We start from the raw sequence: 110,377 nt of genomic DNA on the forward strand, positions 1-110,377 counted from the left end.
GAGTCCTTCGCCGCGGTCTGGCCCCACCAGAGCGGCGAGATGGCCGACCAGCTGAACACCATCCGCAAGCTGGTCGTCTCCACCACCCTGCGGACGGCGGAGTGGAACAACTCCACTGTGATCAGCGGAGACGTGATCGACGAGCTGGAGAGGATCAAGAAGCTGCCCGGCAAGAACATCAGCATCACCGGCAGCATCACGCTGACCAGGGCGCTGCTGCGGGCGGGCCTCATCGATGAGCTCCACCTGATGGTCCACCCGATCGTGCTCGGCACCGGAACCCGGCTGTTCGACGAGAACACCGGTCGCCTGCCGGTCAAGCTGGTCGATTCGACCACCTTCAAGTCCGGTGTCGTGAACCTGCACTACCAGCCCGCCTGAGAGACGCGACAGCCGGGCCTGACGGCTCAAGGATGCGATGGGTGGAGATCGCCGGTGCCGAACCCCGCAGGCGGCGGCGTACTTCACGCACGTGATGACCCTGCCGCCGCTGGCCGGTCGGCGCACGCTGATGGTGGACCTGCTGGGCTTCGGTCTCAGCGACCGACCGGCGGACTTCGGCTACCGTCTCGCCGAGCAAGATCACCTGAGTCCAGCTGGACAACTTCTCCTCCGTCCTCTCCTGACGTCTGACCAGCGTGAACGGTTGCGGGCTTATGTGGGTTGAACCCCTGGTTCGGGGAAGGCACAGCAGCACGGGACGACGACCAGACCGAAGAGAAGGAAATCGCGATCATGAAGCTGACGACCACCACGTTCGTCTCCGTCGACGGAGTGATGCAGGGGATCGGCGGGCCGGATGAGGACCGCAGCGGCGGATTCGAGCGCGGCGGATGGGGCGTGCCGCACTTCGACAACGAGACAGCGACGTTCGTCAACCAGGTCTACCTGCGCGCCGACGCGTTCCTGTTCGGCCGGCGGACCTACGAGATCTTCGCCGGCTCCTGGGGAGCAATGGCAGATCCGGGCGACAACCCCATCGCGGTGGCGTTGAACACGCTGCCCAAGTACGTGGCATCGACCACGCTCACCGACCCGCGGTGGGCGAACACGACCGTCCTCTCCAGTGAGGTCGCGGCCGCCGTCGGCGAGCTGAGAGCCAAGCCGGGAGGCGAGCTGCAGGTGCACGGCAGCCGCACGCTGATCCGGTGGCTGCTCGACAACGACCTTGTCGACGAGATCACCCTGCTCACCTTCCCCGTGGTCGTCGGCCAGGGCACGCGGCTGTTCCCCGACACCGGCCCGGACAAAGCGCTCGAACTGGTCGAATCGCGGGCCACTCCCAGCGGGGTGACGGTCCAGGTCTACCGGCCCACCGGGCGCCCGCAGTACGGAACGGCCACGACCGACATGAAGCACGTGAAATAGACACCTCGTCGGGCCGGCACGGCCTTCATGCTGGCGGCCAGGCCCTGCGTGAGCTCGGCGCGGGCAGCAGCGCGGCGTTCCATCTCGTATGGCCCGGCCGGCCGGCGCCCGATCAGCACGGAGCAGTCCGTTCCACCCATAGCGATCAACGCCGACGTAGGCTCGCCACCAGAGCCGGAACCGAGGGTGTGGAGGATTGAACGCTGTGACGACGCTGCCGACTTTGCCCGCCGCTGTCACGGAGTCGGATCCGCTGGTGCTGCGCACGGCGCGGGAAGGCGATCCCGAGGTCAGGCAGCACGTGGGCGGCATGCGGCCCCACAAGAGGGTCGAGCGGTGGACGCATGACATGCAACCGGCCCTCGCCGTCGCCGCCCTGAGCTCTTTCCGGGTCTGATGGCCGGCAAGCGGACCGCGAAGGCCGCGCAGCGGATCGACGTGGCCCGCCTTCCCGAGGACATCGTGGCACTCATTGAGGCCCTCGAGCCTGGTGCGGACCTGGTCATCACGCGGGACGGCCAGTCGATCGCGACGATTTCCAGCACCGTCGACGTGCTCCACGGCGCCATCGTCGATCCCGGCACGCCAGAGGCGGCCGACGAACAACCACCGATCGACTACGACAACGTGACCGTCGTCGCCACCGCGATGAAGCTGTCAAAGGCGGCCCGGATGTCGCTGTCCACCCAACTGGGGGCGGACTACATCGTGCTCGACATGCTCGCGGCTCCCGCAACGGCCGACGTGCTGCTGGCACCACCAGGCAGCCCGCAGCTGATCGCCGGCCTCCGATCGATGTTCCCGAAAGCTCGTGTCATCATCACCGAAATCGAGGACCACGAGCTCGGAGTCAACTACCCCGGCCCGGTCCAACGCCTGCTCGACGCCGGCGCTGAGGCCTATCTGCCCCCGGCGACCGTCCCCCGTCTGGCGAGGCAGCTCGACTACACCCTCACTCATTGGCACCAGATCACCGGCGACGTCACCACACCACTGGCGATCGAACCGGCCGCGGGACCATCAGATCCCAAAGGATGAGTGATCGCGTTGGCCCAGCGGTAGCCCACCGTGCGTTCGACGTCGCCGCCCTTACCGGTGACCGCGGGAGCGCGTTGCAGGTCCTCCAGCAGTCACGGCACCGACAGATCCGTTACAGAAACGCCCACCTGATCCCTGTTCACATTTTGTGGAATCTGAGGTTACTTATGAGTAGTGCTCATATTAGCGAGAGGTCACCCCCCATGTACTTACCCCTTGCTCTCCTGACAGCGCTCACCGTCCTCACCGCCCCAGCGCAGGCCGCCACGTCCACCCCGCTCCCCCCGAACCTGGAGACCATCCGCAAGGCGGAAGCCGTCAAGCTGTACGGCGACGACGCCATCCGCCCGCTCGACCAGCGCAAGACCTCCCTCACGTCGCTCGGCGACAGCGAGATCTCCGGCGAGGGCGCCGTCGACCGTTCCCTCTACGAACCCGGCACCGACGGTCCCGACAACTGGTGCCACCGCTCCACCAAGGCGGCCATCCACGTCACCGGCATCCCCGCCGACGTCACCTACAACCTGTCCTGCTCGGGCGCCCAGACCAACGACATCACCATCGGCGGCACGCACCAGTACGAGGAGCTGAACCAGGGCGACAACCTGGCCATCAAGGCACGCAACACCCGGATCCGGATGATCACCGTGGTGGTCGGCGCCAACGACAACGGCGGCCCGGAGTTCGGCCCCACCATGACCGCCTGCGTGGAGCGGCGGGTGCTGTTCCAGGGCAACTGCTGGCCCAGCCAGGACCCGACCTGGGTGCAGCGCGTCGACTTCATCGTGCCGCGGGTGGCCAAGGCGCTCACCGACGTCAAGCAGATCATGGCCGACGCGGGGTACGCGCCCTCCGACTACCAGCTGATCACCATGTCGTACCCGGGCCCGGCCAGCCCCGACGTCGAGGACAACCCGAACTTCCCCGGCTGGTACAACGGCGGCTGCCTCGGTTACCTGTCCGATCTGGCCTTCGCGCGCAACAAGGCGGTGCCCGTCTTCGAGACCGGCATCCGCAGGGCCGCGGCCCAGGCCGGCGCCCGCTACCTCGACACCAGCCGCCTCTTCCACGGCACCGAGGTCTGCCAGGACACCACCTGGGTGACCGGACTGCACGCGGTCAACGGCGACTTCTTCGACCCGAACGCGGTCCGGCAGTCCTTCCACCCGAACTCCAGCGGCCACGCCGCGTTCGGCGCCTGCCTCCGGCAGTTCTTCAACGCCAACACCGCCCAGGCGACCTGCATGAACCCGGCCGGCTCGCTCAGCCCGAAACTCTATGCGGGACTTGCCGAGTTCAAGCAGCTCAGGCACGCGGCGACCGGCAACTGCGTGGACGTCGACGGCAACTCCTCGCGCAACGGCCGCAAGCTCGTCTCCTGGCCCTGCGAAGGCACCCGCAACCAGGCCTTCTGGTACGACCCTGCCACCAAGGCGCTGCACACCCAGCTGTCGCATGACCGCTGCGCCGACATCAACGGCGGCAACCTCGCCGCCGGCACCGCCGTACAGGTGTGGAACTGCAACGCCGGCGCCGCGCAGCGCTGGACCTACGACGGCGCGCGCCTGCACGCCGCCGACGCGCCGTCACTGTGCGCCACCTTCCCCGGTACGGCACGCGCCCTCGCCGACGGCCTCGTCCTGGCTGCATGCAACGGCGCCGACCAGCGGCAGGTGTTCACCTGGGAGGCCACGAAGGCGCTGACCTACACGCAGCTGAAGATCGCCGGCAAATGCCTGGACGTGCCGGGGTCCACGCCGTCGAGCGGCGCGAACCTGGTGCTGTACTCCTGCGACGGCAACGCCGACCAGTACTGGGCGTTCAACGCGGTCTCCGGCCAACTGCACAACCTGGCCGACCGGGGCATGTGCGCGGATGTCGAGGGCGGCACGATGGCGCAGGGCCGGCCGATCCAGGTGGCCAACTGCTCGGCGGCCATCGGGCAGTACGCGAACTCGATGCGGTGGAACCAGGCGGGCGACGGGTACGCCTCGCGCAAGGACGCGTCGTGGCTGATCGGCGCGGCCGGCACCGCGGACAACACACCCGTGACCCTGCAGCGGGCGGGCAGCTGGACGGCCGGCGAGAGCCGTACGCCCGATCCGTGGAAGTTCCTCACGGCGGACCTGTACTAGGTGATCGATGAGGCGTGAGACCTCCGGTAGAGGGTTCATCGACCAAGAAGAACCTGATACCGGAGGCCTCGTGGCCACCGGGACGCTCAGTGGGCGCTGCTGCAGCCGGCCCGGGAACGCGGCAGCACGAACCTCAGGAGAGGCGGGCAACTCGGAGAATCTGTCGCGCTGGGCGAACGCCGACTCAGGGGTTGGTCGCTACGGTGACGATCAAGCCAGAATCCCATCCGATTCTCCCCGGAGGCCGGAATCAGCGCGCAGGAGCTCGGCGGACTCCTCGTAGGCGTGGGCGGCGCGGGTGAAGTAGTCGAAGAGGACGTCGAGTTGCTCGACTGAATACCCGGCCAGGATGTCGCCGATCTCCTGCCGGGCCCGGGCCATGACCTGGTCGAGCTGGGCGGGCTTGCCGACTGGCTGGACGATCACCTTGCGGCGGTCGTCGGGGGCGGGGACGCGGCGAACGTATCCGGCCTGCTCCAGCCGGTCGATGAGCCGGGTGGTCGGCCCGGTGGTCAGCCCGGTGCGGCCACCCAGTTCGCCGGGCGTCATCGGGCCGGACAGCTCCAGGATGTTCAGCGCGTACAGATCCGTCGCACCGAGACCGCACGCCCTGGCGCTCGCGTGGCCGTGCAGCAGCACCGCGCTGAGGTAATGGCGGTAGATCTGGCCGGCGTCCAGCCGCTCCCGCGGAGTTGACACGTGATCCCCCACTCTCTAATCTCTTCCCTAGAGAAGATAAATCTTCAGAGAAGAAACTTCTTCCTTGAAGCTACCATGAGGAGGGAACGCCATGACCACCACCGACATCGCCGCCATCCGCGCCGTCCTCCAGCACAGCCAGGACGCCTGGAATCGCGGAGACGGCGCGGCCTACGGCGCCTGCTTCACCGATGACGCCACCGACGTCACCTTCGTCGGCACCGTCTACCACGGCGGCGCCGAGATCGGTCGCGCCCACCAGGCCCTGTTCGACAGCTTCCTCAAGGACACGCGGCTGGTCATGGAGATCCTCGACATCCGCCGGTACGGCACTGCCACCGCCGTCGCGGTCACCCGTGGCGAGGTCGTCAAGGGCACGCCCAAGAAGCTCGGCAAGCTCGCCACGTACACCGTCGTCCGCGACGTCGACGGCAGGTGGCGTATCGCCGCCGTACAGAAGACCAAGCATAAGGCGATCATGGAGGCCATCTCCTTCAAGTTCCAGCCCGCCACCAGGCCGTCCAGATAGAGCCCGCCGCACGAAACCGCGTTTCCGCGCGAGGCACGCTCAGACCAATGGGCGATTCATCCGATCTCGTGGCACACTGCGCGGATGGGGTTGGAGGTCGAGAGCCGGTCGTCTGATTCGCCGTACATCGAACGGGTGTGGCGGAGCCGGAGCTTCGCGGTCGATCAGATGGCCTCGGTGGCGACGCCGTACTGGGACCTGGTCTTCTGGGAGCACTGCGGCCACGTCAGCACGTCCGTCCAAGGGCCGGAGTCGACGGCGAGCACCGCCTCGGTGCCCGAGGACGCCACCTTCTTCGGGATCGTGTTCTCCCTCGGTAGCTCAATGCCTCACCTGCCGGTCCACGGGCTCGTGGACGGGTCCATCGTGATCCCCGGCAGCACCCGCAGGTCCTTCTGGCTGAAAGGATCCACCTGGCGCCGTCCCGACTACGACAACGCCGAGGAGTTCGTCCGACGGATGGTGCGCGAGGGCGTTCTCGAGCGAGACCCTGTCGTCGCCGCGGCCCTGGACGGCGACCCGCCGGAGGTGTCGGAGCGCACCCTCCAGCGGCGGTTCGCCGCGTCCACCGGACTCACCCGTGGCTCCATCCGGCGGATCGAGCGCGCCCGGCAGGCCGCGGTCCTGATCCAGGAAGGCGTGCCGCCCCAGGGGGTGATCGACCGGCTCGGCTACTTCGACCAGCCGCACCTGGCGCGGTCGCTGACCCGGTACGTGGGGCGCACCGCCACGCAGCTCAGCGACCGCGACCCGGCGAAACCGCTGTCGCTTCTGTACAAGACCTGAGCCCGCTTTACGGTCTACCTTCTTCCTCACCAACCCAGCGGTGACAAGGAGTCGGCCATGGCTAAGATCATTTCAAATTTCTTCATCGCTCTGGACGGCGTGGTCGAGTCCCCCGACCAGTGGCACTTCCCGTATTGGAACGACGAAATGGGCGCCGCCGTCCAGGCCGGCATGGCCAACTCGGCCGGCATGCTGATGGGCCGCAAGCTGTACGAGGAGTGGGCCGCCTACTGGCCGACCGCCGAGGGCGACGAGGAGATCTCCAAGATCATGAACGGCTCCCGCAAGTGGGTCGTCTCCAGCACCCTGGACAAGGCGGACTGGACCAACACCACCCTCATCCAGGGCGACGTGGCCGCCGAGATCCGCGCGCTCAAGGAGCAGGTCGACGGTGACATCCAGATGTCAGGCTCCGCGACGACCGTGCGCTGGCTGCTCGCCAACGGACTGCTCGACCAGCTCAACCTCCTCGTCCACCCCATCGCCGTCGGCCACGGGCAGCGCCTGTTCGAGGACTCCCCGACGCATCCGCTGAAGCTGGTCAAGTCCGAGACGTTCGAGACGGGAGTGCTCAACCTGAGCTACGTCCCGGCCGCCGGCTGACCTGCCATGCCGTAACGACCCCTCCGGTTCCCGGCCCGCAGGCACGTGATGTCTCTACGACCGCTGGAACCCTGTGCCCGCCAGCAGCAGGCAGCGGTCCAGAAGCTCGCGGCGGCACGACTGCACCCACCGCTCCCTGATCGAGTTCATCCGCGGCATCCGGATACCGGTGAGCGTGGCGTGCTCGATGACGGTCATGATGTTCTGGCGCTGCCCGTTGAGTGTGATGATCTCGATGAAATCGCAGGCCAGGAGGGCGTCGGCTGGCGAGCGCAGGAAGTCGGCCCACGTCGTGGACGCCCGCTCGGGAGGGGTCTCGGGGATCATCTCGGATTCTTCGGACCGCACTCGTCCACCCGGCGGAGGAATCGCGTCGAGACCCACCCGAACCAGCCGCTCGGCACGACTCAGTCCTTTCCGCCATGGGACGGAGGACTATGCGCCGGACGTGAATCGACTTCTTGAGCCCGACAGGGGAACCCCGAGGAATCGCACCTCGGGGCCGCCGACTACTCAGTGGTGTCCTTGGGGGGCATCGACCTGCGGCTGACCTGCATGGATGATTGATCGGCGCTATGCCGTCGGCACGTCCGGCGCCACAGACAGGGGCGGCGAGAGGTAGGGAAAGCCGAGGCGCAGCGTCCCCGTGGCCGAGTTGCTGCTGAGGCCCATCGGTACCGGTGTGTTGAGGACGAGTGCGAACATGACTTCAGGCGCGCAGTCCGTCAGCGTCCGACCGTTGCGCCGGGCGAAGCCGAAGTTCGCCGGGGTCCCGATCTCGTAGCGCAGGATGTCGGGGAAAATGAGGTTGCGCACCCGCTGGCCGTGATCCGACGGCTCGGGGTGGGTGCCCATCGCGCCTACCACTCCCGCGACCAGTTTCTCGACGAGAGGCCCGTAGATGATGCGATCCTCGTTCGGCTGGGTGGTGTTGTAGTCGCTGGAGCGCTGGGTGTCGTCCGGGTTGAAGATCGTGTTTATCAACGGCTGCGCGCAACGGTTGATCTGGCGCCAACCGCCGGCGTCGGTTGCGAGGACGCTCGTTCCCCAGAACCCGATGGAGGCCGCGCCGAACGTACTGTCCGGCACCTCGAGCACGATGGAGCTCACATTGGTGCCGGCGAAGACGTTCGCCGGATTGTCGCGGTCATAGCCGCTCAGGTCGAGCGGGCTTGAGGTCGCGACGGCCTTCACAACCGCTCCGATGACCGAACCCTCGATATAGAACGGCTCCGCGGCCGAGCCTGCCCAGACCCGCACACCAACCTCGCCGGTGATCTCCTCTTCGGTATGTCCCCGGGCCACGATCACCCCGGTGGCGTCTCGGTCACGGGCAGCCGGTCCCTCCAGCCTGTGGATCTCGATCGACTGGCGGCCATCGGGTTCGAGCGCACCGAATGAAGCCCGGAACGTGATGTCTTCGACTGCATCACCATCAGTATCGATCTTGAACTCGTAGAGAGCCTCAGGATGGAAACCGTCTTGCCCGGACAGCGGGTTGACATTGATGATGAAGACGGTTCCCAGTGTGCCCCGGAAAACGTATACGTCGCTGATGTCAAGGCGCTGGTCCTGGCGGGCAAGGGGGGAGTCCAGATGATGGGACATGCTTCTCCTCAGGAGTTATTGATGTACGGCAGGACTCCGCGCCTCCACGGAGGCCCGCAGGTAGGCATCACGTGTGCTAGATGACGGCCTGCGTCCACCAGACGATCTTGCCGAGGCCCATGGAAGCCCGGTAGAAGCCCCAATCTTTCGCCAGGGCGTCCACGATGATCAGGCCGCGATACTGCTCGTCGTCGCTTGTCGCCTGGATCAACCTGGGAGTCCGAGGGTCGGGATCAGCGATCTCGAAGCGCAGTGTGTCACTCGACTGGCCGATGTGAGCGTGGATGAATCCTGCGCGTCGCAGCTCGGGGCGCACGTGCATGGCGGCGTTCGTGGCGATCTCGGAAGCGATCAACATCGCGTCGTCGACGCTCTCCGCAGGCATTCCCCAGAGGAACAGGGTCTCTTCCACAGCTCGGCGGGCGGTGACCGGAGTAAAGCCCTCCAGGTGCCAACTGTAGGACGTATACCTTTCCTGAAGTGCCCTGATCATTACCACCGCCGAATAAGACAGTCCTCGGTTGCTCGTCATGGAGTTTCCGATCCTAGGTCGCCCAGGACGCCCGCTTCCGGTTTCTCTTTGCACAGTGACGCGTGCCGCCGGTTTCGCGCTGCCGAGTCAGCACGTCGTGCCAGCCGGGTAATGGGATGAGTTGCCCTCAGGCGATCTCCTGCTTCGGTGGCATGGCCCGACGATCGAGTATCCGGAAGGCGAGCACCATGTCGTACCGTGCGGACGGCGCGTTCAGAAGAGACCGTGCGAGGACGCCTTCGATGCGGACGAGGCGCTTGCGGGTGGCAGGCACGGACAGCCCCAGCACCGACGCGGTCATGTCCAGCCGGGCATTGCTGCTCAGCCAGGTCCGCAGCGTCTCCAGCAGACGCGGCTCGCCTTTACGTAGCGAGGACAGATGGGCCTGCGCCCAGTGGAGCGTCTCGGGCGTGTCGAGGAGGACGTCCAGAGTCACCTCATCAGGTTCGCTCATCGTGTGTCGCGGCGACTGATCGAGGAGCCGCAGTGCGAGCTGCAACTCCGACTGTGTCCTGAGATCGCTCAAGTCACAACCCAGCAGCCGTTCGATGTGGCGCAGCCGGGCAGAGAGGGTGTTGCGGTGGATCTTCAGCTGCTTCGTCGCTCCGTTGTAGAAGGCGAGCCACGACGCGAGGGTGGCCCTCAGTTCCTCGGAGTCGGGGTCCTGACGACGCTCAGGGCGGTAGACGAGCAGCGGCCGCAACGCTTTCATCGCCCACCGGCGGCCACCGGGGCCCAGGAGCGCCGTTATGTCCTCGCGGGAGCTGAACGTCGCGCAGCGCGCGGGAATGCCCCGGGCGACCGCCAACGCGTGAAATGCCTGTTCGTACCCCGCCGCCGTATCCCGTAGGGCCACTATCTGGCCTGCTCCGACGTAGCAGCCTGGCCGACTCGCCGCAAGCGTGCGCAGCGCTTGGTCCAGCGGGGCGTCCGCCTCTTCGGAATCGGCCGGAGCCAGCACGATGAGGTGGCGCGCGTAGACGGGACAGCGCACTATCCAGGCGCGGCCGCCGGTGACATCGGAGCACATACCGGCATAGTCATCTCTAAGTCCTGCCGGGCACTCCACGATGTACACGCGGGTGAAATCGGGAAGCCGCGAACCCAGCGCCTCGGTGACGCGCCGTGCCCCGTGGATATTGCCGAGCATGAGCAGGTGCAGAGCTGCCTCACGGCTGTGACCCTCTGCCAGATCGACCTGGCGTCCATGTCGACCGAGCTCCTCCACCCGCCATCGCAGCCAGAGAAGGCTCGCGGCATCGGCCACAAGGCTCCGCAGCGGCGACGGGAAGGGTGCCTCTCGGGCGACGACGAGAATCGCGCTGGGCTCCTCGCCGCCGATGGACAGGATGTGGGCCACCTGAGACTTCAGATAGACGGCGGCTGATCGGGTCCGCTTGGTGACGACGCGCTGGATGTCCTCGCCCGCCTGGGCGAGCAGCTCCACCGGCGCCTCAGGGAACGAGTACAGCGGCGTGCCGGTGGAGTCGACCAGTACCGCGTACCCGGAAATCTGCCGCGCCAGCCACCGCAGGAGACGACGGAGACCGTCCGGCTCCATCGCCAGTCGTTGCATCGCCTTCAGCTGATCGGCGTGCTGGCGGAGCTCACGCTGTTGTTCCTGCCGAATGACCGGGAAGATCCGGGCCCAGGCCTGCGGCACGTCGTCCGGGACCGTCAGCAGCGGAACGCCATATCGCCGGGCGGCCACCACCAACTCCTCCGGTACCCCATCGCATCCGGCGGAGCCGGCCAGAATCACACCGGCGACCCCTTCGAGATCCGGCCAACGGATGAGTTTCCCAGCCTTCTGCGCTTCTCCGGACCCCGCGTGATCTGCCACGGGCAGGATGAGCAGGACATTTCTCAGCGAGTCATTTCGGGCGGCGATCGCCGTGTCCATCGCCCAGGCCCCTTCGGCGACCGCCTCCACCGGGCGCTCGCCGTACCGGAGCGCATCCTCGCCGTCCACGAATCGCAGGCACAGCTCGGACCGCCTCACCAGAGCGCCGAGTGTTGGCATGTGCGCTCCTCCCCGGCACCGCCTGGACGCCTCCCGACGTACGTAGCAGCAGACCGCAACTGATCGCCGCAGTCATCTGCACAATGTTGCACAGTTAATGCCCATCATGCGGTGGTTTGGTGTTCCTGCCGTTGCTCCGTTCCGCCATCGTGCAGGCGCGGGCGATGCCCGGGATGCCGGCGGGATCAGGCGGACGGGGAAAGCGCGGCGGCGAGGAGATGCTGGATCAGGGACCGGAGCACCGATGCCGCGGAACGGGGATCCCGTGCGTCGCACAACACGATCGGCACGGTTGAGTCGAGTTCGAGTGCGGCTCGTACCTCTTCCGGCTCATAGGGAAACGCATCATCGAACTCGTTGACCGCGATGAGGAATGGAATGCCCCGATTCTCGAAGAAGTCGACGGCGGCGAAACATTCCTGCATCCGACGGGTGTCGGCCAGTACAACAGCACCAAGCGCGCCGGCGGACAGCTCGTCCCACATGAACCAGAAGCGCTCCTGCCCAGGCGTTCCGAACAGGTAAAGCACGATATTATGCTGCTGAATGGTGATGCGGCCGAAGTCAAATGCGACGGTGGTCGTCGACTTGTCCGCTGTCATGCTGAGATTGTCGATACCCACGCTGGCCGCAGTGATGAGTTCTTCCGTGCTCAGTGGCTCGATCTCGCTCGTCGCGCCGACGAAGGTCGTCTTTCCGACGCCGAATCCACCCGCGATCAGAATCTTGACCTGGGTGGGGAACGCCTCAGATTCGTTGTAGGCCATCGAGCAGCTTCTCCAGGAGAACTCGGTCGGTGACGTGGCTGGACGAAGGAGACGATGTCCAGGTGGATATGGCTCCACAGTCCACCAAATCGGCGAGGAGGACCTTGGTGACCATGACCGGAAGTCGCATGTACGCCGCCACCTCGGTCACCGAGATCGGCGTGCGGCACAGTTCGAGCACCTTGACGTGTTCCGGATCGACGTCCGGGTTACCCCGGCCCGTGGTGACCACCAATGAGAGCAGATCCAGTTCCACAGTCGGGCGGGTGCGGCCCGCGTTCACTGTGTATGGGCGGATCAGCGGGCCGGCCTCGTCATCGAGCCATACTTTGTCGTCACCGACTGTCATGTTCATCGGTTCTGTTGCCAGGGCCGGTCGCCGGCGGGCGGGTCGCTGTGTCCAGGAAGGGCCGGACGGCCCTGATCAGCCGAGCCATCTCAAGACCAACGACAGCCGGGTCGGCGCCGCCCCCCGCCAGCACCGCGAGAACCGAGTTGTAGCCGGCCCACGAGATGAACAGCTGGCTGGACTTGAGTTCAGCCACGACCTGGCGGACTTCGTTGCCGCCGTCGAATTTGGTACCGGCGCTCCGTGCCATGGAAAAGAGCCCGGAGGCGAGTGCCGCGAGATATTCCGAGCTTTCCCGGTCAAGGCCGTGGGTGGCTTTCATCATTCCGTCGGACGTCAGCAACACACTGCCACGAATGGCAGGGACCTCCTGGGACAGGCCCTTCAGTAGCCAGGCAAGATCCGGAGCCTGGTTTGAAGAGACGGCGCTCAATGGACGCTCCTTCTAGGTTTGTGATGTCCTACGAACCGGTGTTACCAGTCCCGTCTTTCAGGTCCTCGTCCTGGCCACTGCGCATCCCCTTCATGAATGCCGCCATCAGCCCGTGATCGTGGCCGATGTCCGCATCGTCGTCCTGGGGTGCGGGAGCGTTGAGGAGCTCGGGTGCCATGTTCTTCTGACGGCGACGCCTCGGCAGTTCCGGGCGTTGGCCGTGACCTCTCGGAGGGCCGAGGCCGGTCCGCCCGTCCGTTCGCCCGGCGGGCACACCGGCGCTCTGCTTCCTCCATGCCTCGGACGGACCGTCAAGGCGGACACCGGCATCGTGGTCGCCCAGCGCCGGAGTCTGCTGCACGGCGTTCTTTCCAGAACCGGAGAAAGGCATCGACGAGAGGGGCGGCGCGGGTTTGGCGGACTCGGGTGGCGTTGCCTGCGCTTCTGCAGCGATCAACTCATTCGGGATCACGACGATGGCCTGGGTGCCGCCGTAGAGGTTGGTCTGCAGCCTTACCACGATTTTGTGCCGACGTGAGAGGGCGGACACCACGAGCAGTCCGATGCGGCCCTCCTGCAGCAATTCGTTGACATCGATCCGATCCGGATCGGTGAGCAGGTCGTTCAGCCGATGCCTGGTTTCCCCAGGAATACCGAGGCCGCGGTCCTCGATCTCGATGGCCAAGCCGGCGGTAACGGCTTCCGCGCGGAGGATCACCTGCGTGTGCGGCGGCGAGAACTTGGTGGCGTTCTCGACAAGCTCGGCGAGCAGGTGGATGACGTTCGCGGCGGCGCCGCCGTCCAGAGCCCCCTCGACCGGCGGCATCACTTTGACGCGACTGTAGTGCTCGACCTCGGCGATGGCCGAGCGCATGATCTCGTACATGGTCACCGGCCTGCTCCACTGACGCCGCGAGGCGGCCCCACCGACCACAGCGAGGCTCTCGGCCTGTCGGCGCAGGCGAGTATTGAGGTGATCGACCCTGAACAGGCCCTTGAGCAGCTCCGGATCCTCGACCTGGTTCTCCAGCTCGTCGAGTCCCCTCATCGCCCGGTGGGTCAGTGACTGCATTCGCCGGGCAAGGTTGACGAAGACCTCGACTCGCTGCGCGGGACCACCACTGGGTTTCGGGCTCGCCGCGTTGATCACAGCGTTCCAGGCCTCGTTCTGAGCTTGCTGGAGTTCATGCGCGAGGAGCACGATGGGGTCGCCGGTCGCTGCGGGCCGGAGGTCGACGCCGCGTTGTGCGGGAGCCTCACCGGCCTCGATCCGCTCAGCCAGGCCCTGCAGTTCTTGCCGGCCACGGGACACCAGGAACCCCAGCTCGCTGAGCCGCCGCCGCAGGTCGTTGGCCAGGAAGGCCGAACGACCGGCTATCTGACGCTCGCGCTGAGTCGCCTTGTCCGCCGCGATGACAGTGGCGCACATGACCGCCACCGCCAGCCCGGCGATGACGGCCAGTATCGGCCAAGCCGTCAGCGACGGGGGTCCCGCCACGATCAGTGCCGCCACCGCGATCAGCCCCAGGCACGCCATCAAGACTGCGGGGAGGATGGAAATGCACAGATGGAAGGCACGACTGCTGATCGGAGGACGTCTACCGTGGCCGGATGGCCTGCCATCGCTTCCGACGTCATGGCGTTCGGGGGCAGCGGGAGGCAGGGGAGGCTCAGACATCGGCGTCCTTGGTACAGGTGATCGGTCAACAGAAGTCACCATACTGAGTCATCTGCACACATATCGATCAATCCGGCATTTAAGGTGATACAGCGTTCGGTCGGCAGGGGTTGACGCGGGAGTCCGCGGCTGGACCACAACCCCAACTGCAGGCCCAACTGCAACCTGCGGCGAGCCTCAGCAGGACGGAGTCGGCCACCAGTACTACATCCCTGGATCAGGGTGTGTCCAGTCAACGGTGCATCTCAAAGCGGGTACGGCTGCGCGAGGCGGCTGCCAGGTCTGCCCCAAGTTCGCGATCACCTACATATATCCTCCGAGCCGATGGCCGCGATCCACGATCGGGAACGGCCAGGTAACAAGACAGGAGCCTGTGATGAGCCTTCCCTCTGCCTTCCGCCTCGTGACTCCCATCGACGAGGAAGCGCCTCAACGCGCTGCCCGGCTCCAGGAGCTGGGCATCAGGGAGGAGCCCGACCCTGAGTTCGACGAGTTCGCCCGGGCCCTGGCCCACGAGCTGGCGGCGCCTTTCGCCATGGTCAACATCATCGGCCCGACGCGGCAGTATTTCGCCGGCTTGTATCCCTCCTCGCTCGACCGGGGCGTCGACGCGGCGAGGGATCCGCTCCGAACAATGGCCTGCGACCACGGTTACTGCATGTACGTGGTGACGAGGAAGCATGCGATGGCGTTGGACGAAGTGATGGACTATCACCTCTTCGCCGGCAACCCGGTGGTGGACGAGATCGGGGTTCGCGCCTACCTGGGCGCCCCGTTGATCGACCAGACGGGGACCCTGGGCACCATCTGCGTCGTGGACACCAAGCCTCACGACTGGGGCACGGAGGGGGTCGCGTTCATCAAGGCCCGGGCCGCAGAGCTGGTGGAGAGGATCCATCAGCGGGCCAGTCTGCTGAAGGGGCCCGGATACGCTCGGGATGCCGCCTCCGGGAGAGCGTGAGCGGCCGACGCACAGCGACCGCGGAGCAGCACGTCGCTCACAGCGCAGACCATGACCCGGCCACCGGCCAGAACCCGCCGGGCCTCAGACCCAGCCGCGCTCGGTCGCGTGCCGTCCGAGCTGGAGGCGGGTGACCGCGCCGGACAGATCCATCAGGTGGCGCACGCGGCGCTGCACGGTGCGCGGGGACAGGCCGAGCTGCTTGGCCACGGCCTCGTCGGTCAGCCCGGCGAACAGCAGGGCGAGGATCTTGGCGTCGGAGGCGGCGATCCCGCCCGGCTTCTCGCCGGGCGCGAGGTGGAGCGCCCCGGCCCGGTCCCACGCCCAGTCGAAGAGGCTGATGAGCGCGTCGAGCAGGCCGCTGGCGTGCACGACGACCGCGCCGGGCTCCTGCCCGGCGGAGGTGAGCGGCACCAGCGCCACCGACCGGTCGGCGATGACGAGCTTCATCGGCAGGGAATCCACCACCGCGATCTCCTCGCCCTGGGCGGTGGCCAGTTCGGCGCGGCGCAGGCCCCCCGGCTGGTCGAGCACGGCGCGTTCGATGATCACGCGGTAGCGCACGCCCCGCCGTACCGCGGCGTCTTCGGCGAGGTTCTCCTCGGCCGACATCACCATGGGGCTTTCGGTGACGAAGGCCAGCACCTCGTGCTCCGCGCCGCGCTGGAGCTGCTCGAACCGCTGCCGGGTGGCCCCGGCCCCGGTGACCACCTCGACCAGGTCGCTGACCGTGCGCCCGCCGGCGGCGCGGCGGTAGAGCTCGGTCAGCTCGGAGACCGCCAGTTCGGTACGGCGGAGCTCGTCGTGGCGCTGCACGAGCATCGCGCGCAGCGCCACGTCGGGAGCGGAGGCGACGTACCGATCGAGGTCGGCCCCGGACGGCGAGGCCAGCCCGAGTGACTCCAGGCGGCGCAGCAGGCTGCGCGTCTCGCCCTCGGCCAGCCTGAGCCGGTCGGCGAGCACCTCGGGCGCGGCGGCGCCCAGGTCGATCAACGCCCGGTAGGCGCGTTCCTCGGCCCGGTCGAGACCGAGCGCCCGGAGATCCACGTCGTCGCGAACTTCCTTCTGGGTCACGGGCGCCGAGTATGCCCGGTGCCCGTACTAATAGGAAACCTGCTAAGTGGACTGCCACTACGGCCCTGACCATGCACGACAGTGGAGTGGCAGGCTGGCGAGCAGGTTTCCTATTAGTAACGAACCGGCTACCTGACCGCGTACAGCCGCGAGACGACCTGCGCCAGGCCGTTGCCGTGCGCGTCCACCGCGTCGACGCGGATGGAGACGTGCTTGCCGGTCGCCGCGGCGTTGTCCACCTTGGCGACCCACTTGCCGTTCTCCATCGCGACCGGCACCTCGGTCCAGGCGGCCTGGTCGTCGTTCCAGACCGCCTGGTCGTCGGTGGCTGTCCAGGCTCGCACCTTGGCGATGCTGCCCGGGTTGTAGTCCACCTGTCCGCGCACGTCGAGCGTGACCGGGAAGCCGGTGAGGGGCGCGGCCGTGTTGCGGGTGTCGACCTCGGCGTCGTAACGGACGGTGAGGAACGGCAGGGCCGCGACCTCCTCGCCGGGCGGCCTGGTGGTGGTGAAGCGGTAGGACGTGCGGACCAGCGCGCCCTGGTCGCCGGTGGTCTCGGCGCGGAAGCGCATCATGGTGCTGCGCAGCTCGTAGGCGCCGTCCTCGACCAGGAACTGGCCGAAGGGCCACCCGCTGGACCCGACCTCCTTCCCGTCGCGCAGCAGCTTGAGGTTGCCGACGTCGCCGAAGTAGGCACCCGAGCCGAAGTGGCCGGGCTCGGCGTCCTTCCAGGTGGCCGAGGAGTACCCGATCAGGCCGGCCTGGCGTTCGGCGATGCGCGTCCCGGCCTGGTCGGAGGCGGGGAAGACGCCGTTCATCGAGACCATGCGGAACCAGGTGGTCTCGCGCTGCTGGCCTCGGGTGTAGACGCGGGGCAGGTCGTACCAGGTCTCGCGGAACAGCAGGTTGGCGCCGCGGTAGGTGATCTGGCGGAAGGTCTGGCCGGGCGAGTAGAGCGACAGGCGCTCGCCCGGCACGTTCGCGTCCACGGTGTAGGTGCTGAAGGCGGCGTCCGACCAGGGACGGTACAGCTGCATCAGGTCGCCGCCCGGCTCGTCGGCGGCCCTGCCGTACCAGCTCTCCTTGACCTGGGCGAGGTCGCGGTCGCGCACGACGCGGGCCTGCGAGCGGCCGACCCTGCCCTCCTCGACGAAGGCGAGGTTGTAGACGCCGCCGTCGAAGGTGGCGCGCAGGTGCTCGACCAGCTCGAAGCCGCCGGTGCGGGCCCTGTCGGTGGGCGCGGCGTAGTACTCGGCCTGGCCGGCGACCGCGCCGCCGCCGATCTGGTAGCGGTCCCACCAGCGGCCGTACTGCAGGGTGCCGCCCACGATGGTGCTGGGCCGGTCAGTGGTCGCGGTGATGCGCTGGGCGGTGCGCGCGTCGAAGACGACGGTCGTGTCCTTCGACAGCTCCAGCTCCGGGTCGCCCAGGTAGCTCAGCGTTTCGCCGCCGAAGACGAAGGCGCTGAGCGCGTAGCGGCCGACCGGCAGGGTGTAGCTCTGCTCGCCGGTGCCGTCGAGGTAGGTGCGGACGGCGGCGACCTCGTCGAGCGCGATGACGTCGAGGTAGCTCGGGGCCTCGGGGTTACCGCCGTCGCGGCCGGTGGCCTTGACGGTCAGGGTGACCTGCTCGGGCTCGGCCCAGAAGCCGACCGCCGTGGTGACGGAGACGCCGCGGCCGGTGGCCAGCACGCGCGCGCCGATCTCCCCGAACGCCTTGTCCTGGATGGGGACGCCGGCGTCGCCGGTCACCTCGACGCTGGCGGTGCCGTGCGCGGGCACGACGACCTGGTGGGCGCCGAGCTTGAAGGCGCGGGACGGCACGCGGTTGCCGCCCTTGCCCGCGACGTCGTCGATGCGGAGCTGGAGGCGGACCTGGCGGTCACCGAGGTTGGTGTAGACGATCTCCTTGGTCGCCCGCTGGCCCTTGGAGTGCGGCCAGGCCAGCGCGCCCAGGCTGACCGTGCCGGGGCCCTGGACGGTGGCGGCCAGGGCGCCGGGTACGGACAGCTCGCCCGCGCCCTGGGCGTAGACGCCGTCCTTGGCCCGCGGCTTGACGCCGGAGACGAGGGCGGCCTTGAGCTGCTGGGCGCTCCAGTCGGGGTGCGCCTGACGCAGCAGGGCTGCGGCTCCTGCGACGTGCGGGGCCGCCATCGAGGTGCCGGACATCTTGGTGTAGTGCATGCCGGCAACGCTGCCGAGCGCGGCGCCCACGATCTCCACACCGGGTGCGGCGATCTCGGGCTTGACCAGGTGCGCGGCGTCGGTGGCCGGGCCGCGGCTGGAGAAGGCGGCGGTCTTGCCCTCGGCGTCCAGCGCGCCCACGGTCAGCACGCCCTCGGCGCAGCCGGGCGAGGAGACCGTCTGGCGCAGCCCCTGGTTGCCGGCGGCCACGACGAAGAGCGTCTTGGCCTGCTGGGACAACCGCTGCGCGGCGGCGGCCAGCGGGTCGGTGCAGTCGGTGATCTCGGTGCTGCCCAGGCTCATGTTGACGACGTCGGCGCCCTGGGCGACCGCCCACTCCATGCCCGCGATGATCCACGACTCCTGGCCGTAGCCGCCCCAGTCGAGCACGCGCCCGGCCAGCAGCTTCGCGCCGGGAGCCATGCCCTTGCGCGTGGCGTCGGCGGCGCCGGTGCCCAGGATGGTGGAGGCGACGTGGGTGCCGTGGCCGATCTCGTCGGCGGCGCTGCCGAGGCCGGTGAAGTCCTGCTCCCCGGCCAGCCGACCGCGCAGGTCGGGGTGCTGGGGGTCGTGGCCGGAGTCGAGCACGGCGACGGTCGTCCCGCTGCCGTCGAAGCCGGCGGCCCATGCCTGCTCGGCCCCTGTCTGGCCGACGCCGGTGCCCGGGTCCAGGTCGAAGCCCTTGACCTTGCCGTCGAGCCAGATCTTGGACTGCGAGCGGGCGGCGGTCAGGGCGTCGAAGAACGCTCCTGTCTCCTTCTTTTCGACCTGTACGGCTGCCGCCCCCGAACCGAGCGGGGTCGCGACGGCCGAGTAGGGCAGTGCGGTGGCGCCCTGGACGATGAGCGGCACCTTGGTCGAGCGGGCATCGTCGTAGCCCTGGCGTACCAGGCCGCTGATGTTGAACAGGCGCTCGTCGAGCCGTCCGGCGGCGATCAGCCGGGCGGCGCTGCGCGGCACCACGTAGAGGTCGTCGCCGTCCTGGCGGGTGGCGTAGGGCTCGTCGGTGTACAGGTGCACGGCGGTCTTGCCGTCGGCTCCGGTGGTGAGTTCGGCGCGGTCGCCGGTGATCAGGGTGACGCTTGCGGTGCTCGCTTTGTGGCCCTGGAGGCCGGGAACGGGGGCGGCGGTGGGGGATGCCGGGTCCGCGATGGCGGGTCCGGCCATCGGGATGAGCGCGGCCATGGCCAGCGCCGACACGCCAAGGCGCGTCCGCAGTGACATGGGGGCCTCCTGGGGGGAGTCGGGTGATCGCGGCAAAGATCTCAGAGAACCCATGTGTCGCGAACCGCCAAGCCCTGACGAGATCACGACTTGTCAGGTTCTCGTCAGGAGGATGGTCAGGGGAGGCGGCGGATCTCGGGCGCCGTTAGGCGACTCAGTGCCGCTCGGCGTGCCCGTAGCGGGTTCGACCCCGCGGCTTGTACACCGACAGCACCGCGGCCACGAGCAGGAGAAGCAGCGCCAGCACGGCGTGGAGCACGACGGATGGGCTCCGGAGCATGCCGGACGACGGCGTCTGCGCCGCCACACGTGCCAGATAACCAAGCGTCTGCGTGTACATCAGCAGGACGACGATGGCACCGAGGTTGATCAGCAGCTTGAACACGACCCAGTAGTGCCGGAACAGGCCCCACACGCTGCCCAGGGACTGGACGATCCCGGTGAGGAGTGACGCCACGGCCAGCGGGACGAGGGTGTACCAGGCGGCGGGCTCCATGACGAGGTAGGCGGCCCGCACGGTCCGCGCGTCCGGTGCGGTCAGGCCGATGAGCGCGAGGGCCAGGAAGACGACGACCGCGCCGAGCCACCCGACCGACGACGTGACGTGCGTGGTGAGCACGAGTTTGCGGATGGGGGGCGACATGGTTCTCATCGGCCACCGGGTTCCGTGGCGACTCCGTCCCCGCCGCCATGGGACCCATGCCTACCGGGGCCGTGGTCACCACCCATGAGCAGCAGAACGACGAACAACAGAACGAGAACGGCGGTGATGACTCCTGCGACCTTCACCCAACGCGGTGTGCCGGTGTCGCCGGAGCCAGATGGATGTGCCATGCGAATGACCTCCCGCATCCTGGGGCTGCTCATTTTACGAAACACTATGTCTACGTCATTACACAATGTCTCGATGGCGTCGTCGCGTAAACTACTCCCCGTGCCCAGGCTGTGGAACGAGACGATCGAGGCGCATCGCCGCGACGTACGGGAGGCGATCCTGGACAGCACCGCGGCGCTCGTGGCGGAACACGGGCTGCGCTCGGTGACGATGTCGCAGATCGCCGAGAAGACCGGCATCGGCAGGGCGACCCTCTACAAGTACTTTCCCGACGTCGAGGCGATCCTGTTCGCCTGGCACGAGCGCCAGATCACCTCCCACCTCGGGCATCTCGTGCACGTCAGGGACCAGTCGGGCGACGCCGGCGACCGGCTCGCGGCCGTGCTGGAGGCCTACGCGGTCATCTCGCGCGAGTCCCAAGGCCGGCACGACCCGGCGCTCATCGCGCTCCTGCACCAGGACCAGCACGTCGTACGAGCGCAGCGGCAGCTTTTCGACCTGGTGCGGGACCTGCTCGCCGAGGGTGGGGCGGCCGGGGTGCTGCGGGACGACGTCTCCCCCGACGAGCTCGCGACCTACTGCCTGCACGCCCTGTCGGCAGCCGGCGGCCTGCCGTCCGAAGAGGCGGTCCACCGGCTCGTCATGGTCATCCTGTCCGGGCTGCGCCCGGCAAGCTGAGGCGCCGCTTTACTATCCGCGCTAGTAAGGCGGCCCGTCGGGCATCGCGGTCGCGATGCCCGACAGGCCCACGTGTGTCAGGAGCCCACGACATCGCACCCGGCGGCATCGATCGCCGCCTTGACGAGGTCCTCGTCCAAGGGGCCGTCGGTCAGGACGCTGATCTTCGCCTCCCTCGGGTTCATGTCCACGCCGACGACACCCGGCACCTGGATGAGCTCGGCCTTGATGCCGGCGAGGCAGTGGCCGCAGCTGTCCGGAGACAGCCCCGTGACGATGTAGGTGACCAGACTGTAGGCAACGGTGATCATCCCGTTCCTCCTTGCGCTCCATGCGTACGAAGATCAGGCATATGACTCGAGTCCGCCCTCGTGAGAGATCTTCGCGGAGTTGGAGCGCTTCGCGGGGCCGCAGCGGCTTCGGGGTCACGCCATGGCGAGAAGAGGACACCTCCTACTGTTGGTCGTATGTCTGATCAGACTGACTTCCCTCACGTGGACGACGATCGCCATGCCCAGGCCCTGTACCAGCGCATGCATGCCAAAGGCGAGTCGCTCGCCGCCGCGTCGGCCGTACTCGGTCTGACCCCGGCCGAGGAGTCCCGCGCACGGAACCGGCTGGTACGGCTCGGCCTGCTCAATCCCGAGTCGGAGCTGACCGTCGAGACGACGACGGCCCTGATGCTCAGCCTGGAGCACGGCCACCGGGCCCTGGACAAGCTCGTCGAACAGCACGTCATGACAGCGGCCGTGGCCAGGAACTACCTGGGGCTTGCGCCCAGGGACGGCGATGACGTTCACGTGGAGTTCTACGCGCGCGAGGAGCACGCGACGCGGCTCGCCCAGCGGCTGGACGATCTGGCCGCGACGGTACGGCACGAGGTCGTGGCCCTGCACCCGCCGGCGAACTGGGATCCCCGCAGAATCGCGGTCGTCCACGAACGCGACAGGATCCAGGTGGCCAAAGGTGTCCGCGTGCGGTCGATGCACGCGCAGATCGCGCTGGCCGATCCCCCCATGCGGGAGCTCCTGCGAGCGCGGGCGGCGCGTGGGATCGAAGTCAGGATCGCCCCGGTCATTCCCACCAGGATGTTGGTCTACGACCGGCACCTGGCGATCGTCCAGGCCGATCCGGACGACTTGACCGCAGGAGCGGTGCTGATCCGGAGCCCCAACGTGGTCAGGTCACTGGCGGCGATCTACGACTACCTCTGGATGACGGCATCCGAGCTCGACGACGTGCCCCGCTCTGCCGACGGCAGCACGCTGACGGAGCAGCAACGCGCGGTGCTCCGCATGCTGGCGGAGGGGGCGAAGGACGACGCCATCGCCCGCAGCCTCGGTGTGTCGACGCGTACGGTGACCCGGGTGGTCGGCGAGCTTTCCGCGATGCTCGGGGCGGGCAGCCGTTTCCAGGCAGGTGTGCGCGCCGCCCGGCTGGGCTGGCTGGACTGACTGGCCGAAGTCAATGCCGGTAGATCCGCCGGGCGGCTGTTACGGCCCCGGCGCCGAGCACGATCCCGCCCGCCATGGTGGGCACCCAGTCACCCAGCCGCACGTACGGCGTCTCCTCGACGGACAGCGGCACGTCCACCACGAACGCGCCGCGGTACTCGGGCGGGTACCAGGCAAGCCGCCTGCCGCGCGCGTCGAACGCCGTCGAGGTGCCGTCCAGCTCGACCAGCACCGCCGGCCGGCCCGACTCGACCGCCCGCAGCGCCTCGAAGCTCGCCTGCTGCGCGTGCGCCCAGCTCCCGTGGAACGTCGTGAGCGACCCCTGCGTGATCGTCACGTCCACGCCCCTGCGGGCCAGGCCGCGCCGCAGGTCAGGAAAGGTCGACTCGTACGAGATCAGCGGCCCCACCCGGCGGCCGGCCACCTCGAACACGACCAGCCCGGCACCGGTCATCCGGTCCTTCTCGGCCGCCTCGGTATGCCCCGCGATCCAGCCGAGCACCGGCCGCAGTGGGATGTACTCGCCGAACGGGGCCAGCCGCTGCTTGACGTAGGTGTTCACGACCCCGTCCGGCGTGTACTGGTAGGCCGCCTTGGCGATCCGGCCGGAGGAATCCTCGGCGTCCACGTTCACCAGCAGGTCGGCGCCTACCTCGGCGGCTGCTCGGCGCAGCAGGCGGTCCAGGTCCGGGCGCCGGGCGGGGTCGAGGCCGACGCTGCTCTGCCCCCAGACCACCACGTCGGGGTCACGGCCGGCGAGCTCGCCGGTCAGCCGGAGGTGCGCGGCCACGCGGCGCTCCGGACCGGGCACGGGGCCCGGCTGCACGCCCCCCACGCGCATGACACCCGTCACGACGGGCTCGGGCCGTACCAGCCCGAAGCACGCGGCGAGCGCGGCCATCATGACGGCGGCTCCCCCGCCGGCCAGCCGGGCCCGCCGGCCCGCGTCCGGCAGTACGGCGATCGCGAGCCCGACGTTGACCGCGACCAGGGTGAAGCTGAGCAGCCACACCCCGCCGAGCGCGGCCAGCCCCAGCACCGGCCGCACCTGCCACTGGCTCGACCCGAGCAGCCCCCACGCCCCGCCGAGGTGGTGCCACGAACGCAGCGCCTCGACGGCCACCCACACCGAGGGCAGCACCAGCATCGTTACCGCCGCCCTGGCTGGAGAGACGCGCCGCAGCAGTCCGTACGCGACCAGCCCGAACGGCACCCACACCAGCCCGATGACCAGCACCGCCAGCGGCCAGAACACGCCCAGGAACGGCAGCACCCAGTGGTGCAGCGTCCCGAAGAAGCCCGCCGACGCCCACCAGCTCCGCCACCCCGCCTCGCGGAACGTCCCCGCGCCGGCCACCAGGAGCAGGAACGGCACGAGGCCGAACCACGCCCACCACCAGGCGTTCACGGCGGGGAAGGCGAGGGCCAGGCACGCGCCGGTCAGGGCGGCCAGCAGGCGCGGGCCCCAGCGGCGCGCTACGCCCGCGCGCTCGGCCGTGACGGTGACGGACGCGGTCGACACACCGCCCCGCTACCCCGCCCAGCGCCCGCCACCGCCTACTCGGCTTTCTTCCAGATCTGGCTGCGCAGGTCCGTGCCCCTGATCACCTGGACCCGCCACGGTTCCAGCCGCAGCACGTGCAGCTTCGGGTCGTCCGGGCCGGTCCAGAAGTTGCCCAGGTTGTAGCCCGCCCCTCGGGGGCTGGTCTTGCGATACAGATCCCATACGCGCCGCTTGACCTCGATGTCCTCCACCCATTCCGCGACCGTGTCGACGCTCACCGCGTTCTGCCGCGGCGTCCAGTACGAGAACGTGGTGTGCGGGTTCCCGGCCAGGTGAGCCGCCTTGACCGGCGTCTTGTAGGTCGCCAGCCAGCCCAGCGGCTCGCCGTCCACGACCTCCCAGATCGGGATGAGCACCCGTGCCCGCGGGCGGCCCTTGCTGTCCACCGTCGTCATGGTCGCGTAGACGATGTCGCCGATGTAGGCCTCGAAAGCGTCCTGGATCTCGCTGAACTTCGTCATGCCGTCTCCTCCAGCACCACCACAGGGACCTCGCCCCGTGCCGCGTCCGCGTAACGCTGGTAGACCGGCTCGCCGGCCACCAGCTTCTTCCACAACCGCCGCCGCTCCGCGCCCCGCGCGGTGTGCGCCCGCACGTGCACCGTCCTGCCGTCCACCTGGACCTCGGCGTCCGGGTGGGCCATCAGGTCCCGGTACCAGCCCGGCAGGTACGGACCCACCTCCGAGCCCGGCCCGACGAGAACCAGGTGCCCCTGGTCCGCGCCGTACAAGTGGGTCGTCGTCCTCGGCCGCCCGGTCTTGCGGCCCACCGTCGTGATCACCAGGTCGTTACTCATGACCGCAGCATCGCCGAGGCGACTCCAGATTTCCTTCGGACCCTCTCTAGGCTCGGCCGAGGTGCTCCACAGCGCCTGTCATCAGCTCCCAGAAGCGGTCGCGGTGCAACGTGAGGCCGACATCGGCGTTGGGCGCCCAGCCCATGCGGCCGTGCAGGTCGACGACCGTCGCTCCCCGGGTGTGCGCGCCCTCGACCTCGATCCGGACGGGGGCGCGCACGCAGTCGACCACGCTCCGGTCGATCACGTAGGCGACCGCGACAGGGTCGTGCAGCGGCGGTGCGGGGAAGTCCCACAGCCGCCGGTAGGTGCTCGCGAAGAAGGTCATCAGTTCCGCGCACACCTCGCCGAGCTGGGTGCCCATCCCGCGGAAGCGGGCCACCACGTCCGGGGTGACCAGCGCCTGGTGGGTCACGTTGAGGCCGTGGAAGGTGATCGGCAGGCCGCTCGCCAGCACCTCCGCCGCGGCCTCGGGATCGACGTAGATGTTGAACTCCGCGTACGGCGTGTGGTTGCCGCGGGAGGTGCTGCCGCCCATGACGACCAGCTCGCGGATGCGCGACACGTCCTCGGGATGCCTGCGCAGCAGCGTCGCGACGTTCGTCAGCGGCCCGACGGCGACGATCGTCGTCGGCTCCGAGCCTTCCACGAGCACGCGGTGCATGAGGTCGACCGCGTGCTCCTCGGCCAGGGGCACGGTCGGCGGGCCGAACACGGGGCCGTCGAGCCCGCTCTCGCCGTGCACGTCGGCCGCGATCTCCAAAACACCCGACAGCGGCCGGTCGCAGCCGGCGGCCACCGGCACGTCGGTGATCCCCGCCAGCGTGCACACCCTGCGGGCGTTGAGCGTGGTCTTGTCCAGGGTCTGGTTGCCCGCGACCGTGGTGATGGCCTTGAGGTCGACGGCCGGGTGGGCGGCCGCCAGCATGATGGCCAGCGCGTCGTCGTGTCCCGGATCGCAGTCGAGGATGAGCGGTGTGCTCATGGTCAGGCCTCACCTGACAGCCAGCGGACCGCCCGGCCGAACAGCACCCGGTAGCCCTCCCAGGCGATGAACTCCTCGGGGCACCAGTGAGGCCCGATGTCCGAAGCCCAGGCCAGGGTACGGCCGCGCCCCACCTCGCGTACGGCGAGCAGCGGGTCGTCGCCCACGGCTGCGATCAGCCGGGCCCCGTCCGGCAGGGTGAAGCGGTTGTAGCCGAGCAGGTCGGGCCACGTCGCCTCCAGCCCCTCGACGAGGCGGTCGGTGGAGTCGACGACCTTGGGCGTCACGCCCTCCGGCGTCTCGACCCTGTCGTCGTAGGGCGCGATGACGGCCGGGAGCACGCGTTCGACGGCGGTGCCGTGGAAGGCCGCCTTGGCCTCGATGCCCTGGAAGGACAGGTACCCGCCGGCCATGGCGAGCCCTCCCCCTTGCTCGACCCACTCGGCCAGCAGCTTGAGCCGGTTGGGGTAGCGCCTGCTCGACAGCCAGGTGTCCGGGTGCAGCAGGATGCTGTTGGCTCCGATGTCGGACAGCAGCACGACGTCGTAGGCCGACAGTTCGTCGAGGGAGCCGGGGAAGTGCTCGGGCACTTCGTGCGCCGGCAGGTGCACCACGTCGATGCCCTCGGCGCTCAGGGCATCGCGCAGTGGCCCGACTCCGGTGTGGTAGGTGGTCGTGGTGAAGGAGTCGAAGCCCTTGTAGTGCGTGGACTCGCTCACCCACGACTCGCCGGCGATGAGGACGCGGGTCATTCGGTGTCTCCTTTCGCGGCAGTCTCGAAGACTGACCGGGGATTGGCGACGAGCAGGTGGTCGGTGTCGTCCGTGGTGAGCCCGTGCCGGTGCAGGCGGGGCACGAAGCTGTGGAGCAGGTGCGCGTAGCCGCGCCCGCCGTACCGGACGAGCATGGTCTTGAGGAAGACGTCCTGGGAGAGCAGCAGGCGGTGGCGGTAGCCGTACCGGATGAGCCTGGCGACGGCGCGGGCGTTCTCCTCGTCGCAGGGGGACTGGCCCTCGCCAGGGAAGTGGTAGTCCATTCCGCACATGTCGTATTCGAGCCAGGCGCCGCGATCGGCGAGTGAGACCTGGTGGTCGACGTCGTCCAGCGAGGGGTTCAGGTGGCCGAGCACGGTGGCGTGGAGCTGTCCGCCCTCCTCGGCGACGACGTCGAGGACCCGGTGGCCGTGCCGTACCCAGCCGGGAAGGTGGATCGAGAGCGGCACGCCGGTGCGCGCCTGCGCGCGGGCGGCGCCGCGCAGCACCTTCTCCTCCGCGGGGCTGAACGCGGGTGAGATGCCGATCTCACCGATCACGCCCGGCCTGATCCCGTCCACGCCTTCGCCGAGCTCCTGCTGGATCTCGGCGGCGACGTCCTCGGCGGACATCGCGCGGACCCTGGCGGGATGGGCGCGCTCCAGGTAGAAGCCGCAGCCCATGACGACGTTGAGGCCGGTGGCCCTGGCGATCCCGGCCAGTCCACGCGGGTCGCGGCCGATGCCTGGCGGGGTGACCTCGACGATCGTTCCTCCACCCCGTACGGCGAAGCGGGCGGCCTCCTCGGCCGCGAGGTCCGCGTCGTCGAGCGAGACGTTGTGCCGTGACAGGTAAGGATCCTCGCGCAGCCGGCCGAGGAACTCGATGCGGACGGGTTCCCCGGCGATCCGCTCCCCCTCGGTGTCGCCTGGGGCGGGCGGGTGCCAGGCCGCCGCGCCATTGTTGAGCAGGTGCTCGTGGAACAGCGTGACACCGAGCTCGCTCGCGGGCACCGCGCCGAGCACGGTCTGCACCAGGACGCTCATTTCTTGGCGATCCCGAACTTGGCCCACAGCTTGGTGTTGCCGAAGATCGCGAGCAGCAGGATCGAGCCCTGCACGATCTGCACGTAGAACGGCGACACGTGGAGCAGCACCAGGCCGTTGGCGATCACGCCGAGGGTGAGGGCGCCGAGGATCGTGCCGAGCATGGAGCCCCTGCCGCCGAACAGGCTGGTGCCGCCGAGGACCACCGCTGTGATCACTTCGAGCTCGAAGCCCACCCCCGCGTTGGAGGACCCTGACGCCAGGCGGGTGGCGATCAGCACGCCCGCCAGGGCGGCGGCGACCCCGGTGAGCACGAAGACGACCAGGCCGACCTTGCGGATGTCGACGCCGCTGCGGCGCAGCGACTCGGCGTTGGAGCCGAGCCCGACGACGTACTGCCCGAACGGCGTGCGGGTCAGGACGAACCAGCCGGCGAGGGCGATGACGATCGCGAGGATCGCCGGGATCGGCACGCCGAGCACCCGTCCCTGGCCGAGCTCGGTGACCCACGCCTCGGTGGTGATCGGGGTCGAGTATCCCTCGGTCGCCCGCAGGGCGGTGCCCCGGATGATCGACAGTGTGGCCAGGGTGACGATGAACGAGGGCAGCCCCTGATAGGAGGAGAACCAGCCGTTGACCGCCCCGACCACGGCGCCGAGGGCGAGCACCGCGAGGAACGCGAGCGTCGGGTCGACCCCCTTGGCCAGCAGGATCGCCAGCAGGGAACCGGTGAGGGCGACGACGGAGCCCACCGAGAGATCGATGCCCGCCGTGGTGATGACGAACGTCATGGCCACGGCGACGATCAGCGTGGGCGCGATCTGCCGGAGGAGGTTGAGCAGGTTGCCCCCGGTCATGAAGCGGTCCGCGGTGACGGAGAAGAAGATCAGCAGCGCGATCAGGACCGCGGCGATCGCGATGACCTGGACGTGCCTGGCCAACTGGGCGCGGAGCCTGGCCGAGCGGGTGTCGAGGATCCGCCCGCTCGGGGGCCTCGGGGGCCTCGGGGGCGTGGTCGTGGAGGTGCTCATGCCGCCCGGTCCTTTCCGTCATGGCCGACGATCTCGGTGACCAGGCGCTCCAGGCTGGTGGACCGGGCGTCGAGGTCGGCGCGCAGGGTTCCCTCGTACATCACGCACAGCCGGTCGCAGACCTCGAACAGGTCCTGGAGCCGGTGCGTGATGAGGATGACGCTGACCCCGCCGTCGGAGATGTCCCGGATCAGCCGGAGTACGGTCTCCACCTCGCTGACGGCCAGCGCGGCGGTCGGCTCGTCCATGATCAGCAGCTTGGGGCCGAAGGTGACGGCACGAGCGATCGCCACGGCCTGCCGCTGGCCGCCCGACAGGTCGCGCACGGGCAGGTCGGTCAGCAGGATGCGGATGTTGAGCGCGTCGAGGTGCTCGCGCGCCTCCTTGTGCATGCGCCGCTTGTCGAGCACGGTGCCGCCGAACTTGCGCGGCTCCCTGCCGAGGAACAGGTTGCCCGCGACGTCGATGTCGTCGCACAGCGCCAGGTCCTGGTAGACCATCTCGATGCCCACCTCGTGGGCCTCGCGGGGCGAGGAGAAGGCCACCTGCTGTCCGTCGAAGAGGATGCGCCCCGCGTCGGGCTCGACCGCGCCCGCCAGGATCTTCATCAGCGTGGACTTTCCCGCCGCGTTGTCGCCGACTAGTCCGAGGACCTCGCCCGGCCCGACCCGCAGCGTCACCCCGCGCAGCGCGTCGACCATGCCGTAGCGCTTCTTGATGTCCTGCATCAGGACGCGGTCGGGAGTCTCTGTGGTGGTGGTCATGCCGGTTCAGCCCCCGAAGATGCCGCGGAACTTGTCCACGTTGTCCTTGGTCACGATCGTCACGGGGACGTCGATGCGCTTCTTGGGCGCGGCGCCGCCGATGATCGCCTTGGCCTCCTTGACCGCCTCGTAGCCCTCGGTCCTGGGGTCCTGCTGCACCACTCCGGCGACGAAGCCCGCGTCGATGCCCGCGATCGCCTCCTTGGTGAGGTCCCAGCCGAAGACGCGGATCCGGTCGCCGACCCGCTGGGAGTTGACCGCGGCCACGGTGCCGAGCAGTGCGGGCTCGCCGGTGGCGTAGACGGCGTTGAGGTCCTGACGGGAGGTGAACAGGTTCTCGGCCGCGGCGAGCGCGGCCTCCTGACGGTTCTGGCCGTCCACGGTCTGCACGATCTGCGCGCCGGCGGCGGTGACGGTCTTGACGAAGCTGTCCTTGCGGACGTTCTGGATGAAGGAGTTCAGCGCGCCGACGACACCGATCTTGGGAGCGGCCAGGTTCTGTCCCTTCGCCCACTCGTTGACGAACTTGCCGATCTGCTCGCCCGCCTTGGCGTTGTCGACGCCCACCTGGGTGTCGACGGCCGGTGAGTCCACGATGGCGTCGACAGCGACGATCTTCACGCCCGCCTCCTTGGCGGCCTTGATCGCAGGCTTGACGCCCTCGACGTCGATCGCGACGACGATGATGGCGTTGAACTGCTGCTGGACGAAGTTGTCGATGGCCTGGTTCTGCTTCAACGGATCGTCGTTGGCGTTGAAGATCGTCAGCTCGACGCCCGCCTCCTTGGCGGCCTGCTCGGCTCCCTGGTTCATCTGGTTGAAGAAGACCGCCTGCTGGTTGATCTGCACCAAGCCGACCAGTGGTCTCTCGGGGCTGGATCCCCCGCCTCCGCAACCGGAGGCGAGCAGGGCGGTCGCGGCCAACGCCGCTACGGCGTGGAACAGGCGCATGACACGTTCCCTTCAGCGATCGGAAAACGTTTGTCCGATTTGCCCGCGAGATTAACTACCCATTTTTCGTCGCGTCAAGACTCTTCTACCTGCTGTTTCTCATCATTTGCCGGAGTTTGGGAGTAGAATCGGGCAGCATTGCAAGCCGAGAACTCCTCGTCGGCACTCCGACGAGCCCTACGGTTAGGCAAACGTTATCCCGATGATCGTCACCATCCGTGAAGTGGCCGCCCACGCCGAGGTCTCCGTCTCCACGGCCTCTCGCGCGCTGTCCGGGAGGCGCAAGGTGTCCCCCGAGATCGTCGCTCGCGTGGTCGCCGCCGCCGAGCACCTGGGCTACCGGCCGAACGCCATCGCCCAGGCGCTGCGCGACCAGACCACGCGCACCGTCGGCATGGTCGTGCCCAGCATCACCATTCCGTTCTTTCCCGAGATCGTGCAGGCCGTGGAGTTCGAGCTGCAGCGTTCGGGCCGCGAGCTGATCCTGTGCGACTCCCAGTACGACCCCGACATCGAGGCGCGGCGGCTGCGGGTCCTCATCGAGCGCAAGGTCGACGGCCTGATCATCAGCCCCTGCCACCTGGAGCGGAGCCGTACGGCCGTCGCGGAGGCGGCCCGTGCCGTCCCGCTGGTGCAGCTCGACAGGTACGTCGAGGGCGGCGTCACCGACTGGGTGGGAGTCGACGACGAGACCGGCATCACGCTCGTCGTGAACCATGTCATCGCCGGTGGCGCCCGCGACCTGGTCTTCGTGGGATCCGAGCTGGACAACTCCTCGGCACGGCTACGGCTGGCGGCCTTCGAGAGGAGCGCGCGAGCGGGCGGGGCGCGGATCGCGGACGTGCTGCTGGGCGAGTTCAGCGTGGCGTGGGGACAGCAGGCGGCCGAGCGGCTCCACTCCGATGGGCGCCTTCCCGACGCGGTGATCTGCGGCAACGACGAGATCGCGCTCAGCCTGCTGCGCGGCCTGCGCTCGCACGGCGTGCGCGTGCCCGACGACGTCGCGATCACGGGGTTCGACGACATCGGCTACGCGCAGCTGTCCCACCCCGCCCTCACCACCGTGCGCCAACCGCGCGAGCAGCTCGCCCATGAGGCCCTGCGCGTGCTCACCGAGGCACGGAGCGGGCACAGCTCCCGGCGGATCGCCATCGCGCCACAACTCGTCGTCCGCGAGACGACCCGACCGGAAGGGCCGTCATGAACGCTGTCGACCTCACCCGTGAGCTGATCCGCCTCGACACCGTCGCCGGCGGCGAGCAACGGGCCGCTGAGCTGGTCGCGGGCCCGCTGGCCGAGGCCGGCTACACGATCGAGCTGTACCCTGCCGCTCCCGGACGGGCAGGCCTGGTCGCCAGGCGCGGAAGTGGTGAGCGTTTCATCACCCTGTCAGGGCACCTCGACACGGTTCCGTTGGGCGGCAGCCGGTGGCGGCACGATCCGCACGCCGGCGAGCTGGACGGCGACCTGCTGTACGGCAGGGGCGCCAGCGACATGAAGGCGGGCGTGTCGGCCCTCGTCACGGCGGCGGAGCGGTGTCCGGCGGACACGCCGGTCCAGGTGGTGCTGACGTGGGGCGAGGAGACCGGCTGCGAGGGCGCCGCGGATCTCGCGGCCAGGGGTGCGCTCGCCCCCGCCGCGGTCCTGCTGATCGCCGAACCCACCGCCAACCGGGCGGTGCCGGGGCACAAGGGTGCGCTGTGGCTGCGCGCCACGACGTACGGCGTGGCCGCGCACGGCTCCATGCCGCAGCTCGGCGACAACGCGATCTACAAGCTCGCCCGTGCCGTGACAGCCGCCGAGGGCTTCCAGTTCGGCACAGAGCCCCACCCCTGGATGGGCGCGCCGACGCTCAACGTCGGCACGATCGCGGGCGGGGCGGGCATCAACGCGGTGCCCGACCGGGCGGAGGCGACGATCGACGTGCGCACTGTCGCGGGGCAGGACCACGCTTCCATCCGCGCGGACCTGGCCGGGTCGCTGCAGGTCGAGTTGGAGGTGCTGCTGGATCTCCCGCCCGTGTGGACGCCCCCGGAGGACCCGTGGGTGGCCAGGCTGGTGGCGGCGGGGGAGCCCGCGCGGGCGGCCACGTTCTTCACCGACGCCTCGGTGCTGCGGCCGGCCCTCGACGACCCGCCCACCGTGATCTGCGGGCCCGGCCAGCCCGACCAGGCGCACGTCACCGACGAGTACTGCCGCGTGAGCCTGATCGAGGACGCGGTCCAGCTCTACCTGTCCGTTCTCGACGCGGGTGGGCGCGGCGGTCTCCACCGCGCCCACGAGGAGATCAGGCGTTTGCGCTGACCCGCGCGTCATCCGCCTCCTTGCCCTGCTCAGCCGTGGGCGGCACGTGCCGGAGGAAGGCGACCGCCACGCCCGCCGCGACGAGCACGATCAGTGCGCTGATCGCCGCCGACACCTGCAGGCCGTTGGTGAAGGCGGCTCCGGCCGCGTCGAGGAGCCTGTCGCCGGTCTGCCCCTTCAGCTCTCCCGCCGCGGCGGCGGCGCCGCCGAGCGTGTCCCTGGCCGACGCCGCGGCTTCGGCCGGAACCCCTTCCGGTACGGCGATCCGCGCCCGGTAGACGGCGGTGGCGATGCTGCCGAAGAGGGCGAGGCCGAGCGCGCCACCGAACTCCTGGGCGGTTTCGGACAGCGAGGAGGCCGAGCCCGAGCGCTCGGGCGGCGCCGACCCCACGATCAGGTCGGTGCCCAGCACCCACAGCGGGGAGGCGCCGAGGAAGAAGACGACCTGCCCGATGACGACGGCCGCGAGACCTGACGAGGCGTCCGCCTGGGTGATCAGGGCGACGCCTGCCGCCGCCGCCAACAGCCCGGCGCCGATGACGACGGCGGGTCGCAGCCTGCGGGCGAGCAGCGGCGAGACGACCAGCCCCGCGGTGACGGCCAGCGCGGGGGGCAGCGACCAGAGCCCGGCCTCCAGCGGCGACAGGCCGAGCACCAGCTGCAGGTACTGCGCGGAGAGCAGGCCGACGCCCGGCCCCACCAGCATCGTGATCACCAGCGGGACCAGCGAGGCGGTGAACTTCCGCTCGGCGAACAGGTTCAGGTCCAGCAACGGGTCGGCCAGCCTCCGCTGCCTGCGCACGAACACGACACCGACGGCCAGGCCCGCCAGCACGATCAGGACCGGCGGCACGGCCAGGCCGTACGCGGCGATCTCCTTGAACCCGTAGATCATCGCCAGGATGGCGGTCAGGGAGAGCAGCACGCTGGTCACGTCGATGCGGCCGGCGCCGGGATCACGGTACTCCGGCAGCAGGATCGGCCCCGTCGCCAGGAGCAGCGCCATGACGGGCACGCCGAGCAGGAAGACCGAGCCCCACCAGAAGTTCTCCAGCAGCAGCCCTCCCACCATGGGGCCGAGCACCATGCCGCCGGTGAACCCGGTCATCCACAAGCTGATGGCCACCGTGCGCTGGCTGGGATCGTGGAACATGTTGGCGATCAACGAGAGTGTGGAGGGCATCAACGTCGCTCCCGCGATGCCGAGCAACGCGCGCGCGACGATCAGCAACTCGGCGCTGGGCGCGTACGCGGCGAGCAACGAGGCGAGACCGAACGCGGCGCCTCCGATCAGCAGCAGTCGCCTGCGGCCGATGCGGTCGCCCAGCGTGCCCATCGTGATCAGGAAGCCCGCGATGAGGAAGCCGTAGATGTCATTGATCCACAACAACTGGGTCGCGCTCGGCTTCAGGTCCGCGCTGAGCATGGGCACGGCCAGATGGAGCACGCTCATGTCGATGGACAGCAGGAGGGTCGGCAGGACCAGGACGGCGAGACCGATCCACTCCCGCCGCCCCGCTTTGGGGGTCACGTTGTCGTTCATGTGACCCGACGCTAGGACCTCAAGTCTACTTGAGGTCAAGTCGAGGCATCGGTGACCCGACCCAGCGGATCGCGGAGGCCGCCCAGGTGTAGCCGGTGCCGGCGGCCAGCATCAGGACCACGTCACCAGGTGACAGACGGCCCGCCCTGGCGACCCTGTCGAGGGAGAGCAGCGGGTCCACCCCGCTCATGTGGCCGGTGTCGTCGAGGTAGAGCGCCCGCTCGGCGGGGATGCCGAGGGCGGCGAGCAGTCCCTCGTGCATGGAGCGCTTCAGGTGCAGCACGCACAGCTGGGAGACGTCGCCGAGGCCGAGACCGGAGCGCTTGAGCGCGCCCTCCGCCACGCGCAGGAAGTTGGGCAGCGACACCCTGTCGAGTCCCTCCTTCATCGTGACGGGGTCGGCCACGTCGAGCAGGTGGCGGCCGTGCCTGACCGTGTCGTGGCTGGCGGGCTCGACGCTTCCGCCCGCGGGCACCCGTACCTGGTGGGAGAAGGAGCCGTCGGTGACCATGTCGCTTTCCAGCACCTCGGCGGGCCCGCCGTCCCTGCTGAGCAGCATGGCGGCGGCGCCGTCGCCAAAGGTGAACGCGAACCGGGAGCGCAGGTTGCCATAGTCGAGCAGGTGCGACTCCCTGCAGGCGGCCACCGCCAGCACCCTGCGCAGCCCCGGCTCGGCCAGCATCAGGTCGCGGCAGACGCGAAGGGCGACGGGCGTGCCGCACGAGACGTAGTCGAGCTCCAGGGCGAAGGCGCGGCGCGTGCCGAGCAGGTGGGTGATGCGCGGAGCCGCGTGCCAGACGGCGTGGTCCTTCCAGGTCGAGCCGAAGTAGACGACCGCGTCGACGTCCGCGGGGTCGGTGCCCGTCTCGGCGAGCACCCGCGCGCCGACCTCGGCGGCCATGTCGCTGACGTGCTCGCCCGGCGCAGCGACGTGCTTGCCGCGCAGACCGAACCGCTCGACGACCACCTGCTCGGGTACCCCGCTCGCCGCCGAGATCTCCGCCGCCGTCATCCAGCGTTCGGGCAGGTAGCTCGCGGTGCATGCGATGTGGATCGTCACGCCCGGCCTTTCTTTCTCGTCAGGGACGCCAGCCCGCCGGGCAGGAACAGCACGAGCACGACGAACAGCGTGCCGAGCACCAGCAGCGGCTCGCCGATCACCGTGGACAGCTCGCCGAGGCGGTGGCTGAGGTAGGTGTAGACCAGCCCGCCGAGCAGCGCGCCGTACGGCCTGCCGGATCCGCCGAGCACCACCATGACCAGCAGCCCGAGGGTGAAGGTCGAGTCGGTGACCTCGGCGTGCGCCCCACCGGCCACCAGCGCGTAGACCATCCCAGCCAGCGTCGCCAGGAACGACGAGAGCGTGAAGGCCATCAGCTTGAAGGCGTAGGGCCGCAGGCCGAGCACGGCGGTGCGGGTCTCGTTGTCCCTGATCGCCCGCCACACCCTGCCGGGACGCGAGGCCAGCGCCCACCGCACGGCGGCGACGGTGATCACCAGCAGTCCGAGCGCCATCCAGTAGCGGTAGGGGGCGTTGACGACGCCGACCAGCCAGTCGGGCAGCCGCTCGTAGGCCAGCGCGAGGCCGAGTTCCCCGCCGGTGACGCGGAACGGGTCGCGCACCACGAAGATGGCTCCGGCCTGGGCGAAGGCGAGCGTGGCCATGGCGAAGGCGATCCCGCTCACTCGCAGGCAGATCGCGCCGAGCGCGAGCGGCAGCACGACGCCGACGACCAGGGTCCAGCCGATCGCGGCGGCGAAGCCCTGCCCGGCGAGGGCGACGGCCGTGGTGTACATCCCCGCCGCCACGTAGAGCCCGTGCCCGAACGACAGCAGCCCGGTGAACCCGAACAGCAGGTCGTAGGTGACGGCCACCGCCGCCATCACGCACATCAGCGACATCAGGTGCAGCACGCCGGGGCTGCTGAACGCCCCGTCGAACAGCAGGGGAATCCGCAGATTCAGGTACGGCATCGCCGCCGCCAGAACGAGCGCCACCGGAACGAGCCACGACGCGCGGGGTTCGGCGACGGGCCCGACTCTGACCCGCAAGCTGGACAGGTTCACGCGGTCGCCCTTCCGAGCAGGCCCTGGGGGCGGATGAGCAGGACGGCGGCCAGCAGCATCACCACGATGAGATCGCCCGCGCCGACCAGGCCGTAGAAGTTCGCGTACTGCTGGAGCAGCCCGACCAGGACGGCGGCGACCGCCGAGCCCTTGAACGAGCCGAGCCCGCCGATGATGACCACGATGAACGCGAAGATCAGCAGGCTGGTGCCCTGCTCGGGCGAGACCACGTTGTTGACCGCGCCGGTGAGGGCGCCCGCCAGCGCCGCCAGCGCCCCGCCGATGGCGAAGACCAGCGTGAAGGCGCGGCGCACGTCGATGCCGAGCGCGGTGACCATGGGCCTGTTCTCCACGCCGGCCCTGATGATCAGGCCGTACCGGGTCCTGGCCAGGAAGGCCGACATGCCCGCGTAGACCGCGACGGCCACGAGGATCAGCAGGAAGCGGTTGTTGGGGATGGGCGCGCCGAGGATCTCGGTCACCTCGTTCATCCAGGCGGGCGTGGCCAGTTTCAGCGGATCGGACCCGAACACCTGCCTGACCAGTGCGGTCACCGCCAGCAGGAGCCCCACGGTGAGCAGCACCTGCGGCACGTGCGAGCCGTACAGCCTGCGCAGCAGCGTCGTCTCCATCAGGGCGGCCAGCGCGGCGCAGCCCACGATGGCCGCGCCCACCCCGAGAGTGAAGCTGCCCGTGGCCTGGACGACCAGGTAGGCCGCGTAGCCGCCGAGCGTGAGGAAGGCGCCGTGGGCGAAGTTGAGCACGTCCATCAGGCCGTAGATCAGGGACAGGCCCGAGGCGACGAGGAAGTACAGCGCGGCCAGGCCGAGCCCGGTGATGGTGAGGAGCACGAACGTCGACATCAGCGGGCCACCCCCACGCCCAGGTAGTCGCGGGTTCTGGCGGAGTCGCCGAGCAGCTCTCCCGCGTCGCCGGTCCAGACGACGCGGCCCTGGTCGAGCACGACGGCGTCGCGGGCCAGGCGGCGCACGAGCGAGAGGTTCTGCTCGACCAGCACGACCGTGACCAGTTCCGCCACCCTCGCCAGGGCGTCGGCCACGTCGGTGACCAGGTGCGGGGCCAGCCCCTGGCTCGGCTCGTCGACCAGCAGCACACGGTTGTCGTTGAGCAGCGCCCTGGCCAGGGCGAGCATCTGCTGCTCGCCTCCCGACATGGTGCCCGCCCGCTGGCTCCCGCGTTCCTTCAGGCGCGGGAACAGCTCGTAGACCAGGTCGTAGTGGTGTGCCGAGCCCTGCCGTTCGGCCAGGCGGAGGTTCTCTCGCACGGTGAGGCTCGCGAACACCTCGCGGTTCTCCGGCACGTAGCCCACGCCGCGCCGTACCACCTCGTGGGTGGGCATCGTGGAGATCTCCGCGCCGTCGAGGACGATCGAGCCGCGCCTCGGCGCGAGGCCGAGCAGGCCGCGCAGGGTGGTGGTCTTGCCGACCCCGTTGCGGCCGAGCAGCGCCGTCACGCCGCCCTCCCTGACCTCGAACGAGACGCCCTGCAGGACGTGCGACTCGCCGAGATGGACGTCCAGCTCCCGTACGGCGAGCATCGTCACAGCGCCTCCCCGAGGTAGGCGTACTGGACCTCCTGGTCGGCCATCACGCGCTCAGGCGTGTCGCAGGCCAGCAGGGTGCCGTGGTGCATGACGGCCATCCGGTCGGCGAGGCCGACGGCGACGTCCATGCGGTGCTCGACCAGCACGATCGTGGTGCCGAGCGTGTCGCGGACCTTGCGGATGACCTCGGTGACCTCGGGGACGTCCTCCGCGCTCATCCCCGCGGTGGGCTCGTCGAGCAGCAGCACCAGGGGCCTGCCCACGATCGCCAGGGCGACCTCCAGCTTGCGCTTGCCGCCGTGCGAGAGGTCGGCGGCCAGGTCGTCTGCCCTGTCCCCGATGCCGACCAGGTCGAGCGCCCGCCTGGCCTCGGCCCGCGCGGTGTCGCCTTCCGTGACGCGCCGCCAGAGGGCGAGGCTGCCTCCCGCGTGGGACTGGGCGGCCAGCCTGACGTTCTCCAGGACGGTCAGCGACGGGAACAGGCTCGTGACCTGGAAACTGCGGGCCAGGCCCTTGCGCGCCCGCTGCCAGACGGGCGTCCTGGTCACGTCGTGACCGTCGAGCAGGATGTGGCCCTCCGTCGGTTTCCTGAGGCCGGTGAGGAGGTTGAACAGGGTCGTCTTGCCCGCGCCGTTGGGGCCGAGGACCGCGATGATTTCGCCGGGCCGTACCTGGAGGGTGACGTCGCGCAGGATCCGCACGCCGCCGATGGCCACCCCGAGACCCCGCGTTTCGAGCACGGGGTTCACGATGTGGTGGCGGCGACCGGCGGGGTCACCTTGTCCGGGGTGAGGGTGCCGACGAGCTGCGGCTTGCCGCCGGACAGCTTGGCCTGGAACATCGGCTGCAGCAGCGCGTGGTCCTCGGCCCGTACGGTCGCCTCCCCCTTGGGCTGCGTGAACGTCCAGCCCTCCAGCCCGGTGACCATCTTGCCGACGTCGTCACCGCCCTGCTCCACCGCCCGCACGACCATCTGCGCGGCGGTGAAGCCGTCGGCGTGGAAGATGTCCGGCGTGGTCCCGAGCTCCTTGGCCAGCGCCTTGGCAGCCTCGTTGTCGGTGGCCTCGGCGAAGTAGTGCGACAGGAAGTTGATCTGCTCGGCGGCGGGCCCGAAGGTGTCGAAGGTGGCCCGGTCCGCCAGGCCCGTCACCACCTTGGTCGCGTCGAACACCTTCTGCTGCGCCAGTGTCTGCCACATGGTGGCCGCGGTCTCGCCGGCCCACGCCACGAACAGCAGGTCGGGCTTGGCGTCCACGATCTGCCTGGCGAACGGGGTGACGTCGGTGGTCTTCAGCGGCACGAGCACGGGAGTCACCGTGGCCCCGCCCGCCTTGCCGAGGACGGCCTGCACCGCGGCGACGTTCGCCTGCCCGAAGGCGTAGTCCTGGGCGAAGACCATGACCGTCTTGCCCTGCACGCCGCCGACGAACGACTGCGCGGTCTGCACGTCCTGCCAGGTCTGGCGGCCGGAGCGGAAGGTGTAGTCGTTGATGCCGGTGATCGCGTCGGTGGCGGCGGCGCCGCTGACGTAGAGGATCTTGTTCTGCGCGGCCAGCGGCGCCACCTGCATGGCGACGCCGGAGGAGACGGTACCGGTGAGGACCTTGTAGCCCTTGCCGATGAGGTCGGTGGCCGTGGCGGTGGCCTTCGCAGGGTCGCTGGCGTCGTCGTGGTAGGTGACCTCGAGCTTCTTGCCGCCCGCCGTGTTCGTGCCCTTGGTGGCGTAGGCGAGCCCGGCCTTGAAGCCCTCGGTGAACTGCTTGCCGTACCCGGCGACCAGGCCGCTGGTGGAGGTCAGCACGCCGACCTTGACCGAGTCGCCGCCTCCTGCCGCCTGGTCCGTCGCCGCGCAGGCGGATACCGAGAGCGCCAGCACAGCGGCGATCGCGAGCTTCTTCATGATGCCTCTCCTTGGTGGGGGGCGTACTGGCGTGCCATCACGAGCGCCTCGCCCTCGCACACCACGCGCCCGCCGACGGACGCGACCGTGTGCAGGTTGACCAGGGCTTTGTCGGGACGGACCGCGCGGATGGTCACCTCCGCGCCGACGGCCTCGCCGGGCATGGCGGAGTGCGGGAAGGTCATCTCCTGCTTGAGATACATGGTTCCGTTGCCCGGCAGCTCGGTGCCGAGCAGCGTGGAGAACAGGCCGGCGACCAGCGCCTCCGGCACGCTCTGACCTGGATCGTCACCGGTGAGCCTGGCGTAGGCCGTGAGGTCGTCCTCGGTGAAGGTCCGATGGAGCGACGCGCGCCTGCCGACCGCTTCGGCCCACCACCCGCTCCCCGTCACGGCCGTCTCCTGGGCAGGTGCGGGCTCCCATGCGCCGGACTCCATCGTGGCGGTGCAGGCGCAGACGGTCGTCCCGTCGCTCCTGGTGACGGTCGCGGTGATCTCCTCGCCGAGCACGCTCGCCGCCACGGTCAGCCGCTCCCCCGCGGGCGTGGGCGCGGGGAACATCAGCGAGGTCGCGGCGAAGGCCGCACCGGGACGATGTCTCCGTACGGCGGTGCGGACCAGCGCGTAGATGAACATCCCGTGCGCGACCGTCCCCCCGAACGCGGTGGTCGCCGCGTACCCGGGATCGACGTGGATCGGGTTGTCGTCCCCGCTCAGCTCCGCGAACGCGGTGAAGTCCTCCTGGGTGACGGTGAACACCTCGGTCCAGGTCACCGGGCGCAGCCGGTTCTTGAGGATCTTGCCGCTGGCGTTCCTCGGCAGCTCCGCCACGAACTCGACGTGCTTGGGCACCTTGTAGGCGGCCAGCCGTTCCCTGCAGAACGCCCTGATCTCCCCAGGGTCGGCCGGGCCGCGCGGCACGACGACCGCCTTGCCGACCTCGCCCCATCGCTCGTCCGGCACCCCGATCACGGCCGCCTCCGCGACCGCGGGATGAGCGTGGAGGACGTGCTCGACCTCGGCGGGGTAGACGTTCTCCCCTCCGGAGATGTACATGTCCTTGACCCGGTCGACGATCGTGTAGTCGCCGTCGGCGTCCCTGCGGGCGATGTCGCCCGACCTGAGCCAGCCGTCCTCGGCGAACGGGTCCGCCACCGCGTTCCAGTACCCGGGCGTCACGCCCGGCCCCCTGATCAGCAGCTCGCCCTCCTCGCCGCCGCCGTCCAGCATCACCTCGACGAACGGCTGCGGCCTGCCCACAGAACCGGCCTTGGCCAGCGCGTTCGCCTCGTCGATGAGGAACACCGTGGGGCCGGTCTCCGTCATGCCCATGCCCTGCCGTACGCGGATGCCCCGGGAGGCCAGCTCCGTGAGCAGCGGCACCGGCATCGGCGAGCCGCCGCACGCCCACGAGCGCATCCGCGACAGGTCGGTCGCGGCGAACGCGGGGTGGTCGCGCAGCAGCTGGTACATCGTCGGCACCCCGAAGAACGCGGTCGCCCTGGTCGCGAGCAGTTCGAGCACCTGCCCAGGGTCGAACTCGTGCTGGATCACCGCCGTTCCACCGGCCAGCAGCGTGGGCAGCGTGTACAGGTTGATGCCACCGGTGTGGAAGGTCGGCAGCGCGTTCAGCGTGGTGTCGGCGGCGGTCAGGCCGATCGCGGTGCCGATGTTGAGATGGTTGACGACGGCCATCCCGAACGTGTTGATCACTCCCTTGGGCCGTCCGGTGGTGCCCGAGGTGTAGAGCAGGTACCAGGCATCGTGCTCGTCACGGAAGCCCCGGCCGTCCACGTGCCCCGCGCCCAGCTCCCCGATCCCCCCGACCTTGCCGCCCAGCCGCTCGGCCATCGTGCGGTGGGCGTCGTCGGCGAGCAGGACGGCGGGCGCGCAGTCCGCCGTGATCCCGGCCAGCTCGTGCGCTGCCAGCCGCCAGTTCAGCGGCACCATCAGCGCGCCGATCCGGCCGCACGCGACCAGCGTCTCGATCACCTCCACGCGGTTGCCCGACAGCACGGCCACGCGGTCGCCGGGCCGCACGCCGAGCTCCTCCCTGAGCCGCCATGCCGTACGGCCGGCGCGGTCGTGGGCCTGGGCGTAGGTGAACTCGCGGCCGCTGAACGTGTCGACCAGGGCAACGGCGTCGGGGCTCAGCGCCGCGCGGGATTCGAGCAGGTCGGGCACCCTCACCGTGCGCCTCCATGGGTGTCCTGACGTGGGGAGAACGCTGGCACGGAGGTCTCCTGATCGGTAGGGGTGAGGGGCGGGTCGCTGGCCGCGCGGGCGCTGGCCGCTCGATCGTTGGCCGCTCGATCGTTGGCCGCTCGGGCGCTGGCCGCTCGGGCGCTGGCCGTTCTACGGTTGGCCGGGGGTGCGTCGCTGGCTGCTCGCCTCCGGGTGGGCGACCGGTCTCGGGTGGCGCGGAAGGCGGCCATGCCTTCCGCGGCCTCGGACGTGACGATCTGGCGGACGAAGGCCACGCGCTCCGCCTCGAGGCGGGCGGCCACCTCATCGAGGTCGCCGTTGATCAGCCGTTTGGTGACGCCCACCGCCCGCTTGCGTGCCGCCCTCTCCGCCGTCCGCCTGGCGGCCTGCCGTACGTCGGGCTCGATCCGGTGCGCCAGCCCCCACGCGACGGCGGTGGCCGCGTCGATCGGCTCGTCGAGCACCTGGATCGCCGCCGCCCGCGCCGTTCCGATCCGCTGGGGCAGCATGGCCGTCCAGCCGCCGTCGGGGCCGAAGCCGACCGTCGTGTACCAGGGCTGGAAGGTGGCCTCGGGCGAGACGAGCACGACGTCGCAGGCGAGCACGAGCCCGAGAGCGCCGCCCGTCACAGGGCCATGGACCGCCGCGACCACAGGGACGTCGAGCCGGAGCAGCGCGAGGATGGCCTGGTTGAGCAGCCCGACGATGCGGTGCGCGTAGCCCGCCAGCGCTTCGTTCCCCTCGCCGGTACGGCCGCGCTCCCGGTCACCGGCGATCAGCGGGTCGCCGGTGACGGCTCCCAGTGAGTCGCCGATGACGGCTCGCCGAGAGTCCCCATTGACGGCGATCAGGGAGCCGTCGCCACGGGCGGCCAGAGTGTAGCCGGTGCTGGCGAGCCGGGGGTCGCTGGTGACGGCGAGCCGGGGGTCGCTGGTGACGGGGACCCGGGGGTCGTCGGCACGGGCGGCCAGGTCGGCGAAGGCGCGCAGGTCGCCTCCCGTGGAGAACGACCGGCCTTCGGCGGCCAGCACCACCGCCGCGGCCTTCACCCTCGCGACGGCCTCGAGGAAGTCTTCGAGCAGGTCGGGGACGAGGCTGTTGTGCCGCTCGGGACGGTTCAGCACGATGGTGGCCACCTCGCCGTCGTCCTCCAGCTTGACCAGCACCGGCCCATCCCTTCCAACATGAGACCTGATTCACATGGAAAGTAGGCGACCGCGCGACCCCGGTCAAGATAGAAATGAGAGGTGATTCATCTGTTATCGTCAGTTGCGGAGGAGAGGAGGAACGCAGGATGACTGCCGTCGAGACCTTCACCAGCACCCGCGGCACACCGCTGTCCAAGCGGGGCGAGCGCACCCGCCGCAAGCTCCTCGACGCCGCCGAGCAGGTCTTCTCCGACCTGGGCTACTACGACGCGTCGATCGTCAAGATCACCGAGGCGGCGTCGGTCTCCCAGGGGACGTTCTACATCTACTTCGAGAGCAAGCAGCAGATCTTCGACGAGCTCGTCGCCGACCTCAACCGCCGCGTGCGGCACGCCATGCAGGAGGCCGCCGCCCAGGCCTCGTCCCGCGCGGAAAGCGAGCGCCTCGGTTTCGCGGCGTTCTTCCGGTTCACCGCGGAGCATCCGGCGCTCTACCGCATCATCAGGCAGGCCGAGTTCGTCTCCCCGCAGGCCATGCACGAGCACTACGCCAAGATCGCCGAAGGCTACATCGCGGGGCTGCGCCAGGCGATGGACGCCGGCGACATCGTCAGCGCCGATCCCGAGGTCGTGGCCTGGGCGTTGATGGGCGTCGGCGAGCTGATCGGCATGCGCTGGATCCTCTGGGACGGGCCGGCGCCGCGCCAGGTGCCTGACGCGGTCTTCGAGGAGATGTACGCCTTCATCAAGCGTGGCCTCGGCACCTCGCCGGCTTGACGCTCGACGCCAAGCCGCCGCCACCTCCTCGCCATACTCGAGCCCGTGGATCGGGTTTCGCACCCCACAGGCTTCAGCGCCGCCCGCGAAGGCCTGGTTGCCGGATCCGCGTGTCCTCGCCGTACTCGAGCCCGGAACCCGTGGATCGGGGTTTCGCGCCCCACAGGCTTCAGCGCCGCCCGCGGTCGCCTGGTTATCGGATCCGTGTGTCCTCTCCGCTGTGCGGGGGAACAGGGGCGACATGGAGGTGTTGAGCAGCCGCGTGCTGCTGCGTCCACGCGACCTGGCGCGCAGCCGGCGCTTCTACGCCGAGACGCTCGGCTTGGCGGTCTATCGCGAGTTCGGCCCGGTCGGCCAGCCAGGAACGGTCTTCTTCCTGGGTCAGGGATTCCTGGAGCTCTCCGGACACTCCGACGGCGAGGCCGGCCCGGCGATGTCCCTCTGGCTTCAGGTGCGCGACGTGGCACGCGAGGAGGAGCGCCTTCGCGCGGCGGGCGTCACCATGCTGCGCGAGGCCCGCCTGGAGCCGTGGGGTCTCACCGAGCTGTGGATCGCGGATCCCGACGGCCATCGCATCGTCCTGGTGCAGGTCCCGCCCGACCACCCCTTGCGCCGCGACCCGCGCTGACCCCCGGCCTGGGGCCGTTCTCGCGCGCGGCCCACCGCCCTACTCCCACGGTTCACAGATCAGGGGATGGTCTTCGACCCCTTCAGAGAACCCACTGCCGTCGAACCGCGTGCCGGAGGCCCACCCCACCAGCCATTCGGTCATGGTCTCCGGTATCGGCGACTCCTCGTCGAAGTGGCGGGGAATGACCACGACAGACCACTCCTCGGGCTCCCCCACCGTCATCCAGCCCATGGCATCACCGTCGATAGTGCTGCCCCATGGGAAGAACCCGCCGGGGGACGATCAGGCAGGAGGCGGCTCGGTGGAGTTCACTCAGCAACCCTCTTTCGCACACACGTGCGAGTCCCGTAGTCTGTCGCCCGACGCAGCAGATCGGGTGACCACGGCCGGAGGCTCAGTTGGGAGTCTTGTACGACTACTACCGGGCAGCTGACCGACAGGCTGCCATGGTCGATCCGGACAAGGGCCGCGCCGTTCCCGGGGCTACTTTCGACGCCGTGGACGCCAAGGGGGTTGATCCCCAGGTCATTCTCGGACAGCTCATCGCCCTCATCAGGGATGTTCCTCACGACCTGGATCTCATGCGGACGGTCACCCTCTATCCACCACCGGAGGGCGCCCCCAAGAGTCCTGAGGAGTGGGAAGCGCTACCGGAAGACTCGCCGTATATGGAGGGGCCCTGCATTGAGGAGCTCCCCGCCGACGTACGCGACACACTGGCCGACGTTTCCGAAGACCGATTCGCCGAGCTGGCCGAACGATGGAAGCAGGAGTTCTTCCCACCGCCAGACGACGACTACCTGACGACGCTGATCGCAGAGCTGAGAGATCTCGCCCGGCGAGCGCAGGTGGAAGATCAGACGATCTACTGCTGGATGTGCGAATAGGCCCGAGCCGACGTGGAGACCATCCCGCCCGCGGCCGTGATCCTTCTCGGGCGGTGGAGCTGGTGGCCCGGCCGCCTGGCTCGGCCACTCCGGGGCGCGCCCCAGCAGCCCGTTCCTTTGTACGGCTACACGCGGGCGGGCACGGAGTAACGCCCAAGCGGAACCCCGCCTCGGACGCTTCCGGGGCGGGGTTCGGGGGTCGCGGTCAGCTTTCCAGGTCATGGGCCAGGCGCAGCCACGTGGCGAACAGGTCGGGGTCGATGTCGGCCGGAGTGCGGAGCTTGACGGCGGCCATCTGCCGGGCGGCCGGCTCCAGGCGGCCGGAGGAGTCGGAGATCTCCTGGCCCCTCCACAGACCGAACGTCACGTAAGAGGAGTAGGCCTTGAAGTAGGCCACCGGGGTCTTGCCCGGGGCCGGTCCGAGACTCCAGACCGGGTGCCCCTGCCAGACCGCGCCCGGCTGAGGCAGCGCGGCGTCGACGATGGTCTGCAGCTTTTCGGCGATCTCGCGCAGGGGCTGGTCGAGGGCGGCGGCGTACTCGGTGACAGTGGCGGGCTTGGTCATTTCTGGCTCCTTAGGCGGGCTGGTAGTGGAGGTTCAGGCGGACGTGCGGAGGCGGGCGGCGACCAGGGAGATCCAGCCCATCGCGATCATGACCCCGGTGGCGAGCGTCACCGAGGCGGCGTACCCGCCGGTGATCGCCCAGCCGTCACCCACGATCACGGCCACACCGGCCAGGCGGGAGACGACGGCCATGCCGCGCTCACCGGAGCGGGTGAAGTAGCGGCCGAGGACGAAGCAGGCCGCGGCCAAGGCGATGAACGTCACCGACCCGGCCACCATGTGCATGATGCTGTGCCAGCTCATCGCCGCCGGCGGCCCGGCCGGCGTGCCCACGGGGAAGCCGTCGCCGGGATCCATGACGAAGACGCCCGCTCCGATCATTCCTATGCCGACGACCCGGGTCAGGCGCGGCACCCAGGTGCCGCCGGGCTTGCCGTACAGGGCCCTGCCGAAACCGAAGGAACCGGCGATGAGCAACGAGCCGACGATCAGGAAGTTGGTGATCTGGATCCACCCGAGCGAGCCGGTGGCGAGCTGGCTGAAGGGGTGGCGGACCAGGTCGAAGCCCTCGCGGGTGAACGCCTGAGTCAGGGCGACCACGGTCCAGACGGGCATGGCGGCCGCCGCGGCGGCCAGCAGCGTGCGGGTGGAGGCGGAGCTACGGGTGATGGTGGTGGTGGTCATGTTCCCGGTTCCCTTCGTGGTTGTGCCTACGCGTCGTCCAAGCGATGTGACAGGGAACGCAGGAAGCTAAGGTTGCCCCATGCGATTTCTGTTGACGAGCGTGAGCGAGCAGAAGGCGGACGAGGCGCTCCAGATCGAGATGGGCGCGTTCATCCAGGAGCTGACCCAGGCCGGGGTGCTGCTGGCGACCGGTGGGATGGAGCTGGGAGGCAGCGTGCTCAAGTCCGTCGGCGGCCAGCTCACGGTGACCGACGGGCCCTTCGCCGAGGCGAAGGAGATGGCGGGCGGGTTCGCGCTGATCGAGGTGGGGTCCAAGGAGGAGGCGCTGGAGCTGTCCCGACGCTTCTTCGAGATCATCGGAGATGGTGAGGGCCGGATGCAGCAGATCTACTGATGAGCGGTGCCCGGGACGCCCACGGGGCGGTCAACACGGTATGGAAGCTCGAGTCCGCGCGGATCATCGCGGGCCTGACCAGGATGGTCCGTGACGTCGGTCTGGCCGAGGAGCTCGCCCAGGACGCGCTGGTGGCCGCGCTGGAGCAGTGGCCCGAGCAGGGCGTCCCTGACAACCCCGGCGCATGGCTCATGACCGCGGCCAAGCGTCGCGCGATCGACCACATCCGCCGCAACGACCGGATGGGGCGCAAGCACGAGGAGATCGCCCGCACGCTGGAGACGCTGGAGCGTCAGGAACCCGTACTCGACGACGACGTGCTGCGCCTGATGTTCATCTCCTGCCATCCGGTGCTGCCCGCCGAGGAGCGGGTCGCGCTGACACTCCGGCTGCTCGGCGGCCTGGGGGCTTTGGAGATCGCGCGGGCATTCCTGGTGCCGGAGCAGACCGTCTCCCAGCGCATCGCCAAGGCCAAGCGCACCCTCGCCAAGGAGGAGGTCCCGTTCGAACTACCGTCGGGACCGGAGCTCGCCGGCCGCCTGACATCCGTACTCGACGTCATCTACCTGATCTTCAACGAGGGCTACTCGGCGACCTCCGGCGACGACCTGATGCGCCCGTCGCTCGCCCTGGAGGCGCTACGCCTGGGCAGGCTGCTGGCCGAGCTGGCGCCCCGCGAAGCCGAGGTGCACGGCCTGGTCGCCTTGATGGAGATCCAGGCGTCACGCGCGGCCGCGCGCACCGGGCCGTCCGGTGAGCCCATCCAGCTGCACGAGCAGGATCGCGGGCTCTGGGACCGGCTCCTGATCACCCGCGGTTTCGCGGCGATGCTACGGGCGAGGGAGGCCGGCGGCCCGCTCGGCCCCTACGTGCTGCAGGCCGCGATCGCCGCATCCCATGCTCAGGCGAGGACCGCCGAGGATACGAACTGGCCGCAGATCGCGACGCTCTACGAGGCGCTGGTACGGCTGACGCCGTCCCCGGTGATCCAGCTCAACCGGGCCGTGGCCCTCGGCCTGGCCCACGGCCCCCAGGCAGGTCTGGACCTCGTCGAGACGGTCGCCGCCGATCCGGCTCTCAAGGACTACCACCTGCTGTCGGTGGTGCGCGGAGACCTGCTGGCCAGGCTCGGCCGGCACGACGAGGCCAGCAAGGACTTCGCACGCGCCGCCGCGCTCACCCGCAACGCCGCGGAACGCGCGTTCCTCCTCAACCGCGCCGCCACCGGCACGCGCTCCACCGCGGCGGGCATCACGCTGGGCGAGGCCGCGGACGGCTTCCTGGCCCGTGGCGACCTGAACGCCGAGACGATCCGCTCCTACGGCCAGACCCTGCGCCGCCTGCGCCTGGACCTCGGGCCCGGCACCCCGCTGGCCCACGTGACCGCCGGGGAGGTGGCCAGGGTCTTCGCCGTCGCCTGGGGGACGGCGGCGCCCAAGACCTGGAACCGGCACCGCGCCGCCGTACGCTCGTTCTCGTCATGGGCCGCCGTCGAGGACCTGTCGGCCGAGCTGGATCGGAAGCCGGAAAGCCGCGAACGACGCCCAGCCGTTCACGGGCCGGACCTGGAGGCCCTGTGGCGGCACCCGTCCCTGCGCGAGCGCACGCTGTGGCGGCTCCTGCACGAGTCGGGAACGTCCGCGAGGGCGGCCCTGTCGCTCAACATCGAGGACCTCGACCTGACCGCCCGCCGCGGCCGGATCACCACCAGGTCCGCGCCAACCTGGATCTCCTGGGGGTACGGCACCGCCGCCCTGCTGCCCGAGCTGGTGGCGGGCCGGACTCGCGGCCCCCTGTTCCTGGCCGACCGGAGACCCGCCCCAGCCCGCATGCCCAAGCCCGCCGATCTGTGCCCGGACACGGGACGGGGACGGCTTTCGTACGAACGGGCCGAGTACCTCTTCAAGAAGGCCGCGGGCTACACCCTCCACCAGCTGGCGGGCGTTGTCGGCTGAGATGTCTTGTTCGTGACGAGGTCATGCCGAGCTGGTGATCGTGTCTCTGGTTGGCTCACGCCCCTGACCAGCAGAGTTGTCTCCGGTCGATGAGAGGGAGACATCATGGTCGCGCTGCTTCAGCGTCAGGAACAGCAGGAACGGCAGAAGGCGTGGCACGCCCCGCTCACCGCGTGTGCGGTTGCCATGGCGGTGCTGGCCGTGGTCAGCGCGGTCGGGCTGGTGGTCGACGATCGAACAGTGATGGGCGAGGGAGTGTGGCTCAAGCCGTTCAAATTCGCCGCCTCGTTCGGTCTGTACGCGATCACGCTGGCGTGGATGATCGGCAACGTGAGCCGGTGGCGGCGGACGTTGTGGTGGCTGGGCACCGTCACGGTCGCCGGGTTCGTCCTCCCGGAGATCTCGGCCATCACCTTCCAGGCGGTGCGCGGGGTGCGCAGCCACTTCAACTTCGCCACCGCGCTGGACGAGACCGTCTTCATGGTCATGGGCGGGGCCGCCTACCTGGGCTGGGCGCTGACGCTCGCGCTGGGGGTCTTCCTGGTGGTGCAGCGCCGGGTGGATCAGGCGATGGCCTGGGCGATCCCGCTGGGAGTGATCATCTCGCTGGCGGGCATGTCGGTCGGCTACCTGATGACGGCGCCGACTCCGGAGCAGGCTCAAGCGCTGACCGGCGGAATGGATCTGGTGACGATCGGCGCGCACAGCGTCGGCGCCCTCGACGGCGGCGCCGGGATGCCCGTGACCGGGTGGTCGACCGGCGCGGGGGATCTGCGGGTCGCGCACTTCGTCGGGCTGCACGCCCTGCAGGTCCTGCCACTGATCGCGGTGGGTCTGCGGCGGTTCGTGGCCGCCACCGCGACCCGTACCGCGCTGGTGATCCTGGCCGCCGCCGGCTACGCCGGGCTCACCGGCCTGCTGCTCTGGCAGGCCCAGCGCGGCCAGGCGCTCATCCACCCCGACGGCCCGACCCTGTGGGCCCTCGGCGGGCTCGTCGCCCTGATGTCGCTGGCCACGCTGGCCGTAGGCGCGGCGCACCGAAGGCGGCGACCGTAACCACCTGACTGATACGGCCACAGCCGTCAGTCCCAGTACGGCACGGCAGCCCCGGTCCTCACGTTCAATCCATGCCTTACGGGACTCGCGCGCGTGGGGGAACCGCGCCCCCTCAAGGGGGAGAAAGGGCGGTCTACTCCGTCGAAGGCGACGGCGCGGTGGCGTCCCGCTCGGTCGCGGTCCAGCTGGCGAGCAGTTGGAGAGCCTCATGGGAGGGGGAGCCCGGTTCCGCGGTGTAGCCGATCAGGGTGAGGCCGGTGGCGCCGGCGATCTCGAGGGCCTCGAAGCGGAGGGTCAGGTCGCCGACCACGGGGTGGCGGAAGTGCTTGATGCCGCGCTGGTGCGCCAGGACGTCGTGGGCTGACCAGCGGGTCCTGAACTCCTTGCTGCGGGTGGCCAGGTCGCCGATGAGCTGGGTGACCGCCTTGGAGTACGGCGACCGCGCCGCTTCGACATGCAGCAGCGCGGCGACGACATCGGCCGCCTTGTCCCACTCAGGGAACACCTCGGCGGCACGGTCGTCGAGGAAGACGAACCTGGCCAGGTTCGGCCGCCCGGACGCTCGCTCGAAGACGCCCGAGTAGAGCGCTCGGCCCAGCGCGTTGGCGCCGAGAAGGTCGAGGTGACCGTTCTGCACGATCGCCGGCGCGGTGACCATCGCGTCCATGAGCGCCTGCACACCCTGCGGAACCTGCCGGCCGGCCGTACGGCCCCGCGCCGGCCTCCTGCCCTCCCTCACGGTGGCGGCTCGGGCCAGGTCGAACAGGTGCGTCGTCTCCACGTCGTTGAGCTGCAAAGCCCTGGCGATCGCGTGCAGGACCTCGTCGGACACGCCCGTGACGTGCCCGCGCTCGATCTGGACGTAGTACTCGGCGCTCACCCCGGCAAGGAGCGCGACCTCCTCACGCCGCAGGCCGGGGACCCGGCGACGCGCTCCTGACGGCAGCCCCATCTGCTCAGGTGTGATCTTCGCGCGGCGGGTCGTCAGGAAATCCTTGATGTCCTTGGCGATTTCCATAATCCCAGGTTAGGCACGCTCCCCCGAGCGAGGCAGAGGCTGGTGGTACCCCCGATAACCAGGCTCTGCCACGCGCGGCCGAGAGCCCTCAGGCTGGGTGGTGTCGCTCGAACCGACCGGTCGAGTGCCATCACGACGACAACACCAGGAGCATCCGGTGGAAGCCATCACCTTTCCCAACGGCCCGATCACCATGGCGGGCAACCTCTACCTGCCCAAGGACTTCGACCCCCGGGGCAGCTACGCGGCGATCGTCACCGTCCACCCCGGCGGCGGCGTGAAGGAGCAGACGGCGGGCCTGTACGCGAGCAAGCTGGCCGAGCAGGGCTTCGTGGCGCTCGCCTACGACGCCTCCCACCAGGGCGACAGCGGCGGCGAGCCGCACTTCCTCGAGGACCCGGCCGCCCGGGTCGAGGATGTCCGCGCCGCCGTGGACCACCTGCAGACGCTCGGCTTCGTCGACCCCGAGCGCATCGGCGTCCTGGGCGTCTGCGCCGGCGGCGGCTACGCCGTCAACGCCACCATGACCGACCACCGCGTCAAGGCCATCACCACCGTCAGCGCCGTCAACATCGGCAGCGGCTACCGCAAGGGCTGGTACGGCACCGACCCCGACTCCGCCGCGGTGCCGACCCTCGACGCCGCCGCCCGGCAGCGCACCGCCGAGGCCAAGGGCGCCGAAACCGCCTACATCCCCTACGTTCCGGTCGATCCCGACGAGGACACCCCTCGCGACCTGGTCGAGGCGCACGACTACTACCTGACTCCGCGCGCCCAGCACCCGAACGCGCAGAACAAGAAGATCTTCACCAGGAGCATCTCCAAGATCTTCGCCTTCGACGCCTTCCACCTGGTCGAGGACCTGCTCACCCAGCCGATCCTCATGGTGGCCGGCAGCGAGGCCGGGTCGCTGTGGCACACCACCGAGCTGCACGCCAAGGTCCGCAGCCCCAAGCGGCTCGTGATCGTCGAGGGCGGCGCCCACATGGACTTCTACGACGTGCCGAAGTACGTCGAGCGCGCCGTCGAGGAGGCCACGCCGTTCTTCAAGGAGAACCTCGACCGCTGACGCGGGCGGCGCCGTACACAGGAAGGATCTTTTCATCGTGAGTCACGTGAGGGCATACGCAGCCCCGTCAGCCCGAGCGCCGCTCGAGCGCACCACCATCGAGCGCCGGCCCGTCGGTGAGCACGATGTGCTGATCGAGATCAAGTACACCGGCATCTGCCACACCGACATCCACCAGGCCCGTGACGAATGGGGCCGTGGAACGTTCCCGATGGTGCCCGGCCACGAGATCGCCGGTGTGGTCGCCGCGGTCGGATCCGGCGTGACGAGGTACCAGGTCGGCGACCGCGTCGGGGTCGGTTGCATGGTCGGCTCCTGCCGGCAGTGCGAGAACTGCAAGAAGGGGTTGGAGGTCTACTGCACCGGCGGCGGTCTCGTCGGCACCTACGGCGACACCGAGAGATACACGGACGGGGCGCCTACCTACGGCGGCTACTCCACCCACATCGTCGTCGACGAGCACTTCGTCCTGCGCATCCCCGACGCCCTGTCTCTGGAGCAGGCCGCCCCGTTGCTGTGCGCGGGCATCACCACCTACTCCCCGCTGCGCCACTGGCATGCCGGCCCCGGCAAGAAGATCGCTGTCGTCGGCATGGGCGGGCTCGGACACCTCGGCGTCAAACTCGCCCACGCGCTCGGCGCCGAGGTCACCGTGCTCTCCCAGTCCTTGGGCAAGAAGGACGACGGGCTGCGGATGGGGGCGGATCACTACTACGCCACCAGCGACCCCGGCACCTTCGAGGCGCTGAACGGCGCCTTCGATCTCATCCTGTGTACGGTTTCCGCGCCGCTGAACGTGGACGCCTACCTGTCCTTGCTGCGCGCCGACGGCACGCTGGTGTACCTCGGCATCCCCGACGAAGCCATCTCGCTGGGCGTCTTCTCGCTCATCATGGGCCGCAAGTCGATCTCCGGCTCCGGCATCGGCGGCATTCCCGAGACACAGGAGATGCTCAACTTCTGCGCGGAGTACGGCATCGGCGCCGACGTTGAGATCATCAGCGGCGACCAGATCAACGACGCATACGAGCGTGTCCTGCGCAGCGATGTGCGCTACCGATTCGTGATCGACAACTCCACCCTTTGATCCCTTACAGCAGCTTGTCCAGCGTGATCGGCAGGTCGCGGATGCGCTTGCCGGTCGCGTTGAAGACGGCGTTGGCGACGGCTGCCGCGGCGCCGGTGATCCCGATTTCCCCGACGCCGTGCGCGCCCAGGGGCGCGTGCTCGTCGGGGATGTCGGTGTATATGACCTCGATGTCCGGCACGTCCAGGTGCGCCGGGAAGTGGTAGCCCGCCAGCGAGCGGTTCACGATGCGCCCCGTGCGGTCGTCGAACACCGTCTCTTCCGTGAGCGCCGCCCCGATGCCCATGATGATTCCGCTGCGGAACTGGCTGATCGCCGTCTTGGGATTGACGATCCGGCCGCAGTCGAACGAGCCGAGCCACCGTGACACGTGCACCTCACCGGTCTGCTCGTGGACGCGGACCTCGCAGAACTGCGCGCCGTAGGAGGCCATGGAGTACTTCATGAGCTCCTCCGGCGCCGACCCTTCGGTTTCGACCTCGACGAAGTCCTTGCCGGCCCGCCGCAGGATGGCCTCGTACGGCTCGCCGCGTCCGTCGTCGGTACGGTACAGGCCGCCGTCCCGCGCTTCGACGTCCTCGTACGGCACGCCAGCCAGAGCGTCGCCTGCGAGCTTGAGCAGCTCACGGTGCGCCTTCTCGACCCCGGTCTGCACCGCCGCCGCCGCGCTCGCCGTCTGGCTCGAACCGCCGGCCGACAGCGCCCCGCCGGGCAGTGACGAGTCGCCGTACTCGAACGACACCCTGCCGATCGGCAGGCCGAGGCGGTCGGCGGCATGCTGGAGCTGCGCGGTGGCGGTCCCCATACCCATCTCGTTGGCCGCCGTCTGGACCAGCGCCGTGCCGTCGGCCGAGATGCGCACGCGAACAGTCGCGGGGAAGCGGAAGACCGGGTAGTAGGCCGTCGCGACCCCTTGCCCGACGAGCCAGACCCCGTCTCGTCGCGAGCGCGGCTCGGGATCGCGTGCGCTCCACCCGAACCGCTCCGCGCCACGCTCGTAGGCCTCGATCAGGTTGCGGGTCGAGAACTCCTGCTTCGTGGTCGGGTCCTTGTCGGGCTCGTTCCTCCGCCTGAGCTCGATCGGGTCCATCTTCAGCTCGTGCGCGAGCTCGTCGATGGCCGACTCCAACGCGAACGTGGCGATCGACTCGCCCGGCGCGCGCATCCAGCTGTTGGCGACCGTGTCGAGGTCGACCACCTTCTGACCGGCTGTCAGGTTCGCCGCCCCCCACAGGTGCCGGGGAGTGAGCGAGAACTGCTCGGGGTACCGTGCGCTCGGGGTGGTCGCGGTCGTGCCGGTGTGGATGAGCGCGGTGAACCTTCCGTCCTCGTTCGCTCCCAGCGCGACCCGCTGTTCGGACGGTGTGCGACCGCCGACGATGCGGAACACCTCCTCCCGCGAGAGGACGAGCTTCACCGGGCGGCCGACCACCTTCGCGGCGGCGGCGCACAGCGGCGTGTGGCTCCACACCGCCCACTTGCTGCCGAACGCGCCACCGACGAACGGCGCCAGCACGCGAACCCGTTCCGGGGCGAGGCCGAACATCCTCGCGAGCACGTTCTTGCAGCCGCTGACGAACTGGGTCGCGTCGAAGACCGTCAGGGTGCCGTCGTCGTCCCAGGCGGCGACCGTCGCGTGCGGTTCGAGGGCGCCCTGGCTGTGCGGCGGCGTCCCGTAGACGTTGTCGACCTTGAACGCCGCCTCGGAAAGCGCCTTCGCGGCGTCGCCGACCGTGATTTCCGACGGTTCACCGAGGACGTCAGGCGGCACGAACGCGTCGGCCTTCACCGCGTCGAACGACACGGTCGGCGGCTCCACGTCGTAGTGAACGCGAACGAGCCACGACGCGTGTTCGGCCTGCTCGAGCGTTTCGGCGACGACCACCGCCACGGGCTCCCCGTTCCAGTGGACGTCGGGATCCTGCATCACGGGTAGGTCGCTTCCCGCCAATCCTCCTTCGATGTGCTGGAGGTCCAGGAGCGGCGGTCTCTCCAGTCTGGGGTTGTTCTCGTACGTGATGACGGCGATCACTCCCGGCGCGTTCTCCGCCTCGGAGACGTCGATCGCCGTGATCCGTCCCTTGGCGATCGTGCTGCAGACCAGCCTCGCGTGGGCGAGGTTGTCGAGGTCGTACTCCGCCGCGAACCGGGCTTCACCTTTGACTTTCGCGGGTCCGTCGACGCGGTCGAGCGGTTGGCCGACGTACTTCATCGCGCCTCTCCCCGCTCGAACAGGTCGAGCATCACACCGACGATCGTGCGCCTCGCGAGTTCGATCTTGAAGGCGTTCCCGGCGAAGCCCCGGGCGTCGGCGAGCTCGGCGGCTGCCGCCCTCTGGAAGGTCTCGGCGGTGGCCGGGGCGCCGCGCATGACCTCTTCGGCGGCGTAGGCGCGCCACGGCTTGTGCGCCACACCGCCCAGGGCCAGCCGTACATCGGTGATCCGGTCATCATCGGCCTGTACGGCAGCGGCCACGCTGACCAGCGCGAAGGCGTAACTGCGCCGGTCGCGCACCTTGCGGTACACCGAATTGACGGCGAACGGCAGGGCAGGGAGCTCGACCGAGGTGATCAGCTCGTCGGGTCGTAGCTCGGTCTCGATCTGTGGCGTGTCGCCGGGGAGCCGGTGGAAGTCGGTGAACGGAATCGCCCGGCCGCCTTCGGGCCCTTCGACCTGCACGGTGGCGTCGAGCGCGGCCAGCGCGACGCACATGTCGGAAGGATGCGTGGCGATGCAGAACTCGGAGGCGCCGAGGATCGCGTGGTCGCGGTTGAAGCCGTCGATGGCGTCGCAGCCTGCGCCGGGCGTCCGCTTGTTGCACCGCGCGGCCAGATCGTAGAAGTAGGGGCACCGGGTGCGTTGCAGCAGGTTGCCGCCCACGGTGGCCATGTTGCGGATCTGACCCGAGGCCCCGAACAGCACCGACTGGGACAGGAACGGGTAGCGCTCGCGGACCAGCGGGTGGTTGGCGAGCGCGGTGTTGCGCACCATCGAGCCGATCGACAGCCCTCCGTCAGGGAGCTCCTCGACGCGGTCGAGAGGCAGTGCGGTGACGTCGATGACCGCGTCGGGCTGCTCGATGTTCTCGCGCATCAGGTCGACCAGGTTGGTGCCGCCACCGAGGTACTTCGCCCGTGGTTGCCGCGACATGAGCTGGATGGCGGTCTGTACGTCGTCTGCTCGGGTGTAGGTGAAGTTCCTCATCGGGTCACCTCGTCGGCGAAGGTCTCGCGAACCGCCTCGCAGATCCCGACGTACGCCCCGCAACGGCAGAGGTTTCCGCTCATCCGCTCCTTGATCTCCTCCTCGGAGAAGTCGATGTGCCGCGCCGTCATGTCATGCGTCACCGCGCTCGGCAGGCCGTCCTTGAACTCGTTGACCATCCCGATCGCCGAACAGATCTGCCCCGGCGTGCAGTACCCGCACTGGAAGCCGTCGTCGCTCACGAACGCGGCCTGAAGCGGGTGCAGCTCCCCGTCCTCCGCCAGCCCCTCGATCGTGGTGATCTCACGGCCCTCGTACTGCACCGCCAGGGCGAGGCACGAGATGATGCGGTGGCCGTCGACCAGCACGGTGCACGCACCGCACGCGCCCTGGTTGCAGCCCTTCTTGGTGCCGGTCAGAGCGAGGCGCTCGCGCAACGCGTCGAGCAGCGAGACGCGCGGCTCGATCCGCAACTCGTGAGGGATGCCGTTGACCTGGAGCGTGACGGACAGCTCGGTGCGCTCCTCTACGACGGTCTCGTGAGTGTCCATGCATTCCCCCTCGGCTCCAGGCTCGCTCCGCGAATGCCCGCGTCACGCCTGCCTCGGGTCGGTAGCCGGGGCAGACCTGCCCTGCATCCCCTCAATCGACACTAACCCGGCTCGGTGACCGGGTGTCAATGATTCGTGTCAGCCCCCTGGCTCAAGACGCGCGTGGATCAACCATCAGCACCACGCGGTCAGCGTCGACATCGAATCCAAGATCTGGGTGCCCTTTGAAGCCCTCTGAGCTCATGAGCACCGACTTCCCGAGACACCGCCCAATCACCCGCAAGAAGTCCACAAGGACATTCAGCCGCTCCTGCCCTTGTAACTCTCGCAGATCAACATCGAAGTCGATGGACTCAGCCTGGTACGCCCGGAAGATCACGAGAATTTCCGGCACCGGCCAGACCTTTATCGTTGGCGTCTCGCCAGCAGACGCGGCCGCGACCATCTCGTTGGCCGACGGCAGCGCCGACGGCTCACCGCTCAGCGAGAACGCGTACTTCCAGCCGTGAAGCCTGATGAGATCGAGCACTGTTTGCCAGTCGCCGACCGAAGTACCTTCCACCACCACATCGGGCAGCGCCCCGTTGATCTCGGGATCGAAAAGGGTCTTCACGTCATCCCACAGCAGGTCAGGCACATCCCCATCATTCCGCCTCCTATAGGAGTGCTCAGGCAGGCGGGGTGCGGTCGTCGAGCCCCCACGTGATCTCGTCGTACTCGTCGAACCACACTGAGGCGCCTACGTCCGCCAGGAATTTGATCACTGGGCTGTCCAGCATGAAGCACAGGGCCCCGTTGCCTAGCCCGAACAGGCTCCTGGTGAGGTGAAGCTCGACTTCGGCTCCATCCCTGGTCAATGCGGAGAGTCTGTCTGCGCTTCCAAGCACGGGGCCGATCACTGCCATGATCTGATCGTCCAAGGATGCCTTGTCACCCTCAGAGGACGCGTCAAGCATCCACTCCCCGGGCCGTGTATCCGGTGATGACCGCAGGCCAACAACCTCTGAGATCTCAGCAGTAGTGAGCGTGTTGCTCATGATCCGGAGAGTGGCGCTGTGTTCGACTCGCACAACCGAACGCTATGCCTTGCCTCCTGAGTTCAACCATGGCCCGTACAACGTGCGGGCCCCACTGTCCGTTAGACGCAGAGCCTGTGGCGCCGTGTACCGGTCGTCAGGCGAGCCGAACTCCATGCCGTTCTACGGCTTAAGCTCCTCGACGGGCGTTCCTCCGCTCCCTGTACGTGGATTTCATCCGCGACAGCCGCTCCACACGGTCCTGTTCCTCATCGCAGCATGTGCACTGGTAGTCCAGCTCTAGCCGGTCCAGGACTTCTGTCCCGTACTCGGCGACCATGAACTCCACCATGCCGCGATGCAGGCGCGCCAGTCTGTGACGCCGTCTTCCGTACCGGGAGAAGTACTCGTCGACAGCGGTCACAGTCTCCGCGTTCAAGGTCACATTCGCTCCTCTGGCGGCAGGACGGATTCGGTGGGACACCGATCTCTACTCTCATCCGGATCTACAAGGTATGACCTGTCCTCGCTCGAGGCCGACCACCATCTCCCCCAGGAAGTAGGCCCCGCACCGTCAACAACTACCTCTCCGCGCGAGCCCGGGTAGCCGAGGTACCACTGTCCGCGTCGGCAGCCTGACCATGAGTGGCGACCACCGCGGCTCGCAGGAGCGCACCGTGTTCTTCGGCCACGCGCCCACTCGAAGGGGGGCCGTGCGTCCGGTTCGACGCCGTGCGGCACCCACTGCGGGCGGGGCCGGAGGCGGCCCGACGAGGTCGCCCTGGCCATGGAGGCCCATGTACGGCGGGCTTGGCGATCCGTGGCCGTTTTACTTATCCGGATTTTGCTTTTTGAGCGGTCCTTTATTAGGGTCCGGCGTTACCGGATGGTTATCGGCCTTCACTGGGAGGGCTGCCACCGGCCGCCGAGTTCCCGCCCAGCGGGGAGCCGGGGACCCAGCCTTCTGGGGTGAATCCGCGACCCCGAGCAGAGTGCGGCCTGCTCGAAATCCAGCGGTAGGGCATCTCCTGGCCCGAACCCGTCAGCTAACCCGGTAGGCGTCCCAAGGAGAGGACCCACCTCTTGTACAAGCTGTTCACAATGCCGCACAAGAAAGCCCGGCTGGTAGGCGCGTGCGTCGCGGCAGCGGCGCTGGTCTGGGCCACCCCCGCCATGGCCACCGCCGAAACCAAGCCGTACGGCGTGGACGTCTCCAACCACGACCAGGGCTTCGACTGGGGTGCCGACGGGCTGTCGTTCGGCATCGCCAAGGCCAGCGAGGGCACCTCGTTCGCCGACGCCACGTTCGCCCGCAACTGGGCCGAGATCAAGAAGAACGGGCTCGTTCGCGGCGCCTACCACTTCGGCCGTCCCGGCGCCGATCCGGTACGGCAGGCCGACCGGTTCCTCGACGTCGTCAAGAAGCAGGGGCTGGATAACGGCGACCTGCTCATCCTGGACCTGGAGGTGACCGACGGGCGTTCGGCCAAGGAGGTCAACGCCTGGGCCAAGCGGTGGCTGGAGCGCGTCAGGGCCGCGACCGGGGTCAAGCCGATCTTCTACAGTTCGTGGTCGTTCGCCCAGCGGCACGGCGACGGGCTGGGCGACTACCCGCTCTGGGTCGCCCACTACGGCAAGGCGAAGGGCGAGGTCAGCGCGCCGAAGCCATGGAAGGAGTGGGCGATCCACCAGTACGCGTCCACGGATCACGACCACAACGTCGCCAGCCTCTCCCCCATGGGGCTGCGCGATCTGGGCTTCCACAAGCGGGCCTAGGTCGGAGGTGAGGGCCGGGTCAACCGATCGGTTGACCCGGCCCTCAGCTTTTCGATCCCGACAAGCCCACCAATCACCCGATGTCGCGACATATCGCCATTCCTACGATGGGTCGTGGAGGGAACACCCCCGCACGGCGGGGCCGCGACCACCGCACTGGCCGCGGCCCCGCATCCCCTCGTCCCCCCGGGCGGTGTTCCCCCGCGACGTCCCCCATTACCGCGCGGTGAACCGGCGACGGCCCTCCGGGATGTGCTCCAGAGGGGGCCGCGGCGCCCACCCCGGCGCGGCACGGCGAGCCCGCGAGACCGCGAGACCGTGTGACCGCGAGTCCGACGCCGCGACCTGGGACCGCGTGACCGCGAGTCCGTGTGACCGCGAGACCGCGAGACCGCGAGACCGCGAGACCGCGAGACCGCGAGACCGACGCCGCAACCTGGGACCACGTCCGTGACCGCGAGATCGACGCCGCGCCCCAGGGCGGGGGGCTCAGGTCAGGGCGTACATGCGGATCGCCACCACGTCCTCGCTCGCCTCGCGGGCCAGCCCGACGAACACGGTCTCGGCGAGCCAGCGGTGGGCCGGTGCGTCGGTGCGGAAGGTCGGCGACGTGCGGTAGTAGACGCCGGCCGAGGCCACCTGGAGGTCGCCGTCGAACTGGTCGGGGCTCTGGCCGCCCTCGTGGTAGTACCCCCGGTTAACGATGTCGATGACCGCGCCGTCCTCCGCCTGGAGGAGGTAGCGGGCATCGAGTTCGCAGATGCGTCCGCGCATGTTCGACCAGTCGCCACCGCCGGGCAGGACGGTGCCGCGCAGCAGCGACCCGTCGACCGTGCCGCCGGTGATCGGGGTGAACGCGGTCTGCTCGCCGTCTCCGTGCCCGACGTGCAGGGTGGGTGCGAGGTGGGCGCGGATCTCGAAGGCGAAGGTGAGGGCGGGGGTGAACGACATGGTCTGCTCCTTGGAGGTGGTCACAGCGATCGGCCGATGCGCAGGGGAGGTGGTCACAACGACCGGCCGATGCGCAGGGGAGGTGGTCACAACGACCGGCCGATGCGCAAACGGGAGGGGTGGGCGCCACCGAGGGTGACTGCCCGGGTGGACGGCTCACCGGGCAGTGCGGCCCACGGGTCGGCTCCGGGCGGGCATTCGGAAACGTAGTGATCGGGCAGGGCAACGACATCGCCGGCTCCATCCGCTATCCCGCCGCCTGCTGCGGCGTGGTCGGCATCCGTCCGACGGTCGGACTGGTCTCCAGCTGGGTGACGCCGGGCGAGCCCGAGCTCGAGGGGCCGCTCACCTTCCAGCTCTGGTCCGTGCAGGGCCCGCTGGCCAGGACCGTGGCCGATGCCCGCACCGCTCTGTACGCGATGGCGAGCCCCGACCTGCGCGACCCGTTCGGCATTCCCGCCGTGCACCGGGCCGGGCCGCAGCAGGGGCCGATCCGCGTCGGGCTGGTGCGCGACGTGGGCCTGGCCAAGCCGCACCCGTCGGTCGACGACGCGCTGGACACCGCGGCGCGCTGGCTCGGCGAGGCGGGCTACGAGGTGGAGGAGCTGGAGCTGCCGCTGCTCGGCGAGGCGGCGCGGCTGTGGTCGCTGCTGCTGGCCGAGGACCTGCGGCCCATGGTGGCGAGCATGCGGGAGCTGGGCGACGAGGCGACCCGGGTCAACCTGACCCACATGTACGAGGCCTCCGCCGAACCCTGGGGCCCAAACCCCGATATTTCGGCTTACATCCAGGGGTGGGCGCGCCGCGCGACGCTGATCACCCAACTCCAGGAACTACTCGGCACGTCGACCATCCTGCTGACCCCGGTCTCCGCCGAGCCGCCCTTCGAGCACGACGCGGACATCCTCGACCCGGCCCGCGCCCGCGGCCTGTTCGCGGCGCAGTGGCCGATGACCTCCGTGCCGGTGCTGGGCTTCCCCGCGGTCTCGGTGCCCACGGGCCTGGCCGACGGCCTTCCGGCCGCCGTGCAGCTCATCGGCGGTCGCTTCGCCGAGGACGTCATCCTCGACGCCGCCCAGGCGATCGAGGACCGGGCGCCCCGGCTCATCCCCGTCATTCAGTGACCGTGACGTCCAGGATCCTGGCGGCCAGCTCGCCCGCCGGGCCCTGGTAGGCGCGGGCCAGGGTGTGGAAGACCTGTTCGGCCCTGATGGCCGGCCAGTCCTCCGGCAGGTGCTCGGCGGGCAGGTGCGGGTCCTGCCGTACGAGATGGAGCCAGTCTGTGTGGAGCAGCAGCTGACGGGCCAGGTCGTCGGGCAGCGCCGCCTGCGGGCTCGCGGTGTCCCAGCGGTCGAGGAAGGCGTGATAGCGCGCGGCGATCTGCTGGGTGTCGAAGGCGGCGTGGACGAGGTCGGCTGATTCGGTCGGCTTGAGCGCGCGGGCGGCCAGCACGGTCACGTGGTCGTCCAGGCCCAGCTCCGTGACGATGCCGGTCACGTCCTTGACGCCGGGGGCGATCCACAGCCCGCTCTGCAGGGGCCCGAAACCGGCCCAGACGAGCTGGGAGCGCAGGTCGTGGCGGGTGCTGCGGCGGCTGTCTGGCATGGAGAAGCCCACCAGTGTCCAGCTGCCGTCCCAGTCGCGGTTGACGGCGCCGGTCTCCCAGACGCGCCGCCTGCCGTCCTCCAGGACGTCGACGGCGTGGGGAGTCAGCCCGAAGTAGGTCTTACGGCCCTGGCGGTGCCGGGTCAGCAGCCCTCGTTTGGTCATGCGGGTGAGCGTCGAGCGCACCGCCTCCTCGGTCACGCCCAGGCGGGCGAAGACGTCGATGACGCTGCCGGAGTAGACGGCGACGTCACGCTCCAGCACGTAGATGCCGAGGAAGCTGAACATCAACGACTGGGGACGCGTGGCCGGTTCGCCCTCTCCGAAAGTCACGAACGAAGGGTAGACGGATCGCGTTTGTTGGGCAAAACTACGACGGAAGTCACAAGATTGCCCGACATTGTGAAGGTGATGAAGATGGATCTCTCAGCGAAAGTGGCCGTGGTGACCGGCGCGGGCCGCGGACTGGGCCGTGCGTACGCCGAGGCGCTGGCCGCGGCGGGCACCGCCGTCGTCGTCAACGACGTGGACGCCGCGGCGGCGGAGGAGGTGGCCGGCGCGATCGGCGCCCGCGGCGGCAGGGCCGTCGCGGCGGCCGGGGCGGTGGGCGCCGCCGACGTCGCCGAGCACCTGGTCGACACGGCCGTGACGCACTTCGGCCGGCTGGATGCGATGGTCACCAACGCGGGGGTGCTGCGCGACCGGGTGCTGTGGAAGATGTCCGACGACGACTTCGACACCGTGATCGGGGTGCACCTGCGCGGCACGTTCACCTGCGCCAGGGCCGCGGCGGTGCGCATGCGCGAGCAGGCGACCGGCGGGCGGCTGATCCTCGTCTCCTCCCCCGCCGGACAGCGCGGCAACTTCGGCCAGACCAACTACGCCGCGGCCAAGGCGGGCATCGTGGCGATGACCCGCACCTGGGCGATGGAGCTGGCCCGCGCCGGCATCACGGTCAACGCCGTCGTGCCGGTGGCCGCGACCGAGATGACCAAGACCATCCCCGCCTTCGCGCCCGTCCTGGAGGAGGCCGAGCGCACCGGCGCCCCGCTGCCCGGCTGGCTGCGCAGGGACGAGGGCCTGGGCACGGTCGAGGACGTCGCCGGTCTGATCGTCTACCTGGCCTCCGACGCCGCCGCCGAGGTCACCGGGCAGGCCATCGGCATCGGCGGCGACAAGCTCGCGCTCTGGTCGCACCCTGCCGAGAAGGCCGTCGCCTACGCCGAGGGCGGCTGGAGCGCCGACGCCATCGCGCAGGCGTGGCACACGGGCGTGGGCGCCGAGCCGGAGACCTACGGCATCCCCGCCCCGAAGGCGCCGGTGTCTCGATGAACATCGACGAACTGGTCGCGATCGATGTCCACACCCACGCCGAGGTCGCCAGGGACGGTCACGGCTCGCTCAGCCCCGAGCTGTTCGGCGCCTCCGAGACGTACTTCAAGAGCCAGACCCACCGGCAGCCGACGATCGACGAGATGGCCGCCTACTACCGCGAGCGGAAGATGGCCGCGGTGGTCTTCACGGTCGACGCCGAGCACGCCACCGGCCACCGGCGCATCGCCAACGAGGAGGTCGCCGCCGACTGCGCCGAGCACCCCGATGTGCTCATCCCCTTCGCCAGCGTGGATCCGTGGAAGGGCCGCGCGGGCGTGCGCGAGGCCCGCCGCCTCGTCGAGGAGTACGGCGTGCGCGGCTTCAAGTTCCACCCCAGCATCCAGGACTTCGCGCCCAACGACCGCATGGCCTACCCGCTCTACGAGGTGATCGAGGAGCTCGGCGCGATCGCGCTCTTCCATACCGGCCAGACCGGCATCGGCGCCGGGGTGCCGGGCGGCGGCGGGATCAGGCTCAAGCACTCCAACCCGATGCTGGTCGACGACGTGGCCGTGGACTTCCCCCACCTGAAGATCATCCTGGCGCACCCGTCGTTCCCCTGGCAGGACGAGGCCCTGGCCGTCGCCACCCACAAGCCGACCGTGCACATCGACCTGTCCGGCTGGTCGCCGAAGTACTTCCCGCCGCAGCTCGTGCGCTACGCCAACACCCTGCTCAAGGACAAGGTCCTGTTCGGCTCCGACTACCCCGTGATCACCCCGGACCGCTGGCTGGCCGACTTCGACCGGCTCGACATCAAGCCGGAAGTCCGCTCGAAGATCCTCAAAGACAACGCGGCCCGCCTGCTCGGCCTCACCCCCAAGGAGAAGCAACCATGACCACGACCGCGAACGGACTGGACGAGCTGAAGGCGCTGGCGGGCCGCGACCTCGGCCACAGCGGCTGGCTGGAGATCACCCAGGACCGGGTGAACACCTTCGCCGACGCCACCGACGACCACCAGTGGATCCACACCGACGCCGAGAAGGCCAAGGACGGCCCGTTCGGCGGCACCATCGCCCACGGCTACCTCACGCTGTCGCTGCTCATCCCCCTGTTCACCGAGCTGCTCGACGTCCGCGGCGTCACGATGAGCATCAACTACGGCCTCGACAAGGTCCGCTTCCCCAGCCCGGTCAAGGTCGGCGGCAAGATCCGCCTGGCCGCCAGGGTCGTCTCCGTCGACGACGTGCCGGGGAACGGAGTCCAGATGGCCATGGACTTCACCGTCGAGATCGACGGCTCGGCCAAGCCCGCCTGCGTCGCCCGCGCCCTCTACCGCCACTACGCCTGACCCCCAGCCGGAGACCTCCCTACCGCCACGAACGGAACCGCCATGTCCACCTCGTCGGCTCCCGCCTCCGCCAACCCCGTCCAGCCCAACCCCGTCCAGCTCCGCCGCGCCGTCGCCTCCAGCTTCCTCGGCAGCGTCATCGAGTACTACGACTTCCTGCTGTACGCCACGGCCTCCGCCCTGGTGTTCGGCAAGATCTTCTTCGCCGACCTCAACCCGCTCGCCGCGACCGTCGCCAGCCTGGGCACCTTCGCCACCGGCTACCTCGCCAGGCCCCTCGGCGGCATCATCTTCGGCCACTTCGGCGACCGGCTCGGCCGTAAGCGCATGCTGGTGCTGACCATGGTCCTGATGGGTGCGGCCAGCTTCCTCATCGGCCTGCTGCCGACCTACGAGCAGGTCGGCAGCCTGGCCCCCATCGCGCTCGTCGTCCTCCGCGTCGTCCAGGGCATCGCGGTCGGCGGCGAGTGGGGCGGCGCCGTCCTCATGTCGGCCGAACACGCCACAGGACGGCGCGGCCTGTGGGCCAGCTTCACCAACGCCGGAGCGCCGTTCGGCATGCTGCTGTCGACCGCGGCGCTCAACGGCAGCGCCGCGCTCATGGACGAGCAGGCGTTCCTCTCCTGGGGCTGGCGCATCCCGTTCCTGATCAGCGTCGTTCTGCTGGCCATCGGCCTGTTCGTCCGCGCGCGGGTCGAGGAGACCCCCGTCTTCGCCAATGCCCGCCAGGCCCCCGAGCCCCGGTCCGCGCCGCTGCTGGACGTGCTGCGCCACCACCCCAGGACGCTTCTGCTGAGCATCGGCGTGGGCCTGTCGCCGTTCGTCCTGCAGGGCACGCTCACGACCTTCCTCGTCTCGTACGGCGTGCAGGCCGGCTTCGCCCGGCAGCAGGTGCTGGGCGGCCTGACGCTCTCCTCCGCGATCGCGGTCGCCGGGATCCTGGGCTGGTCGGCGCTGTCGGACCGGGTGGGCCGCCGGCCGATCGTCCTGGCGGGCGCGCTGGCCGCGGCGGTCTACGCCTTCTTCATCTTCCCGCTCACCGACAGCGGCAGCGTGGGCCTGCTCACCCTCGCCCTCGTCCTCGGCCAGTCGATCATCCACCCGATGATGTACGGCCCGCTGGCCGCCCTGTACGCCGAGCTGTTCTCCACCCGCAGCCGCTACACCGGCGCCTCCCTCGGCTACCAGATCGCCGGCCTCGGCGCCGGTCTCGGCCCGTTGCTGTTCGCCCAGGTCCAGGCGGCGAGCGGGGGCGGCGGCACCGGCGTCGTCTCCGCGACCATCGCCGCCTGCTGCCTGCTGACCGTGCTGTGCACGCTGGCGCTGCGGGAGACCAGTCGCGCCGATCTGGGCTCCGCGGCGGTCGCGAGCGCCGCCGGCCGTACCCCGAAAGCCTGACAGGAGATCGTCATGCGCAACGCTGGACTGGGCGGCTGGCCCGCCCGCCGGGCCCAGATGACCCCGAGCCGCCCGGCGTTCGTCTTCCGCGACCGGACCCTCACCTACGCCGAGGTCCACGAGCGCACGAGCAGGCTCGCCGCCCGGCTGCGGCGGGCCGGGGTGGCGGCCGGCGACCGGGTCGCCTACCTCGGCCCCAACCACGTCGCCTTCGCCGAGACCATGTTCGCCACCCACACGCTCGGCGGGGTCTTCGTCCCGCTCAACTTCCGGCTGGCCGCCCCCGAGATCGCCTACATGCTCGCCGACTCCGGCGCGAGCGTGCTGATCTACGCCCCGGAGTGCGCCGACGCGGTCGGGGAGATGCCGTCGTTGACCACCGTCGCGCTGGACCGGTACGACGAGTGGCTCGCCGAAGGCTCGGACGCCCCGATCGACGTGCCGGTGACTCTCGACGACGTGGCGCTGATCCTCTACACCTCCGGCACCACCGGACGCCCCAAGGGCGCCATGCTCACCCACGGCAACCTGGTCTGGAACTGCTACAACCTGCTCGTCGGCGTGGACCTGCGCAGCGACGAGGTGACGCTGGTCAGCGCCCCGCTCTTCCACGTCGCCGCGCTCAACCAGACGCTGCTGCCGACGTTCCTCAAGGGCGGCTGCTCGGTCGTCATGCCCTCCTGGGACGTCGGCAGCTGCTACGACCTGATCGAGAAGCACCGGGTGACGTGGATGTTCGGCGTCACCACGATGTTCGCCGCGTTCGCCGGCTCGCCCCGCTGGCCGAGCGCCGACCTGTCGTCCCTGCGCAGCCTGATGGCCGGAGGAGCGCCGGTGCCGCCCTCGCTCATCCGCACCTACCAGGAGCGCGGCCTGGTGTTCTGCCAGGGCTACGGCCTCACCGAGACCGCGCCGGGCGCCACGTTCCTCGAACCCGCCCAGAGCACCCGCAAGGCCGGCTCGGCCGGCGTTCCCGTCTTCTTCACCAACGTCCGCGTCGTCCGGCCCGACCTCACCGACACCGCTCCTGACGAGCCGGGCGAGGTGCTGATCCAGGGCCCGAACGTCACCCCCGGATACTGGAACAACCCGCAAGCCACCCGGGCCGCCATCCACGAGGACGGCTGGTTCCGCTCCGGCGACATCGCCACCCGCGACGAGGAGGGCTACCTCTCCATCGTGGACCGGGTGAAGGACATGTACATTTCCGGCGGCGAGAACGTCTACCCGGCCGAGGTGGAAGGCGTGCTCACCGAGCACCCCGCCGTGGCCGAGGCCGCCGTCGTCGGCGTGCCGGACGACACGTGGGGCGAGGTCGGCCACGCCTTCGTCGTCGTCCGCCCTGACACGCACGTCACCGGCGGCGAGCTGCGCGGCTTCCTCCTCGACCGGCTGGCCAAGTACAAGATCCCCCGCTACGTCGACCTCGTCGACGACCTCCCGCACACCGGCTCCGGAAAGATCCGCAAGCCGGACCTGCGCACCCGGGCGGCAGGCGGCATCACCGAGGCACCGTCGACTCCCTGACGATGAAGGTCGTCGGGAGCCGGACACGCTCGGCGACCGGAGTGTTGTGGATCAAGCCGTGGAGCATGTCGACGGCGCCTTCGGCGAGCCGTTCCGGATGCATGTCGATCGCGGCCGCGGCCATCCACCCCCGGTAGGCGGCCTCGCAGTCCAGGTTCCAGCCGTTGGTATCGGTGCCCGCCACCAGCACGATGTCCCGTGCGCCCGCGGAGGCGAAATGCTCCAGCACGGTTCTCGTGGAGGCGTCGTCGTCGGACGACACCCAATTCGGCCTACGAGGGGCTCACCACTCACGCCGCCATCGCCGCCGGCCGGGCCGGAACCCGCGGGCGTATCACGCCGGGCAGCGAGGCCGACTTCACGATCTTCGCGGAGAATCCGCTCACGCTCACCCCCGAGCGGCAGGCCGTGAATCCCGTGATCGTCACGGTCGTCGATGGCCGCGTGCAGCACACCATCGCGACAAAAGCACTATGAAGGAAGAGATGAACACCGAAAGGCACCACATCGCCGTGAGCGCGGCCGCGCCCTTCGAGCGCGGCAGGGAACGCGGCGAGCAGCTCCGCGACGCCCTCGCAGGCGGACTCGCGTTCTACTTCGAGCTCTTCGCCATGGCGGGCCTGACCGAGGATCGGGTTCGCGAGGACGCGCTCCGCACGGCGGACGTGGTCGGCGCGTTCCGCCCTCGCCAGCGGGAGGAGCTGGACGGCGTCGCCGCGGGCGCCGGGGTCGACCCGTGGCGCGTCTACGCGCTCAACGCGCGCACCGAAATCCTCGCGCAGAGCGCCGCGGGCCGTCCTGGCGAGTGCTCGACCATCGTCAGGCGTCTCGGGGCGGACGCGAGCGGCCCGCGCACCTTCGGCGTACAGACGTGGGACTGGCACGTGGAGCTCGCGCCGTACTGGCACACGCACGAGGTGCGCGGCGGCCGGCACGACGTGGTCGGGATCACCGAGCACGGCATCCTCGGCAAGGTCGGCGTCAACAGTGCCGGGCTCGCGCTGCACTTCAACATCCTCGGGCATCGCGAGGACGGCGTCGGCGGCGTTCCGGTGCATCTCCTCTCCGCGATCGTGCTCGAAGAGGCCGGGTCGGTCGCGGAGGCGCTCGACATCGTGCGATCGGCGCCGATCAGCGCGTCGAGCTCGTTCACCCTCTTCGACCACGAGACGGCCGTCACCGCCGACATCACCCCTGTCGGGGTGTTCGTCGTCGAGCCGGTCGACGGGACCGTCATCCGCACCAACCACTTCCTCTCTCCCGAGCCCCGCGCGGGCGAGAAGAGTGAGCTCTACCAGCCGGATTCGGGTGACCGTTACGACCTCGTGGCCTCCCGCTTCGCGCGTGGCCCCGAGCCGCGAAGCGCGGCGGAACTGCTCGGCTTCCTCTACTCCGACCCTGGTGAGCCGCAGCTGTGCTGCGTGCCGGACATGACGTTGCCGCCAGGTCAGCGATGGGCGACCCTCGCCACGATCATGCTCGAACCCGCCGGCCGTACGGCGCGCGTCGCCGACGGTTCGCCGCTCGACGCGCGTGACCGGCCATGGCGGACACTGACGGCCTGACCGATCGGCGCAGGCATCGGCCGCCCGCGGTCGAGACCTGCGCCACCCGCCGCTCAGCCCGCTGAATCCGGCTTATCCGTTTCGCCGGCATCGCGGGCACGGGTATCGTCCTAGCTTCTACCGTGATCGGATAGATGGGGCGCTGAGAGCGTGGCTGACCGCAGCGGGCACGACGACATGCGCGGGGCCGGCGAGGCCGCGGCTGGGCTGGTCAGTGCGGAGGTGGGCCACGACGGCCTGCTGGAGGCACTGCACCTCAACCCCCGGGTGCTGCGCCTGGGCTCGCACGACCTGGCCGAGCAGATCGTCCTCGCCGTACGGGCGGCGCAGCGGGATCTCCTCGACCAGATCGGCGACGGCGGCGAGGAACCGATCGCACCGGAGGGGGTGGATCCCGAGGCCCTGATGGGGCGCCTGGACGAGCTGGAGCTTCGGGCCGAACACGACTTCGAGCGGTTGACTTCATCCCTCGACGAGACGCTGCGCCGCTTGGAAGGCCGCGTGGAAGGCCGGTGAACCGGGGGCCGCACGACCACGTGACGATCGACGCCGACGGCCGGTCGTCCTCCGGACGGTCCTTCAGGGCGCTGGCGGATGAGCACGCGGACTTCGCCGCCGGTCTGCGCAGCGAGTGGACCGACGAGGCTCCGTTGCCGTACGAGGAGTTCTCCGTTCCCTATCTGACGTTGCGGCGCGATCTGCTGGACGCGTGCGAGCGGCTCGGCAAGCACCTGCGTCAGGCAGGCGACGGTCAGGTCGTGATGGCCGAGCGGAACACGCACACCGAGTACGTCAACATGAAAAACACGCCGGGGGAACCGGTCCCGACATGAGCTTGATGAGCGAACCAGCGGTCATCACCGGTCTCGCCCTCCTCGGCATCCCTCCGCTGCCGGACACCGCCCTGCTCGACAAGCACATCGGCGAGCTGGACCGGGCCGCCGCCCATCACCGGCTGCTGGCCCACGCGGGCGGGCACGCCTACCGGCTGGGAGCCGCCAACCAGGGACCGGCCAGCGACGCTCTGCATGCCTATATGACCAGCAGCGATGGCGCCGTACCCCAGGCGAGCGACCTTGCCGACCGCCTCACCACGGCCGCCGACGGCCTGCGCGTCTCGAAAGGCATCATCGAGTGGGTCGGGGGCCTGCTGGCGGGGGTCGCGGTCGCCGCCGGCATTGCGGTCGCGTTCGCCCCGCACCTGCTCCCCCAATTGGCGGCCCGGGCCGTGCGGTTCGGCGCCATGCTCCGCGACGCGCTGGGCCGTGTCGGACGTATCTTCACGAGCCTGTTGAAGACTCAGCGGGCGGGCCGGGTCGGTACCGGCCAGACCGGCCTCCTGCGCGGTCGTGGCCGGACGGCGCCCGCCACGCCGAAGCCCGACTACCTGGCGGCCGCGGCGGACCGCCACACGCCCGTGGACGACGTTCTGGCCGAGGAGGCTCGGCGGCCGGGCAACCGTTGGCGTACCGAGAGCACGCCTGTGTACCACGGCTCCCCGGCCTCCCCTGACCGGATCTTCGAGCAGGGCATTCGCCCGTACCATCCGGGCGACCGGGTCTACACCTCCCTGGACCAGGAGATAGCGGAAGGTTACGCCAGGGGCGGCTACACCTATCAGGTTCGCACCTCAGGCGGATTCTCCAGGGGCGATGCCCAGGAGACGGTCACGTTCCCGGGCGGAGTTCATCGCCGCTTCATCCGGGGTGCGTACGACCACAGAACCGACGAGTTCCTCCCCAATCCCCATTTCGATCCCAGCTAAGCCTGCCTACTTGTCACAGCCGGACTCTCTGTCTCGTCCTACCCGTGCATTCGACAAGACGATGCGTTCGATAAGACAAGGAGGTCGACATGGCACGGACCGTCACCAACGTGGTCGTGGCCCTCAGCGCGCTCTACACACTGGTCTTCGGCGTCTGGATGTGGGGGTGGCCGCGACAGTTCGCCGACTACGTCAACTTTCCCCGGCACGAGCACTTCCTCCATGACCTGGGCGCCTTCCACCTGGGCATCGGCATCGCGCTGGTGGCGGCGCTGATCTGGCGGGACGCCATCCTGGTCGCGCTCGTCGGCCTGGCCGCCGCCAGCCTCATCCACACGGTCAACCACGCGATGGACTCCCATCTCGGCGGCGCCGCCAGCGATCCCTACGTGATCGGCGCCCAGACGCTCGTCGCGGTGGTCGGCATCGTGTTCCGCGTCCGCCACCTGCGCACGCGTCAGGCGAAGGAGCAGGCACGATGAGGGTGCTGCTGGCCGGCGCCACCGGCGCGATCGGGCTGCCGCTGCTGTCAGCCCTGGCCGCGGCGGGACACGAGACCATCGCGATCATCCGTGACCCCGCCAAGCGACGGCTCGTCGAGGAACGCGGCGCACTCCCGGTGATCGCGGACGTGATGGACCGCGACGGACTGCTGCGCGCGGTCGACGGCCACCCGGCCGACGTCGTCATGCACCAGGCCACCGCGCTACGCGACGCCAGCCCCAGGCTGCGCCCCGACGACCCCACCCTCGCCCTGCGCGACAAGGGGACCGAACAGCTCCTCCGAGCCGCCCGGCTGGTCGGGGCGCGCCGCTTCGTCACCCAGTCACTGATCACCGGGTACGGCTACCGCGACCACGGCGACAGGATCCTGACCGAGGACGACGTCTTCGGCCTGCACGTCGGCAACGTGGGCGACCTGGTGGCCGACTCCAGCGTCGCGACCGAACGGCAGGTCTTCACCGCCGACGGCATCGAGGGCATCGCCCTGCGGTACGGGATGTTCTACGGCAGGAACGCCTTCAGCGACATGTTCGCCGACCTGATGCGCAAGCGGGCCCCGGTCCTGCCCCGAGGGAGAACGGGGACCACGTGCTTCATCCACGTGAACGACGCCGCGGCGGCCGCCGTCGCCGCCATGGAGCACGGCCGGGCCGGGCAGGCCTACAACATCGTGGACGACCAGCCGACGAGCTGGCGTGACTTCCTGACCACGGTCGCCCGCACACACGGCACCCCGCGTCCGGTCGTGACGCCGAGGTGGCTGATCCGGCTGGCCGTACCCTATCTGGGCTGTTTGATGATCGACACGACGATGCGGATCTCCCACGCCAAGGCCACCCGCGACCTCGGCTGGACCCCGGCGTACCGCAACCTCCGCGAAGGACTGGCGGCCGGCTGAGCCTCCGCACCTGTGGCTGCACGAGGATCACCGCGGTGACCAGCGTATCGATCCCGCAAAGAAGCGCATGCCGGGTGATGTGACTGGGCTGGGCGTTTCGGGAGCGTTGGCCGGGTAGCTGACCGACCACAATCCACGAGTGATGAGGGAGCGACATACATGAGCGACGCCTGGAGCTACCGCGAAGACATCGTCTCGGACTCGACCATGAGCCTGGTCGGCTACGACGTCGAGGCCACCGACGGCAAGATCGGTTCGGTGGACGAGGAGAGCAACGAGGTCGGCGCCAGCTACCTCGTCGTCGACACCGGGTTCTGGATCTTCGGCAAGAAGGTCGTCATGCCCGCCAGCACCATCATCAGGATCGACCCGCAGGAGGAGAAGGTCTACCTCGCCCGCACCAAGGACGAGATCAAGGACGCTCCGGAGTTCGACGAAAAGTCCTACAAGGACACCACCTACCGGCGTGAGGTCGGCGAGTACTACGGCCGCTTCCCGATGATGTAGACCGGGTCCTGCCGGGCTCCCCAGCCGGGAGCCCGGCTTTTCAACGCCCGGCTCTCAACACCCGGCTTCTCACACCCGGCTTCTCGCGGTCGTGCTCAGTCGGTGGTGAGCGCGTCGCGGCGCGGGTCGCACGAACTCCGGATCCACTGAATGAGGCTCCCGGTCACCTCCCAGCCGGGCTGGTGGGACGTCCTCGTTCAGCGTGATCAGGGCAGTTTGCGCAATGCCTGTGCGATCTCCTCGACGTCGTCGAGTTCGCCGGTGGTCACGGCGATGACGAGCGCGTAGGCGGCGTCCACATCGCTGTGGCCGAGGGTTTCGCCATTGAGGTGGAGGAAGAAGGCGGTGGCGGCCCAGCCGAGCCGCTTGTTTCCGTCGATGAGGGGATGGCCGATGATGAGGCTCTGCAGGAGGGCCGCGGCCTTGTGCCAGATGGTGGGGTACGCCTCAGCACCGAAGGCAGTGGTCTGCGGCCGGAGCACGGCGGCGTGCAGCTGCCCGGCGTCGCGCATCCGCACCGATGGCAGCACTCCCTCGGCCAAGGCGAGCACGTCGGCTTTGGCGAGGTAGAGCGTCACTGGCTCAGCCGCTCCAGTAGTTCGGCGTCACGCTCGGCGATCATCTTGGCGAACGCCCGGGCCTTGTCGGTCTGCCGACGGGCCAGGTAGTCCTCGATGGCTGTGACGGCTTCGGTGTTGGCGGACACACCGTCTTCGGCGGCTGCGTCCTTGAGTCGCTGGTGTACCTCGTCGGGGAGGCGGAGCTGCATGTTCACATAGCGATGATATCAAATTCTGATATCATCCGTTAGTAAGAGTAGGCGGCGTCAGCCGCACACCTGCACCGACGCGACGTCCGGCAGGTGGGCCGCCCACTCCTGCTCGGTGAGCGTCCGGCCGGATCTGCCGCACAGGGCCTCGGCCACGGCCGACGCGGCCACGGGGTACTCGTGCCGCGCGCCGAACTGGTCGAAGGTGACCAGGCGGGCGCCGTCCGAGGTGAAGGCCGCCCGTTGGACGACTCCGCGATCGTCGTCCAGAACCGCGCCGAGGGACTGCCCCAGCGTCAGGTCGTAGAGGCGGAGCCTGCCGTCACCGCCCACCAGGGCGGCCAGGTCCTCCGTCGCCGAGACGACGAGTGGCGCCGTGGGCGCGCCGGGCACGCCTCTGATGACCGTCCTGGGCGAGCCGTCCTGGTTCCAGACGGTCAGCCGTCCCCGGCTGTCGGCGGTGACGAGCAGCCCGGCCCGGGTGAACGCGCCGTGGACGAGACTGGTCGTCCGGCCGGTGGCGGAGAGCGCCGTGCCGAGGCGCTTTCCCGTCGCGGCGTCCAGCAGTCCCGACTCCCGCGCCAGTACGGCGAGCCGCGCCCCGTCCCGGGAGAAGGCGACGTCGGTCAGCCCGTTCAGCTTGGCCGACCACAGCGCGCGGCCTGCCTTCCAGTCCCAGAGCTGGAGGGTGGTTTTCGTCGAGTCGTCCGAGAGCAGCAGCTCCACCGCGATCGTGCCGCCGTCGGGGCTGACGCCGCGCAGGAACGCCTGGCCGACGGAGCTCAGCGTGAGCCGTTTGATCTCCTTCCTGGTCGCGGTGTCGTAGATGCGCAGGCGGCTGATGTTCTCGACGTCGTCGGGCGACCTGCTGGAGATCTCGAAGGTGGACAGCGCGATCAGCTTGCCGTCCGAACTGAAGGCCGAGCCGGTGAAGGCGAACTCGCTGTCGATTCCGCCGCGCAGGAGCAGGTCGCGCCTCTTCGCACTCCGCACGTAGGCGTTGGTGGGCGCCTCGGTGCCGCCGCCGCGCAGGTCCACGCTGAGCGTGCCGTCCGGGCTGATGGCCGCCGTGTGGGACGCCTCGTCAGCCGGTGCGGTGAGCGCCGAGAAGTCGACGGAGAACACGCGGTCCTCGCTGAGGTAGCGCAGCGTCCTGCCGTCCGGGTCGAATCGCGGCTGCGGCGACATCACCCTGGCCGCCCACTGGGTGGGGTCGGGCGCTGAGCTCACGGTCAGCGTGGTGAGGAGCATGCCGTCCCCCCAGAGCTGGATCTGGCCGTCGGTCGCCGAGGCGAACAGCCTGTCGTCGTGGCTGAAGACCACGCTGCCCTGGTTCCACTGGTCCGGTCCGCCGTCGGTCAGCTCGCCGACCGAGAAGCCCGTCGGGTCTTTCAGGTCGGCCACGCCGAGCCGCCACCCCCGCAGCACCTCGACCAGCCAGCCCTTCCTGGTGACGGCCAGCGGGTCGGGGCAGTACTTGCACGATTCCTGTGCCGGTCTGGTGCCGGTGAGCTTGAGGCTGGGCAGCGCGAACCTGCCGATGGTTCTGGTGTTGCGATGCTGCATGTAGACCGCCGAACCGTCCGGGGCCATCGCGCCGTTCCAGAAGCCGGGCAGTGGCGCGACACGTCCCGTGTCGAGATCCCAGAGGGTGAAGCTCTCCCGCTGCAGCACCACGTAGCGGTCGACCGTGCCGAAGCTGACGGAGGCCAGGTCGAACTGGTCGCCGCCGATGGCGGCGCGGAACGGCCACGCGCGCCGGAGCTTGCCCGTCTTCACCTCCCACGCGTGCACGCCCTTGCTGGTCAGGACCACGAGCACCGCGCCGGACGGGCTCAGCGCCATGTCGATCGGCGTGCCCTTGACCTCCAGCTTCAGGGTCCCGACCCGACGGCGGGCGACCACGTCCCACAGCCGCGCCTCGTTTCCGCTGACGCTGACCAGGGTCCGGCTGTCGGCGCTGAGGGTGCGGATAGTGTCGGGTTCGGCCGCCGGATCCTGGAACACGCCGGTCTCGCGTTTGGCCAGCGAGTCGTTCATGGCCTTGCGGGTCTGCGCGCTCGGGTCGAGCCGCCACGCGGCCACTGCCAGCAACCCGCCGAGCCCCGGATCGGTGGCCCGGACCGTCCCCGAGGCCGCCGCGATCCTGGCCGCCTCGGAGACCCGGAACCGGTCGTTTGCCACCTTGCCCTGCCACACCGCCACGCCGGTCGCGGCCAGCGAGACGACCAGCAGGACGGCCAGTGCCAGCGACACCAGCCGGGTCCTGCGCGCCCTGCGGCGGCCCAGCGCGGCGCCCGCGTCCAGGAAGTCGCGCTCCAACCCGGCCAGCGTGATGTCCCTGCGGCCGGTGGCCGCCCACTGCAGGGCGTTCTCCAGCGAGTGCCCGGCGAACAGGTCGCCGTCGCGCCGTCCGCGCTCGTCCCACCGCCGCGCCGCCGCCAGGATGTCGCGGTGGACGGCCAGGCCGTCCCTGTTGCTCTCGATCCATCGCCGCAGCCGGGGCCACGCGTACGGCAGCGCCGGACGGGCCAGCCGTACCTCGTCGCCGTTGATCTCCAGGAGGTAGCCGAAGACCCGCAGCACGCCCCGCGCCTCGGCGAACTCGCTGAGGCGGGCCCGCCGGACGGTCAGCTCGCCGTCCTCGTCGACCGTCACCAGCCGCAGGAACACCTGCGCCGCCAGCTCGCGCTCGGCCGGGCCGAGCATGCCGTAGGCCTCCTCCGCGAGCGGGCCGAGGCCGGGATCGTGCGCCTGCGTCGTGAGATGGGCCGCCCGGCCGCCTTCGGCCAGCAGCCTGGCCGTGTCGAGCTGCCCGTCGCCGCTGATCAGGGCCAGCAGCAGGGCGCGGGCGGTGGGCCGGGCCAGCGGATCCTTGCGTAACGCGGCGTGGACCAGCGGGCGCAGCGACTCCGGCAGGCAGGTGAGGTCCGGTTCGACCGACATGACCTGGTGCATGACCGCGCCCAGTGTCTCGGCCTTGAACGGGTCCCTGCCGGTCGCGGCGAACAGCATGATCCCGCCCCAGGCGAACACGTCGGCGGGCGCCCCGGCCCGCTCGCCGGTGAACACCTCCGGCGCCATGTACGTGGGCGTTCCCGAGATCAGCCCGGTCGCGGTCAGCGACATCTCCAGGGTCCGCGCGAGCCCGAAGTCGATCACCCGGGGGCCGTCGGGACCGAGCAGGACGTTGTCCGGCTTCATGTCCCTGTGGATCACGCCCGCGTCGTGGATCGCGGTCAGCGCGGTGGCCACGCCGGTCGCCAGCCGGTGCAGGTCTCCGGCGGTGAAGACCCTGCCCTCCCGTACGGCGGCGCCCAGGCTGGGCCCTTCCACGTACTCGCTGACCAGGTACGGCCGGGGCCCGGCGAGGTCGGCCTCGATCACGGCCGCCGTGCAGAAGGAGGAGACCCGCTGGGCCGCGGTGGCCTCACGCTGGAGCAGGCCCACGTCGACGCCGTGCAGCATCTTGATCGCCACCCGCCGCCCGGCCTGGTCGTACGCCTCGTAGACCACGCCTTGGCCGCCCGCGCCCAGTCGTCCGGCCAGCCAGTAGGCCCCGATCCGTCGCGGGTCTCCCTCAACCAGAGTCACGGGATCTTGGATGTCCCGCGCCGCCACAAAGTTCGCGAATCACCCGGGTCAGGTGTTCTTGGTCGCTGTCACCAGCGCGAAGGACAGGTACTCCCCCTGGTCGGCCTCCAGCATGGCGATGGTCCGCTCGACGACGTCCCGGTCGGCGGCCCTGTCGTTGGCCTGGTGTTCGAGACAGGCGCGCGCCCACAGCAGCCAGTCGCGCCAGCCGTCCTCCTGCAGCCTGGCCGAGGTCACGGTGACCAGTTCGGTGATGTCCCACTGGAAGCGCCACCATTCGGCGGTGTGCCAGGCGATCGCCTCCCACCCGACGAGCTCCTTGATGTGCGGCGGGATCACGCCCAGGTCGCGGACCTCGCGGGTCATGCCAGGGGTGGCGATCCCCAGCTGACCGCCGGGCGCGAGGAAGCGCGTGATGTAGGCCAGGTAGCTGTCGGCGGTGCCGAAGTACTCGTAGGCGTCGATGCTGACGACCGCGTCGAAGGACTCCGGCTCGAACGGCAGCGCGTGCGCCTCGGCGCTGACGGCCCGCACCCGGTCGGCGACGCCCGCCTCGGCGAAGACGGCCTCGGCCTTCTCCGGCGCGATCCACAGGTCGGCGGCCACGACGTCCACGCCGAACTCCCTGGCCAGGAACACCGACGTCGCGCCCATGCCGGAGCCGAGGTCCAGGACCCGCATGCCGGGCTTGAGGTCGAGGTCGCGCGACAGGTCCTCCAGCAGCCACAGCGGGTTCGGCCCCATGTCCAGGCCGACCAGCCACGCGGGGTCGTAGCGGGACGAACGGGGATAGTCGTCGGGCCGGATGAGATCACGCACAGCTGTCACAGCGCGGCATCCCACCACACCGAAAAGGCAGCCCGCAAACGGTTATCGGTGCTCCGCCGCCAACGACGCGTCGAGCTCGGACTCCCGGCCCCTCGCGAACTGCGAGTCGTACTCCGCCGCGCCGAGAGCCTGCCTGGCCCGCTTCGCGATGCGGTCGACATCGTCGCGCTCCCCCTCGGGCAGCGGCGTCCCCACTGGGACGTCAGCGTCCCGGCCGGGCTTCCCGCGGCCGAGGCCGAATCCGCCCGCAACAGCCTCGAAGGAGCGCTCGCGGCCGGCCCCTCGGTCGGCGGGCAGCTGCTCGCCAGCGCCCGCGAGGCCTACACCAACGGGCTGAACGTGGTCGCCGTCGTCTGCGCCGCCATCGGGGCTCTCCTCGCGCTCACCGCGATGCTCGCGCTCCGCAGGGCGCAGAAGGCAGAGGAGGTCGACGCGCCCCTCCAGACCACCGGGAGCTGACAGGCCTCCCCCCGCAGGGGGAGGCACCTCACTCTTCTGCGGGAGGTCGCACCAGGTCAGCGGTCTCTACGGTCGAGCCATGGCCGATTCTCATCGCAGACGACGCTGGCCGGCTTTCGCGGTGGCGGTGCTGTTCCTCGGGTACGCCGCCGGGAAGGCCGCCTTCGCCCTGCAGGCCCAGCTCGGCTTCCCCGGCGGCCCGCCCGTGTCGGCCGCCGAGACCAGTGGCTACTTCCTGGACGCCGCCACCGCGCAGTGGCTCGCGGTCGCCTCCGGCGTGCTGGGCGCGTGCGTCGCCCTCGCCACGGTCACCGTCCTGGGGCGCAGGGTGCCGCGAGCGCTGATGCTGATGGTGCTGGCGTTGATGCTGCTGGCCGTCGGCGGCGGCGCGGGGATCATGATCGTGGACGGGTTCGTCGGCATCGGCGTGGGATGGCAGTGGTACCACGGCGCCCTCGGGCTCGTCGTCATCGGGCTGTTCCTGGAGATGACCCGGTCCTACGTGGTGGGGACGAGACGTGTCGCGCACTGACCGGGCTCGGCTGGGCGGGTTCGGGGCGGCGGTGTGCGCCGCGGCCTACGGGTCGATGAAGCTCGCGCAGGCGCTGGGCGCCAACGCGCTGGCCGACAAGGACCCGCTGCCGCCGGAGCTGCGCGAGCGGCTGCTCGCGCGGGATCCGCTGTTCGTGGCGAGCCACTGGGTGCTGTTCGCCGCCGCGGTGGTCGGCGTGATCGTCGCGCTGGCGACCGTACGGCCCTGGGGCGCGGCCGTACCACGCCGGCTGCTGCTCCTGATCACCTGGACACTCGGGATCTTCATGATCGCCCGGTCGATCGGGGTGGTGGGGTTCGGCTTCGTCGGCGACGTCCTGCTGCTGACCGGGGTCAGCCCGCCGCCGCCCGAGCACACCGCGCTGGCCACCGACCTGGCGCGCTGGGATCTGCTGCTGTGGTCACCGTTCTTCCTGCTCTGGGGTGCGTGCTGGGCGACGGCCGGATGGCGGCTCGGCAGGAGAGCCACCGCCGGGTGAGCCGGTCGATCACCCGTGGAGCGCGACCTGGCCGGGCCGGGACAGCAGGTCGAGCCCGGCCGAGGCGGCGTCGTCGGCGGGCAGGTAGACGACCAACCGCTGCTCCTCCGCGCCGGGCAGCTCCAGACTCTCGTACGCCAGCAGCAGCTCACCGGCCACCGGATGCGCCCACCGCTCCACCCCGGTACGGCAGGGCAGCGCGGCCGAGGCCGTGAACCGGTCGGTGAAGCGGGCACCGGCGGTGACGGCCAGTTCGTCGGCCAGGGCGGCGGCGTAAGGGTCGCCGAGAGACGCCGCGGCCCTGAGGTCGGCGGCCCGCTCGTCAGCGACGCTCTCCCAGTCGGGGAAGACGCCACGCGCGCGAGCGTCGGTGAAGACGTACCTGGCCAGGTTGGGCGGCCGGCCCTCCAGCACGCCGGCCGGTCCCGCCAGCGCCTCGAAGCCGGCCGTACGGGCGAGCACCTCGCCCAGCTGGTTGACCACCAGCGCCGGTGCCGGCTCCAGCCGGTCGAGCAGCGCCCTGACCGTCGGGCGCACCGCGCGGGCCGGCGGCGCACTGCCCAGGCAGGCGCCGGCACCGCTGCCCGCCTTGACCAGGCGGTGCAGATGGATCCGCTCGTCGGCGGACAGGCGCAGCGCGTCGGCGAGCACGGCCAGGATCTCGGCGGAGGGGCGGCGGTCGCGTCCCTGCTCCAGCCGGGTGAGGTACTCGACGCTGACCCCCGCGAGTGTGGCCAGCTCGGCGCGGCGCAGCCCGGGGGTACGGCGGCGCGTGCCGTCCGGCAGCCCCACGTCGGCGGGCGCGACGGCCTCCCGCCGGGACCGCAGGAACAGGCCCAGCTCGTTGTCGCCCATGGACCGGGAGTCTATGCGCCACCGCGATCCTTGCCCTGGGAGGGCCAGCCTCACGGCGGTCTCCCCGGCGACGGTACGGCCCGGCAGGCTCGGACGCGTCACCACATCCTTCCGAAAGGACCCCCTCTCTTGCGTTACCGACTGCTGGGCAACACCGGGCTGCGCGTGTCCGAGCTGTTCTTCGGCGCCATGACCTTCTTCGAGCGCGGTGGCTTCGAACGCGGCGGCCCCGACGCACTGGGCGAGTACCGGGCCATGCTGGACGCCTACGCCGACGCCGGAGGCAACGTCATCGACACCGCCTCGGCGTACGGCGACAGCGAGGAGGTGCTCGGCGAGCTGCTCGACGGCCGCCGCGACCGCTTCGTCGTCGCCAGCAAGTACACGATCTCCCGCGACCGCGACGACCCGAACGCCTCGGGCAACCACCGCAAGAACCTCACCCTGACACTGGAGCGCAGCCTGCGCCGGCTGCGCACCGACTACCTCGACCTCTACTGGGTGCACATCTGGGACCGCCACACCCCCGTGGAGGAGACGATGCGCGCGCTGGACGACGCCGTACGCGCCGGGAAGATCCTCTACGTGGGCATCTCCGACGCTCCCGCCTGGCTGGTCAGCCGCGCCAACACGCTGGCGGAGTGGCGCGGCTGGACACCGTTCGCGGGCCTGCAGGTTCCCTACAACCTGCTGCAGCGCGACGTCGAACGGGAGCTGCTGCCGATGGCCGAGGCGCTCGGGCTGAGCGTGGCCGCGTGGGGGCCGCTGGCCGGCGGCGTGCTGTCCGGCAAGTTCACCGGCCAGGGCGACCCGCCGGCCGGGACCACCAGGGTCGACCCCGGCGCTCTCACCCCGCGCGACCACGCCGTCGCGCGGGCCGTACGCGAGGTGGCGGACGAGGTGGGCGCCACTCCTGCCCAGGTGGCGATCGCCTGGACGCGCACCAGGTCCGCCGCCGTCCACCCGATCGTCGGAGCGCGCGACGTCAAGCAGCTCACCGACAACCTGGGGGCTACCGAGGTCGTCCTTCCCGAGGAGTCGGTACGGCGGCTGGAGTCGGCGACGGCGTTCGAGCTCGGCTTCCCCGGCGACTTCATCGCCGCTGCCGAGGCCGATCCGTGGGTGTTCGGCGAGCCGGCCAACCGGCCCTGAACACGACCATCAGGTCAGGTGATCGAGCGCGGCGGATCTGGCCCGCATCGTCTTCATGATCACCACTCCCGCGGTCGCGAGGCACCACAGCGCCGCCGAAGGAGCGGCCGCCATGACGAGAAGCGCCACCAACCCGTGGTCCCTCGGGTCTTCGAGGAGGCTCGCGGCGCCCGCCATCACCTGCAGGCCGCCGCTCAGCACGCCCAGGATGGAGATCGCGCGACTCCACCGCCACAGCAGCACGCTCGCGGTGAGGAAGGCCATGCCTTCCAGCAGCAACGCCACGTCCAGGAGTGCTGCCAGGTCGAACCCGAGCACGTCCTCCAGCCCGTGCCGCACTCGCGAGGGCAGGAACCTCAGCGGCACCAGGACCACGAGGAGGCTGGGGGCCAGCCCGACGATCGCCGCGGGCCGCGAGGCCCGCCACATCGATATGAACAGGGGAACCACGACGACCGCCAGCGCCATCGAGCGGATCAGGTCGGCGTTCACCGGGTGCGGCAGGTCGAACGAGCCGTCGGTGGTGAGCCGCTCCCAGATGGACAGCGAGTAGACGACGGACGCGACGAGCAACGGCACAGCGGCGACGAAGGCGAACGTCCCCGCGACCAGGCTGGGCTTGCCCGAGGACGGCGCGGGCGGACGTGGCGGCGCATAGCCGTACGGGCCTGGATGGTGAGGAGGGAACGGGGCGGCGTGGGGCGCGGGGCGCGGGCCGAGGTGAGCGCCGGGGTGGGGGTTCTGCGCCGGGAGAACGTTCGGCGGCGGAAGGATGCTCGTCGGGTGGGAGGGGACGGCGGAGGTGGGCTGCTCGCCTTCCGGCAGGCGTACGGTGCCGGACCCCACGGTGCCTGACCCCACGGTGCCGGACCCCACAGTGCCGGACCCCACCGGAGCGGACTCGGACCCCATGGTGTGCGGCCGGACGGCGCCGGTGATCCGGCCGAGCAGGGCCTCGGCCGTGGGCCGGGCGGCCGGGTCCTTGTGCAGACAGGCGTGCAGGATCGGCCGCAGCTCGTCAGGGACGCCGCTCAGGTCGGGCTCGGTGGTCAGAATGGCGTGCATCAGCGACGGCGCCGTGTCACCGCGGAAGGGCAGCCGCCCGGTGGCCGCGTAGAGCATGGTCGCGGCCCAGCTGAACAGGTCGGCCGCCCCCGTCACCGAGGTGCCCTCGAACTGCTCCGGAGCCATGAACGCGGGCGTGCCCATCACCGTGGAGGTGGCCGTGTGCTCGGCCGCCCTGGCGATGCCGAAGTCGATGACCACCGGCCCCTCGGGGCCCATGATCACGTTCTTCGGTTTGAAGTCGCGGTGCACGATCCCGCCCCGATGGATGGCGTCGAGGGCGGTCAGCGTCGCCACGGCCAGCCGTTGCAGCCCGCCGCCCGTTCGCGGCCCCTCGGTCGCGACCAGCTCGTCGAGTGAAGGGCCTGGGATGTACTCGCTGACGATGTACGGCAGGTCGCCCTCGACTCCGGCGTCCAGCACGCGGGCGGTGCAGAACGCCGCCACCTGCCGCGTGGCCTCCGCCTCGCGATGGAAGCGCCGCCGCGCGCCCTCGTCGCGTGCCACCGCGGCGAGCAGCACCTTGATGGCGACCTTGTCACCGGTGGGCCCGCGGCCCAGGTAGACAGTCCCCTGCCCGCCCGATCCGAGGACCTTCTCGGTGGCATAGGGGCCGAACTTCTGTGTTTCCGCGAAGGTCACCGAACGACCTTAGAGGTACGGCCGCGCCGTACGGAACAGCTACTCCTTCTTCGCCAGGTCGCCGCAGGTGAAGCCCTCTTCGCGCTCGGGCGAGAGCTGCACGTCGGTGAGGATCGTGCCCTCGCCGGAGCGGCGGAAGGTCTCCATCCTGTCGCAGTCGTAGAAGGAGTAGGTGCCGTCGCTCTCGCCGAGCAGCATCATCCACCGGCCGTCGTAGAGCGTCTTGCCGTCGCCGTCCTGGAGCCTGGCCCACTGGTCCTGGAAGCCGACGAGGTCGAGCAGGGTGTTGGCCTGGCCGGTCTCCTGCACGTCGGCCGCGCCGTACACGAGCTGGACGACCAGCACGTAGCCGAGGCCGACGCCGGTGAGCGCGCCGAGCAGCACCTTCGTTCCCGCGCGGCCGACGGGCCTGCGGCGCAGCAGCCGGAACGGCACCGCGTAGGCCAGCACGCCGAGGAGGGCGGCCAGCAGCACCTGCCCGTCCCCGAGCGCCGTGCCGTCGACCTCCACCGAGAGGTAGAGAAAGCCCAGGTAGGTGAGGCCGGCCCAGAGCCCGGCGATGGTCGCGACGATCCATGGCCGCTTCCGTATCGCCTGGACGGCCCGGCCCGCCCACCCCCTGGTGATCACGTTCGCCAGCCAGCCGAGCCCGACGAGCACGCCGACGCCCAGGGCCAGGCCGATGAGGAGCGGGATCAGCGTGCCCAGGAGCCGGCCGAGCAGGACCGACTGGTCGATGCCCGCCTGCTCGGGGTTGATGCCGAAGACCGCGTACATCTCCTTGATCCCCATGTACAGCAGGGCGTAGAGCGTCACGCCGACCGGGACGAGGAACGAGCCGATCTTCTCGAGGACCTCGAGGATGCTCCCCTTCTCCTCTGGCTCTGGCTCTGGCGCCGGTGGGAGAACTATCTGTTCTGGCGAATAAGACTGAGAAGTCACGACGAAAGATCATGCGGGCCCGCCGCAGACAGCCGGTTGACGCGAGATATACGCGCTGATCAGCCGCGCATCCCGGCGGGCATTCCGGTGCGAGCTCACGGTGCGCTGCGGCCCGAGCCCGGCCGCAGCGCACGGTGAACCCTCAACCGGCCCTGGTTCAGCTGGGGCAGGAGATGGCGCTGTTCTCTTCCCCGGCGAAGAGCCTGTTGCCGGGGCCGGTGAACTCCTCGTAGCCCTGGGCGAGCTCGTGGTCGTCGTCACGCCTCCGCAGCGCTGACAGCGCCCGCGCCATCGGTGCGCAGCCACAGGGTCAGGGCCCAGTCCTGGTCGTTGGCGAGCGGATCGTCCCGGTAGCCCGGCCGCCCGTCCACGCTCGAGGGCATCACGAAGGCGCAGGACGCCGAGCCGTCTTCACGAAAGAGGGCAAGGTTGGCAGCGAAGATCGCCTCGGCGGTGGCGTCGGTCTCCGCTGTCCTGAGTTCCCGCGGGAGCTGGGTGAGGGCCACCGCCGTCAGAACGCTCCAGTGGTGCGGGAAGACGTCGCCGTAGAGGCGGTTGCGGCCGAACCAGTAGCCGTCCCAGTGCCGGATGCCGATGTGACGCAGCCGGGCGTGAGGCTGTGGACCGCCGAAGGCGCGCAGCCAGCGCAGCGATTCGGTCAGCGGGGTGAGCAGCGTGGGGTCGCCCGACAGGTCGTAGCTGATCGCGAAGAGCGAAACCAGCGGCGCGACCATGGACTGCTCGTAGTTCACCTCATGGCTCGGCAGGTCTGGACCGAGCATGGCGAAATGGGCGGCGTTTTCCAGCAGAGAGGCGCGCAGGCTCGACGCCCGGTCCGGGTCGCCCGCGGCCTCCAGCAGGGCGGCCACCTGGACGACGGCCTCGGGCTGGCCGATCGACAGGTGCTGGACCGCGTCCAGGGCGTAGCTGCGTTCCAGCAGCAGGGCGGCCTGGTCGAGATCCTCGCTCCGGTCGTAGAGCACGTGCTGGTCGGCGAAGAACTGGGCCAGCCACGGGATGTTGTAGAGGCGGGGCTTGTCGACGGTGGTGTCGCTGCCCCATGTCACCGATCCGTCGGTGGCGATGAGGCACGATCTGGCGAAGGTCGCGAAGCCCTCCAGAGCGCTGTCGATCTCGTCGAGCGGACCCCAGCCCCGGCGTCTGGCCTGCTGGAGGAGCAGCGGCATGGCCAGCCTTTCCGCCCCGTCGGACCAGTCGGCCCAGCCGCTGGTCAGTTGCCGTATGCGGGTGGCCGAGTCCACCGGGACGAAGGCATGCCGGAAGGGCTCGCCTCGCTCGACGGGCCGCTGGTGGTCGAGGATGTAACGGATGCGCCGCTCGACGAGTTCACGCCGTGGCAGGTGGAAGAGCACGGCGGTGCGCGCGTGCGCTCCGATCTCCAGGTAGGCGATGCCATGTCGCCGCCCGTACACCGAGTCGCCGACCACGTCGGCGTCGCTGGAGGAGACCGCTCCTTCGGTGAGAAGTGGTTGGCCGAGTTCGGCGTGCAGGCGCGGGAGCCGTACCGGAGGCGCGGAGGAATCGAGGAACGCCGGCACCGAGTCGTACCAGGCCAGCTCCCAGGTGAGCTCGAAGGTGCCATGGGCGGGCACGGTCACCGTGGGCTGACCGCCGAAGGCAGCGGGATTGCGGGCGAGGTCGGTCGCCTGGAGGACCACGTGCCCGCGCACATTGGAGCCGGAGGCGTGGTTGCGTGACTCGATCGAGTACGACCAGAGCGCGCCCTCGCGCAGGATCAGCCCCAGCAACGGCGTCTGGCCGGACATCGGCTGGGCGAGCACCCACGACCAGGAGCCGCCGGTCCATACATGGGCGTGGCAGGCGCCGGCCAGGCTCTCCTCAGCGCTGGGGTAGATGTCGCGCAGCGGCGTCTGGATGCCGAGCCCGGTCACCTGTACGTCCCGGTCCAGGGCGTTGACCAGCCGATAGGACTCGACCAGAACCTCACCGCCAGTCCTGGTGACCTCCAACTCGAGCCCGGGCAGCAGGTCGTGGACGACCGTGACCTGGTCGGTGTCGGCCTCGACCCGGCGTGGCCGATTCCAGCGGCAGGTACCCAGATCGCTGACCAGGAAGCCGGTGCCCCATCGGTTCTCGGCGGTGTGCCAGCGTTCGGTGGCCTCGTCCAGGAGGAATCCGTGCCCTGGCAGGTCGGGGTGCTCGAAGCGCAGCGGCGCTCCGTCGGCCGCGCCCAGGATGAGCCTGCCTTTTCCGACGCGAAGCGATAGGTCCATGGTGTCCTTTCGGCGGGGAACCCCAGGCTCCCCACCGTCATCAACTGACGGTGATCTTGTCAAGGACGCGGGCCAGTAGTGTGCACTCACGACGAAAGGGGGGCACATGCTCGATGAGGTGGTTTCGCGGCCGATCGGTCAGGTAGTCGGCGGGCGGGAGGAGGTCTTCGACGACGACTGGGGTACGGTCACCGCGGTCATCCGGTTGGATGCGACGCAGTTCGCTCCTGACGCGCTGGCCGGCTTGGACGGGTTCTCGCACCTGGAGGTCATCTACTTCTTCGACCGGGTGCCCGTCGAGAAGATCGAGACCGGAGCCCGCCATCCCCGGGGCAACACCGACTGGCCGCTGGTGGGGATCTTCGCCCAGCGCGGCAAGAACCGCCCCAACCGACTCGGCCTCGCCCGCTGCCGCCTGGTCAAGGTCGACGGGCTGGAGGTGCACGTGCAGGGTCTGGACGCGGTGGACGGCACTCCCGTGCTCGACATCAAGCCGTACATGACCGAGTTCGGCCCCCTCGACCCCACCACCCAGCCCGCCTGGGCAACCGAGATCATGCGCCACTACTACTGACCGAGGCGAGCCTGCCGTCGGTCATGGTCAGTACGGTGTCCACGGCCGACAGGGCGGCCAGGTCGTGCGTGACCATCACGGTGGCCAGGTCGTTGCGCCTGGTCAGCTCAGCCAGGAGGGAGACGACCCGCTCGCCGCGCTCATGGTCGAGCGCGCTGGTGGGTTCGTCGACGAGCAGCACCTCGGGCTCGTTCATCAGAGCGCGGGCGATGTTGACCCGCTGCCGCTCGCCGCCCGACAGCTGGTGGGGGCGTTTGTGCTCCTTGCCCGCCAGGTCCACGGCCAGCAGCAGCTCACGGGCCCGGGCGACCGCCGCGCGAGGTGAGCCGCCAGCCAGGTGCGCCACGACCAGGAGCTGGTCGAGGGCGGTGAGGGAGGGCAGCAGGTTCGCCTGCTGGAACACGATCCCGACGTGGTCGCGGCGGACGCGGGTCCTGGCCGCCTGGCCCATGGCCGACACCTCGTGCCCGGCCACGGCCACGGTGCCGGAGGTGGGGGTGACCAGGGTGGCGGCGACGGCCAGCAGACTCGACTTGCCCGAGCCTGACGGTCCGACGACGGCGGTGAACTCGCCCGGAGCGACGGCCAGGTCGACGTGGTCGAGCGCGGTGAGCGTCCGGTCGCCGTCGGGGTAGGTCAGGACGATGTCGGCGAGCTTGAGGGTCATCGGAAGACTCCCAGGGCAGTCAGCGAAAGGGTCACCGGGAGGCTCCCGGGGCAGTCAGTGGATCGGTCATCGGGAGGCTCCCAGGGCGGTCAGCGGATCGGTCATCGGGAGGCTCCCAGGGCGGTCAGCGGGTCGACGGAGGTGATCTTGCGGATGGCCAGCGCCGCCCCGAGCGCACCGAGGACGATCATGACGGCGACCGGCACGACGGTGGTGGTCACCGACAGCACGAACGGGACCGTGCCCTCCGCCAGCGCGCCGAGCCCCGCACCGAGCGCGCCGCCGAGGCCCGCCCCGAGGAGCAGGACGATGACGGCCTGGGCAAGCGCGTCACGCAGCAGGTAGCCGGTGCTCGCGCCGAGCGCCTTGAGCACGGCGACGTCACCGCGCCGCTGGATCGTCCAGACGGTGAAGAACGCGCCGATGACCAGCGCGGAGATCGCGAACAGGAAGCCGCGCATGAGTTGGAGCGAGCCGTTCTCCGACGAGAAGGAGCCGATGGCGGCGGGCGCGTCGGCCAGCGGGACCGTCATGGTGCCCAGCCGTTCGTCGGCCCCCGCGAGGTCGGGCGTGCCGTCGGTGAGCAGAGCGAGAACCGTCGCCACGGTGTCGGCGCCGCCCAGCGACTCCCAGTCGTCGATGCTGATCCACGCGACCGGCGCGTGACTGTAGGAGGCCTCGCCACCGGTGCCGGAGACGGTGAAGTCCCGGCCGGCGAGCCGTACCTTGTCACCGGCCGCGAGGCCGCTGTCGGCGGCGAGCGCGGCCGACAGCACGACCTTGCCCGTGTCGACCGATGGCGGCGAAAGCCTGCCGCCGGGCTGGACGCCGAAGACGGCCGCCGCGGCGCCGGCGTCGCCGTAGCTGAGCCGTCCCATGGAAACGCCGAGCCGCTCGGCGGTGACTCCGCCCACCTTCCGCCATTCCTGCCAGGTCTGGTCGGTGATGCGGCTGTCGGCGAAGGCGGGCTTGTCCCCGCCGTCGAAGACGATGTGGTCGGCGGACAGGTTCTCCACCGCCGAGATGTTCTCCTGGGCCAGCCCGGCGGTCAGGCCGGACAGCATGGTCACCAGCAGCGTGATGAGGAAGACGACCCCGCCCATGAGGGCGAAGCGCCCCTTGGCGAAACGCAGGTCTCTGAGCGCCACGAACACGGCGCAGCCCTCCGTTGGAGTGTGGGTTGACACGGACCTCCCAAGGTTGGGTCAGCCGGTCGGGCCCGCGCTTCGCCTCTTCGGTCGGCCGGAATACACCTTTTGAACGATGCCGCGCACGACGCGCCCTCGCCTACGCTGAGCGAGAAATGATGGACTTTCCGTTCCCGCCCGCACTCCGGCTGCTCAGGTGGGCCATCCACGGCACGTTCGCGATCCTCCTGGTGATCGCGGTCGCCGGAGTCGCCCGAGAGGGAAGCAGCGCCCTGGTGGCGGGCGGCGGGCTGCTGGGAGTCCTCTACGCGGCGGGGATCGTCGTCGAGGGGCGGCTGCCGCACTTCGGCGGGCGCACGCACCTGCTGCTGGGCCGGACCTGGCTGGTGGTGGTCACCCTCGGCTGGGCGGCGCTGGCGCTGGCCGCGCCGCAGTTCGTCTGGCTGGCCTTCCCGCTCTTCTTCGCCTACCTGCACCTGCTGCCGCTGGCCGTCGCGCTGCCCGGGGTGGCCGTGCTGACCGTGGCGGCCATCGGGGCGGCCGGCTGGCACACCGGCGCGATGACCGCGGCCCAGGTGATCGGGCCCACGATCGGCGCGGCCGTGGCCACGCTGCTGGCACTGGTCTACAAGGCGCTGTACGCCGAGAGCGAGCAGCGTCGCATACTGATCGACGACCTGGTCCGCACCCGCGGCAAGCTCGTCGAGGCCGAGAGCGACGCGGCCCGGCTGACCGAGCGCGAACGCCTGGCCAGGGAGATCCATGACACGCTGGCGCAGGGCATGTCCAGCATCATCCTGCTGTTGCGCGCCGCCCGCCGCGATCTCGCCGAGCGCCCGCATGAGGCGGCCCTGCGCATCGCCGAGGCGGAGCACGCCGCGCAGGAGAACCTGGAGGAGGCGCGCAACTTCGTCAGGGCGCTGGCCCCGCCCGCCCTGCAGCACTCCTCGCTGACCGCCGCGCTGCGCAGGATCAGCGACTCGGCCGTCGCCGGCAGCGCCGCGCGGGTGCGGTTCGAGGTGTCAGGCGTGCCGGTGCCGTTGCCCGCCGACTACGACCTGGTGCTGCTGCGGGTCGCCCAGGGCGCGCTGGGCAACGTCAGCCGCCACTCCGCGGCCGACAACGCCCGGGTGACCCTCACCTACCTGGACGACCTGGTCGTACTGGACGTCTACGACGACGGGCGCGGCTTCGACCCGCACCGGACCGCCGACCCGCAGGCGGGCACCGGCTACGGTCTGCGGGTCATGCGCGACCGGGTGACCGCCCTGGGCGGCACCCTGACCGTCGAGTCGGCCCCAGGCGAGGGAACCGCCGTCGCTGCCACGCTGCCGTTGCCCCCGAGGGAGGTACGGTGATCCGCATCGTCCTGGTGGACGACCATCCAGTGGTGCGTTCGGGCATCCGCGCCATGCTCGCCGGGCAACCCGACGTCGAGCTGGTGGGCGAGGCCGCCACCGGCGAGGACGGCGTCGAGCTGGCCCGGCGGCTCGAACCCGACGTGGTCCTGATGGACCTCCAGCTCGGCGCGGGAATCCACGGCAGCGAGGCGACCAGGCGGATCGTCGCCCTGGGCGGCCCCCGGGTGCTGGTGCTCACCACCTTCGACACCGACGCCGACATCCTGGCCGCGATCGACGCGGGCGCGACCGGCTACCTCCTCAAGGACGCCCCTTCCGACGAACTCCACGCCGCGATCCGCTCGGCCGCGGCCGGAAGCAGCGCGCTGGCGCCCAGCGTCGCCTCCCGCCTGCTGGGCAGGGTGCGCGCCCCCGACACCACCCTCACCCCGCGCGAGCTGGAGGTGCTCGGCCATGTCGCCGCCGGGCTGGCCAACCGGCAGATCAGCAGGACGATGTTCCTGAGCGAGACCACCGTCAAGACCCACCTGGTGCACATCTACGCCAAGCTCGGCGTCGACTCGCGCACGGCGGCGGTCGCCGCGGCCATCAGGAGGGGGCTCATCCGCCCCTCCTGACAGGTCACGAGGCCGCGCACAGCGTGTCGCCCAACTGGGAGCGCTCGTAGAACACCTCACGACCGCTGCGCCGCCTGCTGACCAAACCGCTCTCCAGCAGCACCTTCAGGTGCTGGCTGACCGCGCCGGGCGCCATGGACAGCCGCCGCGCGAGGATGCTCGTCGTGGCCGCGTCGCTCAGCGTCACGAGCACCCGGGCGCGGGTCCGCCCGATGAGCGCGTCGAGCGCGTCGGGGGTGGGGACGGCCCCGTGCGACCAGACCGTGCCGACGCCGGGCACCGGATAGACCAGATTCGGCTGGTACGGCTCGGCCATCACGATCGTGTCCGGCCAGTGGAAGACGCTCGGGACCAGGATCATGCCGTCGCCGCCGAGCGGCCCGCTACGCCGCCAGGCACGGGTCCGCACCCGAAGCCTGCCCTGGTTCCAGGTGATGTTCGGGTGCAGGTCGTTGAACATCGCACCGGCCCCGTCGCGCGCCAGCTGCCTGGACCGGCGCAGCACCTCCGACTCGAACAGGCCGCGGATCTGCGGCCAGAACCGGTCCAACGCCGTGTCCCAGTACAGGCGCAGCTCGGCCGCCACGCGGGCGACCCCGGCCGCCGGGTCGTCGAGGAACTCCCGCACCACGGGTGTGTCGGCGCCTGGCAGCCTGGACACCTCGGACACCGCCTCGTCCAGGTCGGCCGCGGCGACCAGCTCCAGTTCGGCGGTGACGTCCGGCAGCGGGCTGGTCGGCGGCGGCGTCAGGAAGTCGGCGAAGTACGGCCCTAGCGGGACCAGCGCGAACAGCAGCCGCAGGTCCAGCGCCGCGAGCCGCGGTCGGACGGCACGGATCCACGGCAGGTGCAGTGCGTGCCGGTCGGGATCCTGCAGCATGCGCAGGCTTGCGACCGCCTCGGACACCGGCGAGAAGGCGAACCGCAGCCGAGCCAGGTCGGCGGAGGAGAAGTCGAACTCGGCGAACGAGGATTCAGCCACAGATGAAACATTTAGGGCTTGCGGGGCCGCTGGTCAAACATGATCCGCATGACAGTCCTCACCTCACGGTCGTTGCCGCGCCCGTTCTGGATGCTCTGGCTCGGCACCGTCATCAACAGGACCGGCGCGCTCGTGCAGCCGTTCCTGTCGGTGTACCTGGTCCAGGTGCAGGGCTTCACCCTCCCGCAGGCCGGCGCCGTCATGACCGCCTTCGGCCTCGGCTCGCTGCTCTCGCACCTGCTGGCCGGGTGGCTGGCCGACCGGCTCGGCCGCCGGCTCACCCTCACCGGCGGCATGCTCGCCACCTCGGCCGCGATGGTCGTGCTGGGTGCGGCCAGCGGGTTGCCCGCGGTGGCGGCGACCGCGTTCCTGCTCGGGCTCACCATCGAGTTCTACCGACCGGCCTCCCAGGCGATGGTCGCCGACCTCGTCCCGCCCGCGCTGCGGCCGAGGGCCTACGGGCTGCTGTTCTGGGGAATGAACCTCGGCTACTCGGTCGCGATGGTCGCGGGAGGCCGGCTCGCCGACCACGGCGCGCAGGCGATGTTCGGCGTGAACGCGGCCGTCGCGGTGGCCTTCGCCGCCGTGGTGTGGCGTGCCGTACCCGAATCCAGGCCGGAAGAGGGGCCGCCCGTGGGGGCGGGGCCGCGGGCGGTGCTGCGGGACCGGCTGATGCTCGCCGTCTGCGCCGCCACCGCGGCGTACGGCGCGGTGTACGCCCAGGCGTTCACCACCCTTCCGCTGGCCATGGCCGAGCAGGGCGTCAACCGGACGCAGTTCGGCCTGGCCATGGCGCTCAACGGCGTGCTGATCGTCGCCGTCCAGCCGCTGACCGGGGCGTGGCTGGCGCGGCGGGACCCCAGCCGCGTGCTCGCGACCGGAACCGCGGTCGTGGCGGCGGGCTTCGCGCTCACCGCGTTCGTCCACGACGCGGGCGGGCTGGCGCTCACGGTGGCGGTCTGGACCGTCGGAGAGATCGTCGTCGGGGGCGCACTCCCCACGATCGTGGCGGCACTGGCGCCCGAGGACCTCCAGGGCACCTACGCCGGGGTCTCCGGCATGAGCTGGGCGGCCGGCGCGGCGCTCGCGCCGGTGATCGGCACCGCGCTGCTCCCGCTGGGGCCCGTGGTGCTGTGGACCGGCCTCGGCCTCCTCGGCACCGCCTCGGCCCTGGGCGTCCTCCTCATCGCAGGACCTGTCCGCCTACGCACCTCAACCACCCAACCCATCAAGAGAACGGAAAGATGACAATGAACAACACCGCCCTCACCACGGACAACGCCGCCCTCCTGCTGGTGGATCACCAGATCGGGCTCTTCACCGGCGTCCGCGACATCACCGTCGGCGAGCTCAAGCACAACGTCACCGCCCTGGCGAAGGCGGCCTCGCGGCTGAACCTGCCCATCGTGGTCACCACCACCGCCGCGGACAGCCTGTGGGGGCCGCTCATCCCCGAGCTGCAGGCTGTGCTGCCGGACAAGCTCGAGGTGATCGACCGAAGCACCGTGAACGCGTGGAACGACGACCGGGTCCGGAACGCCGTCGAGGCCACCGGACGCACGAAGCTCATCATCGCCGGAGTCTCGCTCGAAGTGTGCGCGGCCTTCCCCGCGATCTCCGCGACCGCGGCGGGCTACGACGCCTACGTCGCCGTCGACGCCTCAGGCACCTTCTCCGCGACCAAGAGGGAAACCGGCCTCCTGCGGCTCCAGCAGGCAGGAGTGATCGTGAGCGACTACGCCAGCCTCGCCGTCGAGATGCTCGCCGACAACGCGCATCCGCTCGCGGGAGACCTGTACGCCGACCTCGACATGCCGTTCGCCGTCCTGGTCGGCCAGCTCTCCGCCGCCAACAGCCGTTAGCCGTCAGAGCGATCCGCTGGGGGCTGGTCCTTCGGGCCGCCGAACAGGCCGCCCAGGTTCTCCAGCGCCTTGCCCATCTCCGAAGGCACGATCCACACCTTGTTCGCGTCGCCCTTGGCGATCTCCGGCAGCACCTGCAGGTACTGGTAGGCCAGCAGCCGCTCGTCGGGCTTGCCCTCGTGGATCGCTCTGAACACCATCCCGATCGCGTCGGCCTGCCCCTTGGCCCGCATCGCCGCCGCCTCCGCCTCGGCCTGCGCGCGCAGCACCGCTGCCTCGGCCTCGCCCCTGGCCCGCAGCACCGCCGCCTGCTTCTCGCCCTCGGCCGTCAGGATCGCCGCCTGCTTCTGCCCCTCGGCCGTCAGCACCGCGGCCCGCTTGTCACGGTCGGCCCGCATCTGCTTCTCCATCGAATCCTGGATCGACGCGGGCGGGTCGATCGCCTTCAGCTCGACGCGGTTGACCCTGATCCCCCACTTGCCCGTCGCCTCGTCGAGCACCCCGCGCAGCTCGGTGTTGATCTCCTCGCGGGAGGTGAGGGTCCGCTCCAGGTCCATCCCGCCGACCACGTTGCGCAGCGTCGTGACCGTCAGCTGCTCGACGCCGACGAGGAAGTTCGCGATCTCGTAGGTGGCCGCCTTGGGGTTGGTCACCTGGAAGTAGATGACCGTGTCGATGCTGACCACGAGGTTGTCCGAGGTGATCACCGGCTGCGGAGGGAACGACACGACCTGCTCCCGCAGATCGATCATCTCCTTGATGCTGTCGATGAACGGCACGACGAGGTTGAGGCCCGGGTCGAGCGTGCGGTGGTAGCGGCCCAGCCGTTCGATGATCGCCGCGGTGGCCTGCGGGATGATCCGGACCGTCCTGGCCAGCGCGAACCCCACCACCGCGACCACGACAAGCGCGACGATCAGCTGCTCGGTGCCCATGGCCACACTCCGAGGTCGTAGGGGCCGACTCCGCAGATGATATTTGGTTTTCCCTTGTGGAAGCCGTTAACCGTACAAAAGCTATTGAGGTCTGGCGTACCAACGACCCAGGGAGCTGCGTTCGAGCACCAGCGGCACCCCGAACGTCCGCGAGAGGTTGTCGGCGGTCATCACGTGCTCGAGCGGGCCCTGCGCGACGACGGAGCCGTGGCGCAGCAGCAACGCGTGGGTGAACCCGGCCGGAATCTCCTCCACGTGGTGGGTGACCAGCACCATCGTGGGCGAACGGTGGTCGATGGCCAGCCCCGCGAGCCGCCGTACGAGATCCTCGCGGCCGCCCAGGTCGAGGCCCGCGGCGGGCTCGTCGAGCAGCAGCAGCTCGGGGTCGGGCATGAGGGCGCGGGCGATCTGGACGCGCTTGCGCTCCCCCTCTGACAGGGTGCCGAAGCGCCGCCTGATCAGGTGCGCGACGCCCATCATGTCGATCAGCTCGACGGCGCGGGTGACGTCGTGGGAGTCGTACTCCTCCGTCCAGCGGCCGAGGATCGCGTAGGACGCGGTCAGCACCAGGTCGATGACCTTCTCCTCCGCGGGCACCTTCTCCGCCAGCGCCGAACTGGCCAGCCCGATGCGCGGACGCAGGTCGAACACGTCGGTCTGGCCGATCCGCTCGCCCAGCACCTCGACCGCGCCCTCGCTGGGGAACAGCAACGTGGCGGCGACCTGCAGCAACGTCGTCTTGCCCGCACCGTTGGGCCCGATGACGACCCAGCGCTCGTCCTCGTTGACCGCCCAGTCGATGCCGCGTATCAGGGCCGCCCCGTCCCGCCGGACACCGACGTCCTGGAGCCGCAGCACCTGACCACCCATCGCTGATACCTCCCTGTGGAACGCTCGAGACCAAACCTATTGCAGGGCGAGCGCATATCGTGGACCGGTGCGCCCTCAACCGCCCATCTCACCGCCGCTCGTCGCGTGGGGCAACGCCTGGCTGACCGGCCACGTCGGCCTCGACGAGGCCGCCGACCAGGTGGAGAAGCTGTCGGGACCGGTCGTCGCCGGGTCGATGCCGCTGCGCGGATATCTGGCCGACCTACGAGTCGACGGTCTCACCGAACTGCGCCTCGCGCTGCCCGCTCCGGGCGATCCGCTCGGACTTTCCGGGCCGCCGGCCTTCAACGCGGCCGCCGTGGAGGCGGAAGAGGCGGCGATCGCCGTACTGAAGGACCGGGCCGTCGGGCTCGTGCCCGCGCCCGACCTGCGCGGATCGTCCTACGTGGGGGTGCGGCTGGCCGTCCACGAGTCCGGGCCGCCGCGCGCCGACCTGCCGTCGCTCGCGGAGGCCGAGCGGGAGCTGACCGCCGCGATGCGGGAGGCCACCGAGGCGCTGGCAGGCGTGGAGGGGCCGGCGCAGGGGCACCCAGGACGGGTGCGGGGCTGGGGCGGCGAGCTGGCGCCGGGGTACCCGCCGCGCGCCCACCGGGTGTCGACGCTGGCCGCGCGGCTGCTGACGGCGCTGCGGCTGGCCGACGAGCGCGGGCTGACGTCCGCGCAGATCGCCACCAGGTCGGTGGCGCTGCGCACCCTCAACACGACCGCCCGCCGCGCGCTGGTCTCCGCCCACCACGCGATCTTCGAGCCGCGCTGATCTCTCATCCGGTACGGCAAGCACCCGACAGCCCACCCAGGTCACCGGCCGGCCTCCGTCCAGGGAGACGCTCCTCCAGCTCACGGGGTCGGCCGCCGTTACGCGGCCCCGGAAACTCGGATTCCCCGCCCGACTCTTCCCTCTTCCCGCCTTCCTGGGACACCTCACCCCGGCCCGGCCTTCCCAGGGGTCGTCCGCCCCTCGTCCTCCCTGGATCCTTGGCCGGGCAGGTCTTTCAGGTGGGGGTCAGGGGGTCGAATCGAAGCGCCAGATCTTGATGCGTTTGTCCTTGCCTGCCGAGACCACCGCGGGCGCGTCCTTCACCGTGGTGACCGCCACCGAGTAGACCCCGCCGCCGTGCGCCTTCACCGAGCGGCCCAGCGCCTTCTGGGTCTCGGGGTCCCAGAGCCGGATCGTCCCGTCCGTGCTCCCCGACGCCAGCACCGCCTTGCCGTCCACCGACCCGAACGACAGCGAGTAGACGTTGCTCGAGTGCCCCGACATGGGCTTGCCGATCGAGCGCCCGGTCTTCGGGTCCCAGAGGCGGATCTTCTCGTCCTTGCCGCCCGAGGCCACCACGGCCCTGCCGTCCACCTGGCCGACCGCGACGGAGAACACCGCCTTGCTGTGCCCCTTGTACGTCTTGCCGTACGCCTTGCGCTTGGCCAGGTCCCACACCCGCAGTGTCTCGTCCTCGCTCGCCGAGACGACCACGGGACGGTCGCCCACGCGGCCGACGCTCAGCCAGTTGACGTCCTTGCTGTGGGCCTTGACCGAGCCGAGCTGCCTGCGCTTCTTCACGTCCCAGAACCGCAGCATGCCGTCGCCGTCGCCGGTGACCGCGACGTACTTGCCGCCCACCTTGCCGACCGCGACCGCGAACACCGCGATCGGATGCCTGCCGAGGATCGTGCCCTTGCCGGACTTGAGGTTCCACAGGCGGACCGTGTGGTCGTAGCCGCCGGTCACGGCCATCGGGGTGGAGCCGACGGTCACGCCGGCGACCGCGTAGACGTCGTTGTCGTGGCCGCGCAGCTTGGCGACGGTTTTACGGTTGGCGGGGTCCCAGACGCGCAGCACGCCGTCCTGCCCGCCGGACACGAACCGCTGCTTGCCGTCGATCTTGATCGCCGACAGCGACTGGACGGCCTTGCTGTGGCCGGACAGCGACTTGCCGTCCTGCTTGCCGAGCACGGGCAGCGCCTGCGGCGTTGTGACGGGCGGAACCGTCGGGGCGGGGGTCGGCGGCACGGAGCCCGCCGCCGAGGGCGATGGCGAGGGGGACGGAGTCGGCTGGACCGTGGGGGTTCCGTTCGCGAGCGGGGTCGGCGGCGGCTCCACGGGGCGCTCGAACGCTCGCGGCACGAACAGCAGCACGCCCGCCGCCAGCGCAAGCGCCAGAACCAGCGCGCCGCCGACCATCGCCGCCCTACGACGGCGCGACGTCTCCTCCGCGCGCAGCTCCTCGGGCTTGGTGTCCCTGAAGAACGCGTCGTTGTCGTTGTCGCTGGCGGGCGCCTTCCCGGACGCTCCGGCCCGTCGCGGGCGTCCCCCGGACGACCCGACGCCCGGATGCCCGCCCGCATCCGGCGGCGCGCTCCCGGCTCCCTGCCCTGGGTACGGCGAGCCCGCATCCGGCGGCGCGCTCCCAACCCCTCGCCCTGGGTACGGCGAGCCCCCGTCCGACGGCGCGCTCCCGGCCCCTCGCCCCGGGTACGGCAAGCCCGCGTCCGACGGCGTGCTCCCGGCCGCCTTGCCCGGGTACGGCGAGCCCGCACGCGACGGACCCGCGTCCCCCTGCGGTGGGCCCTGCTGAGGGGTGCCCTGCTGCGGCCCTTGGGGAGTCGATCCCTGGCGCGGATGGACCTCGCGGGGCGGGCCCTGGTGCGAGGGCCCCTGGTACTGCGGGCCCTGATGCGGTGGGCTTGGGTACTGCGGGCCTGGATACTGCGGGCCCTGGTGGGGCGTGCCTTGGTGGTTCGGGCCCTGGTGGTCCGGGCCCTGGTGGGAGGGGCCCGGCTGGGGCGGCACGAAGGCCTGGGGCGGCGGGCCATAGGGCGAGGCGGGCTGCGGCGGAACGTAGGCGGGCGTCCCCGAGGGATTGGCCCAGCCCCCAGGGCGGAAGTCCGACGGGTTGGCCCAACTGCCGGGATGGGAATCCGACGGATTCACCCAGCCGCCCGGATGGGAGTCCGAGGGATTCACCCAGCCACCGGGGTTCGACTGCGCAGGAGGCGAGGCCGGAGGGTCGACCGCCGCGTTGGGCTGGGCAGCGCCCGGGTGAGCAGCACCAGGGTGGCCGGAGCTGGGCTGAGCAGCACTGGGATGACCGGCGCCAGGGTGAGCGCCACCGGGGTGACCGGCACCGGGATGAGCGGCACCGGGATGAGCGGCACCGGGATGAGCGGCACCGGGGTGACCGGCGTCGGGGAGAGCCGTGTTGGGCTGGGCGGTACCGGGGTGGGCGGGGTTCGGGGAGGTGGGGGCGGCCCAGCGGTTGGGAGCGGGCTCCTGCGGCTTCGCCCAGCCCTCGGGCAGGGACTCGAACAGCCCCGGCGGGATCGCCTCCTCGGCCGCCACCTGCGACCCCGTGGTCATCGCCACCTCGGCGTCCCGTTCGGCCGCCGCCCCCTGGTTCTCCAGCAGCGAGAACAGCGCCTCGGCCGCCGAAGGCCGTTCCTCGGCCCGCTTGCTCAGGCACGACTGCACCAGCGGCCGCAGGTTGTCGGGGAACGCCGAGAGATCCGGCTCGTCGTTCATCACCCGGTAGATGACCGCGGGCAGGCTGTCCTGGCCGAACGCGGGCGCGCCGGTGGCCGCGTACGTCATCGTGAGCGCCCAGCTGAACATGTCGCTCGCGGGCCCGACCCGCTCGCCCGAGATCTGCTCGGGGGACATGTAGGCGGGCGTGCCCACGACCCCGCTGCTGAGCGTCATGGATGAGTCGAGCGCCCTGGCGATGCCGAAGTCGATCACTCGTGGGCCGTCGGGGCCCAGCATCACGTTGCTCGGCTTGAAGTCACGGTGGACGATGCCCGCGCGGTGGATGGCCGCGAGCGCGGTGACCGTACCGACGGCCAGGCGGTAGAGGGCGCCGCCGGAACGCGCGCCGTCCATCTGCACCACGCGCTGGAGGGAGACGCCCTCGACCAACTCGCTGACGATGTACGGCAGCTCGCCGTCCATGTTCGCGCCGAGCACCTGCGCGGTGCAGAACTGCGCCACCCGCCTGGCGGCCGCGACCTCGCGCATGAAGCGTTCGGCGTCGATGCCAGGGGCGTCGAGCCTGGTGTTGAGGAGCTTGATCGCGACCAGTTCGCCGTCGGGGCCCTCGGCCTTGTAGACGATCCCCTGCGCGCCTTTGCCCAGCCGCCCGAGCAACCGGTACGGGCCCAGCTCCGCTGGGTCTCCTGGTTGTAACGGGTGCTTGTCAGGCACCTGCGGCCTCCCCCTCGTGCGATTCCCCCAGTCCGCCAGAGTGACCGGCTCGCTGCGCAGTGCGCAAGCAACGTCATATCACGATAGATCATCACTCTTTGCGAAATCTTTGCTCTGAGTAATAATCGCCTAGAGAATGGGGGATTTCCAGTTCCGTAATGAGGGGGAGCTGCACGATGCGCCGAGCAGTCGGCATGTTCTTAGGGGTTGGCCTGGTAGCGCCACTGGCCCCGCTGGCCGCGGCGGTGCCCGCGGCGGCGCAGGTCGCGCCCGTGGCCGCCCCTGTGGTGGCAGCGGCCAAGAAGGATCCGTTCTCCAAGTTCCGTGTGAGCGTCTCGTACACCAAGGCGACCAAGCGCGGCGGCAAGATCACGTACTACATCAAGGCCAAGAACCTCGGGCCCTACGCCGCCGACTACTTCGGCATCGGCGGGTTCGTGCCCAAGGGCGTCGTGCCGACGCTGAAGTGGGGCGGGCCGAAGGGCACCAAGTGCGTCTGGCAGGACCAGATCTTCCTGTGCATGCCGCGCTACCAGGTGAAGGTGGGCGGCACGACCTGGCTCAACTTCCAGCTGACGCTGAAGAAGAACACCAAGGGGTCGGCCAAGGCCAAGCTCGGCGTCGTGGCCTACGACCTGCCGACCGGCGCGGAGAACCTCGATCAGGAGGAGCTCGCCCGGATGGGCCTCAAGGGCCACCTGTACATGAAGAACACCAAGACGAAGATCGTCTGGCCGCAGAAGAAGCGGCGCACGGGTAACGGCACCTACACGCCTCCCCCGCCGCCTCCGCCGCCGAAGTGGAACCCGCCGTCCCCCACGCGGGTGGAGCGGAACGAGAAGAAGGACACCTGACGTCCTCCCGAGCCCCCGGACGCGTCCGGGGGCTCGGGTTTTTCCTGGGCCCAGTCGGCCGAAGATGACGAGCCGACGGTCCCGTTATGCACTCAGTCCAGGAGGCCAAGGTACTGGGCGAGACGTCCCTGCACCTGTGTCAGCAGGTCCTCGTCGAGGGTGCCGGTTCGGTCTTCCAAGGCTGACTTCATCAGAGGCTGGACCGCGGGGATTCGAATCCAGCATTTCTTGACGACTCCGCCTTGGCCCCTGGCGAGTTGGACATCGAAGCGGGTGCGACGCGACGTCGAGCCTGAGATCGGGCAGGCCAGGACGAATGGCCAGCCGGGATCGCCATTCGACTCCCCACTTGTGACCACCACGACTGGGCGACGCTCATCGTGGACGACACGATCTTCCTCTGGGATCAAGCGAACTGCCTTGTCGCTGACGAGGTAAACGCCGCCAGCCACATAGGGACCCGGCACTATTCCTCCAGAAGTTGCCGGGTCGCCTCAGTACGGTGATCTGCGAGGTATGAGCTCTCCTCCACCAGATCGTCGACGCCGCCGGGTTCGTCATCGGGCAGGGGGTTGCGCTTGGCCCATCTGCGGAGCCGATCCAGGCCTGAACCCAGGTCGGGCAGCGGCGGCCCGCCGGCCAGATCGAGTCGCACCTCGCGCCGATTCTGCTTGATCGCCTCTTGCATGGGAGGCGTCTGGTAGGTGAGATTGCGCAACTGACCCGCGGACCATCGCCCGTACTCCGCCAGGACACCATCAACGATCTTGGCAAATTCGGCATCGATGATCGTTTGTGGCGCATCGATCAGATGGATGGCGCATTCGCGATAACCGGCGAAGGGGTCAGCGCTCTCCTCGACCTGAATGACACCCGCTTCGGACAGATCACGTTCGACCTCCGCGAGGCGAAGGCTGTGCGGGCCATAGTGGCGCCAGCGCCATTCGACGCCAGATCCCGGAGGGAGGCCGTGCTCGACGGCACGGAGGTCGGCCAGATAGAGAAGCTTGGCCATTTTGGTGCGGTTGATGCGCATGCCGCTGGCACGAGCGGTCGCCAGCAAGTAGGCGATGGCCGCCGCAGGGCCACGGAGAGGCGCAGAGGCCGACACAATGTCCAGTGTAGGGACCGGCTGCGCCATGACCAGCACCTCCCGCCCACCTGGGCATCGAATGTGTGTTCTATGATATCCGCTTGACGTCCATGACGGTAGCCTGCGGCGCGTTCAGAGCGTGCGCGAATGTCAGGATGAACCACCAGCCCCGGGCTGAGAATGTGGTCAGGCCAGGCCGTGGCGGACGGCGTAGAGGGCGGCCTGGGTGCGGTCCTGGACGCCGAGCTTCATCAGCACGTTCGAGACGTGGGTCTTGACCGTCTTCTCCGCCACCGCCAGGTCCCTGGCGATCTCCTTGTTCGACCGTCCGGCCGCGATCAGGCGGAGCACCTCCCGCTCCCGCTCGGTCAACGGCACCGGCGACGCCTCGGCCGTCATCATCGCCGAGGCCGCCTCGGGAGCCAGCAGCACCTGCCCTCCGTGTACCGCCCGCACCGCCTGGACGAGCGCGTTCGGGTCGACGTCCTTGTACAGGAACCCGGCCGCCCCCGCCCGCATCGCGGGCCCCACGTCAGACCGGTCGCTCACCGAGGTCAGCACGAGGATCCTGGTGGAGGAGCCGCCGAGCCGTTCGAGCGTGCCGAGGCCGTCGAGCACCGGCATCTTGAGATCCAGCAGCAGCACGTCGGGGCGCAGCGCCTCCACCAGCGTGACCGCCTCCTGGCCGTCGCCCGCCTCGCCGACGACCGTGATGTCGTCCTGCAGGTCGAGGAAGGTGCGCAGGCCCTGCCGTACAACAGGATGATCGTCAGCGATCAACACCTGGATCACACGCCCACCTCCATGCGCACCGTCGTGCCCTGGTCCGGCACGGACGTCACGGTCATCTTGCCGCCGACCGACTCGGCGCGGTCGCCCATCGACACCAGCCCCAGCCCCCGCAGTTGATCGGAGTCGTCGAACCCTGCGCCCTCGTCGCGCACCAGCAGCGTCAGCTTGCCAGAGGCGTGCGTGAGCCGTACGTCGACCCGTTCGGCGCCGGAGTGGCGCAGCGCGTTGTGGAGCGCCTCCTGGGCCACGCGCAGGACGGCCACTTCGACCTCGGCGGGTACGGCCGGCAGCTCGTCGCCCTCGAAGGTCACCTGGCACGGCTGGAGCCGGTCGAGCAGCCGCACGTGCTTGCGCAGCGTCTCGGCCAGGCCGTGCCGGTCGAGCTCGGCCGGGCGCAGCTCGACGATGACGGCGCGCAGCTCGGCCAGCGCCTCTCCGGCCAGGCGCTGGACGCGGTCGAGTTCGACGGCGGCGCGGGCGGGGTCGACGGGCAGCAGGGCGTTGGCGGCCTGGGCGGTCAGCCGGAGCGAGAACAGCTTCTGGGTGACCGCGTCGTGCAGCTCGCGGGCCATCCTGTTGCGTTCCTCCAGCATGGCGAGCTCGCGACCGCGCTCGTAGAGGCGGGCGTTGGTCAGCGCGAGCGCGGCGTGCGCCGCGAACATCGTCAGCAGCTTCTCGTCGTCCGCGGTGAACCCGCCGGGCACCTTCTTGTTGGCCAGGAAGATGATGCCGAGCACCTCACCGCCGTCGAGGATCGGCACGCCGAGGAAGTCGTGCATGACGGGGTGGGCCTTGGGCCAGTACTCGAACCTGGGGTCCTTCGGCAGGTCGGGGATCCGGACGGGGACCCCCTCGCGCAGCATCGCGCCGAGCATGCCATGCTGGCGGGGCAGCGGCCCGATGGCGTCCCACTGCTTGTCGGTGATCCCCTCGGCGACGAACTCGGCGAACGAGCCGTCCTCGTCGGGCACGCCGAGCGCCGCGTATCTGGCGTTGAGCAGCTGCTGCGCCGAGCGGACGATCACCTGCAGCACCTCGCGCACCGACAGGTGCCGGGTCACGGCCAGCACGGCCGAACTCACCGCTCGCAGGATGTCGGATTCGGGACTCACGAGGCTCAGCCTACGGTCCTAGGTCGAAGTGCTCACCACCGTCTCGGCCGCGGGCCCGATGTCGGGAAAGCGCCCGCTTCCTACCGTCGTGGTCATGACGAACACCGCACTCATCACCGGCGCTTCCCGCGGGCTCGGACTCGCGCTCGCTCGATCGCTGGCGGCCGCCGGATGGCGGCTCGTCCTGACCGCCAGGGGCGCCGACGAGCTGGAGAAGGCCGCCGCCGAGCTGGGCGCGACGGCCATCGCGGGCGACGTGGCCGACCCGGCGCACCGGGACAGGCTGGCGCAGGCCGTACCCGAGCTCGACCTGCTGGTCAACAACGCCAGTGCCCTGGGTGCCACGCCGCTGCCACGCCTGGCCGACTATCCCCTCGACGTCTTCGACTCCCTGCTGACGACCAACGTGGTCGCGCCGCTCGGGCTGACGCAGGCGACGCTGCCCGCGCTGCGCCGCCGCCGCGGGTCTGTGGTGAACATCTCCTCCGACGCCGCCACCGGCGCCTACGAGGGATGGGGTGGGTACGGCGCGACGAAGGCGGCCCTCGAACAGCTGTCGAACGTGCTGGCCGTGGAGGAGCCCGACGTGGCGGTCTGGTGGCTGGATCCGGGCGAGATGAACACCCGCATGTTCGCCGACGCCGTGGGCGCCGAGGAGGCCGCGAACGCAGCGGACCCCGCGGCCGTCGCGCAGGCCCTGCACGAGCTGATCAGGAGCCGCCCCGCCAGCGGCAAAGTGAGCCTCCCATGACCATCGACACCGACTTCGACTTCGACTTCGCCCTCCCCGACGCGCTGTCGGCGCACGAGCCGCCCGAGGCGAGGGGGATGGCGCGCGACGCCGTACGGCTGCTGGTGTCCGACGCGGACGGCGACTCCCACCACACGTTCGCGGACCTGCCCTCCCTCCTGGCTCCCGGCGACCTCGTGGTGGTCAACAACTCCGCCACCCTGCCCGCTGCCGTCAGGCTCGACCGGCTGGCCGTGCACTTCTCCACCGCGCGCGAGGACGGCACGTGGCTGGTGGAGCTGCGCCGCCCGTCCTTCGAGCCCTACTCCGGCGGCGCGCCGGGCGAGTGGCTGCCGCTGCCCGGCGGCGCCACCCTGCGGCTCATCGCGCGGGAGACGCCCCGCCTCTGGCGGGCCACGCTCGACCGCGACGTGGAGAAGTACCTGATGTCGTACGGCGTGCCGATCCGCTACTCGTACGTCGACAAGGACTGGCCGCTCGCCGACTACCAGACGGTGTTCGCCACCGTGCCGGGCAGCGCCGAGATGCCGAGCGCGGGACGGCCGTTCACGACCTCGCTGGTGACCGAGCTGGTCGCCCGCGGCGTCAGGGTCGCGCCCGTCACCCTGCACACCGGCGTCGCCTCCGTGGAGAAGGACGAGCCGCCCTACGCCGAGCGCTTCGCCGTACCCGAGACGACCGCGCACCTGGTGAACCTGACCCGCTCCGAAGGCGGCCGGATCATCGCGGCGGGCACGACGGTCGTGCGCGCGCTGGAGAGCGCGGTGTGCGCCGACGGGCTGGTGCACGCGGCCTCCGGCTGGACCGACCACATCGTCACGCCCGCGAAGGGCGTGGCGTCGGTCACCGGGCTCATCACCGGTCTCCACGAGCCGCGCTCGACCCATCTGATGATGCTGACGGCGATCGCGGGAGAGGAGACGTTGGCACGTTCCTACGCGGCGGCCCTGGAAGGGGGCTATTTGTGGCATGAATTCGGCGACTCGCACCTCCTTCTTGCCGATAAAAGGTAGATCTTTCCTGGCAAAACGTGGTAAAAATCTGCGGTCTTAACGGGGGCTCACTTTCTGGGCATCCTCGTCCTCTTCCTCATCGGAGACGTGAATGCGCCGCATCGCTTCTTTCATGATCGCCGCCCCGGTCGCGGGCGCACTGATCTTCAGCGCCGCGCCGGTCGCGGCCGCGCCCACGGCGCCCGCCGCCACCGTCGTGGCCGCCAAGTCGGCCGCCGCCGACCCGTTCTCCGTCTTCGACGTCAAGCTCACCGCGACCAAGAAGGCGAAGCGCGGCGGCAAGATCCGCTACACGATCACCGCCGTCAACACCGGCCCGCACGAGGCGACCGCGGGCACCTGGTTCGTCGGCGGCCTGTTCCCCAAGGGCGTCGACCTGCGCAAGATCACCTACCGGACCAGCGTCGACGACACGGCCTGCGAGCTGATCAAGCGTGAGCTGTTCTGCGTCCTTCCCGCCACCGTGAAGAAGGGCGAGTCGATCGCCATGGTCTTCGACGGCAGGCTGACGAAGAAGGCGTCGGGGTCGCAGAAGGCCGTTCTCGGCGTCGTCTCCTACAACGTCGAGACCGGCATGGAGAACCTCAGCAAGGAGGAGCTCGACCGCCTCGGCGTGCCCGGCTTCGGCTTCGTCAAGCAGGCCACGACCAAGGTCGTTCGCTGACCCTCGCGCTGACACCGCGCTACTGACGCCCGCTCCCGCTCAGCCAGGAGCGGGCGTTTTCGCGCCCGCGGACCGGAGCGTGCGCACTCGCGCCCGCGGGACCTGCGGCTCAGATGCTCGTGCCCGCAGGCCCTGCGGCTCAGACGAGGGCGGGGGCGGAGGCCGGGGTATGGCGGGGCAGGGGCAGGCGGCCCGTGGCGGAGGCGACAGCGGCCTCGGCCAGGCCCGCCAGCTCCCTCCTGTCCGCGGCGTTCACCGGCGGCAGAACGGTGACCTCCACGACGAGTCGACGCACCGCGATCACCCGCAGCAGGGACGCGGCCAGCGTGTCGTCCCCGACGTACGCGGGGGCGGTGGTCCTCGGCCCGTCCGCCTCCCTGTAGGCGATGGCGACGGGCGTGACGCTCACCCCCGCGTCCACCGCCGCCTGGAAGACCGCGGGTCTGAAGGTCCCGCTCCCCCTGCCGCACCAGGTCGTGCCTTCGGGGAAGGCGGCGACCGTCTCACCCGAACGCAGCGCGTCGGCGATCCTGGCCACCGCGCCCGGCAGGTCGAGCAGCGAGTCGCGGACGATGGGCAGCGCGCCCGACCCCGCCGCCAGGCCACCGACCACCGGCCAGGTCGACACCTCGCTCTTGGCCACCAGCCTGCACGGCATCGTGGAGGCGACCACCAGCGGGTCGAGCCACGAGATGTGGTTGGCCACGACCAGCCGGGCCGCCCGCGTCTCCCCCGGCCGCGTTCCCACGCTCCCCGGCCGCGCCCCTTCAGCAGGTCCCACGGCGCCCGGCCGCGCCCCTTCAGCAGGTCCCACGCTCCCCGGCCGCGCTCCTTCAGCGGACGGCACGGCTCCGGCGAAGAACGCGAAGCCCTGCCGTACCTCCACCCTCACACCCAGCGCCCTCAGCAGCGCACGCGACCACGTCAGCGTCACGCGGCGCCGGGCCGTACCCCTGACCAGGCGGGCCAGCGGCACACCCACCAGCACCACCAGGACGGCGGCCAGCCCGCGCAACACCATGCGCAGCGCACCGGCGGACCGCATCGGCACGTCCACGCACCTGGCGGTCGTGCACGGCGAGACAGGCACCCACGGGCTCATGACGGCTCCCCGAGGAAGTGCCGCAGGTAGCGCCGGTCCACCCGGTCCATCGACAGCAGCACGAGGAAGTCCGCGCACCCGAACGCCGGATCGTAGGCGGGCTCGCCGCAGATCCACGCGCCGACCCTGAGGTAGCCGCGCAGCAGCGGCGGCATCGCGAACGTCGGCGAGCCCTCCCCGAGATCCGACCACGGCAGCAGCGGCTTGACCCGGTACTCCTCGGGAGCCAGCGGCGCCTTCTCCATGACGTGCGCGGCCTCCTCCAGCGGCACCGAGCAGCAGCCGACCAGCCAGCCGTACCCGCCCTCGGTCATGTAGCGGGCGATCCCCGCCCACATCAGCCCGATGACCGCGCCCGCGCGATGCTCGGGATGCACGCAGGAACGCCCGACCTCGACCAGGTCGTCCCGCAGATGAGACAGGGCCGCCAGATCGAACTCGGTGTCCGAGTAGAGGCGGTCCTTCCGCTTCGGCGGCAGCAGCCGGTAGGTGCCGACCACCTCGTCGCCCGAGCGGACGAGCAGGTGGTCGCAGTAGGCGTCGAAGGGGTCGGCGTCCAACCCCGTGACGGGCGAGTCGAGCCGCGCGCCGAGCTCCTCGGCGAACACGCGGTAGCGCAGGCGCTGGGCGGCCTGCAGGTCGGCGGGCGTGCGGGCCAGTCCCACGGTGTAGCGGTGCATGTACCCATGAAGGCAGCCCATGATGGCCACCCGCCCACGGTCAGCCGTCCGAATGGTGAACCTCGATACAGAGCACGGGGGTTGTGCCAGTAGCGTGGCCTGATGTGGACCAGCGCACGCTCCTGATCACTCTCACCGGGCCCGACCGGCCCGGTGTCACCTCCCGGCTCTTCTCGGTTCTCGCGGGCTTCCCCGTGACCGTGGCCGACATCGAGCAGGTCGTCATCCGCGGCCGCCTCACCCTCGGCGTCCTCGTCGCGTACGCCGGAGGCCCCTCGACCGGCACCGGCGGCACGATCGGCGCCCTGTGGACGGCCGTCGAGCGGGTGGCCGAAGACCTCGGCATGGAGATCGACCTCGCCACCGGCTCCATGACCAAGGAGAAGCGCCGCCGCGGCCGCCTGTCGGTGAGCGTGCTCGGCGCGGCCCTGCCGCCCGCCGCGATCGGCGGCATCGCGGGACGCATCGCCGCCGCGGGCGCCAACATCGACCGCATCGAACGCCTCGCCCAGTGGCCGGTGACCTGCATCGAGCTGTCGGTCTCCGGCGCCGACCCCGACGCCCTGCGGGTGGCGCTGGCCGCCGAGGCCGCCGCCCAGCAGGTCGACGTGGCCGTGCAGCGCACCGGGCTGTCCCGCAGGGCCAAGCGCCTGATCGTCATGGACGTCGACTCCACGCTCATCCAGGGTGAGGTGATCGAGCTGCTGGCGGCCCACGCGGGCTGCCTCGACGAGGTGGCGAAGGTGACCGAGGAGGCGATGCGCGGCGAGCTCGACTTCGCCGAGTCGCTGCGCCGCAGGGTCAAGCTGCTGGAGGGCCTGCCCGAGGAGACCTTCCGCAAGGTGCGCGAGGAGGTCGTGCTCACGCCGGGCGCGCGCACGCTGGTGCGGACGCTGAAGCGGCTCGACTACAAGTTCGCCATCGTCAGCGGCGGCTTCACCCAGATCACCGACGCGCTGGTGAGCGACCTCGGCATCGACTACTCGGCGGCCAATACGCTGGAGGTCGTCGACGGCAGGCTGACCGGCCGGGTCGTCGGGGAGATCGTCGACCGCCCCGGCAAGGCCCGCGCCCTGGAGCGGTTCGCCCGCGAGGCGATGGTGCCGATCAGCCAGACCGTCGCCATCGGCGACGGCGCCAACGACCTCGACATGATCGCCGCCGCTGGTCTCGGGGTGGCCTTCAACGCCAAGCCCGTCGTACGGCAGGCCGCCGACACCGCGGTCAACACGCCCTACCTCGACTCGATCCTGTACCTGCTCGGCATCTCCCGCGACGAGATCGAGGCCGCCGACGCCGAGGACGCGACCCCGCGCTGATCCTCGGCGACCCCCGACACCTCCGCCCCCTCGGAGAGCGACGGGTGGGCGTCGGGGTGGCGCGGCGGCGGTCAGCCCGTGACGTCGGCGGTCAGGCGTAGCGCGTCGGCTGTCAGCGTCCGCAGCGCCGGGTGCGCTGTGGCCGCGTGGCGCAGCTGGCGTTTGACCGCCGTGTCGTCCGTGGCGGACGCCTCCTCGATGAGCGCGTCCACCCTGGTCGCCATCTCGGCGAGGCTGGCGTCCAGCTCGTCGGTCTCCGGTGTCGCCGTGTCGTGCCGTACGGCATGCGCCACCGCCTCCATCCGGTCGGCCACCGCGTCGAGCACCGCGACGGTCGCGTCCGTCCCGTCGGGCGCGCCCCGCATGACGGCCGCCAGCAGGATCGTGTCGTCACGCAGCTTGCGGGCGTCGGTCACGGCCTGCCGCAGCCGTTCGGGCGCCTGGCCGCCCGGCTCCTTGTCCACCTTGTCGAGCGACTCGTCCAGCCGAGCGGCCGCCTGGCCCGCCGCCTCGGTGTGCTCGGGCAGCTCGTCGAGGCCG

The 110,377-nt window shown here is 70.1% G+C and carries 116 protein-coding genes, 2 pseudogenes and 1 riboswitch (1 of these 119 cut by a window edge); of the genes and pseudogenes, 52 read left to right on the forward strand and 66 right to left on the reverse strand.

All coding sequences use genetic code 11. The features are described from left to right. The 5 genes from ACFXJ8_RS23640 to ACFXJ8_RS23660 form a co-directional block, all read left to right on the forward strand. A partial coding sequence (locus ACFXJ8_RS23640) for a dihydrofolate reductase family protein (RefSeq protein ID WP_379646102.1) occupies positions 1-381 on the forward strand: 381 nt, incomplete at its 5' end. 354 nt (positions 382-735) lie between these two features. Beyond that, positions 736-1,368, forward strand: a complete 633-nt coding sequence (locus ACFXJ8_RS23645; protein WP_379646103.1) for a dihydrofolate reductase family protein — start codon at positions 736-738, stop codon at positions 1,366-1,368. A gap of 196 nt (positions 1,369-1,564) precedes the next feature. Beyond that, positions 1,565-1,765 carry a hypothetical protein gene (locus ACFXJ8_RS23650; protein WP_379646104.1) on the forward strand — a complete coding sequence of 67 codons (201 nt, stop codon included), beginning with the start codon at positions 1,565-1,567 and terminating at the stop codon, positions 1,763-1,765. Further along, positions 1,765-2,406, forward strand: coding sequence for a hypothetical protein (locus tag ACFXJ8_RS23655; RefSeq protein ID WP_379646105.1), 642 nt, complete (start codon positions 1,765-1,767; stop codon positions 2,404-2,406). Before ACFXJ8_RS23650 ends, ACFXJ8_RS23655 begins: the two co-directional genes overlap by 1 nt. Before the next feature lie 203 nt (positions 2,407-2,609). Beyond that, on the forward strand, positions 2,610-4,541 hold the full coding sequence (locus ACFXJ8_RS23660; RefSeq protein WP_379646106.1) for a ricin-type beta-trefoil lectin domain protein: 1,932 nt from the start codon (positions 2,610-2,612) through the stop codon (positions 4,539-4,541). Between the two features lie 210 nt (positions 4,542-4,751). Here ACFXJ8_RS23660 and ACFXJ8_RS23665 read toward each other — a convergent pair whose 3' ends face one another. Next, positions 4,752-5,240, reverse strand: a complete 489-nt coding sequence (locus ACFXJ8_RS23665; RefSeq protein ID WP_379646107.1) for a MarR family winged helix-turn-helix transcriptional regulator — start codon at positions 5,238-5,240, stop codon at positions 4,752-4,754. Between the two features lie 91 nt (positions 5,241-5,331). Between ACFXJ8_RS23665 and ACFXJ8_RS23670 the strand changes: the two genes are divergently transcribed. From ACFXJ8_RS23670 to ACFXJ8_RS23680, 3 genes are all read left to right on the forward strand, one after another. Continuing rightward, the gene (locus tag ACFXJ8_RS23670; RefSeq protein WP_379646108.1) at positions 5,332-5,769 is read left to right on the forward strand and encodes an SgcJ/EcaC family oxidoreductase; all 438 of its coding nucleotides are present in this window, start codon (positions 5,332-5,334) and stop codon (positions 5,767-5,769) included. Positions 5,770-5,853: 84 nt separating this feature from the next. Next, a complete protein-coding gene (locus ACFXJ8_RS23675) occupies positions 5,854-6,555 on the forward strand; it encodes a helix-turn-helix domain-containing protein (RefSeq protein ID WP_379646109.1) in 702 nt (233 codons plus the stop codon). A gap of 57 nt (positions 6,556-6,612) precedes the next feature. Next, positions 6,613-7,158 (forward strand): dihydrofolate reductase family protein, encoded by a 546-nt coding sequence (locus ACFXJ8_RS23680; protein ID WP_379646110.1) that lies wholly within the window; start codon positions 6,613-6,615, stop codon positions 7,156-7,158. A 54-nt stretch (positions 7,159-7,212) separates the two neighbouring features. On the opposite strand, the gene ACFXJ8_RS23685 is transcribed toward ACFXJ8_RS23680, so the two are convergent. The 8 genes from ACFXJ8_RS23685 to ACFXJ8_RS23720 form a co-directional block, all read right to left on the reverse strand. Further along, a complete protein-coding gene (locus tag ACFXJ8_RS23685; protein ID WP_379646111.1) occupies positions 7,213-7,485 on the reverse strand; it encodes a hypothetical protein in 273 nt (90 codons plus the stop codon). 246 nt (positions 7,486-7,731) lie between these two features. Then, complete coding sequence (locus ACFXJ8_RS23690; RefSeq protein ID WP_379646112.1) at positions 7,732-8,766, reverse strand: DUF4331 family protein; 1,035 nt, start codon at positions 8,764-8,766, stop codon at positions 7,732-7,734. Between the two features lie 76 nt (positions 8,767-8,842). After that, entirely contained in the window at positions 8,843-9,298 is a 456-nt protein-coding gene (locus ACFXJ8_RS23695; protein ID WP_379646113.1) for an ATP-binding protein, read from the reverse strand. 127 nt (positions 9,299-9,425) lie between these two features. Beyond that, positions 9,426-11,321, reverse strand: a complete 1,896-nt coding sequence (locus ACFXJ8_RS23700; RefSeq protein WP_379646114.1) for a helix-turn-helix domain-containing protein — start codon at positions 11,319-11,321, stop codon at positions 9,426-9,428. A 185-nt stretch (positions 11,322-11,506) separates the two neighbouring features. After that, positions 11,507-12,088 carry an ATP/GTP-binding protein gene (locus ACFXJ8_RS23705; RefSeq protein WP_379646115.1) on the reverse strand — a complete coding sequence of 194 codons (582 nt, stop codon included), beginning with the start codon at positions 12,086-12,088 and terminating at the stop codon, positions 11,507-11,509. Next, complete coding sequence (locus tag ACFXJ8_RS23710) at positions 12,069-12,437, reverse strand: DUF742 domain-containing protein (RefSeq protein WP_379646116.1); 369 nt, start codon at positions 12,435-12,437, stop codon at positions 12,069-12,071. Before ACFXJ8_RS23710 ends, ACFXJ8_RS23705 begins: the two co-directional genes overlap by 20 nt. Next, positions 12,424-12,870 (reverse strand): roadblock/LC7 domain-containing protein, encoded by a 447-nt coding sequence (locus ACFXJ8_RS23715; protein WP_379646117.1) that lies wholly within the window; start codon positions 12,868-12,870, stop codon positions 12,424-12,426. The genes ACFXJ8_RS23710 and ACFXJ8_RS23715 overlap by 14 nt, the downstream gene beginning before the upstream one ends. A gap of 28 nt (positions 12,871-12,898) precedes the next feature. Continuing rightward, positions 12,899-14,407, reverse strand: a complete 1,509-nt coding sequence (locus ACFXJ8_RS23720) for a sensor histidine kinase (protein ID WP_379646256.1) — start codon at positions 14,405-14,407, stop codon at positions 12,899-12,901. 544 nt (positions 14,408-14,951) lie between these two features. Here ACFXJ8_RS23720 and ACFXJ8_RS23725 point away from each other — a divergent pair. After that, on the forward strand, positions 14,952-15,509 hold the full coding sequence (locus tag ACFXJ8_RS23725; protein ID WP_379646118.1) for a GAF domain-containing protein: 558 nt from the start codon (positions 14,952-14,954) through the stop codon (positions 15,507-15,509). A gap of 84 nt (positions 15,510-15,593) precedes the next feature. Here ACFXJ8_RS23725 and ACFXJ8_RS23730 read toward each other — a convergent pair whose 3' ends face one another. The 3 genes from ACFXJ8_RS23730 to ACFXJ8_RS23740 form a co-directional block, all read right to left on the reverse strand. Next, positions 15,594-16,583 (reverse strand): hypothetical protein, encoded by a 990-nt coding sequence (locus ACFXJ8_RS23730; RefSeq protein ID WP_379646119.1) that lies wholly within the window; start codon positions 16,581-16,583, stop codon positions 15,594-15,596. A gap of 128 nt (positions 16,584-16,711) precedes the next feature. Further along, positions 16,712-19,990, reverse strand: a complete 3,279-nt coding sequence (locus ACFXJ8_RS23735; RefSeq protein ID WP_379646120.1) for a S8 family serine peptidase — start codon at positions 19,988-19,990, stop codon at positions 16,712-16,714. A 154-nt stretch (positions 19,991-20,144) separates the two neighbouring features. Beyond that, positions 20,145-20,633: a hypothetical protein gene (locus ACFXJ8_RS23740; RefSeq protein WP_379646121.1), complete on the reverse strand. Its 489-nt coding sequence runs from the start codon at positions 20,631-20,633 to the stop codon at positions 20,145-20,147. A gap of 264 nt (positions 20,634-20,897) precedes the next feature. Between ACFXJ8_RS23740 and ACFXJ8_RS23745 the strand changes: the two genes are divergently transcribed. Then, entirely contained in the window at positions 20,898-21,503 is a 606-nt protein-coding gene (locus tag ACFXJ8_RS23745) for a TetR/AcrR family transcriptional regulator (RefSeq protein WP_379646122.1), read from the forward strand. Positions 21,504-21,580: 77 nt separating this feature from the next. Here ACFXJ8_RS23745 and ACFXJ8_RS23750 read toward each other — a convergent pair whose 3' ends face one another. After that, positions 21,581-21,814, reverse strand: a complete 234-nt coding sequence (locus tag ACFXJ8_RS23750) for a heavy-metal-associated domain-containing protein (RefSeq protein WP_379646123.1) — start codon at positions 21,812-21,814, stop codon at positions 21,581-21,583. A 156-nt stretch (positions 21,815-21,970) separates the two neighbouring features. Here ACFXJ8_RS23750 and ACFXJ8_RS23755 point away from each other — a divergent pair, with 156 nt between their 5' ends. Then, positions 21,971-22,957, forward strand: coding sequence for a LuxR C-terminal-related transcriptional regulator (locus ACFXJ8_RS23755; protein ID WP_379646124.1), 987 nt, complete (start codon positions 21,971-21,973; stop codon positions 22,955-22,957). A 10-nt stretch (positions 22,958-22,967) separates the two neighbouring features. Here the strand turns inward: ACFXJ8_RS23755 and lnt are convergent, their stop codons facing one another. Genes lnt through ACFXJ8_RS23800 form a run of 9 tightly spaced genes read right to left on the reverse strand, consistent with a single transcriptional unit; the run spans position 22,968 to position 30,846 of the window. Then, a complete protein-coding gene (gene lnt, locus ACFXJ8_RS23760; protein WP_379646125.1) occupies positions 22,968-24,479 on the reverse strand; it encodes an apolipoprotein N-acyltransferase in 1,512 nt (503 codons plus the stop codon). 35 nt (positions 24,480-24,514) lie between these two features. Beyond that, on the reverse strand, positions 24,515-24,982 hold the full coding sequence (locus ACFXJ8_RS23765; protein WP_379646126.1) for a pyridoxamine 5'-phosphate oxidase family protein: 468 nt from the start codon (positions 24,980-24,982) through the stop codon (positions 24,515-24,517). Continuing rightward, complete coding sequence (locus tag ACFXJ8_RS23770) at positions 24,979-25,389, reverse strand: nitroreductase/quinone reductase family protein (RefSeq protein ID WP_379646257.1); 411 nt, start codon at positions 25,387-25,389, stop codon at positions 24,979-24,981. Before ACFXJ8_RS23770 ends, ACFXJ8_RS23765 begins: the two co-directional genes overlap by 4 nt. Then, on the reverse strand, positions 25,364-26,302 hold the full coding sequence (locus tag ACFXJ8_RS23775; RefSeq protein ID WP_379646127.1) for a nucleoside hydrolase: 939 nt from the start codon (positions 26,300-26,302) through the stop codon (positions 25,364-25,366). Before ACFXJ8_RS23775 ends, ACFXJ8_RS23770 begins: the two co-directional genes overlap by 26 nt. A 2-nt stretch (positions 26,303-26,304) precedes the next feature. After that, positions 26,305-27,054, reverse strand: coding sequence for a glutamine amidotransferase (locus ACFXJ8_RS23780; protein ID WP_379646128.1), 750 nt, complete (start codon positions 27,052-27,054; stop codon positions 26,305-26,307). After that, entirely contained in the window at positions 27,051-28,100 is a 1,050-nt protein-coding gene (locus ACFXJ8_RS23785; protein WP_379646129.1) for a phosphotriesterase, read from the reverse strand. The genes ACFXJ8_RS23780 and ACFXJ8_RS23785 overlap by 4 nt, the downstream gene beginning before the upstream one ends. Further along, positions 28,097-29,131: an ABC transporter permease gene (locus ACFXJ8_RS23790; RefSeq protein WP_379646130.1), complete on the reverse strand. Its 1,035-nt coding sequence runs from the start codon at positions 29,129-29,131 to the stop codon at positions 28,097-28,099. The genes ACFXJ8_RS23785 and ACFXJ8_RS23790 overlap by 4 nt, the downstream gene beginning before the upstream one ends. Next, complete coding sequence (locus tag ACFXJ8_RS23795) at positions 29,128-29,895, reverse strand: ATP-binding cassette domain-containing protein (RefSeq protein ID WP_379646131.1); 768 nt, start codon at positions 29,893-29,895, stop codon at positions 29,128-29,130. The genes ACFXJ8_RS23790 and ACFXJ8_RS23795 overlap by 4 nt, the downstream gene beginning before the upstream one ends. Positions 29,896-29,901: 6 nt before the next feature. Beyond that, positions 29,902-30,846, reverse strand: a complete 945-nt coding sequence (locus ACFXJ8_RS23800; RefSeq protein ID WP_379646132.1) for a substrate-binding domain-containing protein — start codon at positions 30,844-30,846, stop codon at positions 29,902-29,904. Between the two features lie 202 nt (positions 30,847-31,048). Between ACFXJ8_RS23800 and ACFXJ8_RS23805 the strand changes: the two genes are divergently transcribed. Next, on the forward strand, positions 31,049-32,050 hold the full coding sequence (locus ACFXJ8_RS23805) for a LacI family DNA-binding transcriptional regulator (RefSeq protein WP_379646133.1): 1,002 nt from the start codon (positions 31,049-31,051) through the stop codon (positions 32,048-32,050). Continuing rightward, positions 32,047-33,150, forward strand: a complete 1,104-nt coding sequence (locus ACFXJ8_RS23810; RefSeq protein ID WP_379646134.1) for a M20 family metallopeptidase — start codon at positions 32,047-32,049, stop codon at positions 33,148-33,150. Before ACFXJ8_RS23805 ends, ACFXJ8_RS23810 begins: the two co-directional genes overlap by 4 nt. Here ACFXJ8_RS23810 and ACFXJ8_RS23815 read toward each other — a convergent pair. From ACFXJ8_RS23815 to ACFXJ8_RS23855, 9 genes are read right to left on the reverse strand one after another with little or no spacing between them, the layout of a single operon-like run. Further along, the gene (locus tag ACFXJ8_RS23815; RefSeq protein ID WP_379646135.1) at positions 33,134-34,693 is read right to left on the reverse strand and encodes an MFS transporter; all 1,560 of its coding nucleotides are present in this window, start codon (positions 34,691-34,693) and stop codon (positions 33,134-33,136) included. The two genes, ACFXJ8_RS23810 and ACFXJ8_RS23815, sit on opposite strands and share 17 nt — an antisense overlap. Before the next feature lie 25 nt (positions 34,694-34,718). After that, positions 34,719-35,753, reverse strand: coding sequence for a 3-oxoacyl-ACP synthase (locus tag ACFXJ8_RS23820; protein ID WP_379646136.1), 1,035 nt, complete (start codon positions 35,751-35,753; stop codon positions 34,719-34,721). After that, positions 35,750-36,760 (reverse strand): branched-chain amino acid ABC transporter permease, encoded by a 1,011-nt coding sequence (locus ACFXJ8_RS23825; RefSeq protein WP_379646137.1) that lies wholly within the window; start codon positions 36,758-36,760, stop codon positions 35,750-35,752. Before ACFXJ8_RS23825 ends, ACFXJ8_RS23820 begins: the two co-directional genes overlap by 4 nt. Then, positions 36,757-37,623 carry a branched-chain amino acid ABC transporter permease gene (locus ACFXJ8_RS23830; RefSeq protein WP_379646138.1) on the reverse strand — a complete coding sequence of 289 codons (867 nt, stop codon included), beginning with the start codon at positions 37,621-37,623 and terminating at the stop codon, positions 36,757-36,759. The genes ACFXJ8_RS23825 and ACFXJ8_RS23830 overlap by 4 nt, the downstream gene beginning before the upstream one ends. Then, entirely contained in the window at positions 37,623-38,318 is a 696-nt protein-coding gene (locus ACFXJ8_RS23835; protein WP_379646258.1) for an ABC transporter ATP-binding protein, read from the reverse strand. The genes ACFXJ8_RS23830 and ACFXJ8_RS23835 overlap by 1 nt, the downstream gene beginning before the upstream one ends. A 2-nt stretch (positions 38,319-38,320) precedes the next feature. Further along, positions 38,321-39,064, reverse strand: coding sequence for an ABC transporter ATP-binding protein (locus ACFXJ8_RS23840; RefSeq protein WP_379646139.1), 744 nt, complete (start codon positions 39,062-39,064; stop codon positions 38,321-38,323). 5 nt (positions 39,065-39,069) lie between these two features. Further along, positions 39,070-40,224, reverse strand: coding sequence for a substrate-binding domain-containing protein (locus ACFXJ8_RS23845; protein ID WP_379646140.1), 1,155 nt, complete (start codon positions 40,222-40,224; stop codon positions 39,070-39,072). Further along, positions 40,221-42,413, reverse strand: coding sequence for an AMP-binding protein (locus tag ACFXJ8_RS23850; RefSeq protein ID WP_379646141.1), 2,193 nt, complete (start codon positions 42,411-42,413; stop codon positions 40,221-40,223). The genes ACFXJ8_RS23845 and ACFXJ8_RS23850 overlap by 4 nt, the downstream gene beginning before the upstream one ends. Continuing rightward, a complete protein-coding gene (locus ACFXJ8_RS23855) occupies positions 42,410-43,594 on the reverse strand; it encodes an enoyl-CoA hydratase/isomerase family protein (RefSeq protein ID WP_379646142.1) in 1,185 nt (394 codons plus the stop codon). Before ACFXJ8_RS23855 ends, ACFXJ8_RS23850 begins: the two co-directional genes overlap by 4 nt. Positions 43,595-43,722: 128 nt before the next feature. Between ACFXJ8_RS23855 and ACFXJ8_RS23860 the strand changes: the two genes are divergently transcribed. Together ACFXJ8_RS23860 and ACFXJ8_RS23865 are read left to right on the forward strand one after the other, a co-directional pair. After that, positions 43,723-44,352 carry a TetR/AcrR family transcriptional regulator gene (locus ACFXJ8_RS23860; protein WP_379646143.1) on the forward strand — a complete coding sequence of 210 codons (630 nt, stop codon included), beginning with the start codon at positions 43,723-43,725 and terminating at the stop codon, positions 44,350-44,352. Positions 44,353-44,593: 241 nt separating this feature from the next. After that, entirely contained in the window at positions 44,594-44,980 is a 387-nt protein-coding gene (locus tag ACFXJ8_RS23865; RefSeq protein ID WP_379646259.1) for a VOC family protein, read from the forward strand. A 39-nt stretch (positions 44,981-45,019) separates the two neighbouring features. Here ACFXJ8_RS23865 and ACFXJ8_RS23870 read toward each other — a convergent pair whose 3' ends face one another. Then, on the reverse strand, positions 45,020-45,214 hold the full coding sequence (locus tag ACFXJ8_RS23870; RefSeq protein WP_379646144.1) for a hypothetical protein: 195 nt from the start codon (positions 45,212-45,214) through the stop codon (positions 45,020-45,022). A gap of 176 nt (positions 45,215-45,390) precedes the next feature. Between ACFXJ8_RS23870 and ACFXJ8_RS23875 the strand changes: the two genes are divergently transcribed. Then, positions 45,391-45,870 carry a hypothetical protein gene (locus ACFXJ8_RS23875; RefSeq protein WP_379646145.1) on the forward strand — a complete coding sequence of 160 codons (480 nt, stop codon included), beginning with the start codon at positions 45,391-45,393 and terminating at the stop codon, positions 45,868-45,870. 205 nt (positions 45,871-46,075) lie between these two features. On the opposite strand, the gene ACFXJ8_RS23880 is transcribed toward ACFXJ8_RS23875, so the two are convergent. Together ACFXJ8_RS23880 and ACFXJ8_RS23885 are read right to left on the reverse strand one after the other, a co-directional pair. Further along, positions 46,076-46,435 (reverse strand): DUF1801 domain-containing protein, encoded by a 360-nt coding sequence (locus ACFXJ8_RS23880; protein ID WP_379646146.1) that lies wholly within the window; start codon positions 46,433-46,435, stop codon positions 46,076-46,078. Positions 46,436-46,468: 33 nt separating this feature from the next. Beyond that, on the reverse strand, positions 46,469-47,119 hold the full coding sequence (locus ACFXJ8_RS23885; RefSeq protein WP_379646147.1) for a DUF998 domain-containing protein: 651 nt from the start codon (positions 47,117-47,119) through the stop codon (positions 46,469-46,471). A 79-nt stretch (positions 47,120-47,198) separates the two neighbouring features. On the opposite strand from ACFXJ8_RS23885, the gene ACFXJ8_RS23890 reads away from it, so the two are divergent. The 4 genes and pseudogenes from ACFXJ8_RS23890 to ACFXJ8_RS23905 all read left to right on the forward strand — a co-directional run bounded on the left by ACFXJ8_RS23890 (position 47,199) and on the right by ACFXJ8_RS23905 (position 50,524). Further along, positions 47,199-47,513: a YciI family protein gene (locus tag ACFXJ8_RS23890; RefSeq protein ID WP_379646148.1), complete on the forward strand. Its 315-nt coding sequence runs from the start codon at positions 47,199-47,201 to the stop codon at positions 47,511-47,513. Further along, positions 47,513-48,733, forward strand: a pseudogene (locus ACFXJ8_RS23895) (RNA polymerase sigma factor); the annotation flags it as partial. The gene ACFXJ8_RS23890 and the pseudogene ACFXJ8_RS23895, both read left to right, overlap by 1 nt. A gap of 90 nt (positions 48,734-48,823) precedes the next feature. Beyond that, positions 48,824-49,468: pseudogene (locus ACFXJ8_RS23900) on the forward strand (RNA polymerase subunit sigma); the annotation flags it as partial. Between the two features lie 105 nt (positions 49,469-49,573). After that, positions 49,574-50,524, forward strand: coding sequence for a hypothetical protein (locus tag ACFXJ8_RS23905; protein WP_379646149.1), 951 nt, complete (start codon positions 49,574-49,576; stop codon positions 50,522-50,524). Between the two features lie 133 nt (positions 50,525-50,657). Here ACFXJ8_RS23905 and ACFXJ8_RS23910 read toward each other — a convergent pair whose 3' ends face one another. Beyond that, positions 50,658-51,542 carry a helix-turn-helix domain-containing protein gene (locus ACFXJ8_RS23910; protein WP_379646150.1) on the reverse strand — a complete coding sequence of 295 codons (885 nt, stop codon included), beginning with the start codon at positions 51,540-51,542 and terminating at the stop codon, positions 50,658-50,660. Positions 51,543-51,699: 157 nt separating this feature from the next. Here ACFXJ8_RS23910 and ACFXJ8_RS23915 point away from each other — a divergent pair, with 157 nt between their 5' ends. Then, complete coding sequence (locus tag ACFXJ8_RS23915) at positions 51,700-52,611, forward strand: alpha/beta hydrolase (RefSeq protein ID WP_379646151.1); 912 nt, start codon at positions 51,700-51,702, stop codon at positions 52,609-52,611. A 37-nt stretch (positions 52,612-52,648) separates the two neighbouring features. Then, entirely contained in the window at positions 52,649-53,698 is a 1,050-nt protein-coding gene (locus tag ACFXJ8_RS23920) for an NAD(P)-dependent alcohol dehydrogenase (RefSeq protein WP_379646152.1), read from the forward strand. Between the two features lie 4 nt (positions 53,699-53,702). Here ACFXJ8_RS23920 and ACFXJ8_RS23925 read toward each other — a convergent pair whose 3' ends face one another. The 6 genes from ACFXJ8_RS23925 to ACFXJ8_RS23950 form a co-directional block, all read right to left on the reverse strand. Then, on the reverse strand, positions 53,703-55,910 hold the full coding sequence (locus tag ACFXJ8_RS23925) for a xanthine dehydrogenase family protein molybdopterin-binding subunit (RefSeq protein WP_379646153.1): 2,208 nt from the start codon (positions 55,908-55,910) through the stop codon (positions 53,703-53,705). Beyond that, complete coding sequence (locus ACFXJ8_RS23930; RefSeq protein WP_379646154.1) at positions 55,907-56,902, reverse strand: FAD binding domain-containing protein; 996 nt, start codon at positions 56,900-56,902, stop codon at positions 55,907-55,909. The genes ACFXJ8_RS23925 and ACFXJ8_RS23930 overlap by 4 nt, the downstream gene beginning before the upstream one ends. Next, positions 56,899-57,453, reverse strand: a complete 555-nt coding sequence (locus tag ACFXJ8_RS23935) for a 2Fe-2S iron-sulfur cluster-binding protein (RefSeq protein ID WP_379646155.1) — start codon at positions 57,451-57,453, stop codon at positions 56,899-56,901. Before ACFXJ8_RS23935 ends, ACFXJ8_RS23930 begins: the two co-directional genes overlap by 4 nt. Before the next feature lie 151 nt (positions 57,454-57,604). After that, the gene (locus ACFXJ8_RS23940) at positions 57,605-58,090 is read right to left on the reverse strand and encodes a hypothetical protein (RefSeq protein ID WP_379646156.1); all 486 of its coding nucleotides are present in this window, start codon (positions 58,088-58,090) and stop codon (positions 57,605-57,607) included. Positions 58,091-58,121: 31 nt separating this feature from the next. After that, a complete protein-coding gene (locus tag ACFXJ8_RS23945) occupies positions 58,122-58,490 on the reverse strand; it encodes a DUF4279 domain-containing protein (RefSeq protein WP_379646157.1) in 369 nt (122 codons plus the stop codon). A 169-nt stretch (positions 58,491-58,659) separates the two neighbouring features. Beyond that, on the reverse strand, positions 58,660-58,914 hold the full coding sequence (locus ACFXJ8_RS23950) for a hypothetical protein (protein WP_379646158.1): 255 nt from the start codon (positions 58,912-58,914) through the stop codon (positions 58,660-58,662). Between the two features lie 468 nt (positions 58,915-59,382). After that, positions 59,383-59,545, forward strand: a riboswitch (cyclic di-AMP (ydaO/yuaA leader). 25 nt (positions 59,546-59,570) lie between these two features. Between ACFXJ8_RS23950 and ACFXJ8_RS23955 the strand changes: the two genes are divergently transcribed. Continuing rightward, the gene (locus ACFXJ8_RS23955; protein WP_379646159.1) at positions 59,571-60,245 is read left to right on the forward strand and encodes a glycoside hydrolase family 25 protein; all 675 of its coding nucleotides are present in this window, start codon (positions 59,571-59,573) and stop codon (positions 60,243-60,245) included. Between the two features lie 489 nt (positions 60,246-60,734). Here ACFXJ8_RS23955 and ACFXJ8_RS23960 read toward each other — a convergent pair whose 3' ends face one another. Beyond that, complete coding sequence (locus ACFXJ8_RS23960) at positions 60,735-61,196, reverse strand: DUF3237 domain-containing protein (RefSeq protein WP_379646160.1); 462 nt, start codon at positions 61,194-61,196, stop codon at positions 60,735-60,737. Between the two features lie 119 nt (positions 61,197-61,315). On the opposite strand from ACFXJ8_RS23960, the gene ACFXJ8_RS23965 reads away from it, so the two are divergent. Further along, a complete protein-coding gene (locus ACFXJ8_RS23965; protein WP_379646161.1) occupies positions 61,316-62,320 on the forward strand; it encodes an amidase family protein in 1,005 nt (334 codons plus the stop codon). Here ACFXJ8_RS23965 and ACFXJ8_RS23970 read toward each other — a convergent pair. Further along, a complete protein-coding gene (locus tag ACFXJ8_RS23970) occupies positions 62,310-63,134 on the reverse strand; it encodes a PaaX family transcriptional regulator C-terminal domain-containing protein (protein WP_379646162.1) in 825 nt (274 codons plus the stop codon). The two genes, ACFXJ8_RS23965 and ACFXJ8_RS23970, sit on opposite strands and share 11 nt — an antisense overlap. A gap of 84 nt (positions 63,135-63,218) precedes the next feature. Here ACFXJ8_RS23970 and ACFXJ8_RS23975 point away from each other — a divergent pair, with 84 nt between their 5' ends. The 5 genes from ACFXJ8_RS23975 to ACFXJ8_RS23995 are packed head-to-tail and all read left to right on the forward strand — an operon-like array spanning position 63,219 to position 68,394. Further along, positions 63,219-64,133, forward strand: coding sequence for an SDR family NAD(P)-dependent oxidoreductase (locus ACFXJ8_RS23975; protein ID WP_379646163.1), 915 nt, complete (start codon positions 63,219-63,221; stop codon positions 64,131-64,133). Next, positions 64,130-65,014: an amidohydrolase family protein gene (locus ACFXJ8_RS23980; protein WP_379646164.1), complete on the forward strand. Its 885-nt coding sequence runs from the start codon at positions 64,130-64,132 to the stop codon at positions 65,012-65,014. Before ACFXJ8_RS23975 ends, ACFXJ8_RS23980 begins: the two co-directional genes overlap by 4 nt. Further along, the gene (locus tag ACFXJ8_RS23985; RefSeq protein ID WP_379646165.1) at positions 65,011-65,469 is read left to right on the forward strand and encodes a MaoC family dehydratase; all 459 of its coding nucleotides are present in this window, start codon (positions 65,011-65,013) and stop codon (positions 65,467-65,469) included. Before ACFXJ8_RS23980 ends, ACFXJ8_RS23985 begins: the two co-directional genes overlap by 4 nt. Before the next feature lie 42 nt (positions 65,470-65,511). Continuing rightward, complete coding sequence (locus tag ACFXJ8_RS23990; RefSeq protein ID WP_379646166.1) at positions 65,512-66,867, forward strand: MFS transporter; 1,356 nt, start codon at positions 65,512-65,514, stop codon at positions 66,865-66,867. Positions 66,868-66,879: 12 nt separating this feature from the next. Beyond that, positions 66,880-68,394: a long-chain fatty acid--CoA ligase gene (locus tag ACFXJ8_RS23995; protein WP_379646167.1), complete on the forward strand. Its 1,515-nt coding sequence runs from the start codon at positions 66,880-66,882 to the stop codon at positions 68,392-68,394. On the opposite strand, the gene ACFXJ8_RS24000 is transcribed toward ACFXJ8_RS23995, so the two are convergent. After that, positions 68,369-68,656, reverse strand: a complete 288-nt coding sequence (locus tag ACFXJ8_RS24000; protein ID WP_379646262.1) for a hypothetical protein — start codon at positions 68,654-68,656, stop codon at positions 68,369-68,371. The two genes, ACFXJ8_RS23995 and ACFXJ8_RS24000, sit on opposite strands and share 26 nt — an antisense overlap. Between ACFXJ8_RS24000 and ACFXJ8_RS24005 the strand changes: the two genes are divergently transcribed. From ACFXJ8_RS24005 to ACFXJ8_RS24040, 8 genes are all read left to right on the forward strand, one after another. Beyond that, a complete protein-coding gene (locus ACFXJ8_RS24005) occupies positions 68,593-68,871 on the forward strand; it encodes an amidohydrolase family protein (RefSeq protein ID WP_379646168.1) in 279 nt (92 codons plus the stop codon). The genes ACFXJ8_RS24000 and ACFXJ8_RS24005 overlap by 64 nt on opposite strands. Before the next feature lie 8 nt (positions 68,872-68,879). Further along, positions 68,880-69,959, forward strand: a complete 1,080-nt coding sequence (locus ACFXJ8_RS24010) for a C45 family autoproteolytic acyltransferase/hydolase (RefSeq protein ID WP_379646169.1) — start codon at positions 68,880-68,882, stop codon at positions 69,957-69,959. 150 nt (positions 69,960-70,109) lie between these two features. Then, complete coding sequence (locus tag ACFXJ8_RS24015) at positions 70,110-70,475, forward strand: hypothetical protein (RefSeq protein WP_379646170.1); 366 nt, start codon at positions 70,110-70,112, stop codon at positions 70,473-70,475. Then, positions 70,472-70,792 (forward strand): hypothetical protein, encoded by a 321-nt coding sequence (locus tag ACFXJ8_RS24020; RefSeq protein WP_379646171.1) that lies wholly within the window; start codon positions 70,472-70,474, stop codon positions 70,790-70,792. The genes ACFXJ8_RS24015 and ACFXJ8_RS24020 overlap by 4 nt, the downstream gene beginning before the upstream one ends. 5 nt (positions 70,793-70,797) lie before the next feature. Continuing rightward, entirely contained in the window at positions 70,798-71,724 is a 927-nt protein-coding gene (locus ACFXJ8_RS24025) for a hypothetical protein (RefSeq protein ID WP_379646172.1), read from the forward strand. Between the two features lie 89 nt (positions 71,725-71,813). Further along, positions 71,814-72,206, forward strand: coding sequence for a hypothetical protein (locus ACFXJ8_RS24030; RefSeq protein ID WP_379646173.1), 393 nt, complete (start codon positions 71,814-71,816; stop codon positions 72,204-72,206). Then, on the forward strand, positions 72,203-73,126 hold the full coding sequence (locus ACFXJ8_RS24035) for an NAD-dependent epimerase/dehydratase family protein (RefSeq protein ID WP_379646174.1): 924 nt from the start codon (positions 72,203-72,205) through the stop codon (positions 73,124-73,126). The genes ACFXJ8_RS24030 and ACFXJ8_RS24035 overlap by 4 nt, the downstream gene beginning before the upstream one ends. A gap of 159 nt (positions 73,127-73,285) precedes the next feature. Then, entirely contained in the window at positions 73,286-73,633 is a 348-nt protein-coding gene (locus ACFXJ8_RS24040; RefSeq protein ID WP_379646175.1) for a PRC-barrel domain containing protein, read from the forward strand. Positions 73,634-73,839: 206 nt separating this feature from the next. Here ACFXJ8_RS24040 and ACFXJ8_RS24045 read toward each other — a convergent pair whose 3' ends face one another. Genes ACFXJ8_RS24045 through ACFXJ8_RS24060 form a run of 4 tightly spaced genes read right to left on the reverse strand, consistent with a single transcriptional unit; the run spans position 73,840 to position 78,815 of the window. Beyond that, the gene (locus tag ACFXJ8_RS24045; RefSeq protein ID WP_379646176.1) at positions 73,840-74,211 is read right to left on the reverse strand and encodes a type II toxin-antitoxin system death-on-curing family toxin; all 372 of its coding nucleotides are present in this window, start codon (positions 74,209-74,211) and stop codon (positions 73,840-73,842) included. Beyond that, positions 74,208-74,402: a toxin-antitoxin system HicB family antitoxin gene (locus tag ACFXJ8_RS24050; protein ID WP_379646260.1), complete on the reverse strand. Its 195-nt coding sequence runs from the start codon at positions 74,400-74,402 to the stop codon at positions 74,208-74,210. The genes ACFXJ8_RS24045 and ACFXJ8_RS24050 overlap by 4 nt, the downstream gene beginning before the upstream one ends. A gap of 57 nt (positions 74,403-74,459) precedes the next feature. Further along, positions 74,460-77,996 carry a protein kinase gene (locus ACFXJ8_RS24055; RefSeq protein ID WP_379646177.1) on the reverse strand — a complete coding sequence of 1,179 codons (3,537 nt, stop codon included), beginning with the start codon at positions 77,994-77,996 and terminating at the stop codon, positions 74,460-74,462. A gap of 48 nt (positions 77,997-78,044) precedes the next feature. Next, the gene (locus ACFXJ8_RS24060) at positions 78,045-78,815 is read right to left on the reverse strand and encodes an SAM-dependent methyltransferase (protein WP_379646178.1); all 771 of its coding nucleotides are present in this window, start codon (positions 78,813-78,815) and stop codon (positions 78,045-78,047) included. Between the two features lie 57 nt (positions 78,816-78,872). On the opposite strand from ACFXJ8_RS24060, the gene ACFXJ8_RS24065 reads away from it, so the two are divergent. The 3 genes from ACFXJ8_RS24065 to ACFXJ8_RS24075 all read left to right on the forward strand — a co-directional run bounded on the left by ACFXJ8_RS24065 (position 78,873) and on the right by ACFXJ8_RS24075 (position 80,314). Next, complete coding sequence (locus tag ACFXJ8_RS24065; protein WP_379646179.1) at positions 78,873-79,283, forward strand: hypothetical protein; 411 nt, start codon at positions 78,873-78,875, stop codon at positions 79,281-79,283. 79 nt (positions 79,284-79,362) lie between these two features. Further along, positions 79,363-79,815 (forward strand): hypothetical protein, encoded by a 453-nt coding sequence (locus tag ACFXJ8_RS24070; protein WP_379646180.1) that lies wholly within the window; start codon positions 79,363-79,365, stop codon positions 79,813-79,815. Beyond that, positions 79,802-80,314 carry a DUF3995 domain-containing protein gene (locus ACFXJ8_RS24075; protein WP_379646181.1) on the forward strand — a complete coding sequence of 171 codons (513 nt, stop codon included), beginning with the start codon at positions 79,802-79,804 and terminating at the stop codon, positions 80,312-80,314. The genes ACFXJ8_RS24070 and ACFXJ8_RS24075 overlap by 14 nt, the downstream gene beginning before the upstream one ends. A 9-nt stretch (positions 80,315-80,323) precedes the next feature. On the opposite strand, the gene ACFXJ8_RS24080 is transcribed toward ACFXJ8_RS24075, so the two are convergent. Further along, positions 80,324-81,169, reverse strand: coding sequence for a helix-turn-helix domain-containing protein (locus ACFXJ8_RS24080; RefSeq protein ID WP_379646182.1), 846 nt, complete (start codon positions 81,167-81,169; stop codon positions 80,324-80,326). A gap of 129 nt (positions 81,170-81,298) precedes the next feature. Here ACFXJ8_RS24080 and ACFXJ8_RS24085 point away from each other — a divergent pair, with 129 nt between their 5' ends. After that, positions 81,299-82,321, forward strand: coding sequence for an aldo/keto reductase (locus tag ACFXJ8_RS24085; RefSeq protein ID WP_379646183.1), 1,023 nt, complete (start codon positions 81,299-81,301; stop codon positions 82,319-82,321). Positions 82,322-82,330: 9 nt separating this feature from the next. Here ACFXJ8_RS24085 and ACFXJ8_RS24090 read toward each other — a convergent pair whose 3' ends face one another. The 4 genes from ACFXJ8_RS24090 to ACFXJ8_RS24105 all read right to left on the reverse strand — a co-directional run bounded on the left by ACFXJ8_RS24090 (position 82,331) and on the right by ACFXJ8_RS24105 (position 87,225). Beyond that, complete coding sequence (locus ACFXJ8_RS24090) at positions 82,331-84,028, reverse strand: serine/threonine-protein kinase (RefSeq protein WP_379646184.1); 1,698 nt, start codon at positions 84,026-84,028, stop codon at positions 82,331-82,333. A gap of 39 nt (positions 84,029-84,067) precedes the next feature. After that, the gene (locus ACFXJ8_RS24095; protein WP_379646185.1) at positions 84,068-84,970 is read right to left on the reverse strand and encodes a hypothetical protein; all 903 of its coding nucleotides are present in this window, start codon (positions 84,968-84,970) and stop codon (positions 84,068-84,070) included. Positions 84,971-85,127: 157 nt separating this feature from the next. Then, a complete protein-coding gene (locus ACFXJ8_RS24100) occupies positions 85,128-85,262 on the reverse strand; it encodes a hypothetical protein (RefSeq protein ID WP_379646186.1) in 135 nt (44 codons plus the stop codon). After that, positions 85,228-87,225 carry a hypothetical protein gene (locus ACFXJ8_RS24105; RefSeq protein WP_379646187.1) on the reverse strand — a complete coding sequence of 666 codons (1,998 nt, stop codon included), beginning with the start codon at positions 87,223-87,225 and terminating at the stop codon, positions 85,228-85,230. The genes ACFXJ8_RS24100 and ACFXJ8_RS24105 overlap by 35 nt, the downstream gene beginning before the upstream one ends. Positions 87,226-87,331: 106 nt before the next feature. On the opposite strand from ACFXJ8_RS24105, the gene ACFXJ8_RS24110 reads away from it, so the two are divergent. Then, on the forward strand, positions 87,332-87,799 hold the full coding sequence (locus tag ACFXJ8_RS24110) for an SAM-dependent methyltransferase (protein ID WP_379646188.1): 468 nt from the start codon (positions 87,332-87,334) through the stop codon (positions 87,797-87,799). Here the strand turns inward: ACFXJ8_RS24110 and ACFXJ8_RS24115 are convergent. Beyond that, positions 87,780-88,466 (reverse strand): ABC transporter ATP-binding protein, encoded by a 687-nt coding sequence (locus ACFXJ8_RS24115; protein ID WP_379646189.1) that lies wholly within the window; start codon positions 88,464-88,466, stop codon positions 87,780-87,782. The genes ACFXJ8_RS24110 and ACFXJ8_RS24115 overlap by 20 nt on opposite strands. 101 nt (positions 88,467-88,567) lie before the next feature. After that, entirely contained in the window at positions 88,568-89,620 is a 1,053-nt protein-coding gene (locus ACFXJ8_RS24120; protein ID WP_379646190.1) for an ABC transporter permease, read from the reverse strand. A 149-nt stretch (positions 89,621-89,769) separates the two neighbouring features. On the opposite strand from ACFXJ8_RS24120, the gene ACFXJ8_RS24125 reads away from it, so the two are divergent. Beyond that, positions 89,770-90,972 (forward strand): sensor histidine kinase, encoded by a 1,203-nt coding sequence (locus ACFXJ8_RS24125; protein ID WP_379646191.1) that lies wholly within the window; start codon positions 89,770-89,772, stop codon positions 90,970-90,972. Beyond that, positions 90,969-91,592 carry a response regulator gene (locus ACFXJ8_RS24130; RefSeq protein ID WP_379646192.1) on the forward strand — a complete coding sequence of 208 codons (624 nt, stop codon included), beginning with the start codon at positions 90,969-90,971 and terminating at the stop codon, positions 91,590-91,592. The genes ACFXJ8_RS24125 and ACFXJ8_RS24130 overlap by 4 nt, the downstream gene beginning before the upstream one ends. Before the next feature lie 4 nt (positions 91,593-91,596). Here ACFXJ8_RS24130 and ACFXJ8_RS24135 read toward each other — a convergent pair whose 3' ends face one another. Then, entirely contained in the window at positions 91,597-92,574 is a 978-nt protein-coding gene (locus tag ACFXJ8_RS24135) for a DUF5937 family protein (RefSeq protein WP_379646193.1), read from the reverse strand. Positions 92,575-92,622: 48 nt separating this feature from the next. On the opposite strand from ACFXJ8_RS24135, the gene ACFXJ8_RS24140 reads away from it, so the two are divergent. Both ACFXJ8_RS24140 and ACFXJ8_RS24145 read left to right on the forward strand, forming a co-directional pair. Continuing rightward, positions 92,623-93,822 carry an MFS transporter gene (locus ACFXJ8_RS24140; protein WP_379646194.1) on the forward strand — a complete coding sequence of 400 codons (1,200 nt, stop codon included), beginning with the start codon at positions 92,623-92,625 and terminating at the stop codon, positions 93,820-93,822. Positions 93,823-93,824: 2 nt separating this feature from the next. Next, a complete protein-coding gene (locus ACFXJ8_RS24145) occupies positions 93,825-94,436 on the forward strand; it encodes an isochorismatase family protein (protein ID WP_379646195.1) in 612 nt (203 codons plus the stop codon). Here the strand turns inward: ACFXJ8_RS24145 and ACFXJ8_RS24150 are convergent. Together ACFXJ8_RS24150 and ACFXJ8_RS24155 are read right to left on the reverse strand one after the other, a co-directional pair. After that, positions 94,433-95,371 (reverse strand): SPFH domain-containing protein, encoded by a 939-nt coding sequence (locus ACFXJ8_RS24150; RefSeq protein ID WP_379646196.1) that lies wholly within the window; start codon positions 95,369-95,371, stop codon positions 94,433-94,435. The two genes, ACFXJ8_RS24145 and ACFXJ8_RS24150, sit on opposite strands and share 4 nt — an antisense overlap. 81 nt (positions 95,372-95,452) lie before the next feature. Further along, positions 95,453-96,241, reverse strand: coding sequence for an ABC transporter ATP-binding protein (locus tag ACFXJ8_RS24155; protein ID WP_379646197.1), 789 nt, complete (start codon positions 96,239-96,241; stop codon positions 95,453-95,455). Positions 96,242-96,308: 67 nt separating this feature from the next. Here ACFXJ8_RS24155 and ACFXJ8_RS24160 point away from each other — a divergent pair, with 67 nt between their 5' ends. Further along, on the forward strand, positions 96,309-97,019 hold the full coding sequence (locus ACFXJ8_RS24160; protein ID WP_379646198.1) for a hypothetical protein: 711 nt from the start codon (positions 96,309-96,311) through the stop codon (positions 97,017-97,019). A 246-nt stretch (positions 97,020-97,265) separates the two neighbouring features. Here ACFXJ8_RS24160 and ACFXJ8_RS24165 read toward each other — a convergent pair whose 3' ends face one another. Further along, positions 97,266-100,457: a protein kinase gene (locus ACFXJ8_RS24165; protein ID WP_379646199.1), complete on the reverse strand. Its 3,192-nt coding sequence runs from the start codon at positions 100,455-100,457 to the stop codon at positions 97,266-97,268. Positions 100,458-100,651: 194 nt separating this feature from the next. On the opposite strand from ACFXJ8_RS24165, the gene ACFXJ8_RS24170 reads away from it, so the two are divergent. Beyond that, a complete protein-coding gene (locus ACFXJ8_RS24170) occupies positions 100,652-101,311 on the forward strand; it encodes a hypothetical protein (RefSeq protein ID WP_379646200.1) in 660 nt (219 codons plus the stop codon). 92 nt (positions 101,312-101,403) lie between these two features. Here the strand turns inward: ACFXJ8_RS24170 and ACFXJ8_RS24175 are convergent, their stop codons facing one another. From ACFXJ8_RS24175 to ACFXJ8_RS24190, 4 genes are all read right to left on the reverse strand, one after another. Beyond that, entirely contained in the window at positions 101,404-101,778 is a 375-nt protein-coding gene (locus ACFXJ8_RS24175) for a type II toxin-antitoxin system PemK/MazF family toxin (protein ID WP_379646201.1), read from the reverse strand. Beyond that, the gene (locus ACFXJ8_RS24180; protein WP_379646202.1) at positions 101,778-102,452 is read right to left on the reverse strand and encodes a type II toxin-antitoxin system antitoxin SocA domain-containing protein; all 675 of its coding nucleotides are present in this window, start codon (positions 102,450-102,452) and stop codon (positions 101,778-101,780) included. The genes ACFXJ8_RS24175 and ACFXJ8_RS24180 overlap by 1 nt, the downstream gene beginning before the upstream one ends. Positions 102,453-102,590: 138 nt before the next feature. After that, complete coding sequence (locus ACFXJ8_RS24185; protein ID WP_379646203.1) at positions 102,591-103,196, reverse strand: response regulator; 606 nt, start codon at positions 103,194-103,196, stop codon at positions 102,591-102,593. Next, positions 103,193-104,308, reverse strand: a complete 1,116-nt coding sequence (locus tag ACFXJ8_RS24190) for a GAF domain-containing sensor histidine kinase (protein WP_379646204.1) — start codon at positions 104,306-104,308, stop codon at positions 103,193-103,195. Before ACFXJ8_RS24190 ends, ACFXJ8_RS24185 begins: the two co-directional genes overlap by 4 nt. A 94-nt stretch (positions 104,309-104,402) precedes the next feature. Between ACFXJ8_RS24190 and ACFXJ8_RS24195 the strand changes: the two genes are divergently transcribed. From ACFXJ8_RS24195 to ACFXJ8_RS24205, 3 genes are all read left to right on the forward strand, one after another. Then, positions 104,403-105,059, forward strand: a complete 657-nt coding sequence (locus ACFXJ8_RS24195; RefSeq protein WP_379646205.1) for an SDR family NAD(P)-dependent oxidoreductase — start codon at positions 104,403-104,405, stop codon at positions 105,057-105,059. Further along, positions 105,056-106,072: an S-adenosylmethionine:tRNA ribosyltransferase-isomerase gene (locus ACFXJ8_RS24200; RefSeq protein ID WP_379646206.1), complete on the forward strand. Its 1,017-nt coding sequence runs from the start codon at positions 105,056-105,058 to the stop codon at positions 106,070-106,072. The genes ACFXJ8_RS24195 and ACFXJ8_RS24200 overlap by 4 nt, the downstream gene beginning before the upstream one ends. Before the next feature lie 112 nt (positions 106,073-106,184). Then, positions 106,185-106,736 (forward strand): hypothetical protein, encoded by a 552-nt coding sequence (locus tag ACFXJ8_RS24205; protein ID WP_379646207.1) that lies wholly within the window; start codon positions 106,185-106,187, stop codon positions 106,734-106,736. Between the two features lie 139 nt (positions 106,737-106,875). Here ACFXJ8_RS24205 and ACFXJ8_RS24210 read toward each other — a convergent pair whose 3' ends face one another. Together ACFXJ8_RS24210 and ACFXJ8_RS24215 are read right to left on the reverse strand one after the other, a co-directional pair. Continuing rightward, positions 106,876-107,838, reverse strand: coding sequence for a lysophospholipid acyltransferase family protein (locus ACFXJ8_RS24210; protein WP_379646208.1), 963 nt, complete (start codon positions 107,836-107,838; stop codon positions 106,876-106,878). Then, positions 107,835-108,518, reverse strand: coding sequence for a GNAT family N-acetyltransferase (locus ACFXJ8_RS24215; protein ID WP_379646209.1), 684 nt, complete (start codon positions 108,516-108,518; stop codon positions 107,835-107,837). The genes ACFXJ8_RS24210 and ACFXJ8_RS24215 overlap by 4 nt, the downstream gene beginning before the upstream one ends. 104 nt (positions 108,519-108,622) lie before the next feature. Between ACFXJ8_RS24215 and serB the strand changes: the two genes are divergently transcribed. After that, a complete protein-coding gene (serB, locus tag ACFXJ8_RS24220) occupies positions 108,623-109,837 on the forward strand; it encodes a phosphoserine phosphatase SerB (protein WP_379646210.1) in 1,215 nt (404 codons plus the stop codon). 71 nt (positions 109,838-109,908) lie between these two features. Here the strand turns inward: serB and ACFXJ8_RS24225 are convergent, their stop codons facing one another. Continuing rightward, positions 109,909-110,377, reverse strand: partial view of an FUSC family protein gene (locus tag ACFXJ8_RS24225; protein WP_379646211.1) — the 3' end only. Its footprint extends 1,565 nt past the window's final position; only the last 469 of its 2,034 coding nucleotides appear in the window; the start codon falls outside the window, past its right edge; its stop codon occupies positions 109,909-109,911.

The sequence above is a fragment of the Nonomuraea sp. NPDC059194 genome (assembly GCF_042754765.1).
GTDB lineage: Bacteria > Actinomycetota > Actinomycetes > Streptosporangiales > Streptosporangiaceae > Nonomuraea.

Coding starts and splice junctions, on each gene's coding strand:
- ACFXJ8_RS23645 (WP_379646103.1), top strand. CDS start 736: ATGAAGCTGACGACCACCACGTTCGTCTCCGTCGACGGAGTGATGCAG.
- ACFXJ8_RS23655 (WP_379646105.1), top strand. CDS start 1,765: ATGGCCGGCAAGCGGACCGCGAAGGCCGCGCAGCGGATCGACGTGGCC.
- ACFXJ8_RS23660 (WP_379646106.1), top strand. CDS start 2,610: ATGTACTTACCCCTTGCTCTCCTGACAGCGCTCACCGTCCTCACCGCC.
- ACFXJ8_RS23670 (WP_379646108.1), top strand. CDS start 5,332: ATGACCACCACCGACATCGCCGCCATCCGCGCCGTCCTCCAGCACAGC.
- ACFXJ8_RS23675 (WP_379646109.1), top strand. CDS start 5,854: ATGGGGTTGGAGGTCGAGAGCCGGTCGTCTGATTCGCCGTACATCGAA.
- ACFXJ8_RS23680 (WP_379646110.1), top strand. CDS start 6,613: ATGGCTAAGATCATTTCAAATTTCTTCATCGCTCTGGACGGCGTGGTC.
- ACFXJ8_RS23685 (WP_379646111.1), bottom strand. CDS start 7,485: ATGATCCCCGAGACCCCTCCCGAGCGGGCGTCCACGACGTGGGCCGAC.
- ACFXJ8_RS23690 (WP_379646112.1), bottom strand. CDS start 8,766: ATGTCCCATCATCTGGACTCCCCCCTTGCCCGCCAGGACCAGCGCCTT.
- ACFXJ8_RS23695 (WP_379646113.1), bottom strand. CDS start 9,298: ATGACGAGCAACCGAGGACTGTCTTATTCGGCGGTGGTAATGATCAGG.
- ACFXJ8_RS23700 (WP_379646114.1), bottom strand. CDS start 11,321: ATGCCAACACTCGGCGCTCTGGTGAGGCGGTCCGAGCTGTGCCTGCGA.
- ACFXJ8_RS23705 (WP_379646115.1), bottom strand. CDS start 12,088: ATGGCCTACAACGAATCTGAGGCGTTCCCCACCCAGGTCAAGATTCTG.
- ACFXJ8_RS23710 (WP_379646116.1), bottom strand. CDS start 12,437: ATGACAGTCGGTGACGACAAAGTATGGCTCGATGACGAGGCCGGCCCG.
- ACFXJ8_RS23720 (WP_379646256.1), bottom strand. CDS start 14,407: ATGGCGTGCCTGGGGCTGATCGCGGTGGCGGCACTGATCGTGGCGGGA.
- ACFXJ8_RS23735 (WP_379646120.1), bottom strand. CDS start 19,990: ATGTCACTGCGGACGCGCCTTGGCGTGTCGGCGCTGGCCATGGCCGCG.
- ACFXJ8_RS23740 (WP_379646121.1), bottom strand. CDS start 20,633: ATGTCGCCCCCCATCCGCAAACTCGTGCTCACCACGCACGTCACGTCG.
- ACFXJ8_RS23745 (WP_379646122.1), top strand. CDS start 20,898: ATGGCGTCGTCGCGTAAACTACTCCCCGTGCCCAGGCTGTGGAACGAG.
- ACFXJ8_RS23750 (WP_379646123.1), bottom strand. CDS start 21,814: ATGATCACCGTTGCCTACAGTCTGGTCACCTACATCGTCACGGGGCTG.
- ACFXJ8_RS23755 (WP_379646124.1), top strand. CDS start 21,971: ATGTCTGATCAGACTGACTTCCCTCACGTGGACGACGATCGCCATGCC.
- ACFXJ8_RS23765 (WP_379646126.1), bottom strand. CDS start 24,982: ATGACGAAGTTCAGCGAGATCCAGGACGCTTTCGAGGCCTACATCGGC.
- ACFXJ8_RS23775 (WP_379646127.1), bottom strand. CDS start 26,302: ATGAGCACACCGCTCATCCTCGACTGCGATCCGGGACACGACGACGCG.
- ACFXJ8_RS23780 (WP_379646128.1), bottom strand. CDS start 27,054: ATGACCCGCGTCCTCATCGCCGGCGAGTCGTGGGTGAGCGAGTCCACG.
- ACFXJ8_RS23785 (WP_379646129.1), bottom strand. CDS start 28,100: ATGAGCGTCCTGGTGCAGACCGTGCTCGGCGCGGTGCCCGCGAGCGAG.
- ACFXJ8_RS23790 (WP_379646130.1), bottom strand. CDS start 29,131: ATGAGCACCTCCACGACCACGCCCCCGAGGCCCCCGAGGCCCCCGAGC.
- ACFXJ8_RS23795 (WP_379646131.1), bottom strand. CDS start 29,895: ATGACCACCACCACAGAGACTCCCGACCGCGTCCTGATGCAGGACATC.
- ACFXJ8_RS23800 (WP_379646132.1), bottom strand. CDS start 30,846: ATGCGCCTGTTCCACGCCGTAGCGGCGTTGGCCGCGACCGCCCTGCTC.
- ACFXJ8_RS23805 (WP_379646133.1), top strand. CDS start 31,049: ATGATCGTCACCATCCGTGAAGTGGCCGCCCACGCCGAGGTCTCCGTC.
- ACFXJ8_RS23810 (WP_379646134.1), top strand. CDS start 32,047: ATGAACGCTGTCGACCTCACCCGTGAGCTGATCCGCCTCGACACCGTC.
- ACFXJ8_RS23815 (WP_379646135.1), bottom strand. CDS start 34,693: ATGAACGACAACGTGACCCCCAAAGCGGGGCGGCGGGAGTGGATCGGT.
- ACFXJ8_RS23830 (WP_379646138.1), bottom strand. CDS start 37,623: ATGTCGACGTTCGTGCTCCTCACCATCACCGGGCTCGGCCTGGCCGCG.
- ACFXJ8_RS23835 (WP_379646258.1), bottom strand. CDS start 38,318: ATGCTCGCCGTACGGGAGCTGGACGTCCATCTCGGCGAGTCGCACGTC.
- ACFXJ8_RS23845 (WP_379646140.1), bottom strand. CDS start 40,224: ATGAAGAAGCTCGCGATCGCCGCTGTGCTGGCGCTCTCGGTATCCGCC.
- ACFXJ8_RS23860 (WP_379646143.1), top strand. CDS start 43,723: ATGACTGCCGTCGAGACCTTCACCAGCACCCGCGGCACACCGCTGTCC.
- ACFXJ8_RS23865 (WP_379646259.1), top strand. CDS start 44,594: ATGGAGGTGTTGAGCAGCCGCGTGCTGCTGCGTCCACGCGACCTGGCG.
- ACFXJ8_RS23870 (WP_379646144.1), bottom strand. CDS start 45,214: ATGGGCTGGATGACGGTGGGGGAGCCCGAGGAGTGGTCTGTCGTGGTC.
- ACFXJ8_RS23880 (WP_379646146.1), bottom strand. CDS start 46,435: ATGACCAAGCCCGCCACTGTCACCGAGTACGCCGCCGCCCTCGACCAG.
- ACFXJ8_RS23885 (WP_379646147.1), bottom strand. CDS start 47,119: ATGACCACCACCACCATCACCCGTAGCTCCGCCTCCACCCGCACGCTG.
- ACFXJ8_RS23890 (WP_379646148.1), top strand. CDS start 47,199: ATGCGATTTCTGTTGACGAGCGTGAGCGAGCAGAAGGCGGACGAGGCG.
- ACFXJ8_RS23905 (WP_379646149.1), top strand. CDS start 49,574: ATGGTCGCGCTGCTTCAGCGTCAGGAACAGCAGGAACGGCAGAAGGCG.
- ACFXJ8_RS23910 (WP_379646150.1), bottom strand. CDS start 51,542: ATGGAAATCGCCAAGGACATCAAGGATTTCCTGACGACCCGCCGCGCG.
- ACFXJ8_RS23925 (WP_379646153.1), bottom strand. CDS start 55,910: ATGAAGTACGTCGGCCAACCGCTCGACCGCGTCGACGGACCCGCGAAA.
- ACFXJ8_RS23930 (WP_379646154.1), bottom strand. CDS start 56,902: ATGAGGAACTTCACCTACACCCGAGCAGACGACGTACAGACCGCCATC.
- ACFXJ8_RS23935 (WP_379646155.1), bottom strand. CDS start 57,453: ATGGACACTCACGAGACCGTCGTAGAGGAGCGCACCGAGCTGTCCGTC.
- ACFXJ8_RS23945 (WP_379646157.1), bottom strand. CDS start 58,490: ATGAGCAACACGCTCACTACTGCTGAGATCTCAGAGGTTGTTGGCCTG.
- ACFXJ8_RS23955 (WP_379646159.1), top strand. CDS start 59,571: ATGCCGCACAAGAAAGCCCGGCTGGTAGGCGCGTGCGTCGCGGCAGCG.
- ACFXJ8_RS23960 (WP_379646160.1), bottom strand. CDS start 61,196: ATGTCGTTCACCCCCGCCCTCACCTTCGCCTTCGAGATCCGCGCCCAC.
- ACFXJ8_RS23975 (WP_379646163.1), top strand. CDS start 63,219: ATGGATCTCTCAGCGAAAGTGGCCGTGGTGACCGGCGCGGGCCGCGGA.
- ACFXJ8_RS23980 (WP_379646164.1), top strand. CDS start 64,130: ATGAACATCGACGAACTGGTCGCGATCGATGTCCACACCCACGCCGAG.
- ACFXJ8_RS23985 (WP_379646165.1), top strand. CDS start 65,011: ATGACCACGACCGCGAACGGACTGGACGAGCTGAAGGCGCTGGCGGGC.
- ACFXJ8_RS23990 (WP_379646166.1), top strand. CDS start 65,512: ATGTCCACCTCGTCGGCTCCCGCCTCCGCCAACCCCGTCCAGCCCAAC.
- ACFXJ8_RS23995 (WP_379646167.1), top strand. CDS start 66,880: ATGCGCAACGCTGGACTGGGCGGCTGGCCCGCCCGCCGGGCCCAGATG.
- ACFXJ8_RS24010 (WP_379646169.1), top strand. CDS start 68,880: ATGAACACCGAAAGGCACCACATCGCCGTGAGCGCGGCCGCGCCCTTC.
- ACFXJ8_RS24025 (WP_379646172.1), top strand. CDS start 70,798: ATGAGCGAACCAGCGGTCATCACCGGTCTCGCCCTCCTCGGCATCCCT.
- ACFXJ8_RS24030 (WP_379646173.1), top strand. CDS start 71,814: ATGGCACGGACCGTCACCAACGTGGTCGTGGCCCTCAGCGCGCTCTAC.
- ACFXJ8_RS24035 (WP_379646174.1), top strand. CDS start 72,203: ATGAGGGTGCTGCTGGCCGGCGCCACCGGCGCGATCGGGCTGCCGCTG.
- ACFXJ8_RS24040 (WP_379646175.1), top strand. CDS start 73,286: ATGAGCGACGCCTGGAGCTACCGCGAAGACATCGTCTCGGACTCGACC.
- ACFXJ8_RS24050 (WP_379646260.1), bottom strand. CDS start 74,402: ATGCAGCTCCGCCTCCCCGACGAGGTACACCAGCGACTCAAGGACGCA.
- ACFXJ8_RS24070 (WP_379646180.1), top strand. CDS start 79,363: ATGGCCGATTCTCATCGCAGACGACGCTGGCCGGCTTTCGCGGTGGCG.
- ACFXJ8_RS24080 (WP_379646182.1), bottom strand. CDS start 81,169: ATGGGCGACAACGAGCTGGGCCTGTTCCTGCGGTCCCGGCGGGAGGCC.
- ACFXJ8_RS24100 (WP_379646186.1), bottom strand. CDS start 85,262: ATGGCGCGGGCGCTGTCAGCGCTGCGGAGGCGTGACGACGACCACGAG.
- ACFXJ8_RS24105 (WP_379646187.1), bottom strand. CDS start 87,225: ATGGACCTATCGCTTCGCGTCGGAAAAGGCAGGCTCATCCTGGGCGCG.
- ACFXJ8_RS24110 (WP_379646188.1), top strand. CDS start 87,332: ATGCTCGATGAGGTGGTTTCGCGGCCGATCGGTCAGGTAGTCGGCGGG.
- ACFXJ8_RS24115 (WP_379646189.1), bottom strand. CDS start 88,466: ATGACCCTCAAGCTCGCCGACATCGTCCTGACCTACCCCGACGGCGAC.
- ACFXJ8_RS24125 (WP_379646191.1), top strand. CDS start 89,770: ATGATGGACTTTCCGTTCCCGCCCGCACTCCGGCTGCTCAGGTGGGCC.
- ACFXJ8_RS24140 (WP_379646194.1), top strand. CDS start 92,623: ATGACAGTCCTCACCTCACGGTCGTTGCCGCGCCCGTTCTGGATGCTC.
- ACFXJ8_RS24145 (WP_379646195.1), top strand. CDS start 93,825: ATGAACAACACCGCCCTCACCACGGACAACGCCGCCCTCCTGCTGGTG.
- ACFXJ8_RS24150 (WP_379646196.1), bottom strand. CDS start 95,371: ATGGGCACCGAGCAGCTGATCGTCGCGCTTGTCGTGGTCGCGGTGGTG.
- ACFXJ8_RS24155 (WP_379646197.1), bottom strand. CDS start 96,241: ATGGGTGGTCAGGTGCTGCGGCTCCAGGACGTCGGTGTCCGGCGGGAC.
- ACFXJ8_RS24170 (WP_379646200.1), top strand. CDS start 100,652: ATGTTCTTAGGGGTTGGCCTGGTAGCGCCACTGGCCCCGCTGGCCGCG.
- ACFXJ8_RS24180 (WP_379646202.1), bottom strand. CDS start 102,452: ATGGCGCAGCCGGTCCCTACACTGGACATTGTGTCGGCCTCTGCGCCT.
- ACFXJ8_RS24195 (WP_379646205.1), top strand. CDS start 104,403: ATGACGAACACCGCACTCATCACCGGCGCTTCCCGCGGGCTCGGACTC.
- ACFXJ8_RS24200 (WP_379646206.1), top strand. CDS start 105,056: ATGACCATCGACACCGACTTCGACTTCGACTTCGCCCTCCCCGACGCG.
- ACFXJ8_RS24205 (WP_379646207.1), top strand. CDS start 106,185: ATGATCGCCGCCCCGGTCGCGGGCGCACTGATCTTCAGCGCCGCGCCG.
- ACFXJ8_RS24210 (WP_379646208.1), bottom strand. CDS start 107,838: ATGAGCCCGTGGGTGCCTGTCTCGCCGTGCACGACCGCCAGGTGCGTG.
- ACFXJ8_RS24215 (WP_379646209.1), bottom strand. CDS start 108,518: ATGCACCGCTACACCGTGGGACTGGCCCGCACGCCCGCCGACCTGCAG.